98 protein-coding genes and 1 pseudogene are annotated in these 115343 nt (G+C 68.6%); 49 read left to right on the top strand and 50 right to left on the bottom strand.

Annotated features, from left to right (window positions below; genetic code table 11):
* Positions 1-722: 722 nt before the first annotated feature.
* Positions 723-1889, bottom strand: coding sequence for an alpha/beta fold hydrolase (locus tag MMSR116_RS11825; RefSeq protein WP_010682947.1), 1167 nt, complete (start codon positions 1887-1889; stop codon positions 723-725).
* 391 nt (positions 1890-2280) lie between these two features.
* Entirely contained in the window at positions 2281-2529 is a 249-nt protein-coding gene (locus tag MMSR116_RS11820; protein WP_010682948.1) for a DUF6894 family protein, read from the bottom strand.
* A gap of 215 nt (positions 2530-2744) precedes the next feature.
* Here MMSR116_RS11820 and MMSR116_RS11815 point away from each other — a divergent pair, with 215 nt between their 5' ends.
* The 4 genes from MMSR116_RS11815 to MMSR116_RS11800 all read left to right on the top strand — a co-directional run bounded on the left by MMSR116_RS11815 (position 2745) and on the right by MMSR116_RS11800 (position 7165).
* Positions 2745-3536, top strand: a complete 792-nt coding sequence (locus tag MMSR116_RS11815) for a Crp/Fnr family transcriptional regulator (RefSeq protein WP_010682949.1) — start codon at positions 2745-2747, stop codon at positions 3534-3536.
* A gap of 62 nt (positions 3537-3598) precedes the next feature.
* Positions 3599-5407, top strand: a complete 1809-nt coding sequence (locus MMSR116_RS11810) for a sensor histidine kinase (protein WP_010682950.1) — start codon at positions 3599-3601, stop codon at positions 5405-5407.
* A gap of 190 nt (positions 5408-5597) precedes the next feature.
* A complete protein-coding gene (locus tag MMSR116_RS11805) occupies positions 5598-6710 on the top strand; it encodes a sensor histidine kinase (RefSeq protein WP_010682951.1) in 1113 nt (370 codons plus the stop codon).
* Positions 6707-7165 (top strand): response regulator, encoded by a 459-nt coding sequence (locus tag MMSR116_RS11800; protein ID WP_051072126.1) that lies wholly within the window; start codon positions 6707-6709, stop codon positions 7163-7165. The genes MMSR116_RS11805 and MMSR116_RS11800 overlap by 4 nt, the downstream gene beginning before the upstream one ends.
* A gap of 151 nt (positions 7166-7316) precedes the next feature.
* Here MMSR116_RS11800 and selB read toward each other — a convergent pair whose 3' ends face one another.
* The 3 genes and pseudogenes from selB to MMSR116_RS11780 all read right to left on the bottom strand — a co-directional run bounded on the left by selB (position 7317) and on the right by MMSR116_RS11780 (position 13004).
* Positions 7317-9230 (bottom strand): selenocysteine-specific translation elongation factor, encoded by a 1914-nt coding sequence (gene selB / locus MMSR116_RS11795; RefSeq protein ID WP_010682953.1) that lies wholly within the window; start codon positions 9228-9230, stop codon positions 7317-7319.
* A 73-nt stretch (positions 9231-9303) separates the two neighbouring features.
* Positions 9304-10677: pseudogene (locus tag MMSR116_RS11790) on the bottom strand (ABC transporter substrate-binding protein).
* Between the two features lie 335 nt (positions 10678-11012).
* Positions 11013-13004 (bottom strand): putative bifunctional diguanylate cyclase/phosphodiesterase, encoded by a 1992-nt coding sequence (locus MMSR116_RS11780; protein WP_010682956.1) that lies wholly within the window; start codon positions 13002-13004, stop codon positions 11013-11015.
* Positions 13005-13711: 707 nt separating this feature from the next.
* Here MMSR116_RS11780 and MMSR116_RS11775 point away from each other — a divergent pair.
* Positions 13712-14617, top strand: coding sequence for a class I SAM-dependent methyltransferase (locus MMSR116_RS11775; RefSeq protein WP_158168864.1), 906 nt, complete (start codon positions 13712-13714; stop codon positions 14615-14617).
* A gap of 56 nt (positions 14618-14673) precedes the next feature.
* On the opposite strand, the gene MMSR116_RS11770 is transcribed toward MMSR116_RS11775, so the two are convergent.
* Entirely contained in the window at positions 14674-15564 is an 891-nt protein-coding gene (locus MMSR116_RS11770; RefSeq protein WP_010682958.1) for an SDR family oxidoreductase, read from the bottom strand.
* Positions 15565-15711: 147 nt separating this feature from the next.
* Here MMSR116_RS11770 and MMSR116_RS11765 point away from each other — a divergent pair, with 147 nt between their 5' ends.
* Positions 15712-16233: a TetR family transcriptional regulator gene (locus tag MMSR116_RS11765; protein ID WP_106428217.1), complete on the top strand. Its 522-nt coding sequence runs from the start codon at positions 15712-15714 to the stop codon at positions 16231-16233.
* Positions 16234-16355: 122 nt separating this feature from the next.
* On the opposite strand, the gene MMSR116_RS11760 is transcribed toward MMSR116_RS11765, so the two are convergent.
* The 4 genes from MMSR116_RS11760 to MMSR116_RS11745 form a co-directional block, all read right to left on the bottom strand.
* Complete coding sequence (locus tag MMSR116_RS11760) at positions 16356-17474, bottom strand: metallophosphoesterase (protein ID WP_010682960.1); 1119 nt, start codon at positions 17472-17474, stop codon at positions 16356-16358.
* Between the two features lie 150 nt (positions 17475-17624).
* The gene (locus MMSR116_RS11755) at positions 17625-18914 is read right to left on the bottom strand and encodes a D-serine ammonia-lyase (RefSeq protein WP_010682961.1); all 1290 of its coding nucleotides are present in this window, start codon (positions 18912-18914) and stop codon (positions 17625-17627) included.
* Positions 18915-19048: 134 nt separating this feature from the next.
* Positions 19049-19846, bottom strand: a complete 798-nt coding sequence (locus MMSR116_RS11750) for an SDR family NAD(P)-dependent oxidoreductase (protein WP_010682962.1) — start codon at positions 19844-19846, stop codon at positions 19049-19051.
* A gap of 17 nt (positions 19847-19863) precedes the next feature.
* Positions 19864-20259 carry a tautomerase family protein gene (locus MMSR116_RS11745; protein ID WP_010682963.1) on the bottom strand — a complete coding sequence of 132 codons (396 nt, stop codon included), beginning with the start codon at positions 20257-20259 and terminating at the stop codon, positions 19864-19866.
* A gap of 119 nt (positions 20260-20378) precedes the next feature.
* Here MMSR116_RS11745 and MMSR116_RS11740 point away from each other — a divergent pair, with 119 nt between their 5' ends.
* Positions 20379-21263 carry a LysR substrate-binding domain-containing protein gene (locus tag MMSR116_RS11740; protein ID WP_010682964.1) on the top strand — a complete coding sequence of 295 codons (885 nt, stop codon included), beginning with the start codon at positions 20379-20381 and terminating at the stop codon, positions 21261-21263.
* A 156-nt stretch (positions 21264-21419) separates the two neighbouring features.
* Complete coding sequence (locus MMSR116_RS11735; protein WP_010682965.1) at positions 21420-21821, top strand: tautomerase family protein; 402 nt, start codon at positions 21420-21422, stop codon at positions 21819-21821.
* Between the two features lie 258 nt (positions 21822-22079).
* On the opposite strand, the gene MMSR116_RS11730 is transcribed toward MMSR116_RS11735, so the two are convergent.
* Positions 22080-24275: a CHASE2 domain-containing protein gene (locus tag MMSR116_RS11730; RefSeq protein WP_244625644.1), complete on the bottom strand. Its 2196-nt coding sequence runs from the start codon at positions 24273-24275 to the stop codon at positions 22080-22082.
* Between the two features lie 571 nt (positions 24276-24846).
* On the opposite strand from MMSR116_RS11730, the gene MMSR116_RS11725 reads away from it, so the two are divergent.
* Positions 24847-26061, top strand: coding sequence for an ABC transporter substrate-binding protein (locus tag MMSR116_RS11725; protein ID WP_010682967.1), 1215 nt, complete (start codon positions 24847-24849; stop codon positions 26059-26061).
* Positions 26062-26078: 17 nt separating this feature from the next.
* Positions 26079-26837 carry an SDR family oxidoreductase gene (locus tag MMSR116_RS11720; RefSeq protein WP_010682968.1) on the top strand — a complete coding sequence of 253 codons (759 nt, stop codon included), beginning with the start codon at positions 26079-26081 and terminating at the stop codon, positions 26835-26837.
* A 62-nt stretch (positions 26838-26899) separates the two neighbouring features.
* Here the strand turns inward: MMSR116_RS11720 and MMSR116_RS11715 are convergent, their stop codons facing one another.
* The 3 genes from MMSR116_RS11715 to MMSR116_RS11705 form a co-directional block, all read right to left on the bottom strand.
* Positions 26900-27277 (bottom strand): hypothetical protein, encoded by a 378-nt coding sequence (locus tag MMSR116_RS11715; RefSeq protein WP_010682969.1) that lies wholly within the window; start codon positions 27275-27277, stop codon positions 26900-26902.
* Between the two features lie 249 nt (positions 27278-27526).
* Complete coding sequence (locus MMSR116_RS11710) at positions 27527-27826, bottom strand: hypothetical protein (protein WP_010682970.1); 300 nt, start codon at positions 27824-27826, stop codon at positions 27527-27529.
* A gap of 137 nt (positions 27827-27963) precedes the next feature.
* Positions 27964-28536 carry a hypothetical protein gene (locus MMSR116_RS11705; protein WP_010682971.1) on the bottom strand — a complete coding sequence of 191 codons (573 nt, stop codon included), beginning with the start codon at positions 28534-28536 and terminating at the stop codon, positions 27964-27966.
* Between the two features lie 834 nt (positions 28537-29370).
* Between MMSR116_RS11705 and MMSR116_RS11700 the strand changes: the two genes are divergently transcribed.
* Positions 29371-29925 (top strand): PAS domain-containing protein, encoded by a 555-nt coding sequence (locus tag MMSR116_RS11700; RefSeq protein ID WP_010682973.1) that lies wholly within the window; start codon positions 29371-29373, stop codon positions 29923-29925.
* Between the two features lie 299 nt (positions 29926-30224).
* Here MMSR116_RS11700 and MMSR116_RS11695 read toward each other — a convergent pair whose 3' ends face one another.
* Positions 30225-30836 (bottom strand): hypothetical protein, encoded by a 612-nt coding sequence (locus MMSR116_RS11695; RefSeq protein WP_083920183.1) that lies wholly within the window; start codon positions 30834-30836, stop codon positions 30225-30227.
* Positions 30837-31729: 893 nt separating this feature from the next.
* Here MMSR116_RS11695 and MMSR116_RS11690 point away from each other — a divergent pair.
* Complete coding sequence (locus MMSR116_RS11690; protein WP_010682976.1) at positions 31730-32410, top strand: hypothetical protein; 681 nt, start codon at positions 31730-31732, stop codon at positions 32408-32410.
* A gap of 260 nt (positions 32411-32670) precedes the next feature.
* On the opposite strand, the gene MMSR116_RS11685 is transcribed toward MMSR116_RS11690, so the two are convergent.
* The 9 genes from MMSR116_RS11685 to MMSR116_RS11645 all read right to left on the bottom strand — a co-directional run bounded on the left by MMSR116_RS11685 (position 32671) and on the right by MMSR116_RS11645 (position 41971).
* Positions 32671-33147, bottom strand: a complete 477-nt coding sequence (locus MMSR116_RS11685; protein ID WP_010682977.1) for an SRPBCC family protein — start codon at positions 33145-33147, stop codon at positions 32671-32673.
* Positions 33148-33196: 49 nt separating this feature from the next.
* Positions 33197-33949: an ABC transporter ATP-binding protein gene (locus MMSR116_RS11680; RefSeq protein ID WP_010682978.1), complete on the bottom strand. Its 753-nt coding sequence runs from the start codon at positions 33947-33949 to the stop codon at positions 33197-33199.
* Positions 33946-34764 (bottom strand): ABC transporter ATP-binding protein, encoded by an 819-nt coding sequence (locus tag MMSR116_RS11675; RefSeq protein WP_051072127.1) that lies wholly within the window; start codon positions 34762-34764, stop codon positions 33946-33948. The genes MMSR116_RS11680 and MMSR116_RS11675 overlap by 4 nt, the downstream gene beginning before the upstream one ends.
* Positions 34758-35798 (bottom strand): branched-chain amino acid ABC transporter permease, encoded by a 1041-nt coding sequence (locus MMSR116_RS11670; protein ID WP_010682980.1) that lies wholly within the window; start codon positions 35796-35798, stop codon positions 34758-34760. The genes MMSR116_RS11675 and MMSR116_RS11670 overlap by 7 nt, the downstream gene beginning before the upstream one ends.
* Positions 35795-36694, bottom strand: coding sequence for a branched-chain amino acid ABC transporter permease (locus tag MMSR116_RS11665; RefSeq protein WP_010682981.1), 900 nt, complete (start codon positions 36692-36694; stop codon positions 35795-35797). Before MMSR116_RS11665 ends, MMSR116_RS11670 begins: the two co-directional genes overlap by 4 nt.
* 34 nt (positions 36695-36728) lie before the next feature.
* The gene (locus MMSR116_RS11660) at positions 36729-37964 is read right to left on the bottom strand and encodes an ABC transporter substrate-binding protein (RefSeq protein WP_010682982.1); all 1236 of its coding nucleotides are present in this window, start codon (positions 37962-37964) and stop codon (positions 36729-36731) included.
* Between the two features lie 236 nt (positions 37965-38200).
* A complete protein-coding gene (locus MMSR116_RS11655) occupies positions 38201-40585 on the bottom strand; it encodes a xanthine dehydrogenase family protein molybdopterin-binding subunit (RefSeq protein ID WP_158168862.1) in 2385 nt (794 codons plus the stop codon).
* Positions 40582-41109 (bottom strand): (2Fe-2S)-binding protein, encoded by a 528-nt coding sequence (locus MMSR116_RS11650; RefSeq protein ID WP_010682983.1) that lies wholly within the window; start codon positions 41107-41109, stop codon positions 40582-40584. Before MMSR116_RS11650 ends, MMSR116_RS11655 begins: the two co-directional genes overlap by 4 nt.
* The gene (locus MMSR116_RS11645; RefSeq protein ID WP_010682984.1) at positions 41099-41971 is read right to left on the bottom strand and encodes an FAD binding domain-containing protein; all 873 of its coding nucleotides are present in this window, start codon (positions 41969-41971) and stop codon (positions 41099-41101) included. The genes MMSR116_RS11650 and MMSR116_RS11645 overlap by 11 nt, the downstream gene beginning before the upstream one ends.
* Before the next feature lie 98 nt (positions 41972-42069).
* Here MMSR116_RS11645 and MMSR116_RS11640 point away from each other — a divergent pair, with 98 nt between their 5' ends.
* Together MMSR116_RS11640 and MMSR116_RS11635 are read left to right on the top strand one after the other, a co-directional pair.
* Complete coding sequence (locus MMSR116_RS11640; RefSeq protein ID WP_010682985.1) at positions 42070-42762, top strand: TetR/AcrR family transcriptional regulator; 693 nt, start codon at positions 42070-42072, stop codon at positions 42760-42762.
* 121 nt (positions 42763-42883) lie between these two features.
* Entirely contained in the window at positions 42884-43318 is a 435-nt protein-coding gene (locus MMSR116_RS11635) for a hypothetical protein (RefSeq protein WP_010682986.1), read from the top strand.
* Positions 43319-43560: 242 nt separating this feature from the next.
* Here the strand turns inward: MMSR116_RS11635 and MMSR116_RS11630 are convergent, their stop codons facing one another.
* Positions 43561-44784, bottom strand: a complete 1224-nt coding sequence (locus MMSR116_RS11630) for an FAD-dependent oxidoreductase (RefSeq protein WP_010682987.1) — start codon at positions 44782-44784, stop codon at positions 43561-43563.
* Between the two features lie 477 nt (positions 44785-45261).
* Here MMSR116_RS11630 and MMSR116_RS11625 point away from each other — a divergent pair, with 477 nt between their 5' ends.
* Positions 45262-46164 (top strand): trypsin-like serine peptidase, encoded by a 903-nt coding sequence (locus MMSR116_RS11625; protein WP_158168861.1) that lies wholly within the window; start codon positions 45262-45264, stop codon positions 46162-46164.
* A gap of 118 nt (positions 46165-46282) precedes the next feature.
* On the opposite strand, the gene MMSR116_RS32380 is transcribed toward MMSR116_RS11625, so the two are convergent.
* The gene (locus tag MMSR116_RS32380; RefSeq protein ID WP_010682989.1) at positions 46283-48490 is read right to left on the bottom strand and encodes a CHASE domain-containing protein; all 2208 of its coding nucleotides are present in this window, start codon (positions 48488-48490) and stop codon (positions 46283-46285) included.
* Between the two features lie 505 nt (positions 48491-48995).
* Entirely contained in the window at positions 48996-49787 is a 792-nt protein-coding gene (locus tag MMSR116_RS11615) for a GntR family transcriptional regulator (protein WP_010682990.1), read from the bottom strand.
* A 71-nt stretch (positions 49788-49858) separates the two neighbouring features.
* On the opposite strand from MMSR116_RS11615, the gene MMSR116_RS11610 reads away from it, so the two are divergent.
* A complete protein-coding gene (locus MMSR116_RS11610) occupies positions 49859-50794 on the top strand; it encodes a PfkB family carbohydrate kinase (protein WP_010682991.1) in 936 nt (311 codons plus the stop codon).
* Between the two features lie 23 nt (positions 50795-50817).
* On the opposite strand, the gene MMSR116_RS11605 is transcribed toward MMSR116_RS11610, so the two are convergent.
* Together MMSR116_RS11605 and MMSR116_RS11600 are read right to left on the bottom strand one after the other, a co-directional pair.
* Positions 50818-51897, bottom strand: a complete 1080-nt coding sequence (locus MMSR116_RS11605; protein WP_010682992.1) for a helix-turn-helix transcriptional regulator — start codon at positions 51895-51897, stop codon at positions 50818-50820.
* 471 nt (positions 51898-52368) lie between these two features.
* Entirely contained in the window at positions 52369-52713 is a 345-nt protein-coding gene (locus tag MMSR116_RS11600; RefSeq protein ID WP_010682993.1) for a winged helix-turn-helix domain-containing protein, read from the bottom strand.
* 182 nt (positions 52714-52895) lie between these two features.
* On the opposite strand from MMSR116_RS11600, the gene MMSR116_RS11595 reads away from it, so the two are divergent.
* Positions 52896-54428, top strand: coding sequence for an aldehyde dehydrogenase family protein (locus MMSR116_RS11595; protein ID WP_010682994.1), 1533 nt, complete (start codon positions 52896-52898; stop codon positions 54426-54428).
* 515 nt (positions 54429-54943) lie between these two features.
* On the opposite strand, the gene MMSR116_RS31355 is transcribed toward MMSR116_RS11595, so the two are convergent.
* Positions 54944-55186, bottom strand: a complete 243-nt coding sequence (locus tag MMSR116_RS31355; protein ID WP_191991989.1) for a hypothetical protein — start codon at positions 55184-55186, stop codon at positions 54944-54946.
* On the opposite strand from MMSR116_RS31355, the gene MMSR116_RS11590 reads away from it, so the two are divergent.
* From MMSR116_RS11590 to MMSR116_RS11575, 4 genes are all read left to right on the top strand, one after another.
* Complete coding sequence (locus tag MMSR116_RS11590) at positions 55143-56354, top strand: ABC transporter substrate-binding protein (protein ID WP_010682996.1); 1212 nt, start codon at positions 55143-55145, stop codon at positions 56352-56354. The genes MMSR116_RS31355 and MMSR116_RS11590 overlap by 44 nt on opposite strands.
* 134 nt (positions 56355-56488) lie before the next feature.
* Positions 56489-57361, top strand: coding sequence for a branched-chain amino acid ABC transporter permease (locus MMSR116_RS11585; RefSeq protein ID WP_010682997.1), 873 nt, complete (start codon positions 56489-56491; stop codon positions 57359-57361).
* A 38-nt stretch (positions 57362-57399) separates the two neighbouring features.
* The gene (locus MMSR116_RS11580) at positions 57400-59448 is read left to right on the top strand and encodes a branched-chain amino acid ABC transporter ATP-binding protein/permease (protein WP_010682998.1); all 2049 of its coding nucleotides are present in this window, start codon (positions 57400-57402) and stop codon (positions 59446-59448) included.
* On the top strand, positions 59441-60163 hold the full coding sequence (locus MMSR116_RS11575) for an ABC transporter ATP-binding protein (RefSeq protein WP_010682999.1): 723 nt from the start codon (positions 59441-59443) through the stop codon (positions 60161-60163). Before MMSR116_RS11580 ends, MMSR116_RS11575 begins: the two co-directional genes overlap by 8 nt.
* Positions 60164-60267: 104 nt before the next feature.
* On the opposite strand, the gene MMSR116_RS11570 is transcribed toward MMSR116_RS11575, so the two are convergent.
* From MMSR116_RS11570 to MMSR116_RS11560, 3 genes are all read right to left on the bottom strand, one after another.
* A complete protein-coding gene (locus MMSR116_RS11570; RefSeq protein ID WP_191991893.1) occupies positions 60268-61863 on the bottom strand; it encodes a hypothetical protein in 1596 nt (531 codons plus the stop codon).
* Between the two features lie 415 nt (positions 61864-62278).
* Complete coding sequence (locus MMSR116_RS11565; RefSeq protein WP_158168859.1) at positions 62279-65476, bottom strand: glycosyltransferase family protein; 3198 nt, start codon at positions 65474-65476, stop codon at positions 62279-62281.
* 32 nt (positions 65477-65508) lie between these two features.
* Positions 65509-66504 (bottom strand): CgeB family protein, encoded by a 996-nt coding sequence (locus MMSR116_RS11560; protein ID WP_010683002.1) that lies wholly within the window; start codon positions 66502-66504, stop codon positions 65509-65511.
* A 210-nt stretch (positions 66505-66714) separates the two neighbouring features.
* Here MMSR116_RS11560 and MMSR116_RS11555 point away from each other — a divergent pair, with 210 nt between their 5' ends.
* From MMSR116_RS11555 to MMSR116_RS11535, 5 genes are all read left to right on the top strand, one after another.
* Positions 66715-68361 carry a hypothetical protein gene (locus tag MMSR116_RS11555; RefSeq protein WP_244625643.1) on the top strand — a complete coding sequence of 549 codons (1647 nt, stop codon included), beginning with the start codon at positions 66715-66717 and terminating at the stop codon, positions 68359-68361.
* Entirely contained in the window at positions 68361-70148 is a 1788-nt protein-coding gene (locus MMSR116_RS11550) for a glycosyltransferase (RefSeq protein ID WP_010683004.1), read from the top strand. The genes MMSR116_RS11555 and MMSR116_RS11550 overlap by 1 nt, the downstream gene beginning before the upstream one ends.
* 421 nt (positions 70149-70569) lie before the next feature.
* Positions 70570-72891, top strand: a complete 2322-nt coding sequence (locus MMSR116_RS11545; RefSeq protein ID WP_244625642.1) for a hypothetical protein — start codon at positions 70570-70572, stop codon at positions 72889-72891.
* A gap of 87 nt (positions 72892-72978) precedes the next feature.
* Complete coding sequence (locus MMSR116_RS11540) at positions 72979-74703, top strand: type I secretion system permease/ATPase (RefSeq protein ID WP_010683006.1); 1725 nt, start codon at positions 72979-72981, stop codon at positions 74701-74703.
* Positions 74700-76028, top strand: a complete 1329-nt coding sequence (locus MMSR116_RS11535) for an HlyD family type I secretion periplasmic adaptor subunit (RefSeq protein ID WP_010683007.1) — start codon at positions 74700-74702, stop codon at positions 76026-76028. Before MMSR116_RS11540 ends, MMSR116_RS11535 begins: the two co-directional genes overlap by 4 nt.
* Positions 76029-76119: 91 nt before the next feature.
* Here the strand turns inward: MMSR116_RS11535 and MMSR116_RS11530 are convergent, their stop codons facing one another.
* Positions 76120-76824, bottom strand: coding sequence for an IclR family transcriptional regulator (locus MMSR116_RS11530; protein WP_010683008.1), 705 nt, complete (start codon positions 76822-76824; stop codon positions 76120-76122).
* Between the two features lie 173 nt (positions 76825-76997).
* Here MMSR116_RS11530 and MMSR116_RS11525 point away from each other — a divergent pair, with 173 nt between their 5' ends.
* The 8 genes from MMSR116_RS11525 (at position 76998) to MMSR116_RS11490 (ending at position 84488) form a co-directional block, all read left to right on the top strand.
* Positions 76998-78323, top strand: a complete 1326-nt coding sequence (locus MMSR116_RS11525) for an MFS transporter (RefSeq protein WP_010683009.1) — start codon at positions 76998-77000, stop codon at positions 78321-78323.
* Positions 78307-78543 (top strand): hypothetical protein, encoded by a 237-nt coding sequence (locus tag MMSR116_RS11520; RefSeq protein ID WP_010683010.1) that lies wholly within the window; start codon positions 78307-78309, stop codon positions 78541-78543. Before MMSR116_RS11525 ends, MMSR116_RS11520 begins: the two co-directional genes overlap by 17 nt.
* 17 nt (positions 78544-78560) lie before the next feature.
* Positions 78561-79469 carry a DUF1932 domain-containing protein gene (locus MMSR116_RS11515; protein ID WP_010683011.1) on the top strand — a complete coding sequence of 303 codons (909 nt, stop codon included), beginning with the start codon at positions 78561-78563 and terminating at the stop codon, positions 79467-79469.
* 38 nt (positions 79470-79507) lie between these two features.
* Positions 79508-80182: an RraA family protein gene (locus MMSR116_RS11510; protein WP_010683012.1), complete on the top strand. Its 675-nt coding sequence runs from the start codon at positions 79508-79510 to the stop codon at positions 80180-80182.
* 87 nt (positions 80183-80269) lie between these two features.
* Positions 80270-81589, top strand: a complete 1320-nt coding sequence (locus tag MMSR116_RS11505; protein ID WP_010683013.1) for an MFS transporter — start codon at positions 80270-80272, stop codon at positions 81587-81589.
* A gap of 34 nt (positions 81590-81623) precedes the next feature.
* Entirely contained in the window at positions 81624-82544 is a 921-nt protein-coding gene (locus tag MMSR116_RS11500) for an SMP-30/gluconolactonase/LRE family protein (RefSeq protein WP_010683014.1), read from the top strand.
* Positions 82545-82557: 13 nt separating this feature from the next.
* Positions 82558-83496: an amidohydrolase family protein gene (locus tag MMSR116_RS11495; protein ID WP_010683015.1), complete on the top strand. Its 939-nt coding sequence runs from the start codon at positions 82558-82560 to the stop codon at positions 83494-83496.
* 29 nt (positions 83497-83525) lie between these two features.
* The gene (locus MMSR116_RS11490; protein WP_010683016.1) at positions 83526-84488 is read left to right on the top strand and encodes an amidohydrolase family protein; all 963 of its coding nucleotides are present in this window, start codon (positions 83526-83528) and stop codon (positions 84486-84488) included.
* 167 nt (positions 84489-84655) lie between these two features.
* Here the strand turns inward: MMSR116_RS11490 and MMSR116_RS11485 are convergent, their stop codons facing one another.
* The 10 genes from MMSR116_RS11485 to MMSR116_RS11440 form a co-directional block, all read right to left on the bottom strand.
* Positions 84656-85348, bottom strand: a complete 693-nt coding sequence (locus tag MMSR116_RS11485; RefSeq protein WP_010683017.1) for a GntR family transcriptional regulator — start codon at positions 85346-85348, stop codon at positions 84656-84658.
* A gap of 121 nt (positions 85349-85469) precedes the next feature.
* The gene (locus tag MMSR116_RS11480) at positions 85470-86234 is read right to left on the bottom strand and encodes a carboxymuconolactone decarboxylase family protein (protein WP_010683018.1); all 765 of its coding nucleotides are present in this window, start codon (positions 86232-86234) and stop codon (positions 85470-85472) included.
* Complete coding sequence (locus tag MMSR116_RS11475; RefSeq protein ID WP_010683019.1) at positions 86231-86620, bottom strand: cupin domain-containing protein; 390 nt, start codon at positions 86618-86620, stop codon at positions 86231-86233. The genes MMSR116_RS11480 and MMSR116_RS11475 overlap by 4 nt, the downstream gene beginning before the upstream one ends.
* Before the next feature lie 9 nt (positions 86621-86629).
* Complete coding sequence (locus MMSR116_RS11470) at positions 86630-87535, bottom strand: NAD(P)-dependent oxidoreductase (protein WP_010683020.1); 906 nt, start codon at positions 87533-87535, stop codon at positions 86630-86632.
* A 26-nt stretch (positions 87536-87561) separates the two neighbouring features.
* The gene (locus MMSR116_RS11465) at positions 87562-88938 is read right to left on the bottom strand and encodes an MFS transporter (protein ID WP_010683021.1); all 1377 of its coding nucleotides are present in this window, start codon (positions 88936-88938) and stop codon (positions 87562-87564) included.
* An 87-nt stretch (positions 88939-89025) separates the two neighbouring features.
* Positions 89026-89427: a carboxymuconolactone decarboxylase family protein gene (locus MMSR116_RS11460; RefSeq protein ID WP_010683022.1), complete on the bottom strand. Its 402-nt coding sequence runs from the start codon at positions 89425-89427 to the stop codon at positions 89026-89028.
* A gap of 58 nt (positions 89428-89485) precedes the next feature.
* Entirely contained in the window at positions 89486-90922 is a 1437-nt protein-coding gene (locus tag MMSR116_RS11455) for an aldehyde dehydrogenase family protein (RefSeq protein WP_010683023.1), read from the bottom strand.
* Between the two features lie 4 nt (positions 90923-90926).
* Positions 90927-91799: an NAD(P)-dependent oxidoreductase gene (locus MMSR116_RS11450; protein WP_010683024.1), complete on the bottom strand. Its 873-nt coding sequence runs from the start codon at positions 91797-91799 to the stop codon at positions 90927-90929.
* 50 nt (positions 91800-91849) lie between these two features.
* Positions 91850-92176 carry an NIPSNAP family protein gene (locus MMSR116_RS11445; RefSeq protein WP_010683025.1) on the bottom strand — a complete coding sequence of 109 codons (327 nt, stop codon included), beginning with the start codon at positions 92174-92176 and terminating at the stop codon, positions 91850-91852.
* Positions 92177-92188: 12 nt separating this feature from the next.
* A complete protein-coding gene (locus tag MMSR116_RS11440; protein WP_010683026.1) occupies positions 92189-92998 on the bottom strand; it encodes an N-acyl homoserine lactonase family protein in 810 nt (269 codons plus the stop codon).
* A gap of 1042 nt (positions 92999-94040) precedes the next feature.
* Between MMSR116_RS11440 and MMSR116_RS11435 the strand changes: the two genes are divergently transcribed.
* Genes MMSR116_RS11435 through MMSR116_RS11415 form a run of 5 tightly spaced genes read left to right on the top strand, consistent with a single transcriptional unit; the run spans position 94041 to position 101622 of the window.
* Positions 94041-95402 (top strand): SWIM zinc finger family protein, encoded by a 1362-nt coding sequence (locus tag MMSR116_RS11435; RefSeq protein WP_010683028.1) that lies wholly within the window; start codon positions 94041-94043, stop codon positions 95400-95402.
* Complete coding sequence (locus MMSR116_RS11430) at positions 95402-97000, top strand: DUF5691 domain-containing protein (RefSeq protein ID WP_010683029.1); 1599 nt, start codon at positions 95402-95404, stop codon at positions 96998-97000. The genes MMSR116_RS11435 and MMSR116_RS11430 overlap by 1 nt, the downstream gene beginning before the upstream one ends.
* Positions 96997-98106: an ATP-binding protein gene (locus tag MMSR116_RS11425; protein WP_010683030.1), complete on the top strand. Its 1110-nt coding sequence runs from the start codon at positions 96997-96999 to the stop codon at positions 98104-98106. Before MMSR116_RS11430 ends, MMSR116_RS11425 begins: the two co-directional genes overlap by 4 nt.
* A 10-nt stretch (positions 98107-98116) precedes the next feature.
* Positions 98117-100462 carry a DUF5682 family protein gene (locus MMSR116_RS11420; RefSeq protein ID WP_010683031.1) on the top strand — a complete coding sequence of 782 codons (2346 nt, stop codon included), beginning with the start codon at positions 98117-98119 and terminating at the stop codon, positions 100460-100462.
* Positions 100459-101622 (top strand): VWA domain-containing protein, encoded by a 1164-nt coding sequence (locus MMSR116_RS11415; protein ID WP_010683032.1) that lies wholly within the window; start codon positions 100459-100461, stop codon positions 101620-101622. The genes MMSR116_RS11420 and MMSR116_RS11415 overlap by 4 nt, the downstream gene beginning before the upstream one ends.
* Before the next feature lie 247 nt (positions 101623-101869).
* Here the strand turns inward: MMSR116_RS11415 and MMSR116_RS11410 are convergent, their stop codons facing one another.
* Positions 101870-102160 carry a hypothetical protein gene (locus MMSR116_RS11410; RefSeq protein ID WP_158168856.1) on the bottom strand — a complete coding sequence of 97 codons (291 nt, stop codon included), beginning with the start codon at positions 102158-102160 and terminating at the stop codon, positions 101870-101872.
* Between the two features lie 178 nt (positions 102161-102338).
* Between MMSR116_RS11410 and MMSR116_RS11405 the strand changes: the two genes are divergently transcribed.
* The 6 genes from MMSR116_RS11405 (at position 102339) to MMSR116_RS32530 (ending at position 107981) form a co-directional block, all read left to right on the top strand.
* Positions 102339-102989, top strand: a complete 651-nt coding sequence (locus MMSR116_RS11405) for a BON domain-containing protein (protein ID WP_010683034.1) — start codon at positions 102339-102341, stop codon at positions 102987-102989.
* 486 nt (positions 102990-103475) lie between these two features.
* Positions 103476-104033 carry a hypothetical protein gene (locus tag MMSR116_RS11400; RefSeq protein ID WP_010683035.1) on the top strand — a complete coding sequence of 186 codons (558 nt, stop codon included), beginning with the start codon at positions 103476-103478 and terminating at the stop codon, positions 104031-104033.
* A gap of 706 nt (positions 104034-104739) precedes the next feature.
* Entirely contained in the window at positions 104740-105135 is a 396-nt protein-coding gene (locus MMSR116_RS11390; RefSeq protein WP_158168854.1) for a hypothetical protein, read from the top strand.
* 24 nt (positions 105136-105159) lie between these two features.
* On the top strand, positions 105160-105984 hold the full coding sequence (locus tag MMSR116_RS11385) for a DUF4344 domain-containing metallopeptidase (protein ID WP_010683038.1): 825 nt from the start codon (positions 105160-105162) through the stop codon (positions 105982-105984).
* A gap of 347 nt (positions 105985-106331) precedes the next feature.
* Positions 106332-107507: an AraC family transcriptional regulator gene (locus tag MMSR116_RS11380; RefSeq protein WP_010683039.1), complete on the top strand. Its 1176-nt coding sequence runs from the start codon at positions 106332-106334 to the stop codon at positions 107505-107507.
* 102 nt (positions 107508-107609) lie between these two features.
* Positions 107610-107981: a GCG_CRPN prefix-to-repeats domain-containing protein gene (locus MMSR116_RS32530; protein ID WP_010683040.1), complete on the top strand. Its 372-nt coding sequence runs from the start codon at positions 107610-107612 to the stop codon at positions 107979-107981.
* 66 nt (positions 107982-108047) lie between these two features.
* On the opposite strand, the gene MMSR116_RS11375 is transcribed toward MMSR116_RS32530, so the two are convergent.
* Positions 108048-108461: a hypothetical protein gene (locus MMSR116_RS11375; RefSeq protein ID WP_010683041.1), complete on the bottom strand. Its 414-nt coding sequence runs from the start codon at positions 108459-108461 to the stop codon at positions 108048-108050.
* A gap of 104 nt (positions 108462-108565) precedes the next feature.
* Complete coding sequence (locus tag MMSR116_RS11370; RefSeq protein ID WP_010683042.1) at positions 108566-108970, bottom strand: hypothetical protein; 405 nt, start codon at positions 108968-108970, stop codon at positions 108566-108568.
* A gap of 351 nt (positions 108971-109321) precedes the next feature.
* Here MMSR116_RS11370 and MMSR116_RS11365 point away from each other — a divergent pair, with 351 nt between their 5' ends.
* Both MMSR116_RS11365 and MMSR116_RS11360 read left to right on the top strand, forming a co-directional pair.
* A complete protein-coding gene (locus MMSR116_RS11365; protein WP_083920185.1) occupies positions 109322-109864 on the top strand; it encodes a DUF892 family protein in 543 nt (180 codons plus the stop codon).
* A gap of 84 nt (positions 109865-109948) precedes the next feature.
* The gene (locus MMSR116_RS11360) at positions 109949-110557 is read left to right on the top strand and encodes a hypothetical protein (protein WP_010683044.1); all 609 of its coding nucleotides are present in this window, start codon (positions 109949-109951) and stop codon (positions 110555-110557) included.
* 33 nt (positions 110558-110590) lie between these two features.
* On the opposite strand, the gene MMSR116_RS11355 is transcribed toward MMSR116_RS11360, so the two are convergent.
* The 3 genes from MMSR116_RS11355 to MMSR116_RS11345 all read right to left on the bottom strand — a co-directional run bounded on the left by MMSR116_RS11355 (position 110591) and on the right by MMSR116_RS11345 (position 113447).
* Positions 110591-111997 (bottom strand): TAXI family TRAP transporter solute-binding subunit, encoded by a 1407-nt coding sequence (locus tag MMSR116_RS11355; protein ID WP_010683045.1) that lies wholly within the window; start codon positions 111995-111997, stop codon positions 110591-110593.
* 23 nt (positions 111998-112020) lie between these two features.
* Positions 112021-112302, bottom strand: a complete 282-nt coding sequence (locus MMSR116_RS11350; protein ID WP_010683046.1) for a hypothetical protein — start codon at positions 112300-112302, stop codon at positions 112021-112023.
* Between the two features lie 533 nt (positions 112303-112835).
* Positions 112836-113447 (bottom strand): HdeD family acid-resistance protein, encoded by a 612-nt coding sequence (locus MMSR116_RS11345; protein ID WP_010683049.1) that lies wholly within the window; start codon positions 113445-113447, stop codon positions 112836-112838.
* Positions 113448-113854: 407 nt separating this feature from the next.
* On the opposite strand from MMSR116_RS11345, the gene aqpZ reads away from it, so the two are divergent.
* Together aqpZ and MMSR116_RS32525 are read left to right on the top strand one after the other, a co-directional pair.
* Complete coding sequence (aqpZ, locus tag MMSR116_RS11340) at positions 113855-114589, top strand: aquaporin Z (protein WP_010683050.1); 735 nt, start codon at positions 113855-113857, stop codon at positions 114587-114589.
* Entirely contained in the window at positions 114586-115329 is a 744-nt protein-coding gene (locus MMSR116_RS32525) for an SUMF1/EgtB/PvdO family nonheme iron enzyme (RefSeq protein ID WP_432419894.1), read from the top strand. Before aqpZ ends, MMSR116_RS32525 begins: the two co-directional genes overlap by 4 nt.
* Positions 115330-115343: the final 14 nt, after the last annotated feature.

Genomic DNA, 115343 nt, shown 5'->3' with positions numbered 1-115343 from the left:
CTTGGTGTCACCCTCCGACGTCTTTCCGGGTGACGGCTCTCGTTGATCTGATTGTGTCTGGTCTGAGACAGAGGCGAGCGACGCGACTAAGCGTTCGGGCTGCGTGTCTAACGTCATCCAAACTCCTCGAGCATAGGCCGAATCAGCGGCCAAGCTTTAGGTATATCAAGCGCCACGGATCGCAAAATCTGCCCGTTCGTGCGCCTGCGGCGGGCGGTTCGGCGCCGACCTGGGTCAGCCGCGCTCCCCGCGGTGCGGCTCGCGCGCGCGACCCTTGAGGAACTTGCCGACAGCGATGCCGAGCGGAAGCGAGAGCAGCGTCCAGTTCCTCAGGAACCGCAGGACCTTCAACACGCGCGATCTCCCGCTGGCCGGCTCGGCGTCGTCGGCGCGAACCACAAGGCCTCGGCCGACGCGCCGACCGGCCTGTTCCGACCGAAGATGCACCGCCGTGGCCAGCGGGTAAATCTGCCCGCTCCCCATGCCGACAACGCAGCGCGAGTTACCCCCTGTCCAGTCCCGCATCGTCACGGCTGCGAAGAGCGGGATGACCGAGAGCGACGGGACGACCCACGTCGCCGCCATCGACGCCGTGCCGCCGACCGGAGCCTTCGAGGCCTACCGGCGGATCGCCACGCTCAGGACACCCATGTGCTGAGCCGCCGTGCGGGATCGCGGCTCCCCGACAGGGAGCGCCGAGGCTGTTCCTGCTTCCGCGTTCCTCAAGCGGTCCTGTTCCGACGCCTCGGAGCCGGTTGGATCCGGTAGCGCTGCGAGCCCGAGGGCAGGCGGTTCGCGATCGTGTCCTGCCGCTCGCCCCGCAGAACGGCCACGATGTCGTCGCGGACCGGCGGGAAGAGACGGTAGTATTGGTGGCCCTGGAAATCCTGCTGCGTGTCGATGACGTCGCTGACGTCGACGGCGGTCACCTTGTCGCTGATCGGCCCCATGTTTTCCGGGCCATTCACGCCGAGCCGCGGTCCGTTGAACTTGGTCTTGTCACTCAACGTCGACAGGATCCAGTCGCGCGGCGTGTGATAGACGGTGACGCGGTTACCCAGCCTGGGAAGGTAGCGCAGCTCGCGCGGATCCTCGAAGGCGTCCTCGTCCTCGTCTCCGGCGGCGAGAATGATCTGATCGAAGGTGCGTCGCAGACGATTCGGGTCCGGTCCTTCCGTGGGGAGCGCGATGAGCGCCGGAAAGGCCGGCTCCGACGCTGCCGGACCAGGGCCCTCCAGGCTTCGCGCAAATTCGCGCGGTTCGCCCTGCGGGGCTTCGAGGAGAGCCTGCACGGCATGCCGCAAGGCGAAGACGCCCATGCTGTGGCAGAGGAGATGGAGCGGCTGTCGGCACAGGTCGTCGGGTCCGAGCCCATCCAGGAAATCGTAGAGGATCCGCAGCGTCCGCGCGATCGCCACGCCGGAGGCGCGGGCCGTGGCGCGGTCGTGGAAGTAGTCCCGGTAGGGCAACGGGGTCGGCAGGGCCGACCCGATCGACGGCCACGTGAACGAGAACACGTTCGCGTCGATGCCGTAGAAGTCCACGATCCAGGCGGCTCGCTCGATGGCATCCCTGAACGTGTTCGAGAAGCCGTGGATGTGGATGAGGGTCGCGCGGCCACCGGTCTTCATATCGTCGCGCAGCTGGTCGAAGATCGTACGGCTGCCGCGTTGGATATTCGGTCCGATGAGCTGCTCGGGCGCGACCTGAAGCGAACCGGGGACGAAAGTGGCGCCGGTGCCGGCGATGCGCGCCTGTGCGCTGCCGAACCGCACCGCGGTGCCGTCGATCGGGCCGAGCTCCGAGCCGAAATCCGTGATCTGCGTGCCGCTCGGATCGGTCAACGGCACGCGGTTCGTCGCAAAGTAGACCGTGACCGTCCGTGCCATCTGCCAAGTACTCCCATCCGGGACGCAGGTGAAAAGCCTCTCGATCACGACCTGCGAGGGTGTCCCTCAGCACCGGCGTCCACGACGCCGCGCGGAGCGGGACGAGCGCGGCCCCTTCATCCAGGAACTCGGATAGGCTGGCCGCCTCACCGCCTGGACCCAAGCGTCCGGATCGCACACTTCACTGCTCTGCGAGTCGATTTGATACTCTGTACCGATCACAATCATGGCGTCAATTCGCGGCCATGATTGACAATTTATAGCTTAAACAATGGATTTACATTGCAAATGCAATCATCGCTATGTGTATCCAAGCAGTGATCCTGGCACCGGCGCCCTGCGCGATCGGTCACGTCGCCGTGCCGCCCGCACGCGGCCGCGAGCCGGCGCATCATCCGCGGCGTTCAGGATGGCAGTCGGTGGCGAGATTGAGGGTCACGGTGCAGAGGAGCGTCCCGCGCTCGTCGCGGACGTATGCCGTGAAGGCGCGCTGGCCATCTTCGGGCGGCGGTTCGCGGCCGATGTCCGGGAGGGCCGCGATCGCCGCGTTCCGTGCGGCCAGGAGATCCTGATAGTGGGCTCCCTCGTCGTCCCGCAGGCACACCTGACCATCCTCGTAGTCGATAAAATAGCGAGGCATCACGATGCGCGGGCTGGTTGACGCTGACGGTTCCGCACGGAGAAACCGTGCGAACGCAAAAAGTTGCATGGATTAAGGCGCGCAGAATGCGTGCGCGGCCAAGCTGATGAAAGTCACGGACCTTTCCGGCTTCGGGGCAGTATTGACCAGACAGCGGCGCAAGCGTTGCGGTATGGTCGTTCTCAGGCCGAACAGGACCGACCCGCCAACGCCCCATGATCCCCGACGTCGATTCGCTCCTCAGCGGCAACCTGCTCCTCAGCGCCCTGCGCATACCCGATCTCGCCCTGCTCAAGCCTCACCTCGAACTGCGGGACTACGCCCGCGGTGAAGCGCTGTTCGAGGCCGGTGAGGACGTCGGCTTCATCTCCTTCCCGCTCGGACAGTGTGTCGCCGCCCTGGTGATCGGACTGCAGGATGGCCGCGCGGTGGAGACTGCCACGGTGGGGCGCGAGGGCGCGATCGGCGGCGTGGTGAGTCAGGGATCGCTGCCGGCTTTCAGCCGGGCTGTCGTGCAGGTGCCCGGCTCCGTGCTGCGCATCGAGGCCGCCGTGCTGCAGCAGATCAAGCAGACCTCGCCGGGGCTGCGCAACCTGATGACCCGCTACTCCGACTGCCTGCTCGCCCAGGTTCTTCAGTCGGTTGCCTGCAACGCCAGCCACACCATCGAGGCCCGCTGCGCGCGTTGGCTGCTGAGCCTGCAGGACCGCCTGGACACCGATGTGCTCCCGATCACCCACGAGGTGCTGGCAGAATTGCTGGGTGTGCAGCGCTCCTACCTGTCGCGCGCGCTGCGCACCCTTCAGCAGCAGGGACTGATCCAAGTGCGGCGTGGGCGGATCATCATCGTCGGCCGGCGCGCTGTGGAAGAGGCCGCCTGCGAGTGCCACGGTGCGGTCAAGCGGCATTTCGAAGTCGTTCTGGGCGCGGTCTACAGCCCGAGCGGGGCGCTCGTGTCCCTCCGCAAGGTGCCGAACGATGACGGTCCGATGTATCAGGCAGTCTGAACACGCGCGGCGCGACGAACACCTCCTCATGCTTGCTTGCCGGAATGGTCGAAGACTCTGACATGTGGTCCGGCGGGACCGGACAGGACTTTGACGATCTCCTCCGTCTGGCGGCCGGACTGTGCAAGGTCGCGCGCGCCCTCATCTGCCTGCAGGCCGGCGAGCGCCTGCTCCTCCGCGCCAGCTACAGTGCGGCCGCGGGCAGTGCCGCGCCGGTTCCGTCCATCCGCGACGGGGCGGGCGTTCCGGCGGATCTAATGGTCGTGGCCGACCTGCGGACAGCGCCGGAACGGGACCGGCTGCCGGTCGTGCTCGACGGACCCGAGCGGTTCTGCGTGGCGGTGCCGCTGCATGCGGGTCCGGGTCACGCTCTGGGCGTGATCATCCTGCTGGACGATGCTCCGCGCCCTGGCGGCCTTACCGAGGCGGAGCAGGCCTGCCTCCGCGGCCTTGCGCGGCAAGGGGTGCGCACTCTCGAGAGCCGGCATGCCGCGCAGGAACAGCGGAGCCAGCAGATCCTGCATCAGCGGATCCTCGACAGCGTGACCGACTCCGCCATCATCGCGGTGGACCGGCAGGGCCGGGTGACCCGCTGGAACATCGGCGCCGAGCGGATCCTGGGCTGGCGCGAGAACGCGATGCTGGGTCAGTCCGCGCACGTGCTGTTCACGCCCGAGGATCGGGCGAGCGGCCGGCCGGAGATCGAGATGGCGCTGGCGCTGAAGACCGGCCGCGCGACCGACGAGCGGTGGTATCTGCGCAAGACGGGCGAGCGCTTCTTCGCCAGCAGCGAGACGACGCCGCTCACGGATGAGGCCGGCGCCGTACTGGGCTTCCTCAAGATCTTGCGTGACCGCAGCCAGCAGCGTGCCGACGAGGCGGCCTTGCACAAGGTTCAGGACCAGCTGCGCCTGGCCGTGGCGGCCACCGATGTCGGGATCTTCGACTATGACCTCGTCACCGGCCATCTCGGCTGGGACTCGCGGATGTGCGCCCTGTTCGGTCTGCCGCCGGATGCGACGGTCGATTACGAGACCTTCCTGGCCGGCCTGCACCCGGACGACCGCGCCTGGGTCGACGAGGCGGTGAAGGCCGTGCTCGATCCGCGCGGTAACGGCACCTACGACATCGCCTACCGCACCGTCGGGCTGGAGGACGGCGTCGAGCGCTGGGTGGCGGCCAAGGGACAGGTGTTCTTCGCGGAGGGGCGCGCCGTGCGCTTCATCGGGACCGTGCACGACATCACCGCGCGCAAGCGCGCCGAGGAGCACCAGCGGCTGCTGACGGCCGAATTGCAGCACCGGGTCAAGAACACCCTGGCGATGGTCCAGGCGATCGCCAGCCAGACGCTGCGCGGCGCCGCCGACCTCGACGAGGCCCGGGAAGCCTTCGCCGCCCGGCTGATCTCGCTGGGGCGTGCGCACGACATCCTGACTCAGGCGAGCTGGACCGAGGCGCCCATCGCCGACCTCGTGGCCGGCGCGCTGATGGCGCACCGGGACGCGAGCGGCGCGCGTATCCGCACCGGCGGCCCGAATGTGCTGTTGGCGGCCAAGCCCGCCCTGTCGCTGGCCCTCGCGCTGCATGAGCTGGCGACCAACGCGGCCAAGTACGGAGCCCTGTCGACGGAGGGCGGCTTCATCGATCTCCGCTGGCGCGTGACGGACGAGGACACGGTGCCCCGGTTCTGCCTGACCTGGTCCGAGCACGGAGGGCCGCCGATCCTGACTCCGCCGACCCGGCGCGGTTTCGGCTCGCGCCTCATCGAGCGCAGCTTCGCCGCCGAGGTGCAGGGCGAGGTCGCGATGACCTATGCGCCGACGGGACTGGTCTGCCGGCTCGAAGCGCCTCTGGCCTGGATACAGGAGTAGCGCGCCTGCCCCGGCAGCGCGGACCACGCCCGTGGCGTCCGGCTCAGGCGCGCGGCGCAGCCGTCCCGGAACAATGGCCCGCCGCTGCTGTTCCGTTCCGCAGGCTTCGCCGTTGGCCCGGATCCGTCCGGCGCCGTCGACGGCGCGAGCCATCCCCGGGGCCCCGCCACCGCCGAAGGACACGTGACCTGTGCCGCACCCCCGGCAACCCCTGCAATCGACTCCCGAGGCGCGGCAGCCGCTCCAGAGCCTGCGCCGTGGCGATCAGCTGTTCGAGACCGAGCGGCGGCTCAACGCGGTTCTGAACAATGCGTCGGTGTCCATCTTCCTGATGGATGACCGCCAGCATTGCATCTACATGAATCGCGCCGCCGAGCAGCTGACGGGCTGGACCCTGCAGGAGGTGCTGGCGCGCGCCTGCCCGCTGCACGACATCGTCCACCACACCTATCCGGACGGGCGGCCGTTCCCGCTGGAGGAATGCGCCATCGATCGCGCGTTCCCGGAGAACAACCAGGAGCGCGGCGAAGAGGTGTTCGTCCACAAGGACGGGCACTTCTTCCCCGTGGCGTTCACCGCCAGCCCGATCCGCGACGATGCCGCCAACATCATCGGGACGATCATCGAGGTTCGCGATATCAGCGCCGAGAAGGCGGCGGCCGAGCGGCAGCGCCTGCTGATCAATGAGTTGAACCACCGGGTGAAGAACACCCTCGCCACGGTCCAGGCGCTCGCAGGCCAGAGCTTCAAGGGGGCCGACGCCGCGCGCCTGGGCATCTTCAACGCCCGCATGGGGGCCCTGTCGAACGCCCACAACCTGCTCACCGAGGACAACTGGCAGAGCGCCAGCCTGCGGGGCGTCGTGGAGCGGGCCCTCGCGCCGCACCTGCAGACGACGGCCGACGGCCATCGGTTCCGGTTGGACGGGCCGGACGGGCGTTTGCATCCCAAGGTCGCCGTGACGCTGGCGATGGCCCTTCACGAGCTGATGACCAACGCGACGAAGTACGGCGCGCTCTCCAGCCCCGACGGGCAGGTCGGCGTGGCCTGGGCTCTGCAACCGGACAAGACCGGACTGCAGCGGCTGGAGATGGTCTGGGAGGAACGCGGCGGACCCAGGGTCGCGCCGCCGACGCGCAAGGGGTTCGGCTCACGCCTGATCGAGCGGCAATTGCCGATGGAGTTCGATGGGCAGGCCACCATCACCTACGAACCCGAGGGCGTCGTGTGCCGTCTGCACATTCCGCTGACAGCTCTTGGCTGGCACGGCCAGGAGACGGTCGAAACCGGGTCGGTGCGATGAGCGTGCTTGACGGTCGGCGGGTGCTCCTCGTCGAGGACGAAAGCTTGGTGGCCATGATGGCCGAGGACATGCTGATCGATCTCGGCTGCGATGTCGTCGTCGCCATGCGCCTCGATCAGGCGCTGGCCTACCTGGATTCCAGCGCCTTCGATCTGGCCATTCTCGACGTGAATCTCGGCGCTGCGCGCAGCTACCCCGTGGCCGACGCGCTGTTCGCGCTGGCCGTGCCGTTCGTGTTCGCGACCGGCTACGGCCTGGAGGGTCTCGAGCCGACCTATCGCGGCGTTCCCGTGCTGCAGAAGCCCTATCAGCACGTGCAAATGAAGCAGTTGCTGGAGCATCTGATCGCGTGCGGGGCGCCGAGCCGACAGGCTTCGTCGGGGGCCGTCGGGTTCCCGTGCGCGTGCCGATCGGGCGTGGGCGGCGCATTCCGTTCCCCGCGCCTCGGCTCCTGAACCGCAGGGTCCGGACAGCCTGCCGGATGTCCAGACAGCGTGCTCCGCCCGGTCCGCCTTCGCTCACGACGGCGTCCGGCCCGCGTGACGCGGGGAGGGGCCGCGGACCGGATGCTGCGGCGGAGGTGGAAGCGCGCGGCCGGGACGATCGTCACAGGTCGCAACCGCCCGGCCGCACCAGCCGTCCGTCCGTGACGCGCGTCGTGAACCCGCGCGCGTCGAAATACGTCAGCAGCGGCAGCGTCATGTTCCGGCTGATCCCGGTTGCCTCGCGGAAGCGGCCGACCGTGAGCAGTGCCTGCGGATGCGCGGCCGCGACCGTGCGCGCCCTGTCGGCCAATTCCGCAAGGACTGCCGGCAGGACGTAGTAATGTCCGGACACGCGCCGCAGCCAGCCGAGTCGACCGAACTTGTCGAGGGAGGGGCGCAGCGCCTCCGGCGCGCGGTCGACGCGCGCCGCGAGATCGGCCAGCCGGGGCTGATCGAGACCGGCCTCCTCCAGCACGGTCCGGACGACGTCGTAGAGGGCGGCCTCGCGCGGCGCGAGGCGGACGACGTGGTCGGGACGGTGGAAGTGGGGGCCGGTCCGGGCGATGTGCTGCCCCCCGAGCGACCGGTCGAGGGCCACGCGCAGGGCCGGGCGTTCCGCCGGGGCCAGGCGCTCGCCGATCTCCTCGACCGTCAGGCCCGGGTTGTCCGGTTCCGAGCGGTGCGTGGCGTCGAGGATCGCCGCGACCGACGCGCCGAGCGCGACGATCCGCGCGCCGGCGAAGCCCCGGCGGCCCCCCGCCTCCGTGACGAGGTCGAGCGTGCCCGAGAGGGCGCTCATCTCCGCTCTCGGGATGTTGCGGGTGCGGGCGAAGCGGTCGAGGTCGGCTCCCACCTCGCTGAGGTCGAGAAGAGCGGCGAGCGCGGCGCCGTGGTCCGTCGTGTCCAAGGCCGCGACCGCAGCGCGCCGGACCGGCGCCCAGGCGCCCCGGCGCGGCCCGTCGACGTCGATGACCCGGCCGCCGCCGAGCGTGCGGGCGGCGGATGCGTCCCGCAGCACGAAGCGGTCCCCGTGCAGCGCGCCGAGACTGCCGTCGAGGGCGATCTGCGCGTGTGCCGCCGCGCCGGGCTCGACCGTGGTCTCGGGTGGCAGCAGCACACGTCCGGTCAGGGAGGCCGCGCCGAGATGGATGTGGACGGGCGTGCGGTGCCGGAGCGGCCGCGCCTCGCCGGGGAGGACGCGCAGCGACACGTCGAGCCGGCTGGTGGGCCCGTGGAGGTGCGGCGCCAGGATCCAGTCGCCCCGATGGATGCCCGACCGCGACAACCGCGGACCGGTGAGATTGAGGGCACAGCGCTGACCGGCCCGCGCGACGTCACAGGGTTCGTCACCGGCACGCACGCCCCGCACCCGCGCCTCGAACCCGCTCGGACAGACGACAAGGTGATCTCCCGGCCGGACAGCGCCGGAGTGGATCGCTCCGGTGACGACGAGGCCGGCGCCGACGATGGTGAAGCAGCGGTCGACTGCGAGCCGGAAGTCTCCGGCAGCGACCGCATCGGACGGCATGGCCGCCGCCGCCCCCAGTTCCCGGGTCACCTCGGCGAGACCGGCGCCGCTCAAAGCCGAGCAGGCCAGAACGGGGGTTGGGACGGGCGTCGCGGCGAGACCGGTGTCGGCGAGCGCCGCGCGGACCTGCGCTTCAACCTCGGACAGGCGGCGCGCATCGACCCGGTCGCTCTTGGTGATGGCCACGAGGCTCCGGCGCAGGCCGAGCAGGTCGAGGATCGCGATGTGCTCGCGGGTCTGGGGCATCACGCCGTCGTCGGCCGCGACGACGATCAGGGCGAAGTCCACTCCCGTGGCGCCGGCCACCATGGTGCGCACCAGGCGCTCGTGGCCCGGCACGTCCACGAAGCCGACCGTGCTGGTGCCGAGACGCGTGTAGGCGAAGCCCAGATCGACGGTGATGCCGCGCGCCTTCTCCTCCGGCAGGCGGTCGGCGTCGATCCCGGTGAGCGCCTTCACCAGAGCGGTCTTGCCGTGGTCGATATGGCCGGCTGTGGCGACGATCACGCGAAGCGCATTCCGGTCGTTTTCGCTCTCACGGGGTTGGCGGCGCGGGGGATGCCCCGCGCCGCTTGCCGCCTCAACCCCTGATCCGGGTCTCGGCGAGTTCCGACATGCAGGTGTCGTAAGGTGTGAACGCGACCCGGTCCGACACGGCGAACAGCGTGTAGGGCGAATACAGGAACAGGGCCTTGGCCTTATCCTGCAGGTAGCGCTCGACCTCGCGCACCACGCCCTCCGTCTCGGCCTCCGACGTGTGCAGGAGCTTCTCGTAGAGGGCATCGAACGTCGGATCCTCCGGACCCTGGCGCAGGGTCGCGTCCTTTCCGAAGAACTCGCGGTGCACACAGGCCACCGGGTATTGCGGCGTCCAGTCGAAGTACCATTCGAGCTTGACGTCGAAATCCTCCGGCGGCTCCTCCTTGGCGCTGACGAAGCGGCAGCCGAGGCCGACCTTCGCGAGGCACTGGCTGATCGCCTGGATCACGCCCTTCCAGGCCGGCGAGGCGACGAACACGAGCTCCCGCCCGCCGATCCCCGCCGCCGCGAGCGCCCGCTTGGCGGCCTCGGGATCATGCGGGAAGGGCGCCAGCGTCGGGTCCGCGCCGTAGCGGCCGGGCTGGATGAAGGCCGGGATGATCGTGCCGTAGCCGTGCGCACCCTGTTCGAGCACGAACTGCCGGTCGATGGTGAGGTTGAGGGCTCTGCGCGCCTCCGGGTTGCGCCAGGGCGAGTTCGGACGGTTCTCGTTGAAGACGCCCGTAAGGATCGTCTTCGCCTTCTTCGTCTGGATCCTGCCATGTGCGCTCGCCGGAAAGGCCCTGGCCTCGTCCGGTGTCAGGTCGAACACCACGTCGACGCGGCCGTCACCGGCGGCCACCGACCTGATGCCCTCGTCCTTGCCGATCACGTTGTCGTAGACGATCCGGACCGTCGGCTTTCGATCGGGATTCCAGTAGGTCGCGTTGGGCTCCATGACCACGCGGTCGGAGCGCGAGTCGATCAGCGAGACGCCTTCGGTAAGCACGAACGGGCCAGTCCCCCACGGACCAGGCGCGTCGATCACTCACCAATGGCCTTCGGCCGATCCCGTCTTGGGGTCGATGAAGCCCCACTCGTTCCAGAAGCGGGTCGAAGGCAGATGCATGCCCCGCAGCTTCATGAGCGCCGCCGAATCGCCTCCGGGGAAGCGCATGCGGACGGTTCGGTCGTCCACCGCCTCGCAGGTGACGTCCCGGGCGAAGTTCAGGAAGGCGCCCGGCGGATGCGGGTTGGTCCATTCCTGGACCTTGTCGAAGCCGAGCTTGAACATGGCGGCGTTGAACGGCTCGCCGTCCTGATAGACGGCGGCGCGCATCTTCAGCTCGAGCGTCTCGCCGTCGAGCCAGCGCCAGGATTCCGCGAGGCTCGGCTGACCGAGGCCGTTATGGTCGACGCGATTGGCCTCCTCCATGGTATTCCACGTGATGGAGAGCCAGTTCACCGGCGACGGATCGACCACCGTCACCGTGTTGTGGGATCCCCAAGGCGGCCCGCCTCCTGGATCACCGGTCGCATGGGCTGTCATGCGCATTCCTCCTGTTCTGACCCGTGCATGGCGTGCAGGGCCGGCCGCCCTCACGGCGGCCGGATCAACAAGGTAGTGCGCAAGCGCCTTGTCCTCAATCGAGTTCGATGCATCCGCGCGCCCGGACATTGGTCCAAGGCCGGCGCGACGGAAACCTGATGGATCGGCCGCACGTCGGCCAAGCCGCAATCGTGCGTGGCTCGGCGCGCGGCTTGTCAGCGTCAGCGCTGGAGGCGGAGGACGTTCGTGGGCGAGGACATCGCGCGCTTCAGGACCTGCACGGGCGCCGGCCGACCGAGGTGATAGCCCTGCAGCAGATCGACATCCTGCTCGATGCAGATGTCGCGCTGCTTATCGTTCTCGATGCCCTCCACGATGATCGAGCATCCGGTGCTGCGCACCAGCTCGATGATGCTCCTGAAGATCTCGGCGCCTCGCGGGGTGATGGCAGCGTGAAGGAAGGATCGGTCGATCTTCACGAAGTCGAATTCGATCTCCCTGAGGCAGGACAATCCGGCGAAGCCGGTGCCGAAGTCGTCGAGCCACAGCTCGACGCCGAGGGCTCGGAGTTCCCGGATCGTCCGGAGGACCTCGGGCTCGTTCTCGATCTGGCTGCTCTCCGTGATCTCGATGGCGAGCCGCGACGGGGCTACGCCGACCTCGCCCAGGATCTGCGCGACCATCAGGGCGAAGCCCGGCGCCTTCAGCTGAATCGGCGAGACGTTGACGCTGACGAGCGGGACCACGTTTTCGGCGAGGAGGTCCCGGCACGCTGTCCGGATCGCCCAGAAGCCGAGCTTCCCGATGATGCCCATCCGCTCGGCCAGCGGGATGAAGACCGCGGGCGAGACCACCTTGCCCCCCGGGGTCGCCAGTCGCATCAGCGCCTCGGCGCCGACAATGGTGCCGGACACGGCCTCGATCACCGGCTGATAGACCAAGGACACCAGGTCGCGGCTCTGCGCGGTCCGGAGCAGGTCCGCGAGGCTCTCGTCGCTGTCCAGCCGGTCCGCTTCGTCCTGATCGAACACCCGGACGCAGTTGCGGTCGCTCCTCTTCGCTTCGTAGAGGGCGCGGTCGGCGCCGGTGATCAGGCTCTCGACCCGGGTACCCGGTATATCCTGCGAGAAGGCGGCCCCCACGCTGACGGTGACGACGCAGAACTGATCCGGCCGCTGCTCGTGCGCGATCTTCAGGTCCTCCACCGCGCGCCGGAGGTGCTCGGAAATTTGGCGCACCTGCTCGCGGTCGCGCGCCGGCGCGACGACGATGAACTCCTCGCCGCCGAACCGACCGACCATGTGACCGTCCGGGGCACTGACCTGCGCCATGGCCTCCGCCACCGCCACAAGGCACAGGTCGCCCTCCTGGTGCCCGTAGAAGTCGTTGTAGATTTTGAAATAATCGACATCGACGAGGATCACGGCGAAGCTGGTCTGCTGCATCTGCCAGTCCCGCCAATAGGCCCGCAGCTCCTCGTCCACGGCGCGGCGGTTCGCGAGCCCGGTCAGCGCGTCAGTCGTGGACAGGCGGAGCAGGGCCGCGCCGCGCTCGACCGCCTCGTTCTGCCGGATCTCCGCCCGCGCCGAGTTGATGAAGACCAGGTAGCGCTCCTGGTTGAGCCTCCAGTTGACGTAAAGGGTCAGCGTGTACATCGACAGGAACAGGGAGGAGTAGGCAACCACATATTCCAGGCTGACGTAGCGGTGCTGCAGCAGATCGACCTGTGAGACGAGCAGGATCGCGCCGGATGATACGGCCGCGACCGTGAAGCGGAACTTGAAGAACACGTTCTGGCCGGTCATGAAGATCACGCCGTAGGCGGCGTAATACGACATGTTGACCTGATGCACGCTCAGATCGGAGATCTGAAGCCATGCCACGTAGGCCAGCACCGTCGCGGACGCGCAATGCGCCTCAATGAGGAGGGACCGGGCGCCGCGCCTGAACAGGCCCTCCGTCCCCAGCACGAACAGCAAGGCGATGGCCAGCCGCGCGATGAGGTTGGGCACGAAGACGTCGCGGACGAGCACGAAGTCGGTCACCGCGAAGATGACGTAGACCAGCCCGGCGACATGCGCGGCGATGCGCGCGCTGCGGCGGCGCCAGCTCTCCCGATCGGCCTCGTAGAGCTGCCGCACCGTCGAGCCCGTGCGCGCGTACCACGGCCGGCTCAGCTCCTTGTCGAGCAATTCGCTAAGACCCGGCACCATCGTCGTTTCTATCCGTCCCTCGGCTGCAATCATCCTGTCCTGGACCGCAGAACCCCCCGGCCGAACCCGACTGAATGTAGAGTAACGTCAGCGGAATAATCGGACGTTGCGCTTCACACATTCTTTGCGGGCTATGGCTTCCGGATCATTGCCCGCGTAGCCGGGTCGCAAGCTTCGATTAAGTCGGGGCGTCGGAGACGGGCCGGTCGTCCGACAAGATCGATCAGGGACGACCCGGACTGTATTCTCACGAGATGTGTCCGGACCCAGGTCCTGCCTCCGGAGGCAGATCGGAAGCATGTCGCGGATCCGCCGGTCGAAAATTACTGATTGCATCCCGGCAAATGTCGGACTCGCCGGGTCTAAGCAGTTTTCCGCAATTCTACCTAGGCTGCCTCCGATCAGACGATCCGTATTGGCCGAACTAGAAATTTGAAGTCTTTAATTTCCTGACGATCGGTGTCGTTGTTAGGCGAAACATATCGTCGTTTCGATGGAATATAACATTCCTCTGCGCGTCGTGGTGCCAGAAATTTCTAAGGAATATCACGTTCGACCGTGCCAGATACGCGGGTCGATGTAGCTTGAGTGTTGGCATTGAGCTTCGAGAATTCTGGGGATTTTTCTACAAAATGGCTTCTTAACTGCCGATGTGCTTGTTAATAAATTGGTAGGGTTAACGCGTCGTGGACGCGGCCGAGGACCACATGGATCGGTTGAAGGCCATCTTGGCTGAAGCGCAGACGCGACTTGCCGTCGATCCCAGCACGCGGACCGTGGACTGGCTCGCGCTGGAACTGGGCGCGACCTTCGACGAGGCCGTCGTCGAGGGGCAGTTGCCGGATTTCCAGAAGCTCTGCCGCTCGCACCCCTTGGCCGAGACGTTCCTGCTCGATCCCTACGCCCGGCGCGCCTTCGAGAAGCCGCGCGGCTATGCCGGCGACGCGGTCATGCTGGATTACATCTACCGGCCCGACCAATCGTCCCTCGACGGCCTCGCCGGGATCCTTCACGCGGCGACGACGACCCTGCCCAACGCGAAGAGCATCCTGTGGCGTCAGGATTACCTGGCGACGCTCATCGAGAACAGCATGCGCCGGTGCGACAATCCGGAGATCCTGTCGGTGGCATCGGGCCATATGCGCGAGCTTGATCGGCTGCGCGCCTTGACCAACCAGACGAACGCATCGTTCACTGCGCTCGACACCGACGCGGCCTCCCTCTCCGAGGTGAAATCCGCCTATCCCGAATACAACATCGCGACTTGCGTGGGGAATTGCCTTTCTTTGCCGCGCCTGAAGCGTATTCGAAGCCAGTACGACCTCATATACTCCGCAGGATTGTTCGATTACCTGCAGGACGCGACCGCCATCAAGATCATCGCCGCGATGGTGAAGCGGCTGAAGCCCGGCGGCATCGTGTCGATCGGCAATTTCTCGCGCGACAGCCACGGCCGCGGCTTCATGGCCGGCTTCCTCGATTGGTGCCTGATCTACCGCGACGAGAACGATCTTCGAGCGCTCGCAGATGCCGCGTGCCCGAAGGCGCCGATCCGCATCTTCCGCGATCAGCCCGGCAACGTGGTCTATCTGGAGGTTTTCGCCGAGCGATGACCGGCGGACAGGTCCGGTCGCGTTCGAGCCAGCTGACCGCCCCGCGAGCGCGGCGGTCAGGTGTAGTAATCCGGCCGATCGATATCCGAGAGGAGGTCTCTCTCCCGCGGTTGCCAGTCGAGCGCGGCGCGCGTCCGCGCGGCTGAGACCGGCCCGTTGCCGGCCACCCACATCGACAAGCCGCCGAACTGCGCCTCCGCCGCCTCTGGCGTGAGAGACACCGCCCGAACGCCGACCTGCCGGCCGATCGCCTCGGCAATCAACCGATAGGGCACGCCGTCGTCCGCGACCGCATGGTAGGCCTCGCCCCGCGCGCCGCGTTCGAGGGCGAGGCGGAAAACGCGTGCTGCGTCCAGACGATGCACGGATGGCCACAGGTTCTGCCCGTCGCCGACATAGGCGGAACAGCCCGTCGCGCGCGCCACGGCCGCAAGCATCGGGATGAACCCGTGCCGCTCCCCGAGCCCGTGTACGGAGCGCGGCAGACGGACGACGGAGGCGCGCAAGTCGCGTTCGGCAAGCGCGAAGGTGGTCTGCTCCGTCGCGCGGGGAAAGGCGGCGTCGACCGGCGGCCGCGCGTCCTCCAGGAAGATCTCCCCGCGGGGCAGAAGCAGGAAACCGCTGACCGAAACGATGGGCCGGTCCGTACCCGCGAAGGTTTCCCCGAAGGTCTCGATCGCCCGACGATCGGCCTCGGCCATCGTGTCGATCTGCGCGAGGTCGAGGCCGAAGGCTAGGTGGATGACGCCGTCGGCCGTTTCGGCCCCCGCCCGGAGCACGGCCAGATCCTCGATTGCGCCAATCAGCGGTCTGCCGCCCGAAGCAGCGTAAGCCTCGGCCTTCTCCTGCGAGCGCACGAGACCGATGACGGAATGGCCCGCCGCCAGCAAGTCTCGGGTGACGGCCGAGCCGACCCAGCCATTCGCTCCTGTCAGAAACACGCGCATGCTAGGTCCTCGTCGTGGCCGACGGCGCACCCTCCGGGTGCCCGCGTCAGTCACTGACATAGCCGATGTGTCAGTGACTGACAACAGGAGTGCAGGGTCGTGGATCGCTCGGATGATGATGTACGGGCCCGTCTCCGGCGGGCGGCCATGGATCTCTTCACGGAGCGCGGGTACGAGCGGACCACGGCCGCCGAGATCGCCGCCCGCGTCGGCGTGACGGAGCGGACCTTCTTCCGGTATTTTCCTGACAAGCGGGAGGTGCTGTTCGACGGCGAGGCCGTGTTGCGGACTGCCCTGACGGCCGCCATCGCCAAGGCCCCCGTTGCGCTTGGGCCCCTGGCGGCGCTGTTCTGGTCATTCCGGTCGATCGAACCGCTGCTTGAGGGCAACCGGCCCTATTCCAAGCCGCGGCATGAGATCATCGCTCGCACGCCCGCCCTCTACGAGCGCGAGCTGGCCAAGACGGCCGCGTTGACGGCCGCGCTCGCCGAGGCGCTGCGGGAGCGCGGCGTCGCGGAACTGCGGGCGGCGCTGGCGGCCCGGATAGGTATGGCGGCCTTCGTGCACGCGGTCATCTGCTGGCTCGACGATCCGGCGCCGACCCTCACCGAACGCCTTGAGCGCACTTTCACGGAGGCGATCGCACTACTGGCGGAGGCCGAGAGCTGAGCCGCGGCTCCAGGTTCGGCGTATCGGCAGGACGTCGGAAGCGCCGGTCAGCCCTTGGCCGGCTCGCAGTTCGGCCTTCCGACGAACCGGCGATCGGGCGGGGTGGCGAGATCGCGTCGGCGTCAGGAGGCTGCCCGCAGGGTGATCCGCGTCAGTTCGGACGGGCGCCCGAGCCGGAGGGCGAAGCCGGGCCAGAGCCCGGTGCCGTTGCTGACGTAGAGCAGCATGCTTCCGACTTGGTATGCACCCGAGACGAAGCCGGCGTTGCCGCGCGCCACCAAACGGTCCAAGCCGCGGATCATGCCGCCGTGGGTATGGCCGGAAAGCTGCAGCGCCACGCCGCGGGCCGCAGCCCACGCGGCGTTGGCCGGCTGATGATCCAGCAGCACGATCCGCGCCTCCGCAGGGGCACGCGACAGGGCGGCATCGAGGTCGGGTCCCGGGTGTCCCGTGGCGGGCGCCGACCGGTCGGTGACGCCGGCCAGCACCAATGCGGAGTCGTCGCGCCTCAGGACCGTGTGGGCATTGGCCAGAACGCGGATTCCCAAACCCTCGAGGTGGCGCATCCAGGCGTCGTGATCGAAGAAATATTCGTGGTTGCCGGGCACAGCCCAGATACCATCGCGCGCGCGGAGGGTCCGCAACGGCTCGACGTCGTTGCGCCGGGCTTCCAGCGAGCCGTCGATGAAGTCGCCCGTCACGACGATCAGGTCGACCTTCAGGTCGTTGGCGCGCGCCACGACGGCCCGCGCCCAGGCCGCGGGAAACAAGCGGCTGATGTGCAGGTCCGTGAGGTGGAGGATCGTGTAGCCGTCGAAGCCGGGAGGGAGGTCCGCCATCGCGACGGGCACGTCTTTCAACGGCGGCACGCGCATGGCCTGCCGCACGGCGACGGTCGCGAGGCACGCGGCCGCCAGAACGACCGCGAGGCGCCAAGCGGACGGGATCGCCCAACCGCCTCCGGGAATCGCCAGGGAGATCAGGACTGCGAAATCGAGGGCGAGCTGCATGGCCGCCGCAAAGACAATCGCACCGAACGCGCCATTGAACAGGATCACGACCGGTCGCGGGAACTCAGGCGCGAAGACCGATCCTGAAGAGAGGCGGCTCCAGAGATGGTATTGCGACGCGACCAGCAGCAGGGCGGCCATGCCGAGCTTGAGCGCGGGCGGCCACGGCAGGGGCCACACCACCCGCGCGATGACGTAGAGGGCGGGCACGCTGGGGATCAGGCGGATCATGGGCGGCTACATGGACCGGGCCATGACCGAAAGGCAAAGCTTGCGGCTCGGTTGCCCGGCATGCCGGCGATTAGCCAACCTCTCGAAATGCTCGATCTCGGCTCGTTCCGACACCATGGCGAAGGAGACGGGACGCGTTCTCCAGCCGTATCAGGCGCGGGCTAGGGCGGCGTTGAATTCCGCATCCGGCAGATGCGCGCCCCCCGTGGTCCAGACTACGTGGGTGGCAGACGCGCCGTCTGGCGGCGTCGCCTCCGTGAGAAACCTGGCGAGGGCGGCGAAGCCGGAGGCCGCCGACGGCTCAAGCCGCATGCCCGCGCCGGTCCAGAGCGCCTTCAGCCAGACGAAGAGGTCCGCATCGGGCACGGTCACAACCGCGTCGATGAGACCGCCGACGGTCCGGGCGACCAGCATGGAGGCGCTCGCGACGGCGAGGCCATCAGCCGCCGTCCGATTGTCGAGCCCGGCTTCATAGACGCTGACCGGACGGTCGAGGCCGGCCGCGAGCTGCACGAGCATGCAGGGCGAGGCCACGGGTTCCACGAAGACCGGCCGCACCGCGTCGCCGAAGATCAGCGCGAGGCCGAAGCTCACGCCCCCTGGCGCGCCGCCGACGCCGCAGGGGAGATAGACGTAGAGCGGGTGTGCCGCGTCGACGGCGATCCCGGCCGAAGCGAGCTGGCGCTGCAAGTCGAGCGCCGCCGCGGCGTAGCCGAGGAACAGGTCGACGGAATCCTCGTCGTCGACGAAATGGGCGTCGTCGCGATCCCGGAAGGCGTCGCGCGCCGCGGCCACGGCGAGCCCGTAATCCCCCGGATGCTCGACGACGCGCGCCCCGAGTTGGCGGAGTCGCTCCTTCTTCCAGGCCTTGGCGTCGTGAGACATGTGCACCTCGACTTGGAAGCCGAGGGCGCGGCCCATCACGCCGACGCTGAAGCCCAGATTGCCGGTGCTGCCGACCGCGACTGTATGCTGGGCGAAGAGATCGCGGAACGCGCCCGACGCGAACGCCGCGTAGGACAGGCCCGGCCGCAGGAGCCCCGCCGCTGCGGCCAGCGTCTCGGCATAGGTCAGGACCTCGTAGACGCCGCCCCGCGCCTTGATGCAGCCGGTGACCGGCAGATCGTGGTCGGCCTTGACCCAGACCGAACCGGCCCCGCCCCCGAGTAGGGTCCGGGCGAGATCTGGCCCGATGGGCAACAGGGACGAGTCGATCCGCCCGTCCTCCGTACCGTCGAACAGTCGTGCCAGGAGCGGATCGAAGCGTCGCCAGCGTGCCTCCGCACCGCGCATGTCGGCCTCCGAGAACGCCGAGGCGGCCAGCACGGACGCGGCGTCCCGCCGGTGCGGATTGCGCCAGACGACCGGTTCGGCCTGTCGCACGGGTCCGGGGATGACGCCGTTGCCAAGGGTTTCGGGTGGCAGGGCTGTGACGTCCATGGCATCCTCGTAGGCGGTTGTCGGTGGCGCGTGCTCGGTCCTTCCTACGCCCGCTCGGCCGGTCGGTCAGTCCCATCGCGACGGTCCTGCCGCGGATCGCTCGCCTCCGCGTTCCGCGAGCGCCGGTACCGGGCTCAGCGGCTATCCCGCCCGCCGCGGTGCACGACCAGCGGGCCGAAGGCCTGCGTCACCTGCATGAGCTCGATGACGTTGATGTTCACGCGGGCGGGCCGGGTGGCGGCCGAGTATACCGTGTCGGCGACGTCCTCGGGCGTGAGCGCGTCGGCGCCGTGGCAGACGCCCGCCGCCCGGGCGTCGTCGTCGCGGAAACGCACGCTGGAGAACGCGGTGCCACCGACGAGGCCCGGGTCGATCTCGGTGACGCGCGCCCGCCTGCCCATGAAATTGGCGCGCGAGTTGAGGGAGAACTGCCGGACGAACGCCTTCGTGGCCCCGTAGACGTTGCCGCCGGGATAGGGGTAGCTCGCCGCCGTCGATCCGACGTTGACGACGTGGCAGGCGTTGCGCGCGACCATCCGCGGCAGCACCGCGTGGGTCACGTAGATCGAGCCCAAGATGTTGGTGTCGACCATCGCCTCCCAGCCGTCGAGGTCGGCCGCCTGCGCGGGTTCGAGCCCGACTGCAAGGCCGGCATTGTTGACGAGCACGTCGATGGCGGCGAAAGCCGCGGGGAGGGCGGACGTCGCGTCCTCGACCGGCCGCCTGTCCCGGACGTCGAGTCCGAGGGCGTGAATCGTGTGGGGCCCCAGCTCATCGAACAGCGTTTGGAGCCGCTCGCGGCGGCGTTCGGCGGTCGCAACTGGGTCGCTGGCCTGCGCGAAGCGGCGCGCGATCGCGAGGCCGAAACCCGACGTCGCGCCGGTAACGAAGATGCTCCCGCCGATCTCCTGCGTGCGCCCCGGATGTCCCACGGTGCGCCCGTAGACCGTCAGGCTGCGTCGTCCTTGACGTAGGACGCAAGGCCATTGCCGAAGGACCACTCGTCGCGGGCGTTCGGCGAGAGGACGATCAGGACATCCTCAGGGCGTAGGCCAGGGTTCGCCACGAGGTTATCGGTGATTGCCCGGTAGAGCGCCTTCTTCTGCGACGTGTCCCGCCAGTTCCCGGCGATGATGTTGATGATCGCGATGTCGTCGGTGCGGTGCAGCCCGAGATACTCGGCATCGTAGATCAGCTCGTCTCGAGCGTGCTGGTGGATGAGCTGGAAGCGATCGTCGGCCGGTGCGCTGTAGGCCTCCATCAGGCCGCGATGGACCCCATCGGAGATGGCGCGGATGTGCTCGGGCGACTTGCCCTTGATCAGCGAGATGCGGACGAGGGGCATGAAACTTCTCCTCTGACGTGCAAACCCCACCGCAGCGGGCTTGACGGACCCTTTTTATGGCACGAGCATCGTTCTGAAAATTTGAAACTCTCGAAGTCTTTCATCTGTCAGATCGAACGATGGCGACCCGCACCAACCTCGACATGGACGTGCTCCGGACCTTCGTCACGGGGTTCGAGCTTGGTAGCTTCGCGCGAGCGGCCGAGCGACTGGGTCGTTCGCAATCCGCCGTCAGCACGCAGCTCCGGAAGCTGGAGGAGCAGGTCGGCCAGCCTCTGGTGCAGAAGGCGGGGCGCGGCCTCGCCCTAACGGCGGCTGGCGAGAGCATGCTGGGTTACGCGAAGAGGCTGCTGGATCTCAACGATGAGGCAGTCGACCGTCTGCGCGGCACGGAACTGGAGGGCTGGGCGCGCCTCGGCCTTGCACAGGATTTTGCCGAGAGCTGGCTCCCGGCGGTGCTCAAGCGGTTCTCCCGGGCCTATCCGCGGGTGCGCATCGAGGTCCAGGTCGGTCTCGGCGCGCAGCTGGTCGAGAAAACGCTGAAGGGCGATCTCGACATCGCGCTGGTCTGGGGTGACGGCGGCGATGCGCCCCACGCGCAACGGGTCGCCGAATTGCCGATCCACTGGATCGGCCAGCCCGACTGGCCAGGCCTCGCGAGCCTCGGCAACGAGCCCTTGCCGTTCGCGGCCTTCGCGCCGCCATGCACGTTCCGATCCGCGGCGGTGACCGCCCTGGACGACGGCGGCCTGCCCTGGCGACTGGTCTTCACGAGCCCCAGCCTCTCGGGTCTCTGGGCCGCCGCCGAGGGCGGGCTTGGCATCACCGCGCGGACGATGGTCAGCCTGCCGAAGACGCTGAGCGTGCTCGATCCGGTCGCGACCGGGCTTCCAGCCCTTCCGAATGCTCCGCTGACCCTTCATCAAGCCGAAGCCGAACTGTCGCCGGCCGTCGCCCGGCTCACGGACATTCTTCTTGAGACGATCCGGGAGCATGTCGCGTGACATGATTGGCGGCGACCCCATTCTCGCCGCCGGGGCATAGTTCGGTTATTCGGAAGTTTTCATCCCGATTTTTCAAATTTACCGAACTTCGGGCCATCTGTAGCAGCTTCTCTCGGAGTGCCGCCGTCGCGGTAGCGAACCGTAGGAGAGGCGAACATGCCCTTCATCAACGTCAAGGTGGCAGGCCGGACGCTTGCGAAGAGCCAAGTCGAGCGGCTTCAGGCGGGCATCACATCCCAGATGTCCCTAATCCTCCATAAGGTGGGTCCTCTGGTCGGCGTGCTGGTGGAGGCGGTGCCGCTTGCGGGATGGAGCGTCGGCGGCCACCCGGTCGCATGTGCCGCGCAGGTGGATGCGATCATCAGTGCGGAGACAAACACGGCCGAGGAGAAAGCGCGGTTCATCGCCGAGACGAACCAGCTCCTGAAGGATGTTCTCGGGACCGCCCTTGCCGAAGTGTCCTATGTGGTGATCCACGAGGTCCCGAAGGACAGTTGGGGCTACGACGGTCGAACTCAGGCTGACCGGGCGCAACGTCGCCCCTCCACCGCATCCTGACGTCCTAGAGCTTCGCGACGGCCTCGAAGCGACCTTCTGGACGGCACTGCTATCCGCAGAAGCCTACTACGAGGGCCGCATCCCAGTCGGTTCAGAATGAGAAGCCTTGACGGGATCATCCGATGTGTCGACCGTAATCGAGGCCGCGTACTCCGGTTTCCTGGGACGGATACGCGGCGTGCTGTCTGATTCGCCTGACACACAAATAGTATTGCGTGCCCCGAGCTATCAATTGCGTCGGTTGCCCGCGTGTGCTTCTCATTTTGTCAGTGCTTCATACACCGCATCCCAGCCGGGGCCGGGCGGTCGAAGGCGGAATTCTGCGATACGGTCGGCGTAGAGAGTGTAGAGCGTATCGAGGGCGAAGGCGCGCCCGGCGGTGCGGGCTGCCTCCATCGCCTGCTCAGCCGCGTTCCAATCCTGGGCGCGGTACCCGGCGAGCAGCGTCGTATGCGCTTCGACCAGCGCGCGAAACGGTTCCGTGCGGCGCAGGTCGGAGTCGCCGATGAGCGCGAAGACGCGTTCTGGCTCTTGCTTGCCCTTCACGCGAACGAGGTCGATTTCGAGGATCGCCAAGCTGTCGACGACCGCCAGCGCAGTGCGGGTCCCCAGCAGGATGCGGGTGCCGTAGATCTTCGATTGCCCCTCGAGCCGGGAGGCGAGATTCACCGCGTCGCCGAGCACCGAATAGTCGAAGCGCAGATTCGACCCCATGTTTCCGACCACGCAGGGTCCGGTGTTGATGCCGATGCCGATGTCGATGGGCAGGACGGGATGGCGGCCGGATTTCGCCTCCAGAGCGCGCCGCTCGTTCAGCTCGGCCATGCGGCGTTCCATCTCGAGCGCCGCGAAGCAGGCATTGCGCTCCTGCTCGGCATCGTCGAGCGGGGCATTCCAGAATGCCATGATGGCATCGCCCATGTACTTGTCGATGGTGCCCCGCGTCTCGATGATCGCGTCCGTCAGGGGCGAGAGGAAGCGGTTCATCAGCTCCGTGAGCCCGGCTGGATCATCCCGGTAGAATTCGGCGATAGTCGTGAAGCTGCGCACGTCGCTGAACATCACGGTCATCATCCGCTGCTCGCCCCCCAGGCGCAGCCGATCGGGCGAGCGGGCCAGTTCGTCCACGAGGGCCGGTGAGAGATACTGGCTGAAGGCCGCCCGGATACGGTCGCGGGCGAACTGTTCCCGCGCGAAGTTGGTGAAGACCAGGACAGCGTAGACTAGGAAGCTTCCGCCGAGCGGGTACGTCGCATCGAACAGTACCCCGGTATAGGCGAAGCGGTACCATGACAGGGCAGCGAGGATCGCCGCGATCACCGCGCCGACGTTGAGGAGCGCGACCGGACCAAGGATCGGCGCAAGCCAGATCATCGCGGCGCTCACGAGGACCATGACGAGAAGTTCGACTGTGAGCGCGTAGTTCGGCACCGCGAGCAGGCCGCCCGACAGCGCGCTTTCCAGGAGCTGCGCGTGGATCTCGACGCCGGGTATCGCGCGGTCGAGGGGGGTCGTCTTGCTATCGAGGAGCCCGATCGCGGAGGTGCCTACGAGGATGATGCGGTCCCGCACCCGCTCGGGGTCGACGGTCCCGTCGAGAACGTCTTTCGCCGGGACGAAGCGTGCGGGGTCGTGCGCCGCGAAGTGGAGCCAGACCTGCCCGTGCGCGTCCGTCGGCAGCGTGAAGCCGGGAACGCGGACGCTCTGAAGCCCGACAGCGTCGGTGCGTATCAGAATGGCGTTGCCACCCGCCAGCACGCGCAGGACCTCCAGGGTAAGCGTCGGGACGATCGTGTCGCGCACGCGCAGCACCACCGGGACACGGCGGACGATCCCGTCCCGCTCGGGCACGATCGTGAACAGCCCACGCCCAGCCGCAGCCTGCTCCAGGACGGAAAGGTTGTGCTGAAGGCCTGGGAATGCGGTCAGGAATGGCGCGGCATCCGGGCCGAGCACGGCGATGCTGGACGGGACAGCGGTGGCGGCCTCCGGCGTCGGCGTGCCGAGCGCCGTCTGTCCGAGGATGACCCGTGACCGGGCGATCGCCTCAGCCAAGCGCTCGTCGTTGCCCGGCAGAGCTGCGAGGCGGGTTCGCAGAAGCGGGTCGAGATCGGGCAGGCTCGTCGCCACCGCGGCGGGCGAGGTCCGGTCCGGCTCGGAGAAGACAATGTCGAAGGCGATGGCCGCCGCACCCATCGCTGTCAGGCGGTCCACCAGGCGCGCGATCACCGTGCGCGGCCACGGCCACTGCCCGAGCGCCCGCAAGCTCGCCTCGTCGATGTCCACGATGGTAACCGGAGCCTCGGCCACGGAGCGCGGCTTCAGCGTCTGTAGCGCGTCGAATGTGCGCAGGCGCGCAGTCTCCACAGGGAAGGGATCCCAGATGCGCACGAGAACGAGGACCGCCAGCACCAGGACGCCCAGCGCGCGGCCGAAGCCGACGGCACGCGCCATCCCGACGAACCGTCGTCGCAGGACCGTTCCCGTTAGTCCACCGAGCCTCGGGGAGGTCGCCGCCATGTACAACTGTCCCTGCGCCAATTCCGCAGCTCGATGACACAACACCGTTTTCGCGGCTTGCGCGACCGCCGTGCAGCCTCAAGGCAGCTCACGCGCGCAGCCTGCGGAAGCACACACCCTCAATTGGCATAGCTGTTGTCGCGCTAGCAAGCGAGATATATACAGTTCTCGATAATTGCCGGACGGAAATCGGCAATCATCACTAAGTCGGCGCAATCTTGGTGTACCCATGATTCGATTTGCGAGCCTATTACAGCAGGCAACGATTGCGCAGCATTGGCCGAAAATAACTCATCGAGCTGGTCTCCGCGCGGAACAGAAGCAGCGATAGAAATTTGGAGATCTGGGGGATTGATCGAAGATATTCGTTTCGTCAGCAGCCGGGTGCGTCGGCGCCGCGCGGTCGCGGAGTGCCCGCACCGTACTGCGGCAGGGCGCTTGACGCTGGGATGCCAAGCGTGCCCTCCTGTTCGCAACAATAATCTATTTGGGAGGACGGTCCGTCATGGCGTTGATCAGACGCTGCATGCTCACAGCTGCGATCAGCCTCGCTGCCATGGTCGGCACAGCGTCTGCCGAGCCGATCCGCGTCAAGGTCGGCGTCCTCAACGACATGTCGGGCGTCTACGCGGATACCGGCGGCAAAGGCTCCGTCGTCGCGGCGCGGATGGCGGTTGAGGATTTCGCCAAGTCAAACCCGGATGTGCGGGTCGAGATTGTCGCGGCCGACCACCAGAACAAGCCCGATGTCGGCGCTGCCGTTGCCCGTCAGTGGTACGATCGCGACGGCGTCGACGCCATCCTCGATGTTCCGACCTCTTCGGTCGCGCTGGCGGTAAGCCAAGTCACGCGCGAGAAGAACAAGATCTTCATCGACTCCGGCGCCGGGACGACGGAACTGACCGGCAAGCAATGTTCGCCGAACACGATCCAGTGGACTTACGACACCTACGCCCTGGCCCACGGTACGGCGGGCGCCATGCTGAAGCGTGGCGGCGACACGTGGTACTTCCTCACCGCCGACTACGCCTTCGGACTCTCGCTGCAGAACGAGGCCACAGCCGTCATCGACAAAGGTGGCGGCCGGGTCCTGGGGGCCGCCCGCGTGCCGTTCCCGGCTACCGATTTCTCCTCGTTCTTGCTGCAGGCGCAGGCTTCGGGGGCGAAGGTCGTCGGCTTGGCCAATGCAGGCGGCGACACGATCAACGCGGTCAAGCAGGCGCACGAGTTCGGTCTGACGGATGGGGGTCAGAAGCTCGCCGCTCTGCTGATCTACGCCGTCGATGTCCACGCGATCGGCCTGCAGACCGCACAGGGACTGGTGCTCACGGAATCATTCTACTGGGATCTCAATCCCGGGACCCGCGCCTTCTCCGAGCGCTTCTACAAGCGCAATGGCGACAGCATGCCGACCATGAACCAAGCGGGCGTGTATGCCGGGCTCCTGCACTACCTGAAGGCGGTGTCGGCCACGAAGTCAACCGACCCTCAGGCGACGATGGCCTGGATGAAGGCCAACCCGACGGATGACCCGCTGTTCGGCCAGGGCACGATCCGGCCGGACGGGCGCAAGATCCACCCGATGTACCTCTTCGAGGTCAAGGCGCCGTCCGAGTCGAAGGGTCCTTGGGACCTCTACAAGCTTCTCGACACCATACCGGCCGACCAAGCCTTCCGCCCCCTGGCCGAGGGTGGCTGCCCCTTCGTCGGCAAGCCTTGAGAACAGGGTTAACCGGGATGATGCGCACGCTTGACGGGCAGATCGCATGGGTGACGGGGGCCGGGTCCGGCATCGGGCAGGCCGCCGCCCTGGCGCTGGCAAAGGCCGGGATGCGTGTCGCGCTCACGGGCCGGGCGCGGGAGTCTTTGGAGCGCACCGCGGACCTCGTCGGTGCGGCGGGCGGCCAAGCCCTGGTCGCGCCCGCCGACATGGGCGTCGCCGCCGAGGTGGAGCGAGCCTGGAACGTGGTTCACGCGGCCTGGGGGCGCTGCGATCTGCTGGTGAACTCAGCGGGTCTGAACGTGCCTCAGCGGGGCTGGAGCGAGATCACGCCGGCAGGCATCGACGCCGTGGTCGGGGTTAACCTCAATGGGCCCTTCTACGCATCGCGGGCGGTGCTGCCGACGATGCGCGCCCAGCGGAGCGGCCTGATCATCCATATTTCTTCGTGGGCCGGCCGCTACGTCTCCAAGCTGACGGGGCCCGCCTATTCCGCGGCCAAGCACGGGCTGGTGGCGCTCTCGGAGAGCCTGAACCAGGAGGAATGCGGGCACGGCATCCGATCCTGCTGCATTTGCCCCGGTGAGGTCGCGACGCCTCTCCTTGACAAACGGCCGGTGCCCGTCACGGCGGATGACAAGGGCCGAATGCTGCAGGCGGACGATCTCGCGGACACGATTTTATTCGTCGCCCGCATGCCGACGACCGTGTGTGTCAACGAGATTCTGATCAGTCCCACCTGGAACCGCGGCTATCTTGAAGGCATCAAGCTCTGAGATCCAAGTAGAGCATCGCATCTCCGCGCGAAGCTCATATCCCGCTCCCAGTCCACCACGCGTCACGCCTCCGCGGCCCCCTCCCTGTAGCTGACGATGCAGGCGATCTTGCCGTCGTCGTCCATCTCGATCGTCACGGCCAGAGCATCGCCGTCCGTATCCTCGAGAACCAGGCAGATGGTGTTGAGGCCCTCGAACAGGCCGACGATGCTGAACATTGGCAAGGCGCCAGGAAACGCCGCCAGTTCCGCTTCGAACGCCGCCTTGGTCGTCAGCCGGAAGACCGAGGTCGAGCCTGGCATCTTGGGGCGCCCGGCCTCCAGCCGCACGGTGTCGGCTAGCTGCGCGACCACGTAGGCACGGTCCGAGCGGTTCCACGCCTCGACGAGCGCTTCGCCTCGGGCCGATCCATGCTGAATATGCGCTTGACCGTGCGACATGGTCTTAACCGCACAAGCTCGATGCATCTGAAATAGGAGCGCTTGTCGCCCGATCGAGGTGCGTACGCAGTATTGCGGCAGTTGGAGTGGGGGCCACTCCTGCGGCGCGAAGCGTGTCGATCCTCAAGTCCGCGCCTGAGGGTGCGGTGAGGGTGTTTCGACCTCAAACTCGGACGGGGCCGGACTAAAGCGCCTCATCCATCGCCAGCCCGCATGTCTGCAGGTTAGCAGGGGCCCTGGAACCTGCCGTCAGCGATCGAGCGACGGACCGCCCGACGTTCCACCGCTCCCGGGCGGCCCACCAGTGGGGGTGCCGCCGATGCTGACGCCCGGCGTCGTGCCGGGCACGGGCGCGTTGCTGGGGTTTGCCATGTTGCCGGGCGCCGTCGAGCTGGAGCTCAGGTTCCGGGCTCCGCGAGTGACGCCCCCGACCGTAGCCGGTGGCGCTACACCTGTGTTGCCTGCGCCTCCGGTGACCACCTGAGCTTCGGCGGGGTTAGCCAAGGCGATGGTCAACGCGCCGGCCATCGTCATCGTGATGCGGAACATGCGTTTATCCGTGCTTCCGTGGCTCGGAAACGGTTGAGGCGCTGCTCGGTTCGAGCGGCGCCCAGACCGGACGTATCCTGCGCAGCCGCGCGCCGGGCGATCTGCCGGACCCTATCGGAGCAGCGACTCGCTCCAGTTTAGTCTATCCGGGTCATCCGCCAGATCAGGTATTGCTGAAGTTGGATGGCCTTTCCATCGCAGGCCGGTTCAGTCCTGTGATCCGGATCGATTTGTACGAGATCCGGTCGCCCGGCCTTCGAGCGTCCTATACGAGCCTTTACCGGTGAAGAATAGCCTCGACGCTCTAACCAAGCGGGCATCTTGATTTCATATGCCATGATGTTGCCCTCTAAAGGCGTGTACAGTTGACCGCCCGAAAGAGTTTTAGAACTGTCAGAAAGTGGAACCGTGCGGCTCCGCACGCCGGTACGGAGAATTCGTTGCCGGTTGCGCCAGCGGGTACTGAGATTGGATGGTTTGGTGCGCGAGAGCACCAAAGTTGCAGCGCATTCACTGAGGGTCGCGTTGTCGTCATCCGGTCCCTGCGCCGGTCCGCGCGCGACGGGCTCCGGCTGCTGCTGGCCGACGCGACCATGTCCGTCAGTCAGAGGCTGTACGTCGAACGGCAGCGTCACGCCCATCGGAACGCAGAAGACGGCCTCGGCCCAGAAGGAAGGCGCCTCGCGCGCGAGTGGCGGCGCATCGATCACTGTCGGTGGCGTCTAGGGACCGGTCGGTGCGGCAGACGGGGCCGCCCGGCGGATGCCGTGGTTGCCGGGCGTGTCGCAACCTCTCCGGAGGATGTCCGCCGGCAATCGGAGGACAGGCCGACCGCTGCGGCCGCTGCGAACCAAAGCGGCGTGCCCAAGCCTTGCACCGTAAGCGGTTCCGGACCGTACGGCTGCGGCGTGACTCTCGGGGTCCAGGCACGCCCGCGGTGCCGTAGAATGATTGTGTAAATCGTGCCGATCAGCGTCGCCGTTTGAGAACAGATACCCAGGTCGACGCGTGCTCGACGACGGGGCTGTGTGCAAGTCGCTTGACCCGCCGTCGCACGGATCCGTGAAAATCGCTTGGCCTCCGCTGTCAGAATGGCGACCGTGTTCCTGCCACGTCGCTCCAGACTTTTCAGACCGGATGGCTGGAGCGTCATGCACGCACGGCGACACCAATTGCACTTATGGCTCATATCCAACATAGAGCACGTCGCCCACAGGTTGAGCGCGTCCATGGCTGCAGCTTGAGGTGTAGCAAAGTCGCATCATGAAGAAGCTGCGGGATGCGAGGAGGCGCGCCTTGTCGGACGGTGTCATGAAGCCACTCGTCAGACCTCCAACAGCGCAGCACGGTGCGATCCGAGGCGCTGCCCGCGCGCTTGGCTGGCCGGAAGCTTTGCTCGACAACACGGCCGTCTACCCGTCTGACCTTCCCGAACAAGTCAGATGGCTACGGATGTGGGCGACCCGATTTGGCCTCGCCAAGGCCTGGAAGACGCCGCCGTATTTGAACGGGACCGTTTCGGGCTACCTCCATTCGGCGCAGCCATGATCTTCGTCACGAATGCGCAGGGTCAGGCGACCTTCGTCGGCCGCGAATGGACGGAGTTCACCGGCCAAGCCCTCGAGGAGGCTGTGAACTTCGGCTGGACCACTGTTGTGCACCCGGAGGATCGCGAGGTCGCCCGCAAGACCGTTGCCGATGCCATCCAGGCACAATGCGCCTTCAGCCTGCGCTACCGGATAATGACCCCCGATGGTCAGGCCGTCTGGGTGGCGGCCGGGGCAGTCCCATCCTTCGGGCCCCCGGATCAGACCTTTCTCGGCTTTCTCGGCTCGATCACTCCGATCGCAGAGGATCGGACAACGGATCTGCGCGCTCAAGGCTCGATCGGGAGCTTCGCACCGCCGCGGCCCCAATCCACGACGAAGCAAGCCTCCGCGCTCGAGGCGATCGCCGACCACCTGCTCACGGCTCACACGCTCATCGCGCACACGGATGCGGATCGCCTCCGACCCCTGATGGAAGATATTCTGCACGCTGTCGGCGTCGAACTCGCTCGGGCCGAGGGAAAGGGCCGCATCCTCGATAATTTCCACTGAAGAGCCCAGAGCGGAAGCCAATCGTGCATTCATCCCGGCAATGCGACGGCGTTCCGGCATCCCTGGCATGCGCTGGAAGCGCTGGCATGCCAGTCTTCACCGCCCTACACTTCAGCTTCCTCCCAAGGACTCCTTCAGCCCGCCCGGTTCGCCGCGGCGGGCTTTTTCGCGCCCGCTTTGCCCGTCGAGATCGCCGCCTGTTTCGAGTTCACCGGCCGCTCGCTCGGGACGAGCGCCATGACGATCCAGTATTGCCTTCAGGAAACGTGCCGATCCGCGCCGAGACCCGGCCCATGGCGTCAGTCGTCGGGCCAGTCTGAACTACGCTCAGCCGGGCCGGGTGGGGCTTTCGGCCTCTCCCGAGGCGCCCGTTCGAGCATCGGTCTGATACTCGGTACCGCCGCCGGACGCGGATCATAACCCATCGCAAACAGGGCCGCCTCGTCGGGGCGCACCGGTGGGAGGGGCGGATTCCGTATCGATCTGGTCTCACCGTTCGATGTTGGCGGCGCCACCAGCGCGCTGGTTGTCGGCGGAGCTTGAGCGTCGACGAGCGCGTTTCGTCCCTGCTGGGACGTGGGAGATCCCTTCGCGGGCCACCCGCTCGGCTGGCAGACATCGCCGCACTGTCCGACGACAGCCTCGACGATCTTGTCGCCGATCGCCGCTCTGACGATGCAGCCGGCCGGATGGTAGACGAGTTCGAACTGAAATTGAGACTTATCGTCCGATTCGGTCTCGAACTTGCCGTCGAGCTTCACCTTCGTGTGGGGCTGATCCGTGGTGCCGACGACATACAGGCGCCCTACGGCAATCGCCGCCGCAGTGATATCCGATGCCGCGCGAGACGGTGCTGCGACGAGGAGCGCGAGACAGGCACCCGCTGCGGACAGTGACAAACGGTGGACCAAGCGGACACCTCAGAAGATGCGCCGACCGTCGAATCAGAGCGGTCGAGTTGAGCTTATCGCATCGATGGACCGGACTATCCCGTGTCCAGCTTACGCTTGAGCTTCGAGAAACCTTGTTCCGAGCCGATTGGTTGCAGCCCGCGGATCCGACTTCAAGCGAACGGGTGAGGCAGACACGATGGGATGCCGCGACTAGCCATCGTCCACGCCGGCAAAGGCGGCGTCGCATTCCTCTCCACGTTTATGCAGGCCGCAACAGGTCGCCAACGTCGACAGCGTGCAAATAACCGTGCGGGACTTGGAATCTCGGCATTCGACCGAATGGCGGCCGGGACCATCGGCCGATGCGTCCGAACGCAAGCCGCAGGAGGCCGCCTTTGGGGAACTACCGAGTCAATACAACCGATCGGGGACGTGCGTGCGTCCTCTGGGGCAGATTCCCCACTCCTCGTGCATAGCGTCTTCGCCGCCAGTCACCTTTCGGGATCACAAAATTGGTTCCGCAGTGCGGCGTGACGTACCGCACCGCACGCGCCGGTCCCATCCGGCATCTTCATTGCAGTTGGTTTCGCCGGGCTCCGCTGAGGGCCTGTCGCTCGATGAAAGGAGTGCACGACATGGTCCTGAAAGGCTTCTCCTACGCGATGATCGGTGCCTTCCTGAGTGGTATCGCCATGACGATCGCCGGTTCAGCCGGTGTGCTGATGGGGCTCTGAGGACTGAGGCTGAAACGCGGCTTCTTGGACGGCCGCGATCCACGAGCCGGTGAGCGGCGGGGTGCGAGCCCCGCCGTTTTCCTGTCCGGAGGCGGTCTGCGTCACGGCGTGCGCGGTCGTTCACACCCTGGATGCGACGCTGCACTACATGCCCCTGACCCAATTCAGGAGGATCGCGTGAGACTGTTTATCGTCCCGGCCGTCGTGAGCCTGCTCGCACTCCCTGTCCCGGCGCTGGCCGCACCGGCGCCTGAGCGCATCCGAGGCACGGTGGATGAAATCGATGCAACCGCGATGACTGTCCGCACCATCGACGGCGAGACGGCGAAAATCGCTCTGACCACGGACACGAAAGTCGTATCCCTGGTGAAATCCAGCCTCGATGCCATTACGGACGGCTCGTTCGTCGGTACCGCCACGAAAGGCGACAACCCGCCGACGGCTCTGGAAATTCACATCTTCCCAGAAGCCATGCGAGGGACCGGGGAGGGGCACCGCGACTGGGACACGATCCCCGACACCCTTACCGGTGGCGAACGGGTGAAGAGCGCGATGACGAACGGCACCGTGAAAGCCGCCCCGGGTTCAGTGCCGAGGGTGAAAAGTGCGATGACTAACGGCACAGTCTCGAGGAGCAGTGCAGCCAATGGCGCGCAGATGCTCACGCTGACCTACGGTAACGGCGAGTCGAAGACGGTGGCGGTAATGCCCCAAACTCCGATCGTGGCCTATGAGCCGGCCGATCGTTCGGTCATTCGCGCCGGTTCCAAGATCTTTGTCATCGCCGCGCGTGACGGCGACAAGCTCACGGCGCTACGAGCCTCTGTGGGCAAGGACGGTGTCACGCCGCCAATGTAGCGGGCGGCGGCCGTCGATGAAGGTGTCAGGGGGCCGAGATCCAGCCGCCCGCCTAGGCGGGGCCATCTGGCTGCGATGGGGGCCGACGCGACGTTGACCGCCAGCCGCTTGCTCGACCGGGCTCCGTGGAACGGCGAGCGAGGTCGTACGAGGGCGAGGGGGCCTGGATTCGGCCCTCAGGTCCGTCATCCGTCGTTCCGGATGAAAACGGGCGCCTCTGCCGCCCCCAAGAAAGGCGCGGTGGTGCGACCAGGCGGTTCTCAGGCTGGGGCCGGCATGGACCCGGCGGAGTCCCCGCTCGCACCAAATTCGGCGGCGAACTTGCTGAAGAACTCGTCGGCGAGCTTGCGCGACGTCGCCTGCATGAGGCGGCCGCCGAGGGTGGCGATCTTGCCGCCGACCTCGGCCTTGGCGGTGTAGGCCAGGACCGTCTCCCCACCCTCGGCCGCGAGGGTCACCGCGGCGCGGCCCTTGGCGAAGCCGGCCATGCCGCCGTTGCCCTGCCCGATAAGGCTATAGCCTTCCGGGGGACGCACGTCCTCCAGGCGAACCGTGCCCATGAAGGCCGCCGAGACAGGCCCGATCTTCAGCGCGACCTTGGCCTTCATCTCCTCCGGCGAGACCTGCACCAGCTCCCTGCAGCCGGGAATGCAGCGGGCAAGCACGTCCGGATCGTTCAACGCCGCCCAGACGGCCTCCCGGGCGGCGGGGATCCGGTACTCGCCGGCGATGTCCATGTTCGTCTCCTCTCGGGAAGCCGCGCCGCCGGAAGGCCGGGGCGGGCGTTCAGACCGCGCAGTAGCGTGCCTGGATCTCGGGATCGCCCCGCAGAGCGGCCGCGGGGGCGTGATAGACGACGGCGCCGCCGTCAACGATGTAGACGCGGTCGGAGACTTCGAGACCGAGTTCCACGTTCTGCTCCACGAGCAGGATCGTGGTGCCCGCCCGTTTCATCGCGACGAACTGCGCGAACATCTCCTCGACGAGGATCGGCATGATCCCCTCGGAGGGCTCGTCGAGGAGCACCATCACGGGCTCGGCCATGAGCGCGCGGGCAATGGCGAGCATCTGCTGCTCGCCGCCCGACATGGTGATCGCCTCCTGCTTCAGCCGCTGCTTCAGCCGTGGGAAGGTCTCGGCGATCACCTCGATCCGCCGCGCCTCGTCGCGGCGCGTCGCCCGCTTTCCTCTGGCGGCCAGGATGCCGAGGCGCAGGTTCTCCTCCACGGTCAGCCCCGGCACGATGCGCCGCTCCTCCGGCACGTAGGCGAGGCCCCGGTGGAAGCGCTCGTGGGGTGGCCGGTGGAGGATGTCGGCCCCCGCGAAGGTCACGCGTCCGTCCCGCTTGGCCACCAGGCCCATGATCGCCTTCAGCGTCGTCGTCTTGCCGGCGCCGTTGCGGCCGACCAGCGTGACGATCTCGCCGGGGCGCACCTCCAGCGAGAGGTCCTGGAGGATGTGGGAATGGCCGTACCACGCCCGCAGGTTCTCGACCGCCAGGAGCGGCTGCGTGGCGTCGTACTGCGGGGCGGCGCTCATGCGGTCGTGCCCGTCGTTCTGCCCGTCGAGTTGCCCAGGTAGACGCGGCGCACCTCGGGATGGGAGCGGATATCGTCGGGGCTGCCCTCGGCCAGGAGCTGGCCCTGGTGCAGGACCACGAGGCGGCGGCACAGGCCCATGACGAGCTTCATCTTGTGCTCGACGAGGATCAGCGTCCGCGTCTCGGCGAGGCGCTGCACGAGATCCATCATCTCGCGCGTCTCCTCGGGGCTCATCCCGGCGGTCGGCTCGTCGAGGAGGAGGAGGCTCGGCTCGGCGGCGAGGGCCACGGCGATCTCCAGGGCGCGCTGCTCGCCGTGGGCGAGTTCACGGGCGAGGCGGTCCATTCGGGCGCCGAGCCCGACCTCGCCCAGCAGCTCTTCAGCGCGCTGTGTGAGTTCAGGATAGGCTCCGCGGTCCCGGAAGAAGGCGAAGCGGACCCGTCGCGCTTGGGCGGCCACCCGCACGTTCTCGCGCACCGTCAGGTGCGGGAACACGTTGGTGATCTGGAACGACTTGGCGATGCCCATCCGGGCGAAGGCGTGCGGGGCCGCGCCGGTGATGTCGCGCCCGCGGAACAGCACGCGGCCCTCGCTCGGCGGGAAGGCGCCCGAGATCAGGTTGAAGAAGGTCGATTTGCCCGCCCCGTTCGGCCCGATGATGGCGGTGATGCCGCCCTCAGGGAACGCGACCGTCACGTCGGACAGGGCGCGGAAATGCCCGAACCGCTTGCCGAGCCCCTCCGTGGCGAGAATCGGGGGTGCCACATGGGGCGCCATGGCGGTTGCGGTGATGACTGGGGCGGCGCTCACCATCCGGCCCTTCTGAGGCGTGCCAGCACCTCGCCCCAGATGCCGAGCGGCAGGAAGAGCACGAAACCGATGAAGATGGCGCCTACAAAGAGCTGCCAGTGGCTCGTTACGGTGGCGAGCCCGTCCTGCAGGAGCGCGAAGGTTGCGGCTCCGACGAAGGGCCCGAAGAAGGTGCCCATGCCGCCGAGAAGCGCCATCATCACGGCCTGGCCGGAGGTCGAATAGTGCATCGTCTCGATCGGTACGATCGAGAGGTGGATCGCCTGAATCCCGCCTGCCAGCCCGCATAGGGCTCCGGAGATCACGAACGCCGCGAGCTTCATGCGGCGCACGTCGTAGCCGCAGGCCTGCGCCCGGCCCTCGTTCTCGCGGATCGCCTCAAGGGCGGCCCCAAACGGCGAGGACAGGAGGCGCGAGAACAGCCAGACCGCAACCCCGACCACCGCCAGAACGGCGTAGTACTTCACGACCGGGTCGTGGAGGTCGAGGCGCAGGCCCGGCAGGGTGAGCGCCGGCACGTTGATGCCGCGCAGGCCGTTCTCGCCGCCGGTGAACGCCTCCGCCTGGTAGAAGGCGTAGTAGACGCACATGGACAGCGCCAGCGTCGTCATGGCGAAGTAGATGCCGCGGGTACGGATCGCCAGCACGCCCATGACGGCAGCGATCCCGGTGGCGAGCAGCGTGCCGGCGACGAGGGCCATGGCCGGGTGCAGCCCGTAATGGACGATGGCGATGCCGCAGCCGTAAGCGCCGCCGCCCAGGAAGGCAGCGTGGCCGAAGGACAGGAGCCCGGTATAGCCGAACAGCAGGTTGAACCCGAGGGCGTAGAGCCCGAGCACCAGGATGTTCACGGCGAGCGCCTGGTAGGGCGCGATCCAGGGAAACACGACAAGGAAGACGAGCGTCAGGGCGACGCGGTGCCGGCCACACCACGCCAGCCGGCGGCCGGTCCGGCCGGAGCCCGGCCGGGACGCCGGCAAGGTCGCCGGCAAGGCGCTTTCCTCCGTGACGGCGGGGGCAGGGACGCGGGCGCTCATCCGAGGGCTCCGGCCCGGCCAAGCAGGCCTCGGGGGCGCACCAGCAGCACCAGGGCCATGAGGGCGAAGATCGCCATTTTGGTCATGTCGGGGGCGATGAGCGACGTCATCGCCACGACGATGCCGACGAGCAGCCCGGCGAGCACGGCGCCCCCCAGAGAGCCCATGCCGCCGACCACCGTGACAACGAAGGCCTCGGCCAGCACCGGGATCCCCATCTCGGGCGTGACGCCCTGGAGGGGCGCCGCGAGGATGCCGGCGAGCCCGGCGAGCGCGCAGCCGAGGGCGAAGACCGCAAGCCAGACCTTCGCGATCTCGATGCCGAGCACCTGCACGATCTGCGGGTCTCGGGCGCCGGCCCGGATCACGAGGCCGAAGGGTGTGCGCTCGATGAACAGCCACAGGCCGCCCACCACCGCCAACGCGAAGCCGATCAGGAACAGGCGGTAGAGAGGGAAGTAGCCGATGCCGATATCGACCGCGCCGCGCAGCTCGGGCGGCGCCCCGAAGGGCAGCCCGGTCAGCCCGAAGGCGATGCGCACACCCTCGATCATGACGTAGGACAGGCCGAAGGTGAGGAGCAGAGGGTCGTCGATGCCACGTCCGTATAGGGGGCGCACGAGCACCCGCTCCACGGCGAGCCCGAGGAGCCCCATCGCCAGCGGCGCCGCGACGAGGCTCAGCCAGAAGTTGCCGGTGTAGCCGTAAAGGAAGACCCCAACATAGGCGCCAGCCATGAAGAAGGCGCCGTGGGCGAAGTTGACCACGTTCATCAGCCCGAAGATCAGCGACAGGCCGATGCCCACGAGGACGTAGATCGCCCCCAGCGCGATGCCGGTCACGAGCTGAAGGGCGAGGAGATCGAGGGGGAAGCCGCCGATCGTGATGTCGCTCAAGGCCGCGCCCTCCCGCGGGTTCGCAGGACGCGCCTCACGCCTTGTGGCCGAGTTCGTCGCAGCCGCGCAGGAAGCGCTCGTCGGGTCCCTCGGTGCCGAGGATCGTGAAGACGTCGTCCGGCGTCTTCATGTCCTTCGATTTCGCCTCGACGATCAGGACCGACTGGACCGACTGGTGGTCGCATTTCCGGAAGCTCTGCGGCCCCTTGTAGAAATCGGCCTTCAGGTTCTCCATCGCGGCCACGACCTTGTCGGTCTCGACCGACCCGGCGGCCTTCACGCCCTCCAGCACCGAGCGGACGCCGGCATAGCCCAGCGCGCCGTAATCGGACGGCACGGCGCCGTTATAGGCGGCGCGGAACCGGTCGTTGAACGCCTTGGCGGAGGGCACGCTGTCCTCCAGGCGCCAGTAGTAGGAGGTGCCGCCGATCACACCGTCGAAGGCGTCGCCGCCGGCCTTGCGGGCGGTAAAGAGGAGGACGGGCGCCACTAGCTTGGTATTACGCTTCAGGCCGAACTCGGTGGCCTGCTGAATCGAGACGACCTGGTCCCGGCCGAAATTGCACAGGCACAGCACGTCGGGCTTGAGGGCGGCGATCCGCGGCAGGAAGGCCGAGTAGTCGGAGGCGCCGATCGGGTGGCGGATGTCGGCCACAACCTCGATGCCTGTGGCCTCGCCGGCGCGCTTGAAGCCGCGCATCATCTCGTGGCCGTAGGCGTAGTCGGCGCTGAGGAAGGCGACCCGTTTGCCCGACTTCGGGAAGACGTAGCGGCCGACCGCGCCCGCGGTCATGTGCGGGTTCAGGGCCTCGTGGAAGGTGGTGCGGCCGAAATCCTTGGCCTCGTTGATCGCGTCGGACTGGCTGATCGAGTTGTAGATCACGCCGCGCTCGCGGGCGACGTTGTTGGTCGACAGGGTCACGGCCGCCGAGAGGCCGCCGACCAGGAAGTTGACCTTGTCCTTCTCGATGAGTTCGAGAGTCCGGGTCGCTGCCTCGCCGGGGTTGAGCTTGTCGTCGCGCACGAGGAGTTCGGCGTTCCGGCCCTGGAAGCCACCGGCCTCGTTGAACTCTTTGATGGCGAGCTGGGCAGCGCGCACCTGGTCGTTCGCCTCGGCGCCGAAGGCGCCAGTGAGCGGGACCGGGAAGCCGATGCGGATCGGGCCTCCCTGCGCGATCGCGGAGCGCAGGAGCGCCGGTGCGGCGAGCGCCAGCGCGGATGCGGCGGCGCTGCCCTGAAGCAGCCGGCGCCTGTCGAAGCCCGTTCCCATTCCCATCCCTCCGTTGGCGTTTCCTCTTCGGGACCGGCCTCTTCGGCGGACCGTGTCCCGTTATGGTCGATGTGTCGTCTTGGTCGATGTGTCCTGACCGGAGAGGGCCATCCGTCCTCGCGAGCGCAGCGAAGCAATCCGGGGAGCCGTCCCGTTCGGCAGCGTCCCGCTGCCCCGGGGTTGCTTCGCTGCGCTCGCACAGATGGGCAAGCCTGTCCGGTCTATCCTTCCTGTGATCAGATCAGTCCCAGCGCCTCCAGCACCACCTCGGGCGTCACCGGCTGGCGCGCGACCCGGATGTTCAGCGGCGCGAGCGCGTCGTTGATGGCGTTGACGATCGCCGCCGGCGCGCCGGCGGTGCCGGCCTCGCCCGCGCCCTTGGCGCCGATCTCGGACGACGCGGTGGCCGAGACCACGTGGGCGACTTCGATGTCAGGCATCTCGCCGGCCATCGGCACGAGGTAATCGGCCATCGACCCGTTCAGGAGCTGGCCTTCGCCGTCGTAGAGGCAGTGCTCGAACAGTGCGCCCCCGATCCCCTGGACGATGCCGCCACGGATCTGCTCGTCGACGAGGAGCGGGTTGAGCACGGTGCCGCAATCCTCCACGCACCAGTGCTTGAGCAAGCGCACGAAGCCCGTCTCGGTGTCGACCTCGATGTAGGAGGCCTGCACCCCGTTGGTGAATGCGAAGGGATAGTCCTTCGGCACGTAGTGCCGGGTCGCCATGAATTCGGGCTGCACCCCCGGCGGCAGCGTGTCGGGGCGGAAATAGACGATGCGGCCGAGTTCCGCGAGGGGCATGCGCTCGGTCCCGGTGGCGGCATCCACCACGGCGCCGTCGCGGACGTCGAGGCTCCCGGGATCGGCCTGCAGGATCGCCCCCGCCACTGCCAGGACGTTGCCGCGCAGGGCCTTGCCGGCCTGCCACGCGGCCTCGCCGCCGATGCCGGCCCCGCGCGAGGCCCAGGTGCCGCCGCCGTAGGGGGTCGTCTGCGTGTCGCCCGAGATCACCCGGACCTTGTCCATCGGCACGCCCGTGGCGGTGGCCACGATCTGCGCGATGATGCCCTCGGTGCCCTGGCCCTGCTCGGTGACGCTGACCGACGCGACGACGCCGCCCTGCGGATCGAGCCGGATCGTGCAGCCGTCCTGGGAGGAGATGCGCGCGCCGCCGACCCCGTAGAAGGCCGCCGACGGGTTGGTGATCTCGATGAAGGCCGCGAGCCCGATGCCCCGGTGGATCCCCTTATCGCGCAGACGGGCCTGCTCGGCCCTGAGGCCGTCGTAATCCATCATCGCCTTGAGCTTGGCGAGCGCCGCTTGGTGGGACAGCTTCTCCAGCTTGATCCCCGAGACGCCCGCGCACGGGTAGGCATCGTCGGGGATGACGTTCCGCTCGCGCACGGCCAGGGGGTCGAGGCCGAGCCGGGCGGCGCCCAGGTCCACGAGCCCCTCGGCGACCATCGTAGCGATCGGGTGGCCCACCGCCCGGTACTGGCAGGTCGGCGCCTTGTTCTGGAGCACGACGCGGGCCCGGGCCCGGTAGTGCTGATGTCGGTAGGGGCCGCCGGTCAGGTTGACGACCTGGTTGGCCTCGACCGCGCTGGTGCGCGGGTAGACCGAGTAGGGCCCGATGCCCGTGAGGTCGTCCATGTCGAGGGCGAGGATGTCGCCCGCGGCCGAGAAGGCCATCCGCGCCGTGACCCGGTGGTCGCGGGCGTGGATGTCGCTCTGGAAGCTCTCCAGCCGGTCGGCGACGAACTTGACTGGGCGCTTCAGCATCAGCGCCAGCGCGCAGGTCGCCATCTCGTCGGGGTAGATGTGGACTTTGATCCCGAAGGAGCCGCCGACATCCTTGCAGATCACCCGCACGGCGCCTTCCGCCAGCGAGAGGTGCTTGCACAGGATGTCCTGCATCATGTGCGGCGCCTGGAAGGAGTGGTGGACGGTGAGCATCCCGTCCGCCGCCGCCCAGTCGGCCAGGATCGCCCGCGGCTCCAGGCACACGCCCGTGTGCCGGCCGAACTGGAACGTCTCCTCGACCACCAGGGCCGCGTCGCGGAAGGCCGCGTCGACGTCGCCGACGTCGAGGACGCGCTCGAAGGCGAGGTTGTCGCCGAGCTCGGCGTGGATCGGCGGCGTCGCGGGATCGAGCGCCGTCTCCATGTCGACCACGGCGGGGAGCGGGTCGAACTCGACCAGGATCGCCGCCAGCGCGTCCTCGGCCTCGGCCCGGCTGCGGGCGACGACCGCGCAGAACGGCTCGCCGACCCAGGTCACCCGGTCGAGGGCCAGGGCGTGCTGGGGCGCCGAGCGCAGGCCCTTGAAGTGGCCGAGCACGCCGACCCAGGGAGTGCACACGGCCGCCAGTTCGGGCCCCGTCACCACGGCGATCACGCCGGGCAGGGCCTTGGCGTCCGCGGTCTCCAGCGCGACGATGCGGGCATGGGCGTGGGGGCTGCGCAGGAAGGCGACGTGGCCGAGGCGGGCGACGGCGACGTCGTCCACGTACACGCCCCGGCCCTCCAGAAGGCGCCGGGCGTTCGGCCGCGGGACCGAGCGGCCGATATAGCTGTTCGGCCGGTCGAGGAAGGTGAGGCCGGCGGGATCCGCGCTCATTCGGCAGCTTCCCGGCCGGCATTCCTGCGACCTTGCTGGCGCGCCTCGGCGGTCGCCGCGATTGCGTCGACGATGGCGTGGTAGCCGGTGCAGCGGCAGTAATTGCCCGCGATCGCCGCGCGGATCTCTTCCCGCGACGCCGCCGCGTCCGCGTCGTCCAGCAACTCGGCGGCCGTCACCAGCATGCCGGGGGTACAGTAGCCGCATTGCAGGGCGTTGCGGGCGTGGAAGGCGTCCTGCAGGTCGCGGATGCGGCCGCTCTCGGTCAGCCCCTCCACGGTCTCGACGGTGGCGCCGTCGGCCTGGACGCCGAGCATCAGGCAGGCGCGGACAGCCCGGCCGTCGACCAGGATCGTGCAGGCGCCGCACACGCCATGCTCGCAGCCGAGATGCACGCCGGTGAGGCCGAAGGACTGGCGGAGGAGGTCTCCGAGATGCATCCGGGCCGGGACGTGCGCTCGCACGGCCTCGCCGTTCAGTGTGAAGGCGACCGCGTGCGCGCGGTCCGGACTCTCAGGCGCCATCGGGGACTCCCGCCTGCACAAAGCCGTCGCGCATCCGGCCCGCCACGCGGCCGAGGATCACGCGGGCGAGGTGGAGCCGCGTCGCGGCTTTTGTCGTCGGATCGTCCGGCGGATCGAGCTCACCGGCGAGCGCAGCCTTGGCGCCCGCGAGGTCGCCGGCCTGCAAGGCCGCCGCGGCGGCGCGGGCAAGCACCGGCCGGTCGGCCACCCCGAAGAAGGCGAGGCGCAGATCCGACAGGCCGCGCGCGCTCCGTCGCCCGGTCGCCGCAAGGCCGACGAGGGCGTAGTCCCCGTGGCGGCGCGACAGCTCGTCGAAGCCCCAGACCGCGTCGGCCTCCGGGACGGGAAACTCGATCGCCGTGACAATCTCGCCGGGCTCCAGCGCCGTCGTGTAGAGGCCGCAGAAGAAGTCGTCCGCCGCGACCCGCCGCTCGGCCGTCGGCCCGCGCACCACAAGTGTGGCGCCCAGGGCGAGGCAGCAGGCGGGCCATTCAGTGGCGGGATCGGCCAGCGCCACCGAGCCGCCGATTGTGCCGCGGTTGCGGATTGCCGGATGGGCGATGTGCGGGAGGGCGGCGGCGAGCAGCGGCAGGCGGTCGCGCACGAGCGCCGCGGTCCCGACGTCGCGGTGGCGCGTCATGGCACCGATCCGCACGGTGCCGCCGGCCTCCGAGATGCCGGTGAGTTCGGGGATCGCGTTGAGGTCGACCAGCAGGCCGGGCGCCGAGAGCCGCATGTTGAGGGCCGTGACGAGGCTCTGGCCGCCCGCCAGCGGAACGGCGTTCTCCCCGTGCTCGGCGAGCAGGGCCAGCGCCGCGTCGAGCGAGGCCGGACGCGCGTAGGCGAAGTCGGGCGCCTTCAAGCCCTGGTCCTCCTCCCGATGGGCTTGCCCATGACCGCCCCGATGGGACAGGCTGGAGGCCCTTATTGATCGTTCGCTCAATAGAAGGCGAAACCGAGATGGCGTCAAGCAGGCCGGCGGACAGTGACGGTCGGGTGCCGACCGGCCGGCGGCTGAATCCGGAGGCCCGCGAGCGCCAGATCGTCGAGGGCGCGGTCGCCTACTTCGCCGAGGTCGGCCTCGACGGGCACACCCGGGAGCTCGCCCGCCGGCTGGGCATCACGCAGCCGCTGCTGTTCCGCTACTTCCCGACCAAGGCGGCGCTGATCGAGCGCATCTACGAGGAGGTCTATCTCAGGCGCTGGGATCCCGGCTGGGAGGCGACGGTGCGCGACACCGCGCTCCCCGTCCTCGAGCGCTTCCGGCGCTTCGAGATCGACTACCAGCGCCGGATCGACGACTACGCGTGGCTGCGGATCTTCGTGTCGGCCGGCCTCAAGGGGTTCGATCTGCCGAGCCGCTACCTCGGCATGGTCCGCGCGCGCATCTTCGCGCCGCTGCTCGCCGGGATGCGCGCCGAGTCGAACCTGCCGGACCCTGAGGTGCAGCCGCTCGCCGCGGACGAGTTCGAGCTCCTGTTCGGCATCCACGGTGCCCTGGTCTATGTCGGCCTGCGCTCGCGGGTCTACGGCATGGACGGAACGGCGGACCGCGACGCGGTCCGGGCCGCGATGCTTGACGCCGCCCTGCCGGGGCTGCTCGCGACCCACCGCCGGGTTGTGACCGCCGCGCGATCTGACGACTCGATCTAGGTCCGTCCCGGGATCCCCGGATCACAGGATGCCCGGTCCGACCCGCGGCGTTACCGAAAAGGGCCGGCGCACCGATGACTTTCGCGGGAACTGCATTAGCCTCGCGGGCCGGAGGAACGTCATGACCCAAGGAATAGAACCGAGCTCGGCGGCGCTGCCGCCGGAGCTGGCTCAGGAGTTCGCTGCGGCGCGGGACAACGGCTGTGTCGGCACCCGGCTTCTCTCGGAGGACGCCCGCTGCCGGGTCTGGACCATCGTCCTGGCGCCCGGGGAGCGAATCGGGTTCCACACGCACGTGCTCGATTACTTCTGGACCGCTGTCACGGCGGGGCGGGCCCGCTCGCACTACGGCGACGGGCGCGTCGCGGAGGTCGATTACCGGTCAGGCGACATCCAGCACCTGTCGTTCGGGTTGGGCGAGTCGATGACCCACGACCTCGCCAACATCGGCGACACGGATTTGATCTTCACCACCGTCGAGTTCTTGGACAGCGCCAACGCGCCCCTCGCCCTTCCAGCCGCGGTGCGCGCGGAGGTGACCCGTCGCGCAGCCTGACTCGACGACACTGCGGACTGATCCGCGCAGCGCCCAAATGGGAGTGATACCGTCCAGCCCGCGTCCCGAGGTGCCGGTGTCACCGGGCCTCGAAGGAAGGCTTCTCCAGTCGCGCGACCTCTGGCGGCTCCGTGGCCTCCTACTCCGCCGCGCTCCGGCGCCTCAGGATAAAGCGCAGCTTGATGGGCTAAAGCTTCCGGATCGCCCGTCGTGGCGCGTGTCGCGCCCCGATCCGCAGCGCCTTACCCGGGGGCCAGGTCCGGTGGGACCGCCGTTCCGGCCATGACCGCCTCAGGGCTGCGGAACCGTTCCGCCGCTGACCGCTCGGCTGCGCCCCTCTGCTGCGCCTGCAGGTAGGCGCCCAACTCCCGGCCCCGCGCCACGATCGCGGCGCCGTATCCACATCGCCGGCCATCGAAGGCGGCGAGTCCTGCTTCGACGTCTCCGGCCGCTGCGTCGAGGGCGTCGGCCAGGGCGGCCGCGTCCTCCATGGCTTTGGTTACGCCCATCCCGACATGGGGCCGGGCCACGAAAGCGGCATCCCCGATGAGCGCGACGCCGGGGGCCGGGACCATGGTCGGCGTCTCGATGTCCAGGATCGCCTGCAGGAACGGCCCATTGGCGCGTAGCATGACCTCGGTGAACGGCGGCGCGAGGATCCTCTCCGCGTCGGCGCGCATCGCCGCAAGCACTTCGGTCTTGATCCGGCCCGGCGGAATGGAAAGGGCGTGGCGGATCCCGCCCGCATCTGTCAGCAGCGCGTTGAGCGCGGTCTCTGGGGTCGGCCTGTACCAGACTGCGTTGAAGCACAGCTTGGCCCCGTCACCGTCTTCAAGGCCGGAGACAGGATAGCCGAGGATCTGCTCGCCCGGCGGCAGGCAGAATGCAAAGTGGCCACAGATCGCCTCTTGGGTCGCACGCGAGAGGACCGCGGCGTCCACGACCGCGCGCCACGCCACGTACCCCGCATAGGTCGGCACCACGCCGCCCAGGAATCCGGCCCGCACCGTCGAGAACTGCCCGTCGGCTCCGATCAGGAGATCCGCCACGATCCGATGTCCGTCCTCGAAACGCGCTACGACGTGATCTCCCTCGTGCGCGACCGTGGTGAGCGTCGCGCCGAAGCGGATTGTGTCCGGAGGCAAAGCATCCAGCAGACGGCGGTAGAGCCGGCCCCAGCCCGCGAGGATCTGCGGCAGGCTGCCTTCAGCGATCACACGACCCTTTTGATCGAGGACCCTGCGGCCTTCCACCATCACGCCGAGATCTTTCACGCCGGCCGGGGTGCCGCAGCGCGCCAGCACCGTCCGAAGTCCTGGATGCGTGACGATCCCCGCCCCACGGCCGGTGAGCGGTCCCGCCGAGCGCTCGAACACCGACACGGTATGGCCGCCCCGTGCGAGCAGGCATGCCGCGGTCAGTCCGGCAATCGAACCGCCGATCACGGCTACGTCCAGTCGCTTCATGCAGCCCTCGAACCGGGACGGCGGTCCCGACGGCGGGCAGAATGGCCGTAACCGGACGCTTTACCAAGCCGTGCCACACCGCCGGCTCGGCGGGAGCGCGATCGATCTTGAGCGGGCCGGCGCAGAGACAGCCATGCCGCTTTCGGCCGAAATCGCCACGCCAGTCCCGGCACGTGCGGAGATGCGCGTCGCCGACGGAGCGGCTACGCGCGACAAACGAAGCGTCGGCCCCGCCGTTCGGCTCTGAGATGAAGTCCGGCCGCGCCACGATGCAGATGCGGCACGTTGGACGCCGCCCTGGGAGGCGGCCGCATCTTCACTACACTCGGTCTCAGTCTCGGATTCAAGGACGGCTGCCGAAGCGTTCGCGACGCCCGGGCCACAGGCATGTGCGACGATGACCCGACACCCACGAAGCGAAGCCTAAGGGAACTACCGGAGCGACTTCGATCGCGCTTTGATCACGCTGGAGCTGACATGATCTGGCTGCAATATTGGTGGCACGCCCTGCGTTCGAACATGTCCTGCGTCCCCGGTTCCGGTCGACCGCGCCGTTCGTTCACGGGACCCATCTGGCAAGGCATCTCGTATGCGATGCTCTGTCTCGCAGCGGCTCCGGTCGCGCAAGCGCAGTCGATGGTGCAGCCGCTGCCGCAGGCACTCACGCCCGATCTCGACCCCCGCACTTGGCCGTTGAGTGCAGTGGGCAAGCTGAACGTCGTGACCGGACCGGGTAGTCGGCAGTACTGCACGGCGACGCTGGTCGGGCCGCGTCACGCACTCACGGCCGCGCACTGCCTGTGGGACCGCGCGCGGGAGCGCTGGGCCGACCCTGCCGGTGTGCACTTCGTGGCCGGCTACGAGCAGGGCCGCTACACGGCGCACTCCATCGCCAAGGCCTACATCAAGCCCGACGCCTATCGCTTCGGTACCAGCCGCGAGGATCTCGGCCGCGACTGGGCCATTGTGGAACTCGCCGAACCGATATCGCTGAAACCGCTGGGCCTGAGCCGGGCCATCGGCCCGGACGCCCGAGCCACGATGCTGATCGGCATCGTCCACGCCGGCTACAAATCCTACGCAAACCAGATCGTCAGCGTCGAGCGCGGCTGCCAAGCGCGTTACGAACCCGCCGCCCTGCCGCTGCTCCAGCATTACTGTCGTGTCGCGCCCGGTGAGTCCGGCTCGGCCTTGATCCTGCGCGACGACGAGCCTGCGATCGTCGGCATCCTCGTGGCCAGTGCGACGACCGGCACCTCGATCGCGGTACCGGTCAGCAGCTTCCGGACGGCCGTCGAGGCAGCCTTGAAGGGGCCGGCGGCCGAACGAGGTGAAGCACTCAACCCCGCACGAACGCCTGCGTCGGCTGGCCAGCGCTGAGCGACCTGTCGGCGTCTCCGAACCCGGCACGGCATCGACCCGGCGCATTCCCGGACCTTCATGAGGCGACCCGCTCCGGTCATCGCGGATGTCATCGCCGTGTCGCCGTGTCGCCGGGTCACGCGGTTCGACGAGCGAGCATCTCGCGGATGCGGGCGGCCAGAACGTCGACCGCGAAAGGCTTGGTCAGCACCTCCATGCCGGGTTCCAGATCACCGTCGCCGAGCACCGCAGCTTCCGCGTAGCCGGTGATGAACAGCACCTTCAGGTGCGGGCGGCCAACTCGCGCGGCGTCGGCCAGCTGGCGCCCATTCATGCCGCCTGGCAGGCCGACATCGGTGACCAGCAGGTCGACCCGCGCGTCCGATTGCAGCACCCGAAGGCCACTCGATCCATCCGCAGCCTCGACAGCCGTGTAGCCGAGGTCGCTCAGCACGTCGGTGATGAGCATACGCACGGTCGGTTCATCGTCCACCACCAGCACGGCCTCGCCGGTCTCGGCCTGGGCGATCGGGCGCTTCACGGGATCGGACCCGTCCACCTGTGCCACGCCGTGGTGCCGGGGGAGGTAGATGCACACCGTGGTGCCGGCGCCAACGGTCGAGTTGATCCGAGCCTGACCGCCGGACTGCATGGCGAACCCGTAGATCATCGAGAGGCCCAAGCCCGTGCCTTCGCCGATCGGCTTGGTCGTGAAGAATGGGTCGAACGCCCGAGCCACGATTTCCGGCGGCATTCCGGTGCCGGTATCGGTCACGCACAGGGAGAGGTACTCACCGTCCGGGATGTCCAGCACGGCCGCTTGGTGGCGATCGATCAAGCGATTGTCCGTCTCGATGATGATCTTGCCGCCATCCGGCATGGCGTCCCGCGCGTTGATGCACAGGTTCAGAAGGGCGCTTTCGAGCTGGGAAGGGTCCGCCAGCGCGGGCCAGAGGCTGTCAACACTCACGCGCCGGACCTCCACGCTCGGCCCGACCGTCCGCTGGATCAAGTCGAGCATCCCATCCACCAGCGCGTTCGCGTCGATCGTCCTGGGCGCCAGCGTCTGACGCCGCGAGAACGCGAGCAGCCGGTGTGTCAGCGCCGCGGCCCGCTTTGAGGCGCCCTGGGCGGCGGCGATGTATTTGCCCACATCCTTGGACCGGCCCTGGCCGATGCGGGTCTCGATCAACTCCAGCGAACCTGAGATGCCCGCCAGCAGGTTGTTGAAATCGTGGGCCAGGCCGCCGGTGAGTTGGCCGACCGCCTCCATCTTCTGCGACTGACGCAGCACGTCCTCCATCCGCGCCCGCTCCTCGCCGGCCTCCCGGAGGCGGTCGGCCGCGGCTCGGAGATCACGCGTCCGCTCCTCGACCCGCGCTTCCAAAGACGCGTTGAACCGACGGATCTCGTCCTGAGTGCGACGCTGCCGATAGGCTGCCAACCCCAGCAGCGTCGTCGCGAACAAGCCGCCGCCGCACACGAGCCAGATCTCCGGAAGCGCCGAGGATTGCCGAGGCGAAACCCGTTGCTGGAAGAGGACCGTCCAAGTGCGGCCGCCGAGTTCGAGGCTTGCCGCTCGCCTCAGTCGGCCGGATGTTCCGGCGGACGATCCGCGCGAGCGGTGCAGCAGCGTCGCCTCTTCCGGCGCACCATCGTAGATCGCGAAGGCGGCGTCCTCACCGGCCTCGGCCGCCACGATGCTTCCGAACAGGTCGTCGGCACGGAACGCGCCGAAGACGAAGCCGAGGAATTTTCGCCGCCGCTCGTCGAGGTTCGGGGGCACTATCCCCCCTGCATAGACCGGCATGGCTACCAGGAAGCCGGCCTGCTTGTTCGCGTCGATCTCCTGCACGAGCTGGATGCGAGCCGAGGCCGCCGGATGGCCGGTGTCGCGCGCACGCTCGACCATGTCGCGCCGGACGGGGTCAGACATCACGTCGAAGCCGATTGCGGCCTGGTTGCGCGGGTGGGGCGGCTCGGCGAACAGGACCGGGCTGATCATCGTGTTGTCGGTGATTGGGCGCACGCGGAAGTCGGCAACGCCCAACGCATCGGCCCGCGCGGCGAAGCGCTCCCGCTCGGAGGCCGGTATGGTCGGCGTGAAGCCGATCCCCAGGAAACCCGGATATAGGCCCTGGAATTCAATCCGTTGCACGTACGCCCGGAACTCGGTCAGCGTGACGCTGTCGTTCTTCGCAGCGAACAGGGCGGCGCCGCCGCGCAGAAGGGCCGTGTAGGTGCGGAATTGGTCTTCGATCGTGCGCAACTCGATCTCGGTGGCGTGCTCGAAGGTCAGGCGGTCCCGCAGCTTCGCCGCCCGCCAGATCAGGGCGGTGCTCAACCCGGTCGCGATCAGGCCTGCGGCCAGGATTGCAGGCGGAATCCAGCGGGCCGTCTTCGTCGCCCGGGATCTCGTCGATGGCGGGCGCTCGACAAGGCTTGGCGGCGGTTTGGGAGAGGGCAAGTGGCGCGACCGAATGTGGAGAGCGGCCCGTTTGTTGGACCGGCGACGGCTTGGAAGCCGATGATGGCGCCACGGGGGCGGTTCGGCGAATGATGCTGCTCCCCGGCCTGTCCTCGGTCTGAGGTTGGCGTCCGTCGATCAGAGCCGGACGATGCCGATGCGCCGGTTCGGCGCGAAGCCGTTCCACGGCATCCCGAAGGAGCAGCCGGCCAACCTCGCGCCGAAGTCCCCACGCGATACCTCGACCCGCGACGGCAATGCGGCTCATTGGGATGCAGGCGCATATTTGGCTGCGAACGCGGACGACTCGATTGTCGGCATATTCGCAACCTGCTTCCGCAGGAGGTCATATCGATCGATGAATTAAAAAGCACCAAGATTTCTAATTACTGAGACTCAATCGGTATCGATAAACATCGCCCCGGAATAGACCTTCAACATATTCGATCATGACGGAATGCTGATTGTAGCTGTGCCGCTTGATCAACAGGCATGGCATCGGCGTGTCGAAACCGAAGATCTCGCACTCTGCAGGGGTTGGCATTGTGGCTTCGACCGTCTGGTCGCAGCGTACAAGACGGCCGCCCTCATGTTGTGCCAGGAACGCGTAGACCGAACCCGACAAGTCGCCGGTCTCAAGACCCGGCACGGCCCTGACGTTGTACCAGGCGATCTCGCGCGACATCGGTACGCCGTCGCCGGACCGAACCCGGATGAGTCTCAGGAAGGGTGATGTTGACGGCAAACCGAAGATGGACGCGATGGAACGATCTTCCGTGATCACCCGCTCCAGAACGCGCGAGGAGGGGATTTTGCCCAACTCGCGCATCTCTTCCGTGAACCCCTTGAGGCGGTCCATCCCGGGCCGGACTGGCTCAGGCCGATGCCGCACGACGAAGCCTGAGCGTCCGCGCGGCACGAGTAGCTCGTCGTCGCGCAATTCCGCATAGGCGCGCTGAACCGTGATGCGGCTGACACCGAGACGATCGGCGAGTTGTCGCTCGGCCGGCAAAATGACGCCGGGCGGCAGTGAGCCCGACAGGATCAGGTCGCGCAGTTGCTCTTCGATCTGCCGATAGAGCGGCATGGCGGTATCGTCGCGCAGACGCACGAGGGACAGAACGGAAGGACGATTGCCTGTCGCAGCGAGAGTTCCGGCGTCGCCGTCTGTCATCTGGATTCCGAATCGCACTTCCTGCCGCGCTCCGGTACTATATCCTAGGCTGATCGGGATCCGAGCGCGACATGCAGGTCTTCGTCGTTGGCAGCGTCGTTGTCGCCTGTTCTGTCAAAGTAACACGGCTGCCGCTTGCGGGTGAGTCTCTGAGCGGATCGGCCTTCCTGGCGGAGCCTGGTGGGAAGGGCTTCAACCTTGCCCTCGCGCTGAGCCGCCTGGGCATCGGCGTGGACGGCATCTTCTCCGTCGGAGAGGACATGTTTTCCTCCCTCATCTCATCGACCTTCGCGCAGGTCGGCTATACGTCGGAGATGCTGGTGCATCGCGAGGGCTCGACAGGCGCAGGCGTCGCCTTCGTCGATCCCGCCGGGGAAAACTGTCTCGCCGTGTGCCTCGGCGCCAACAACGCGCTCACGGCCGCGGATGTCCGCGCCTTCGCTCCGCGCCTCCATCGTTCGGATCTCGTGGCTGCGACATTTGAGAGCCCGGACGCGCCCATCGAAGCAGCTTTTGCGCTAGCTCGGGCGCGAGAAATTAAGACCCTGCTCAATCCATCGCCCTATCGCCCGATCGCGCCATCCATTCTCGCCCAGACATCGATTCTCGTCGTCAACGCGGTGGAAGCCAACGCGCTCGGCCTCGGCGCAGCCAGCCAGAGCGACGGGGCGCTGCAGGCCACACCCGCGATCGAGAGGCTTCTCGGCGGCGGCTTGGAACTACTGATCGTCACGCTGGGATCGCGCGGTGCGGTCGCCTTCAGAAAGCAGGCTCGGCCATTTCATCAATCGGCTTTCGAGGTGGCTGCCGTCGACACGGTCGGCGCGGGCGACGCCTTCTCGGCCGGGCTCATTGCCGGCCTACTCGCTGACAAACCGCTGGAAGACGCCTTGCAGGGCGCTGCCGCGTGCGGCGCGCTTACCACGCTACACTTCGGCGCCTTCGGGAGCTTTCCGTCCGCGCGCACGCTCGCGGCCTTCGTGGAGCGGAACGCCCCGAAGACTTGACGCGGCGCGGCGCCAGCCCGCTGTCATAGGCTCGCCGAAGCGCCGCTGAATGTCGAGATCGACGCGACGATGCTGAGCAGTTCCGATTGGCGATTCGTTCCCGTCTTGATGAAAATCGATCTGAGTTGGCTTCGCACGGTACTGGCTTGGACACCTGTATTCTCAGCGTAAAGCTGTAAACGCAGTCCACCGGCGAGCGCTCGCAGAAGCCGGGCCTCCGCGGGAGTCAGGTCGAACAGGAGATGCAGCAGATCGTTGTCGGGCGCGGGCGGGACGCCGATCTTCCTCAGGATCAACTGCATCGCGGACGCATCGAAGATGTCGTTCTCCGGCCTGGCGATGCGATGGATGTGGGCGATGAAGGCACGATGATCGGAGACAGCGCGCACTGGTAGGGTCGACGAGACGCGGCGGCCGTCCGCGACCAAGCTGATCGCGTCGTGCAGTGACTTGCTGCTTGAGAAATGCCTGAATAGCACTTCGCTGTGCTGGCCTGACGCTATTCGTTCGTGGCTTCCCTGCAAGCATGTGTTGGTGGCCAGGATTCGGCCGGACGCGGTCAGGATGGCGGCCGGAAGTCCGATATGGTCCAGTGCCGCCGCGGTCACCCGCGCGCGCTCGTAGCCGAACTGCGCACTCAGGTGGCACGCGCGGACCAAGTGCGGCCTCAGGGCGTCGAGGCGGGACAGAGCGCCTGTCTCGAAGGGGCCGCTTTCGGCGCGCCGCTCAGCGGTGACGATCGCGAGATCGCCGGCGGGAAGTTGGATCGCCGTTCCGGCCCGCCACGCGAGTTCGTTGCTGCGGCACAGCTCGCAGTCGCAGCAGACGAATGCGCCCTCGACGTCCTGAACGAACCGGCTATGCGCGAGCGTCTGCCATTGCGTGTTGCGGCCCGTATTGCGAAGGGCGGGCGAGGCAACAACGGAGGTGGATCTGCATTCGGGGGAGGAGGAGACGATCCAGCGCGCGGACCCGGACTGTGGGACGACGATCAGCGAGCTTCGGTCCGCCTCGGCATAATTGTTGAACCACCGTATGGCTTCGGCCCAGAGCTTGGGTGAGCCCGCAGCCTCATAAATTCGATCGATGAGCGCTTCGAGCACAGTTCGGCCTCGTCACTGGAAGAGCGTCCTCTCACAGATAGGACCAATATCAGTCCAAAAGCGGCTCCGGCATCATCTATATGGAGGATGCAAAATTTGGACGGTCATCGATCAGGAGCGGTCTCAGCCGATCCCCGTTCCGGACGGGCCTATCCCAGCTGAGCTCTGCTGGATGGCCGACAATCACACCCATCCGCACCGCTGGATCGTTGGACTGCCGCGTCGCCATGGAAAGCCCGGCCCCGGTCCGGGACCGATGCTGTGCCCATCCGCGTGTGCGGTCAGCCTGCTAACGCGGCTACCCTCTTCGGACATGCTTGCCCGACCCGCGCAGAAAGCCGCCACGACGGACGTCGATCCCTGTGAACCGTGAGACGGCCGAACCGCTGCCTTCCGCAGCGCCGCTTGCCGCCAGACCCAATGCAAATGAAGACCGTCATGTCGCGACACCGTCCGCCAGAAGGCGGGCGTTCAGCTGCTGCCCTGAGCGGAGGGCGCGATCCGCGCCAGGAACGGCGCCGCCGCAAGCTCCGCCGCCCGCTCGATCGCGCGATAATGGGCGACCAGATCGGCTCCGAACGCCGACAGCCGCGCGCCGCCTCCTGCCTTGCCGCCGATCTGCGCCTCGACCACGAGTTGACCGAACCCCTTGTTGAGGTCTTCGATCAGCAGCCAAGCGCGGCGATACGACATGCCGAGTGCCCGCCCGGCAGCGCTGATCGAGCCGTGCTGCGCAATCATTTCCAGGAGCTGGACCTTGCCCGGACCGACGCGGTTGCCGGGTTCCAAGTCGATTCGAATACTGAGCCGGGCCATCACGTCCTTCCTCGATCCCACCACGTGTGTATCACTCCCGTTCGCCACACCCTTGCGCCAAGGCGGTTGCTCCCCCGCGGGACCGCCATATCCTTCTGCGTACATCGCGCGGATGCAGCTGACTGGCCCTCGCCGCCAGGACATTGCTCCGGTCGACGATGAAAACAGGGAGACAACGCGCCATGAACGTCCGTGCCGACATTCCGGCCCTCTCGCCGACCATCCCGCCCGCGATCCGCGACTGGCTGTCCAAGGACCGCACGCTCCTCATCGACGGAAAGTGGGTGCCCGCCCAATCCGGCAAGACCTTCGACGTCACCGATCCCGCCACCGGCGAGGTCATCGCCAAGGTCGCCGAGGGCGACAAGGCCGACGTCGACGCCGCCGTGAAGGCGGCCCGCCGGGCCTTCGAGAGCGGCCCCTGGCCCAGGATGACGCCCTCGGCCCGCGGCCGCCTGCTGCATCGGATCGGAGACTTGATCCTGGAGCATGCCGACGAACTGGCCGCCCTGGAGGCCATCGACAACGGCAAGCCCATGGCGGTCGCCAAGGCCGCCGACGTCACCCTCTCGGCCGACATGTTCCACTACATGTCCGGTTGGGCCACCAAGATCGAAGGCAAGTCGATCCCGATCTCGGCGCTCGCCGCCCCGGGCTCGGACTTCTTCTCGGTGACGCGGCCCGAGCCGATCGGCGTGGTCGGGCAGATCATCCCGTGGAACTTCCCCCTGCTGATGGCAGCCTGGAAGCTCGCTCCGGCGCTAACCACCGGATGCACCGTGGTGCTCAAGATCGCCGAGGAGACGCCACTGTCCGCGCTGCGCCTCGGCGAACTCCTGCTGGAGGCCGGCCTGCCCGGCGGCGTGGTCAATATCATCGCCGGCTTCGGCGAGACCGCGGGCGCGGCCCTCGCGGCGCATCCGGACGTGAACAAGGTCGCCTTCACCGGGTCCACAGAAGTCGGGAAGCTGATCGTCAAGGCCGCGGCCGGCGACCTGAAGCGCGTGTCGCTGGAACTCGGCGGCAAATCCCCCAACATCATCCTGCCCGACGCCGACCTGTCGCTGGCCATCCCGGGCGCCAACGCGGCAATCTTCTTCAACCATGGCCAGTGCTGCAACGCCGGATCGCGCCTGTTCGTACACCGCTCGATCTTCGACAAGGTGGTTGAGGGCATCGCGGCCGAGGCCGGCAAGATCAAGCTCGGCCACGGGCTCGACGCCGGCACCGAGATGGGGCCGCTCGTCTCCGCGGTCCAGTACGAGCGCGTGACCGGCTACTTGGAGGCCGGAAAGAGCGAGGGCGCCAGGGCGATCGGCTGCGGCAATGCCGTGCCCTCAGGGAAGGGCTACTTCGTGCCGCCGACGATCCTCACCGACACCAACCCCGGCATGAAGGTGGTGCGCGAGGAGATCTTTGGGCCCGTGCTGGTCGCCACGCCCTTCGACGAGGTGGACGACGCGCTGATCGCGGAGGCCAACAACACGGTCTACGGGCTCGCGGCCGGCGTCTGGGGTAAGGACACGGGCCGGGCCCAGCAGGTCGCGCACCGGCTCCGGGCCGGGACGGTGTGGATCAACTGCTACCACGTCTTCGACGCAGCGCTCCCGTTCGGCGGCTACAAGCAGTCCGGCTGGGGGCGCGAGATGGGGCAGGCCGTGCTGTCAAACTACCTTGAGACCAAGGCAATCACCACGCGCCTGGGATCGCTCTGACTTCCGCGCCGGCCCCACTGACCGTGGGGCCGGCTGTGGCGTGATAGGACAGCGGCGATGGCCGCCCGGAGGATCTGGAGGCTGTCGCCCGATTGAATCATGTCAAATATGCCTCGCGGTACTCTTCGACATCGGAGCCGCTCGTTCCGGCACGGTTCCGCTTCGGGTTACAGGTCAGTGCAGCCGCGCCGCTGCAACGCGCAAAGCCGAAGGCTTGGTTTCGAAAGCGACCGCAACATGCTGCGATGGCGTCTGGCCGGAAGCGGCCTGACCGCTCTGGCCGACGTTTTGGAGCGGACCTGCGGAATCCGGCGCGATCGGGCCACCCGTCCTTACATCGGACCGCCCCATCTCCGGTCGGGGACGAGACGATCGGACCTCACCTTCAGGACGGAGACATTCTCGGTCGCCCCGGAGATGCCCGGAGCGCCAATCGGTCACGGCGCGAGACAGGGCGACAGCGGTATCGGTCCGATACAACGCAGCAAGGCGGATTGTACGTGCAGGCGCGGCTCTTAATCCACGCGATCCCCGCGCCGCAGAAATTTCGGCCGCATGTTGCGGTCTCGAACGAAGACCTTGAACAATCCGTATTGATCATCTTGGGCTTGTTGGCTTTGCAGCTTGACGGCCCGTCCTGATTCGAAGAGATCCTGCGTCCAGAGTGCCACGACGAAGGGCACGCGACGCAAACGCTCGTCTGGAGAGGAAATGATGGTCTTCGCAGGTCGCACGGCTGCTGCCGTGCTCTTGTTCACGCTCGCAGCGGTGCCGGCGCACGCTGCAGACCCGATCAAGATCGGGCTGAGTGGCCCCTATACCGGCGGCTCGTCTTCGATGGGCGTCTCGATGCGCGACGGCGCCAAGCTCGCAGCCGCCGAGATCAACAAGGCCGGCGGCGTGCTCGGCCGCCCCATACAGCTCATCGAGCGCGACGACGAGGCCAAGAACGAGGTCGGCGCGCAGGTCGCACAGGAGCTGATCAACAAGGAGAAGGTGGTCGCCACCGTCGGGTTCATCAACACCGGTGTCGCGCTGGCCGCCCAGCGCTTCTACCAGGAGGCCGAGATTCCGGTCTTCAACAACGTCGCCACCGGGACGATCATCACGAACCAGTTCAAGGAGCCGGATTACGACTCCAACTACGTCTTCCGGAATTCCGCCTACGACGTGCTCCAGGCCGGCCTGATGGTCGACGAGGCCCTGGCGCAGAACCACAAGAAGATCGCGGTCCTCGCCGATTCCACCAATTACGGCCAGCTCGGGCGCGAGGACATCGAGAAGTACCTCGCCACCAAGAACGTGAAGCCCGTCGCCGTCGAGAAGTTCAACATCAAGGACGTCGACATGACGGCCCAACTGCTCAAGGCGCAGCAGGCCGGCGCCGACGTGATCCTCGCCTACGGGATCGGACCGGAGCTGGCCCAGATCGCCAACGGCATGGCCAAGCTCGGCTGGAAGGTCCCGATGATCACCAGCTGGCCGTCCTCGATGCAGAGCTTCATCGACATCGCCGGCGCGAACGGCAACGGCGTGATCATGCCGCAGACCTTTATCGAGGATCAGACACTGCCGAAGCGCAAGGCGTTCCTGGAGAATTATTACAAGACCTACGGCGTCACGAAGATCCCGACCCCCGTGGCGGGTGCGCAGGCGTACGACTCGATCTACCTGCTGGCCGCGGCGATCAAGCAGGCGGGCGGCACCGACGGCCCGAAGATCCGCGCCGCCCTCGAGAACTTGAACGAGAAGGTGGAGGGCGTGGTCACCACCTACGACAAGCCCTTCACCGCCAAGGACCACAACGCGATCTCGCGCAACATGGTCGTGTTCGGGAAGGTGCAGGACGGCAAGATCGTCTACGACAAGGCCGAAGACGCCAAGAACGCCGGCGTCGTTCGCCTGAAGGAGAAGTCCTCGAACTGAGGACCCGGACGCCGCGCCCGCGAGGGCGCGGCGTCTCCCCGGCATCCGGCGGCCCCTCGGCCGGCTGGCCCCGCGCGAAGCGGTCCCGCGGCGCCCGCCGCGCGAACGGACGTCCCTCCGGTGACAGCGGTCCCATGGAAATCCTGCTCCAGCTCATCGCGTCCGGCGTCGCGGTCGGCATGATCTACGCCGCCATCGCGTTCGGCTATCAGCTCACCTTCGCGACTTCGAAGACGCTCAACTTCGGACAGGGCGAGGCGCTGGCGCTCGGAGCCCTCTTCGGACTGACCTTGGTGCCGTTCGTCGGCTACTGGCTGATGATCCCGCTGGTCCTAGTCTTCGGCTTCGCCCTGGGGGCCGTGGTGGAGCGCCTCGGCGTGCGCCCTGCCGTGAAGATCAAGTCCGAGTACGGGTGGATCATGGCCACCATCGCGCTCGGCATCATCTTCAAGAACGTCGCCGAGAATATCTGGGGCCGCGACGACCTGAAATTCCCGTCCCCGCTCCCCGAGACCGCCCTGCAGGTCGGCGGCGTGCGCATCCTGCCGATGGAACTGCTGATCGTCGCGGGGGCACTGCTCATGATGCTGGCGGTGGAGATCTTCAATCGGAAGTCGATCTGGGGGAAGGCGGTCGTCGCCACCTCCAACGACATCGATGCCGCCGGGCTGATGGGCATCAACACTCAGAAGGTCATCACCCTGTCCTACTCGATCAGCGCCATGACGGCGGCCTTCGCGGGCGTGCTGGTGGCGCCCGTGACGCTGACCGGTGCCACCATGGGCTCCGTCCTGGCCCTCAAGGCCTTCGCGGTGGCGATCATCGGCGGCCTCGAATCTGGGCTCGGCGTCATCGTCGGCGGCCTGATCCTCGGTGTCGCGGAGACGCTGACGGGCTTCTACATCTCGACCGGCTACAAGGATGTGCCGGGTCTGATCCTGCTTCTCGTCGTCCTCTCCATCCGCCCGGTCGGCCTATTCGGCAAGGCCGTCATCAAGAAGGTCTGACCGTGACCGCCCGCGCAACCCTCACGGCAGTCTGAGCCATGGCGCAGACCCTCGCCCCCGCCGACGCGCCCGTCCCGGCCGCCGCCCCGAGCCTGTCACGCCACATCGGCATCCTCGGCGCCGTGCTGCTGGTCGTCGGCCTCGCCGTGTTCCCGCACGTGGTCACGAGCTCGTACTACATCCACCTGATGGTGGTGATCGCCATCTACGCGATCCTGATCCTCGGACTCGATATCGTGGTCGGCTATACCGGTCAGGTGAGCCTCGGCCATGCCGGCCTGTTCGGTGTCGGTGCCTACTCGGCGGCGGTGCTGTTCCTCCACTTCAAGCTCGGGATCTGGTGGGGAATCCTGGCCGGGATCGGCGTGACCTCAGCCTTCGGCGTGCTGCTGGCCGTGCCGGCGCTCCGGGTCACCGGCCCCTACCTCGCCATGGTGACGCTGGCCTTCGGCACCATCGTGCAGATCTTCATCAACGAGTTGACTCCGCTGACCAACGGCCCGCTGGGCATCACCCTGCCGCCGGCCCGCGTCCTCGACTTCTCGCTCCTCGGCATCCAGGCCCCCTGGGGCGCCGCCGGGCGCAAGCTCGAATTCTACTATCTCGTCTGTCTCGCGCTGCTGGCCACGATCCTGGTGGTCAACCGGGTGGTGCGCTCGCCCTACGGCCGCGCCTTCGAGGCGCTGCGCGATTCGCCGATCGCCTGCGATTGCATGGGCGTCAGCGTCTACCGCTACAAGGTCTACGCCTTCGTGATCTCGGCGGCGCTGGCGGGCCTCGCGGGCGCGCTGTTCGCGTGGTCGGAGCGCTACGTGGCGCCGAACTCCTACGGGTTCGAACTCACGGTGCTGTTCCTCCTCGCCGTCACGATGGGCGGTCGCAAGTCGCGCGCGGGGCCGATCATCGGCTCGGCGATCATCGTGATGATGCCGAACGTGCTCGCCGATATCGGGCTGGTGCGGATCATGGCGGGTGTCATCGCCCTCGCTGCCCTGGTGGCGGGCGCCCTGGCCTTCCTGCGCCGCCGGGACGACCGGTTCGCCCTGCTGGTCCCGGTCGGGCTCTGCCTCGCCTTCTTCCCGGCGACGCTCGCGCTCGAATCCGTCACCGACTACCGCCTGACGGTGTTCGGCCTGATGATCCTGTTCGTGGTGTACTACCTGCCGGACGGGATCGTCGGCTTCCTCCGCGAGAAGATCCCGGCGCTGCGCCCGGCCCACACGGCCGAGGGCAAGAGCCTCCACGCCGAGGGGGCGGCGCTGAGCGCCCAGAGCGGCGGCGCGGGCGCGGACCCTTTGCTCACCGTCGAGCAGGCCCTGATGCAGTTCGGCGGCCTCAAGGCGCTGGCCGGAGTCGACCTGACGGTGCGGCCGGGCACGATCCACGGGCTGATTGGCCCCAACGGGTCCGGCAAGAGCACGATGATGAACGTGCTCACCGGCATCTATCGGCCGACCGGCGGCAACGTGACCCTGGCCCGCGGCCAGGGGACGAAGCGCCTCGATGGGCGCACGCCCTCCGAGATCGCCGACGCGGGCGTCGCCCGTACCTTCCAGAACGTGCAGCTCTTCCGGGAGATGACCGCGCTGGAGAACGTGCTGGTCGGGCTGCATCACAGCTTCCGCGGCAACCTGTTCGACGCGATTCTCGGCACGCCGCGGCGCCGCCGGGAGGAGCGCGAGCAGCGTGCCCGAGCCATGGCAATCCTCGACTTCGTGGGCCTCGGCGCCCTGGCGCAGGTGGAGGCTCGCAACCTGCCCTACGGCAAGCAGCGGCTCTTGGAGATCGGCCGCGCGCTCGCCCTCGACCCGGTCCTGCTCCTCCTGGACGAGCCCGCGGCGGGGCTGACCGCCCCCGACATCACCGAATTGACCACGATCATCCGCAAAATCCGCGACGCCGGCATCACGGTGATCCTGATCGAGCACCACATGGACGTGGTCATGGGCCTGTGCGACCGCGTCAGCGTCCTCGATTTCGGCCACAAGATCGCCGAGGGCAGCGCCCGCGAGGTGCAGGCCGATCCGAAGGTGGTGGAGGCCTACCTCGGCAGCCCGGTCGCCGACGAGGAGACGGCTCATGCTTGAGGTCACCGGTCTGTCGGCCGGCTACGGCCAGGTCGAGGTGCTGCACGGCCTCGACTTCCAAGTGCCGAAGGGTCAGGTCGTGGCGCTGATCGGCTCGAACGGGGCCGGCAAGACCACCACGATGCGCGCCCTGTCGGGCATGATCCGGCCGCGGGCGGGTTCGATCCGCCTGAACGGGCAGGAGATCGGCGGCCTCGACAGCCACGACGTCGCCCGGTTCGGCCTCGCGCACTCGCCGGAGGGACGGCGCGTCTTCCCGACGCTCTCCGTGGAAGACAACTTGACGCTCGGCGCCTTCCCGCGGCTGACCGGATCACGGCCGAAGGGCGACGTCGCGGCCGACCGCGAGCGGGCCTTCGAGATGTTCCCGCGTCTCAAGGAGCGGCGCGCGCAGCTCGCCGGAACGCTCTCGGGCGGCGAGCAGCAGATGCTCGCCATGGGCCGAGCCCTGATGCTGCGGCCGGAGATCCTCCTGCTCGACGAGCCCTCGATGGGGCTCGCGCCGAAGCTCGTGGAGGAGGTCTTCCGGATCATCCGGCTGCTCAAGGCCGAGCAGGTGACGATGCTGCTCGTCGAGCAGTTCGCCATGGCGGCCCTCGGCGTCGCCGACCACGCCTACGTGCTGGAGAACGGCCGGATCCGCTTCCAGGGCCCGGCCCAGCAGATGCGCAACGATCCGGCCGTGCGGGCGGCCTATCTCGGCGGCAGTCATTAGCGGTCCGCTTCCGGCTTCGCTTGAAGCCGGCCTGCGCTACGACCACCGCGCTCGCGCAGCCCGGAGATGCTTCGTTGCTGCGCATTCGGCGCCACCGCTTCCGGTTAGGAAGCTCCGGAACCGAACGCGCGACCCGGGAATCCAAGACTTTCGAGGATTTTCTGGATGCCCTGTCGTTTCCGCGGCAGAGAAGCCTCGACAAAGCGGGCGAAGTCATCGGGATCGAGATCGAAGTCCTCGCGCTCTCTGCTTCCGGGCACCGGGATTGCGTTGCTGGAGGCATCCAGATCGAACACGCGCTCGGCCGGATAATAGGCGCAGGCAATCGCATTCTCGCGGAACAACGCCGTGTCGTAGATCCGCAGATCGTCCTTGCCAGCCAGGACGGAGCGGCTTGAGATCACGCAGCCCGGCGCATTCGCGACCCATTTGTACTTCGCCAAGCCAGCACCGAAATGGGTCACGAACAGATCGGCTCGGAGAGAGGCGACGAGGCTCGCCCCCATGGAGCAGGGGACGAGGCTCAGGAGCTCGACGTTGGCGACCGCCGCGATGCCGCGCCGAAGCGTCTCCACGAGGTCGATCTCCATTTGAACGACGGTCGGCAAGGCGCCGTCGCGGGGGATGAGGCTCTCGCAGTAGCTCTCCACGAAGGCACCGGAGGTGCCCGGAAGCGTGTTGTGCCCGTCGATGATGACGAGGAACCGCTCCCCGCGCCGCCGACCCAGGCGGCGGATCAGGGCGATGTAGCCCTCCGTCTGCCGGATCCAGCGGCGGTTCTCGAGACGCAGGCCGATGAGCACGATGGTGGCTTGGCGCGCCGCAGCGGCAAGCCGGGAATCGAGCGCGGGCTCGGCGGCCCGCGCCAAGCCGGTTAAGCGATCGGCCAACCGCTGGCTCACCCGATAGGACCGGAAGGGCAGGAACATCGCCGCTCCGGTGGCGGCGGCCTGGAGGAAAGGCAGCGGTCCGTCGAGTGCGCGGTGCACATGCCCGGCGACTTCCGGAAAGACCGCATCGACGGCAAACACCGGCTCGTTACAGCTTGCGAACAGGAACACCGAAGGCGCCCGGCCCAGGGCGAGGACTTCATCGACGGCGGCAAGTTCGTTCCAGATGTAGTGGCTGATATGGGCGTGCTCGAAGACAACGCCCACGCGCTCTGCGCGCGAGACCCCGGCGATCAGCACCGGGTACAGATACTGCCGCCACAATCGGACCTGGACCAGGGTGGCCGGGTCAAACCCCGTGCTTCCCAGGCTGGGTCGCGCGTAGGCGACGTTCGTTCTGGCATCGAGGAGTGCGGCGGCAGTGCGGGAATTCTTGCCCAGCAGCGTGCAGAGCGTCTCGTTTTGGTCCGGCGAGAAACCGGCAAAGCGGAAGCCGGGCATTGGCAGGTAAAGCGAGAAGTGCAGGGCTCCGCCTGTGGGATGGTCCGTCTCCTGCCCGCGCCGGGTGACGATCTCCCTCGTGACCAATTCGGGCAGATGCGGCGGAGCGCCCACTGGGGCTCGGTTGAGCCGGTCCAGGACGGCCTGCATGGTGCCGGCGCGGGGATCGGCTTCGGTGCCGACGACGACCCGGACGGCGAGATGGGGCCGCGCGGCGGCAGCGGCGGCGAGGGCCTCGATCAGGATGTGCACGTCCTCGACGAGGGCATGCGTGGCCGCCCCGCTCTCCGCATCGGTGACCAGCGCCACAGCCTGCCAATCGAGGGGGCCTGGGCCGTGCCAAGTCGCGTCGAGGAACGCGCCGGCCTCGGCCCCGAGCGGCGCCCCGTCCGCATCGAAGTAGCGATGAGCCCGCGCGCCGTCCCGGCTGACCAGCGCCAGCACATGCGCCCGGCCGCCGAGATCGATTAGCGCATGCGCCGCCCAGCCCGCGGCGACCGATCCGCGAAGAACCGGCCACCCGTTCGGTGCAGTAATCCCGCCGTCGCACGTCTCCAGGCGGCGCGTATGGCGGATGATCATATGCAGACCCTATCGGTGTCGCCCGTCTGGTTAGGCCGGGATCCCGGGAACCTCCGGTGGAGCCCCCGCGTCGGGCCGGGGCGTCGAGGTCCGGGCCTGCCGGGATCGGCCGCCGACGGGCTCAGGATTCTGGCGGGTCGCGTCATGACGCGGCGATGACCTGGGTCTGGAACAGGGTCGCGAGCGTTCGCAGGTTTCGGCTGTGCGGCTCGGCTAGGGAAACCGTGCAGGTGCTCGGATCGATGTCTGGAACCGACGCGGTGATCCGTACGGTCCGCTCATCGATCCGAAGGACCGGGGCGCGCCACGCCCGGCCGGCCGAAGTCTGAATGACGGCGAGCGTCTCCTTCGGAAGCCGGGGCGACACGCCTGAAAATGTCACTTCCGCGGCCCAGAGCTGACCCGGCGAGACCGTGATCGCATCCGCGCCGTCCGGCAGACTGTGGCGCAGGGTAAAGCTCTGCGGTGGACCATCGATGCACACGCGGGGCTCGGGAATAAAGCGCGCGGGATCCCCCGTGTCTGGCGCGATGAAGACCGAGGCGATGTCGTCCAGGATCCGCAACTGTCCGCCGGTAACCTGTGCGATGGCGAGAGCGTAGCGTCCGAACGCCATCCCGGACACATCAATCTGCCCGTGAAAGCCGGACGTCGCGGCGGCGGACTCTCCGTGCCACTTCGCCACGTCCGGGCGCAGGTCGCTCTGCAGGAGCGCCCACGATGTTCCGGCGCTGCCGGTCAGGCGGAGGTAGGTCGCACGCGGTGCCGGTCCGGAGACGTGGAGCCATCCGCGCAGGAAGATCGAGGCCCGCGCGACTGACGCGAGATCCATGTTCCTGTTCAGCCGATCGTCGGTGCGCATGACGTCCAGGTTCCAGCCGCACGCGCTGCGCGCGACCGGCCTGAGGCTCAGACGCCGATGTTCGTCAGGGAGGTCGCCGGTCGGCGCGACGAGGGCGCCTCCAGGCGCCGGAGCCGCCGCCTTCTCCGTGCTCGCGGCTTCGTCCCACTGGATCGCCGCACTCGTCCAAGACGGCGCGTTGGTCCGGAAGCCCAGATCCTCAAGACGCAGGTCGAAGCCCGCACGGGGGCGGTTGCGATGCCGTCCCGCTTCCGGGAATTTTGCCGCGATCAGGCGGGCATAGAGGGCGCGGATCGCAGCACGGTGATCCTCGACCGAGGGAAAGATCTTGCGGCCGACGGCCGCCCGCATCCGCGCGAGACGCGACCGGTCGTAGTGCAGTTCGATCAGGCGCGCCCGGACGGCGCCGGGGTCGTTCGGGGGGACCTTGAACCCGTCGACCCCGTCCTCGACGCGCTCGGCCAGGGCGCCGAGATCGGCGACGATCGGGATCAGACCCGCCTGCCACGCCTCCGTCAACGCGATCACGAACGTCTCCGGCCATGTCGACAGGTGAAGCGAGACATCGCATCCGGCCAGCAGCGTGCCGATTGCGTGCTGCTCGTAAGCGCCGGTGACGCTGACCTGATCCGGTTGGAAAGTCTCCATCAGGTCGCGATAGGGATGGTCGACGCGGCCGATGACCTTGAAGTGGATCGGGTAGGCTTCGCAGCTCCGGATCAGGTTGATGGCCTGCCAGCCGCCCTTGTGCGCAGCGAAATTGCCCAGGACCGCCACCGTCAGCCTGTCCGCAAGCCGTTTGGGCTGCGGAGCCGGCGCGAATTTCGCGATCGCGGGACAGGGCGCCACCATCTCGATCTCGGTCACGCGATCGGCCGGGATCTCGGGGAAGAAGCGGCGCAGGGCCTGCGCCGTCCCGGGTGTGCTCGTCACGAAGGCGTCGATCGCCTCCGTCACCAGCGCCACGAAGCCGTCCCGACGCGCCTTCGCGCCCGGCGGGTAACTGTTGCCCGCTACCAAGCAGGCGTCGCACTGATGCGAGCCCCGATTGACCACGTCGCAGAACTGGCCGGCATGATCGAGCAGAAGCCAGCGCTCGCAGATCAGGTAGTGGTCGTGCAGATGGTAGACGACGGGAACGCCGCAGGCCCGCGCGATCAGCGGCAGCGACAGGGGGACATGCATCAGGTGGTGGATGTGGACGAGGTCGACCTGATGCTCGAACAGGATCCGCTGGAACAGGCCCTCGACATACGGATCCGTTGAGAGCGGCGGCCCGACCGCGCCGCACGGGTAGGTCTCGGCAGTGCCCGGTCCCTCCAGCCGCAAGGACCACCGGCCCTCGCTGAACACCGGGAAGAGGAACAGCACCTGGTACGCGTCACCGAGATCGGTCAGTGCTTCCTGATAGATCTCGATACCGCCGCCGGGGCGATGTCCCATCCGGTTGTGCGTCAGCATCAGGATGGTGGACGACATGACCGTGGGCGCCGGTCCGCGTGTCGCCGATTCCCGGTGAGCGCGCACGGCATCGACGATGATGGCGACCCGGTTATCGTAGAGATGCTCGGCGCGCGTGCGGTCCTGCGCGGCGCGCGCGCGCTCGATCCGGTCCTCCGGTGCCGTCAGGGCGGTCATGATCGCGTCGATCGCCGCCGCCTCATCGGTACAGAGCGCAATCTCCCGGTCCGGGGCGTAGTAATCCGCCGTCTCCGGTTCGGGCGAGACGACGACCTGGAAGCCGCCGGCGAGCGCCGTCTCGAACAAGCGCGGCGGCGGTGTCGAGCCGGTCGCCTGATCGGCGCGCGCCGACGAGAAGGACCGCGGCAGGGTCAGCACGACGCGGCTTCGGTTCGCCAGCAGGGCGAAATCGCGGTTGCCGCAGCGCCAGTCCGTGACGAGGGCGACGTCGTCCAGATCGGGTGGGCCGATATGTGCGTTCCACGGCAGCGCCAGCTTGAACTTCAGGTCGCGCGGCAGCCTCGCCGCGAGGTCGTTCAGCGTCGCGACACGGTTCGGCCAAGCCGTGCCGATGAAGAGCAGGTCGTAGCGATAGCGCGCGTCCTCATCGATCACCGCCAGATCATGGAACAGGAGCGACGCGGCCAGCGGGAGGTGACGCGCCCGGCCGCCATAGGCGGGGACGGAGGCCTGATCGTTGGTGAAGACCAGATCGAACCCGGCCGCGCCTCGCACGTTCGCCGCGCGCTCGTAGGGATCCTCGGTGGTCCAAAGCACGCTGGTCCGGGCGAGGCCCGCGAGGCGGCCAACCAGGGGGGCGTGCAGCCGGGCGCCGCCGAAGGCGATCAGCGTGTCGAGTCCGCGCTCGGTGAAGGCCGTGAGGGCATCGGCGTGCCCCGCGACATGCACATGGCGCACGGACGGATGACGGCGCAGCGCATCGGCGATGGCCAGCACGAGGTAGCGGTTGTGCGTCTGCGGCTCGGTGTCGAGCAGCAGGATCGAGAGATCGGACATGCCGTGGTTCGTCCGTGTGCGCCGCGCCGGATTCAGGCCATGACCGTCATGCGGGTCAGGTCGAGCAGACGCGCCGCGCGATGCCGGTACGTGTGCTCGCGCAGCGCCCGCGCCTGCGCCCGGCGCGCCACCAGCTCGATCGACGCCGGGTCGTCGAGCGACTGCTCGATGACGCGCGCGATGTCGGCCGCGCCGTCCACGAGGAGGATCTCGGAGTCCGGCTCGAAGTGGTCGCAGATCTCGAGGCCTGTGACGAAGTAGGCCTGCGCCGAGCCCGACAGGGCGACCTCGAAGGTGCGCGGACCGGGCGTCGCCTGCGGGAGCGACAGCCGTCGATTGGCCACATCCAGGTCTCGGCCGATGTTGAGGGTGATCCGCGACGCGGCGGCGTAGTCGGCCATCTGCGCCGGCGTCAGACGGCGGTTCACGGCGCAGCTGATCGTGTCGGGCCATCCGGCGCCCAGGATCTCCACGACTTGATGCGCCAGGAGATCGTCGATCCGACGGAGCAGCGCGATCCGGTTCGGATAGGCGACACCGCAGAAGAACACCGTCGTCTCCCGCTCCGCCACCGGACGGATCGGCCTGAAGTGCCGGTTCGGCGCCGCGGCCAGTGGCAGGTGGTGGACATCCGGGTGCCGGTAGTGCTGCGCCGCCCAGGAATCGTTGCTCACGACGATGTCGGCGTAAAGTTCGGCCTTGAAGGCGTAGTCGAACTCGTAAGGGTCGTCCGTCAGCCAGAAAATCAGGACGGCGCCGACGGCATCCGCGGCGCGGCGAAGCCCGCGCAGGTCTGAGAGGTCCGGGACGAGGCTTCCGACGGCCACGACGACGTCCGGCCGGGTGGCCCTGATCACCGAAACGGCGAGCTCCAGGGGCGCAAGGGAGACGCGTTCCGTGCCGAGAAGCTCGGCGAAGCCGTCCGCCAGGTCGCTGCGGACCGTCGGATTTCGATTGAGTGCATCCGGGAAGGTGCTCGTCACCACCACGCGCGGGCCGGCCAACGAGATGGCGCTGACGAAATTCATCCCTCGTGACCCCGGGCGGCTTTCTGTTTGATATTTAACCGCGAATGTAAGTAGACACACAACCGTGATGTGTCCAATTTTCCCGTTTCTTTCCCCAGACTGGATCTACCCGGGATGTTTTAGGGCGTCAGCTCTTGGAAATTAGGAATTATGGACCGGGAGGATTCGGCAAACCGTGGGCTCATTGGGCGGCGCGACCGGCGAGCGGACGTGCTGCGCCCGTTCGGGGCGTATCTCACCGGCGCCGTGCTGGTCCTGCGTGCCCATTCCGACGGACATGCGGCCACACTCTGTCCCGCCGCTGCTTCCGTCGTCATCACGGCGGACGGAGCGGACATCCCGGCCACCGCCGGCTTCGATGCTGTCGTCCTGACGGAGCTGCTGCCCAAGCCTGTGGCGGCGCTCGGTGGGGATAGGCTTCAGGCGACGATCGCCTGGGGACGCGCGCGGCTGCGGCCGGGCGGGTGGTTGATCCTGAGCGTGGACAACGCCCTGTCGCTGAACAGGCTGGCGGCGGGCTCCGAGACGCCCGGACGCGAGGGCTTCCCGAGCCTTGAAGGGCGCCCCAGGCCGGATGGATACCAACTCCCCACGCGGAGCGGTCTTGAGCGGTCACTGCGTGCCTTCGGCCTCGTCCATCAGGCGTGGTGGTTCCCGTTTCCGGACCGCCATGCACCCTTGAGCCTCCTCTCCGAACGCGGCCTCGCGCGGCCCTGCGGCTTCGATCCGGGGGCGCTGGCCCTCGCGGCCGCGCCGGACCCGACGGGTGCCGGCGCGATGCTGTTCTCGCCGCAGCGCGCTTGGACACCCGTGGCGGATCAGGGCCTGATCGGTGACTTGGCGCCGGCCTTCGTCGTCGCCGCCTCGGAGACGCCGCTGCCACCGGACGGGACCCTGGCGATCCATGTCGGACTGCGCCGCCGTCCGGAGTTCGAGCGCCTCGTCACCTTCGCGATGACCGCATCGGGAATCGACGTCTGTCGCACGCCTCTCAACCCCGGACTTGTCGGGCGGGTCGAGGAGGTCAGGAACCTGTTTCCCGCGGAGACCTACGTGCCGGGCCCGCTCTGGTCCACTTTGCTCGACCGGCGCTGCGCGCAAGACGGGTGGTGTCCGGACGGGGTGACCTCCTGGGCGGTAGAATGGCGCGATACTGTATCGCGCCACTTCGCTGCGGGAGCCGAGATGGTGGTCGACACGATCCTACCTTCCTCCGCCCTCGACGCTATCCCGAAGAACCTCGTGTCGGGCGACGACCGTGCCTTCATCGACTTGGAGTGGGACCTCGGCGTGCCGCTGGACGCCGGTCACCTCGCCCTGCGCGGCCTCGTCAATGCCCTCACCGATGTCCGAACCTGGGGACGGTTCGCATTGCCTCCCCCCAATCTTCTGGAGGTCCTCCGCGCGGTGCTTCCGCGGCTCGGGCTGGCCATGGACGATGCGCAGCTTGCCGCGCGGTTCGCCCGGGAAAGCCGCTTCCAGTCGCTCGTGAGCGGCCATGCGACCCATCGCGACCTCGGCTGGGCCGCCGCGACATTCCTGTCGGCCGCCGACGAATTGCAGGCAGATCCGGTGCAGCCGAGTCAACTCGCCCTGCTCGACGACCCGGCCGCCGAGATCGCGCGCTTGCGCGAAGAGAACGAGGCGCTGCGTGCGGCGCGCGCCGCCGACGCGGCGGCTCACGAAGCCGCCGAATTGGAGAGCGACCGGCGCACCGACCGGGTGATCGCCCATGCGGCGGAGCTTCACCGCGCGCACGACCACCTTCAGGACAGGCTCCTCACCCGGAAAGCTGCGTCGTGGCGCAACATCCGGCTTCCCATGCGACTGCGACGCCTGCTCAAGGGAACGACGTGATGCGGCTGCTCGTGGCCTGTGACCACCTCGCGCTGACTGGCGGCCTTCTGCGCTTCGAGCGGGTCGGGCGCGTCCTCGCGCGACGCCGACACGACCTCGCCTTCCTGACTCTTGGCCCGGGCGAGGATGCCTTCGAGACCCGGCTCCGTGTCCTAAGCCGCGCGGAAGCCGGCCGGGAAACCTGGGACGCCGTCATGGTGCCGGGCGGTGGCTTTCCGGATGCGGCGATCGACGGCTTCGCGGATCTGCGGGCGCCCGGCTTCGGCGCGCGCATTCAGCACTTCCTCAATGCGCCCGCACGGCGCGGCGCCTATGCGCGCGTCACGCAGGCCTTCGACCCGGATCTCGTTGTGGTGAACAACGCCCACTGGCGCGACGCGGACCTCGACGCCTTCGGAAAACCGTGGCGGCGTCTGATCGGTGCGGTCGATGCGGGCCTCTTCGCGCCGCCGATCCGCAGGCCAGAACGCGATGAGCGGCGCCGGCTCGGAGGGATCGCCAACAAGCGCCCCGCAGCGCAGCTCGAAGCCCTCGACCGGCTCGGGGAGGGCTGGGCCCTGCACTGGTTCGGACGGCCTGACTGGGGGCTGGTCGGCGCCCGCGCCGACCTCGTCGCCTCGGGCCGCCTCGTGGTGCACGGCCCCCTGGCAGAGGACGATCTGCCCGGCTGGTACCACGCGCTAGACGCCTTCTGCAGCGCCGAGGCGCATGCCGGCTGGTGCAACCCCGCCGCGGAGGCGCTGGCCTGCGGCACACCGCTCATCACGACCGTGCACGGGACGCTGGCCTTCGCCGCGCACGACCTCACCGCGTACGTGGTGCCGGACGGGCCCGACGCGACGCTCGGGGCGGCCATCGCGGCCGGTGCGGAACGGATCGCCGCGGATCCGTCCGGAGCCGCCGCGCGTGCCGAGGCCGGCCGCGCGCGGATCCGGACACTCGATTGGGACTCCTACGCTGACGGGCTGCTGAGCGCAGTCGCCGAAGCGGTATCCGTTCGCGCGTCCCGGGCCGCAGCGGCGCTGCCGCCCCGGACGCCGACGCGCGAGACTGCGATGCGTCTCACGGAACTCGCGACGCAGCACGGGCCGTTGCCAGTTGACTTCGACGCGATGGGCTACATCCGCCTGCATCCGGACCTCACGGCCCTGTTCGATCACGCGTGGCAGGGCGAACTTCACTACCTCGAGCACGGCCGGCGGGAGGGGCGGATCTACCCCTCGAACCTGACCCGGGCGCAGCAGATGGCGGCTCAGGCGTCCCGGATCGCGCTCGCGATCGATGGCCTCGACGGATCAGGCAAGTCCAGCATCGCCCGCCACGTCGCCCGGGCGCTCGGCGCGACCGTGTTGAACCCCTTCAGCGGTGAGGTCGGCGCGATCATGGTACATCTGGCCCGGACCGGACAGCACGCCCTCGCCGACGACGTGGCGCACGCCGCCGTAGCCGCCGCGATCGCCAACGCGCCGTCGGGTCCTGTCGTCTTCGACCGGCACTGGTTCACGGCCTCGCAACTCCTGTCGCCCACTTTTCGCTCGGGTTGGGAGCCGCGTCCGCCGACGGTGATGTGCTGGGCCGATCGCCCGACCACGATCGCCCGCATGGTTGCCCGCGGCATACCCAACCCGTCCCAGCACATGACCGAAGCCCGTATCGCCAGCTACCTGACGCTCGCGGCCGAGCTGAACGTGCCGGTACTCGACACCTCACGCATCACGCCCGAGGAGGGAGCGGCGCAGGTGCTGGCATTGCTGGACCTCGTGAACACGAGCGGCCCTTCCGCCTGACGCGGGGAGCGGTCTATCTACGTCCATAGGTCGGCTGACCGAGCGTCCGGGAGCCGGCCTGCATCTCTCTCGCCATGGGCCGGTCAGGCCGCCCGCCAACAATGCTGGATGCCTTGGTCGGCAAATCCAAGCGGCTCCCGTCGCGCGTCCGGTGAACCGGTGCGTCCGTGTTGCCATCAGGACTCGTCGTCTTGTCGGCCCATCGGATCCACCGGGTTCAGGGTCGGTCCTGGCACCCTGATCACACCCGGAAGCCGCCGATGACCGCGTTGCGAGACACTTTGGCTTCTGAGGACCTGCGAAGGGTGCAGCGTCTGATTTCATGAGATTGGGTGAGATGTACTGCCTGAACAGAGGCAGCGAACAATCTGATGCTACATACAGTATTATGTTGCCAATACAGTTATATTCAAGCCATTAATTGAGGATTATCCATAAATATATTGAAGTTGTCTTTTTATGCAGCGCGCCGTGCCGAAAGACCAAGGTCAATTGTTTCCGGTCTGATTGCGCGCCTCTGCAAGATTTAGGTGCGCATCAATTTGCATTAACCTGGCGTTTACTACGGAACCGCGCCGCGGCAACCCATAATTGTATTGTCAGTTACAGCTTTAAACCGGAGGCTCACATGTCTTTGTCACCCCTCGCTCTGCTCAGCCCGTCGTCTCGATCGCTCGAATGGATTGTCGGTCCCGACGCCTTGCTATCCTCCACGGCACTCTCGACCGGTCAGCTCGCAAGCCTTGGCCCGATCGCGTCTCTCGTCGAGGGTGCCGTCGATCCGGGCGCCGGTGACAGCGGTGGATCGCTGCTGCCCGATGCGCTGGCCGGTGCGGCCAATCAGATCATCCTCACGACCCACGCGCAGTTGGAAGAGACGGGTCATCAGGTCGCGCCGCTCAATGGACCGCTGCACGGCGTGACAAATCTCGGCGAGACGGTTGGCCTCGGGCACATCGGTGAAGCCGGAAACCTGATCACGGATCTCTCCGGCGCCGTTGCCAACCCGACCGGTTCCGGCGCCGTCGCTCCGGTCCTGAGCGACATCGGTCACGTCGCCGAGGCCGCCGGCGCGCTTCTGGATACCGTCACCGCAGCGCCGGCCGCCGGCAACGGACTCGTCGGACCCGGCAGCATCCTCACGCCGGCGACCGACGTTCTGAACCAGACCGTCCTCGGTGCGCATGCGACGCTTGAGGATGTCGGCCATCAGGTGCCGGCGCTCAACACGCCGATCCACGCCCTGACTGGGTTCGGCGAGACGGTCGGCCTCGGTCATATCGGCGAGGCGGGCAACCTTTTGACGGACACGCTCGCGCTGCCGGGTTCGATCCTGAATGGTGGCGGTCTCGCGTCGACGGGGTCGGTCCTCGCGGATCTCAGCCACGTTTTCGGCTCCGCCGACACGCTGATCGGCTCCGTGACGGGACTCGCGAATGCGGGCGGACTGCTCGCGCCGGACGGCCTTCTCGCCCCGGTCACGAACCTGGCGAACACGGCCGTCCTCGACATCCACGCGACGCTCGAGAACCTGGGACACGACGCCCCGCTGCTGAACGATACGCTTCACGGCCTCACCAACCTCGGCGAGACCCTCGGGCTCGGCCATCTGGGCGAGAGCGGAACGTTCCTGACCGACACAGCCGGCCTGCCCGGCGCTCTCCTCGGCGGCCAGGGCCTCGGGGCCGTGTCCTCTATCCTCGGGGATCTCGGCGCCGTGACCACCGCGACCGGCGGTCTCCTCGGCGGCGTCACCGGCCTCGTCGGCGACGTTGGCGGCTCGGGAACGCCGGGTGTCGGCGGTCTCCTCGCCCCGGTCACCGCCGTGGTGGGAGGCGTCCTCGGCGGCGGCGAAGGCGGCGGTCTGGACGGGACCGGCGCTCTGCTCGGGACGAACGCGCCGTTGCAGCCGGTGGGGAACGTCGCCAACACGGTGATCGACGGCCTTCATGCGGGCCTTGAGCAGGTTGGTCACAGCGTCCCGGTCTTGAACGACCCGCTCCACGCCGTGATCGACCTCGGCAACACCGCCGGCCTGGGCCAACTCGGAGAGGCGAGCAATCTCCTGACCGATGTGGCCAACCTGCCGGGAGCCGCGCTGACCGGCAACGGGGTGCCGGCCGTGGGACACCTCGTCGACGATGTCGGCCATGTCGCGGATGCGGCGGGCGGTGTTCTGGGCTCGGTGTCGGGGATCCTGCCGTCCGGAGCCGGTTCTCCGGGAGCGGGCTTGCCGCTCGACGGCACGCTCACCGCCGTGACGTCTGTGTTGGGCGCGACCGACGCCGGCGGCGCGGGTGGCAACCTGCTCGGCGGGCTCCTCGGCGGCCTGTCGGGCGAAGGCGGTGCCGGCACCCACCCGCTGATCGATGTGGCCGCGGGCCCGGCGACCGCGACGCCGGCGGCCAACCTCGCCGTGCTGACGCCCGCGGCCGATCCGGCCCACACCGTTCAGGTGAGCGCAATCGGCGTGAGCGGCGATCAGCCGAGCGTCGTCACCGCGAACCTGCTCAGCAGCGACGGCATCGTCCTGCCGCAGTCGAGCGGCGGCGCCGATCAGCTCGTGGGCCAGGTCCTGAACGCGGTGTCGTCCGCGGCCCCGACGGCCGCGGCGGGCTCATCGCACGACGCGCATCTCGATCTCGGGATCGTCTCGATCGATCTCGGCGGCCACACCGAGACCCTCCACGTCGATCCAACGCCGCACACGGCCACGAGCGGCCTGCATCTGCTCGGCCTCTGAGGCTTGCCCCCCGCCGCGCGCGGCGGGGGGTCCCATCGCCGTCGCAGGACGGCGCTTCGCCGAACCGGGCAGCCAGAGGATCACCCCGTGACCGACGAACGCGTGTTGCGTCTTGCGAAGCGCCGGGAATTCTGGGCCGCCGTCAACGCCGGGCGCGCCTGCTTGATCACCGTGATGATCGTCAGCGGACTCATCAACCTGCTGATGCTGACGGCGCCGATCTTCATGCTGCAGGTCTACGACCGGGTGCTGCCGAGCCGAAGCATCGCCACCCTGGTCGGGCTCGCCGGCATCACGCTGATGCTGCTCGTGATCCAGGGCGTCTTCGAGATCTTCCGCGCCCGCATCCTGTCCCGCTTCGGCCGTCTCGTCGACGAGCGCCTGGGGCCGCGGATCTTCCGGACCCTCTTGGTTCGCGGGGCCGAGATGCCGCGCAGCGACGACGGACCCCAGGCGCTGCGCGATCTCGATACCGTCCGCGGCTTCGTCTCGAGCATGGCCGTCAGCGCCTTCTTCGACCTGCCTTGGGTGCCGCTCTACATCGCGGTCTGCTTCCTGTTCCATCCCTGGCTGGGCACGGCGGTGGCCGGGGGCGCGCTGTTCCTGTGCGTGTTGACGATCCTGACGGATTGGGCGTCCTCCGCGTCCACCCAGGAGGCCGTCCGTGCGGCCGGCGAGCGTCGGTCCTTCACCGACATGGCACACCGGGCGGCCCCGCTGCTCTCCGCCCTCGGGATGCGCTCCCGGATCGCGGATCTCTGGCAGGTCCGAGCCCAGCGGAACCTCGACGTCGCGGGCCACGGGAACGACCTCGCGATCGGCTTCGGCACGACGGCCCGCCTGTTGCGGACCGTGCTGCAATCCACCATCCTGGGCCTCGGCGCGTTCCTCGTCGTGCGCGAGGAGGCGACGGCCGGCGTCATGCTGGCCGCCACGATCCTGTCCGCCCGCGCCCTCGCGCCGGTCGACCTCGCCATCGCCAACTGGAAATCCTTCTCGGGCGCCCGGCAGGCCTGGAGCCGCCTCGTCGCGTTCCTGCCCCGGCGGGAGCCCGCCGCGCTCACGCCTCTGCCGGCGCCCCGGGAAAGCGTCCGGGTGACGGCCCTGTCGGTCGCCGCCCCGGGAACCGACAGCCTCGTGCTGCACGACGTCAACATCGCGCTCGCGCCGGGGAGCGCGCTGGGCGTGATCGGCGCCAGCGGCTCCGGCAAGTCCACCTTCGCCCGTGCCCTGGTCGGGCTGGCACGCCCGAGCCGCGGCGTGATCCGCATCGACGGCGCGGCGATCGATCAGTGGGACCCCGACGCCCTCGGACGCGCCGTCGGCTATCTGCCGCAGGACATCGAGATGTTCGACGGCACGATCGCGGAGAACATCACCCGCTTCGATCCGGAGCCGGATCCCGAGGCGTTGCTGGCGGCCGCGAAGGCGGCCGGCGTGCACGAGGTCGTGCTCCGTCTCCCGGGCGGATACGATGCCCGGGTCGGCGCCGGTGGCCTCGGACTCTCCGGCGGTCAGCGCCAGCGGATCGCCCTCGCGCGGGCGCTCTACGGCGATCCCTTCCTCGTGGTCCTGGACGAGCCGAACTCCAATCTCGACGTCGATGGCGATCGCGCCCTGTCCACCGCCGTCCAGGGCGTGCGGGCCCGGGGCGGCATCGTGGTGGTGGTCGCGCACCGGCCCAGCGCCCTGGCGGCGGTCGACCGCATCCTCGTTCTCGGCGACGGACGCGTCCAGCTGCACGGGCCGCGCGACGAGGTCCTGTCGAAGCTGAACGCGCTGACCCGGCAGACGCCCACGAGGGTCGCATGACGAACGCGAGCACGCCCAGCCGGCCCGGTGCCGATCCGACCGACGCGACGCGACGCTCCTTGCGGCGGCACGTCGCCGGTGTCGCCGCCGTGATCGTGGTGGCCATCGGAGCGGGGGCCTGGACCGGGGCGACCGAACTGTCGGGCGCCATCATCGCGACAGGCTCGCTCGTGGTCGAGAGCAACATCAAGAAGGTGCAGCACCCGACCGGCGGTGTGGTCGCCGAACTGCCGATCCAGGAGGGCGCGCGGGTCCATGCGGGCGACCTCTTGGTGCGCCTGGATGCCACGACGGCCAGGGCCACCTATGACAGCGTCACCAAGAGCCTGTGGGAGATCGCTGCCCGCAACGCCCGGCTGGAAGCCGAGCGCGACGGGCGCGACGACCTGTCGATCCCCGCCGAACTCAGCGCAGCCGGGCCCGAAGTGGGCCGGATCGTCGACGGCGAGCGCAAGCTGTTCCGCTTCCGGCGCGACGCCCTTCAGGGTCAGAAGGCGCAGCTCCGCGAGCGGATCGGGCAGCTGACCGAGGAGATCAAGGGCTTGGTCGAGCAGGCCGCCGCGAAGGAACAGGAGACCGCGATCATCGAGCGGGAGTACCAGGGCGTCGAGGATCTCTGGAAGAAGAACCTGATCCAGCTGACGCGGCTCACGAGTCTCCAGCGCGACATGTCGCGCCTGAAGGGCGAGCGCGGTGTCCTCACGGCGAGCATCGCACAGACCAAGGGCAAGGTCTCGGAGACCGAGCTGCAGATCATCCAGCTGGAGCAGAACCTGCGCAGCGACGTCGCCAAGGAGCTGGCCGAGAACCGCGCGAAGGCGGCAACCCTGACGGAGCAGAAGATCACGGCCTTCGACCAGCTCCAACGGATCGAGATCCGCGCGCCGCAGACCGGCTACGTGCACGAGCTCGCGGTCCACACCCGCGGCGGCGTCATCACACCGGGCGAGCCGATCATGCTGATCGTGCCGACGGCGGACTCGCTGGTGGCCGAGGTGCGGGTCGCGCCGCAGGACATCGATCGCCTTCAGACAGGTCAGGCGGCGGGCCTGCGCTTCCCGAGCTTCGACCAGCGCACCACGCCGGAGTTGAACGGTCGGGTCACCCGCATCGCCGCCGACGTGAGCGAGGACAAGCGTACGGGGAGCTTCTACTATCTCGTCCGCCTGGGCGTGACGAAAGCGGAGTTGGATCGCCTGGACGGGGCCAAGCTGATGCCCGGCATGCCGGTGGAGGCGTTCATCCGGACCGCCGACCGGACTGTCCTGTCATACCTCACGAAGCCCCTCGTCGATCAGGCCCGGCGCGCCTTCCGGGAAAAGTAGGACTGCCCGGGCAACCGGCCTGACCTGTTGGCCGAGGCCGGGACCGCAGGACAGGGCAAGACACGCGCCGGCCCGTCGAAGGCAAAGGTCTTCAGAGCTGTGCGCCGAGCTCGGACGATAGGCGTTCGGCGGCCTCCCGAAGCCGCGGCTTCAGGATCTCAGCCTGCTCGATCGTCAGCCGAGAGGACGGGCCGGAGAGAGCGAGGGCACCGATCAGCCGCTGCTCGGTTCCGAACACCGGCATCGCCACCGACGCCACGTGAGGGTCGGTGATGCCGGAGGAGTAGAGCGGGACCTCCATGGCCGCGCGGTCAGAAGCCCTTCGGTCGCTGAAAGTCCGCAGGACCCGGGCGATGGCCGACTCGTCCATCGGCCGCATGTCGCCGGGGCGGACGTTCATCCGCAGCGGTGACGGCGAGTCCGCCCGGAACAGGCACAGTCGCTGGTTGCCCCGGCGGATGTAGAACGAGGCCGTCTCCAGGGACTCGGCCGCGAGACGCTCCAGCACGGGGACGATCCGCTCCTCCAGCGCGAAGGATTGCTGGTAGACGGAGCCGATGCGAGCCGCCTCGACGCCGAGGCGGTAGCGCCCGTCGTCGAGGCGCTCGATCAGGTTGAACTTCTCCAGCGAGATGCACAGGCGCATGATCGTGCTCTTCACGAGCGCCGTGCGGCGGGCGAGCTCGGAGAGTTCCAGAGCATCGTCCCCCCGGCGGAACGCGGTGAGCACCGTCAGCACCCGGTCGGCCGAAGCGACGCCTTCGAGATTCGGCCGCGCCCGCGCCTCCTTCGCCATCTGCTCGCACCGTTCCGGTTTCGCTGGGTCCGTGATGCGCGATCCATAGCCATCCGTCATCCGCTCACCAAGGCGTGACACCGCCTTGCCCACGGCATCGTTGACAGGGCCGGCCGTTTGAGCGAGTAAAAACGAAACGTCGTTTCAAAAATGACGATTCGGGAGTGGACGTCATGGCGCGAGGGCAACAGGCCCCGGCTCCGGCCCACGCGGTCGACGAGCGAAACCTCCATCGCAAGATGATGCGGCGGATCCTGCCGTTCCTCTTCGTGTGCTACGTGGTCAGCTATCTGGACCGCGTGAATGTCGGCTTCGCCGCGCTCACGATGAACGCCCATATCGGTCTCACCGCGACGTCCTTCGGCATCGGCGCGGGCCTGTTCTTCCTGGGCTACTTCCTCGCCGAGATCCCCAGCAACCTGATCATGATGCGCGTCGGGGCCAGGCTCTGGATCGCGCGGATCATGATCACCTGGGGTCTCGTCTCGGCGGGGACCGCCTTCGTGACCGGCCCGATCCAGTTCGGCATCGCCCGGTTCCTCCTCGGCCTCGGCGAGGCGGGCTTCGTGCCCGGCGTCTTCCTCTACCTGAGCCTCTGGTTTCCCTCTGCGGTGCGGGCGCGGGCGACCGCGCTGTTCCTGCTCGGGATCCCGGTCGCCAACATCGTCGGCTCGCCGATTTCCGGCGCGCTGGTCCAGGTCGAGGGCTTCGGCCTCGCCGGATGGCAGTGGCTCCTCATCCTCGAAGCCCTGCCGGCGGTGATCCTCGGCATCGTCTGCCTCTTCGTCCTCACCGATCGGCCGGAGAAGGCGCAGTGGCTCACGCCCGCGGAGCGCGACGTGCTCGTCGCCAAGCTCGCCGAGGAGAAGGCCACCATCGAGAGAAAGCATCCGATGACCTTGGCGCAGGCGCTTCGGAACTGGCGGGTTCTGACCCTCGCGGCGATCAACTTCTGCGCCATTATCGGCTCCCTCGGCATCGGCCTGTGGCTGCCGCAGATCATCAAGCAGCTCGGGCTCGCGACCTCGCTGGTCGGGTTCGTGACCGCCATCCCGTACCTCTGCGGCGCTGTGGCGATGGTGGTGTGGGGCCGCCTGTCCGACCGGGGCAGCGACCGCACGATCTATCCCGCGATCGCGCTGTTCGTCGGCGCCGCCGCGCTGACGGCGAGCGCCCTCACGCCGACGCCGCTTTTGACCGTCGCGGCGCTCTGCGTCGCGGTGATGGGCATCAACGCCTTCGTGGCGACCTTCTGGGCCGTGCCGTCCGGCTTCCTCACCGGACGCGCGGCGGCGGGCGGGATCGCGATGATCGTCTCGATCGGCAATCTCGGCGGCTTCGCCGGCCCCTACCTGATCGGTCTGGTGCGCGACGTCTCGGGCGGGTTCACGGCTCCGCTCCTCATGGTCGCGGGGATCCTCCTCATCGGCGCCCTGACGATGCTGGCCTTCGGCCGGCAGGTCCGCCGGGACGCGGTCCCGGTTGCGGTCCTGGCCTGACCGTCATGATCCCGCTTCTCCCCCCGGGCCGAAGATCCCGTCGCTGGACGCGGCCTTCCGCGCCGGGCTGCGCGTGCGCGGCTTCGCGGGCGACCTGACCATGACCGAGGCCGACCGCACCGTGCTGGCCATGGATATCTCGATCTCCGCCGAGGTCCCCCGCGACCCCAGCGCCGCCAGCCTGCGCCTCGCCGGGCGGACCACCGGCCTCACCGCATAGCCCGACAGGAGCACACCATGGCAGATCGCACGCAATTCCGGCTCGGCCTCGTCGGCTACGGCGAGATCGGCAGCACGCTCGGCGCCGGCCTGCGCGGTGCCGGCCTCGGATCGATCGCCTGCTACGACAAGTACGCCTTCGAGGGCCCCTACGCGGACCTTATCCAGGCACGGGCCAGGGAGTCCGGAGTCACCCTCGTCCGCTCGAACGCGGGCCTCGCCGAGGCCGCCGACCTGATCGTCAGCGTCACGCCGGGCGCGTCTTCCCTGGAGAGCGCCGACGCCTTTGCGTCGGTGCTGACGAGCCGCCACACCTTCCTCGACTTCGCCTCGGCCACGCCGAAGATCAAGCAGACCGTCGCGGGCAAGCTCGAAGCCACCGGCGCGCTGCTCGGCGACGGCTCGATCGAGGGCACGCCGCTCCACGGCTATTCCATGCGGATGCTGTCGAGCGGCCCGGCCGGCGAGCAGGTCCGCGACCTGCTGAATCCATGGGGCATGCAGATCGAGTTCACCGGCCCGGTGCTCGGCACCGCCTCGGGGATCAAGATCATCCGCTCGGTCCTCATCAAGGGGATCGAGGCGCTCACCGACGAGATGCTGCTGGCCGCCCGGCAGTACGGCATCGACGAGGTCGTCCTCGCCTCGGCCTCCAAGACCCTCGCCCGACCGTGGATGGACACGGTCCAGAGCCTGACCCCCTCGGGGGCGATCCACGCCAAGCGCCGGGCCGAGGAGCTGGAGATGTCGGCCGACGCCGTCGCCGATGCCGGCGTCGAGCCGATCATGGCCCGCGCCGTCGCCCAGCGCCTGCGCTGGAAGGAGAGCCTCGGCCTGAAGGATCACTTCAAGGGCGTCGTCCCGCGGACCTACCGGGAGGCCCTCGACGCCATGGTGCTCAAAGCCGGCCTCAAGCCCGTCGCCTGACGCACCCCTCGACTCCCCGCATCGCAGGACGAACAGCCATGGCCATCGGTTTCAAGATCCACCCGCGCACCCGCACGGTCGAGCCCACCACCGTCGAGAAGTTCAGGGCCATCGCGGTCGCCAACATCAGCGACTCCATGAACCGCATGGCGCATGGCGGGCCGCGCCTCAGGCCGCTCCATGCCGGCGGCGTCATGTCCGGCGTCGCGCTCACCGTCAGGACGCGGCCCGGCGACAACCTGATGGTGCACGCCGCCCTCAACCGCGCGAAGGCCGGCGACGTCCTCGTCATCGACGCGGGCGGCGACCTGACCAACGCCCTCATCGGCGAGCTCATGCTCTCGCAGGCCCAGCATGTCGGCGTCGCCGGCGTGGTCGTGAACGGCGCGGTGCGCGACTACGGCTGGATCCGCTCCGGCAGCTTCCCGGTCTTCGCCGCCGGCGTCACCCACCGCGGCCCCTACAAGAACGGCCCGGGCGAGGTGAACGCCACCATCGCCATCGACGGCATGGTGATCGAGCCGGGCGATCTCATCGTCGGCGACGATGACGGCTTCGTCTGCGTGCCCTTCGACAGGACCGAGGAGGTCTTCGCCGCCGCCGACACGAAGCAGCAGGGCGAGGCGAAGACCATGGCGGCGATCAAGGCCGGCACCGTCGACCGCTCCTGGGTCGAGCGCGCCCTCGCGGAGGCGGGCTGCGAGGGGATCTGACCTCGCGAGATCCGGCCGGCTCACCCGTCCTTGCTTCGCTCACGCTCGCAACGACGAGACGACAACACAGCAAAGGGAGAAAGGGCGATGGCCGTCGAAGAGCACGCCAAGCATCCGCTCGAGACGGCGACGATGCGCCGGGTGATCATCCGGCTCGTCCCGTTCCTGATGCTCTGCTATTTCTGCGCCCTGCTCGACCGGGTGAACGTGGGCTTCGCCGCCCTGCAGATGAACAAGGATCTCGGGTTGACGCCGGCCATGTTCGGCTTCGCGGCGAGCCTGTTCTTCGTCTCGTACTTCCTGGTCGAGGTTCCGAGCAATCTCGCCCTGCAGAAGGTCGGCGCCCGGCGCTGGATCGCCCGCATCATGATCACCTGGGGCTTGGTCACCATGGGCATGGCCCTCGTGACCGGTCCCCACTCCCTCTACGCGATGCGCTTCATCCTGGGCGCGGCCGAGGCCGGCTTCTTCCCCGGGGCGATCCTCTACCTGACCTACTGGCTGCCGAGCGCGTACCGGGCGCGGATCCTGGCGACCTTCACGGTCTCGATCCCGCTCGCGACCTTCCTCGGGTCGCCCCTCTCCGTGACGCTCCTCGAACTCGACGGGCTGCTCGGGCTCAAGGGCTGGCAGTGGCTCTTCGTGCTGGAGGGTCTGCCGACCGTCTGCCTCGGCATCGCCTGCCTGTTCGTGCTGACCGACCGGCCCCGCGACGCGACGTGGCTCCGCGACGACGAGCGCACCTGGCTCGTCGGGCGCCTCGACGAGGAGGCGGCCAAGCGCAAGCCGATCGGCCACATCTCGCTCTGGCAGCTCGCCCGCAACAAGTACTTCCTGACCATGGCCCTCGTCTGTTCCGGCGCCTCGGCGACGGGGAGCGTCCTGTCTGTGTGGCAGCCGCAGATGATCAAGTCGTTCGGGCTGACGAACCTGCAGACCGGCTTCGTCAACGCGATCCCCTACGGCATCGCCACGGTCCTGATGGTGCTCTGGGGCCGCCACTCCGACCGCCAGGGCGAGCGGCGCTGGCACACGGCGATCCCGCTGCTGCTCGCCGCCTCCGGCTTGGCGTACCTCAACCTCACCGGCGGCATCGCCACGACCGTCCTCGCCGTGTCCTTCGCCCTCGTCGGCGCCTACGCGTTCAAGGGGCCGTTCTGGGCGCTCTCCGCCGGCTGGCTCTCGCCGGGGACGCTGGCGGCGGGACTCGCCGGGATCAACGCGATCTCGAACCTGATCGGCGGCGGCCTGATGGTGAACGTGGTCGGACTCGTGAAGGACGCGAACGGCAGCTTCCCCCTCGGCATGCTCCCGGTCGCGGCGCTCGACGCCGCCGCCGCGCTCAGCGTGATCCTGATCAGCCGCGCCCATGCCCGCGAGGCCCACGCCGCGGCGCTGCCCGCCTGAGCCACCTCCCACGCGTCCACACCGAGGACACGCGATGTCGTTCTTCGCTCCCCCGCCGGCCGTGACGGCCGAGATCTTCACGCGTCTGCCCGACCGCTTCCGCAAGGTACGGCCAACAGCCTGGGCGAACGCCAACCGGGGCGGCCACGCCATCGACTCCTTCCTGGAAGGACCCGTCTTCGACCGGGCCGGCCGCCTCTACGTCACCGACATCCCCTTCGGCCGGATCTTCCGCATCGACCAGGCCGGCGAATGGGACCTCGTCGCCGAATACGACGGCTGGCCCAACGGGATGAAGATCCACCGAGACGGCCGGATCTTCATCACCTGCTACAAGCGCGGCCTGATGCTCCTCGATCCCGACACGGGGGCGGTGACGCCGTTCCTGGACACAGCGGGCTCGGAGGGCTTTCGCGGGGTCAACGACCTGACCTTCGCGAAGACCGGCGACCTCTACTTCACCGATCAGGGCCAGACCGGGCTGCAGGATCCGACCGGCCGGGTCTACCGCCTGCGCCCCTCCGGCGAGCTGACCTGCCTCGTGGACACGGTGCCGAGCCCGAACGGCATCGTCATCGACGATGCCATGGGCAGCCTGTTCGTGGCCGTGACCCGTGCCCAGCAGATCTGGCGCATCCCCCTGAACGCCAGCGGCCTCGTCGCCAAGGTCGGCGTGTTCGCGCAACTGCACGGCGGGCTCGGCGGCCCGGACGGCATCGCGCTCGATGCCGAGGGCTGCCTGATCGTCGCCCATACCGGGTTCGGCTCGATCTGGCGGCTGTCGCCGGTCGCCGAGCCGCTGCTGCGGGTGAAGTCGCCCGCCGGGATCTCGACCACCAACGTCGCCTATGGCGGCCCGGACGGCGCGACGCTGTTCATCACCGAATCCCAGACCGGCAGCATCCTCACGGCGCGGATGCCGGCCGCCGGCCAGACCCTCTTCTCGCATCATTGAACGGATCGGACGGATGATCCCCTCGACGACCCGCCGCGCGCATCTCGCGGCCCTCATGGCCGGCGCCGCCCTGGGCGTCGGGCTGCGACCTGTCTTGGCGCAGACCGTGCCCTGGTCCTCGGGCACGGATCGGCCGAGCTTCGCCGTGCCGCCGGGCGCCACGGACTGCCACCACCACATCTACGATGCGCGCTTCCCGGCCGCGCCCGGCGCCACCCTGCGGCCGCCGGATGCCAGCGTCGCGGATTACCGCCTCCTGATGCAGCGCCTCGGCATCGCCCGGCACGTCGTGGTGCAGCCCTCGACCTACGGGGTCGACAACGGCCTCCTGGTCCAATCCCTGAAGGCGTTCGGGCCGACCGCCCGGGGCATCGCGATGCTCGACGCCTCGGTCACGCCGGAGGAACTGAAGCGCCTGGACGCGGCCGGCATCCGCGGCGTCCGGTTCGGGACGCGCTTGCCGGGCGGCGCACCGATCACCGACATGGCGCCGGTCGCCCGCAAGATCGCCGACCTCGGCTGGCATATCCAGCTGGTCTCCGACGGCGACAAGATCGTGGAACTGGCCGACAGCCTGAAGGGCCTGCCGGTCCCGGTCGTCTTCGACCATATGGGCCACCTGCCCGAGCCCGCCGGCCCCGACCATCCGGGCTTCAAGGTCATCGCCAACCTGATCGAGACGCACGGCGCCTGGGTGAAGCTCACCGGCGCCTACATTCTCTCGAAGGTCGGACCGCCGAGCTACGCCGACCGGAGCCGCCTCGCCCGCGCCTTCGTGCAATGCGCCCCCGAGCGCCTCGTCTGGGGCAGCGACTGGCCGCATCCGACCTCCCCGGCCGACGCGAAGCCGGACGATGCCGTGCTCCTCGACCTCCTGGCGGGCTGGGCCCCCGACGAGACGGTGCGGAACCGGATCCTCGTGTCCAACCCGGCCAAGCTCTACGGCTTCTGATTCGATCCCCTGGAGTGAGGATCACGCACATGCGCGGCCTAACCCGATCCCGGCGCACCATCCTCAAGGGCGGGGCGACGCTCGCTCTGGCCGCGGCCGCCGGCCTGCGTCACCGCCCGGCTGGCGCAGCGGAGGACTTCCCCTTCTCGTCGGGGACGGAGGCACCGACGACCGCCGTTCCGCCGAACGCCTGCGACTGCCACATCCACATCCTGTCGACCCGCTTCCCGGCCTCGCCCCACTGGAAGGGCCAGCCGGTGCTGGACAGTGACGTCGCCGCCTACCGCCGCTTGCAGGCGCGCCTCGGGACCAGCCGGGTGGTGGTGGTGACGCCCTCGACCTACGGCACCGACAACCGCGCGACCCTCGACGGCGTGGCGCAGTTCGGTCGTTCGGCCCGCGCGGTGGTCGTGGTCGATCTCGACATCGCCGAGGCCGAGCTCCGGGCCATGGCGGCCCAGGGCGCGGTGGGCATCCGCGTGAATTTCGGCACGCCGCAATCCTGGGGACCGACCACCGCCGAGCGCCTGGAGGCGATGGCCCGCAAGGTCGAGCCCCTTGGCTGGCACGTCCAGATCTACGCGACCGGCGACCAGATCGCTCTTTTGGAGCCGGTGCTACGGCGCCTTCCGACGCCCCTCGTCATCGATCACCTGGCGCGGCTTCCGCCGGACCGGGGCGTGGATCATCCCGCCTACGCCGTGGTGCGTGGGCTGCTCGACGGCGGTCGCACGTGGATGAAGCTGTCGGGCGCCTATCTCAACACCGCCAGCGGACCGCCCGCCTACGCCGATGCCACGGCAGTCGCGAAGTCCTTCGCGGCGGCGGCCCCGGAGCGGATGGTCTGGGGCAGCGACTGGCCGCACCGGGGCGAGAAGCACATGCCGGACGATGCCCGGCTGCTCGACATTCTGACCGCATGGGTGCCCGACGACCGAGCGCGGGCGCGGGTTCTGGTCGACAATCCTGCGGAGCTCTACGGGTTCGCCTGAATAGGCGTGTCGATCCCGCTCAGGACGGGAGCCCTGGTAATCGGTTTCACTTTCCGCGGCTGTCCATGCCGAACCGGACGTCGAAATCGCCCGCGAAGCGGCCAGCAGTACAGACGGTTATCGGATCCGAGGAGCAGCCGGACGTTCGCGCGGTACTCGGGGCCGGCTCAGCTCGCGGCATCGAGGGCCTGCTGGCGGATGCGAAACGCGAGTTGCTTCAAGGCGACCTCGCACGCATTGGTCACGTGGAGCCGGGCCAGCTGCTCCGCTTTCGCGGCATCGCGGGCCCGAAAGGCTTCGACGAGGGCATCGATCTCGGCCAGACTGTGCGGTAGCCGCTCAGGATGCATCAGGGATGTCGCGCGCAGCAGATTGATCCGGGAGTAGAAGCCGCGCAGGATCTCGCGGACGAGCGCATTCCCGCAATGGCTGAGCATGACATCGTACAGGGCGCCCTTTGCCCGCAAGACGCGATCCGTGTCGCCGCTATCAGCCGCCTCGCGCAGATGCCCGGCTGCCTGCCCGAATTCCGCGATCGCCGCGTTCGAGGCTTGAGCCGCGAATTCGTGCGCCGCGTAGCCCTCCAAGACGGCGCGCAGCGCGTAGAGCTGACGCGCTTCCTCCACCGAGATCGATGCCACGACCGGGCCTTTGTGCGGCACCGTATGGACGAGCTTCTCGGCCTCCAGCTTGCGCAGAGCCTCACGCACGGAGGCGCGGCTGACGCCAAGCCCCTCGCACAATTCGCGCTCGATCAGCCGCTCGCCCGGCGCGTAGACGCCCGAGGTGATCGCCTCGCGGACGGCGTCCTCGACCTTCTGGCGGAGCGTATCCGGCTGGATGGCCCTGATCTTGTTCATCGCTTGGCGTTCGCGGACCGACGTCGAGCTAGACGGGTGACATGGTGCACCGTCGGGTGGCAAGGCATGCCCCCCGGGACGTGCTTCGTCGCGCCCGTCATCCGGCCGGCCAGTCCGGCCATCAGCCCCGGCGCCGTGCGGCCAATTCGTCGCGCAGGATGGGCGCGGCCAGTTCCGCACCGTGCATGCCGATCAGGCTGACGATCTCGAGAACCTCCATGAGTTCCTCCTTGGTCGCCCCGTAGCCGAGCGCGTTCTTCATGTGCATCTTCAGGCCCGGCACGTAGAGATGGGTCGCCGCCGCGTCGAAGGCGCAGTAGACGAACTCCTTCATCTTCGGGGTCAGGACGCCGTGACGCCAGGGCCAGGCCGAGAAGTCGAGATAGCCCTCGAACAGGTCGGGATCGAGTTCGAGGAGACCGTCCCAGAACGCGTGCCAGTAGCCCCGGTCGCGGGTGAAGTCGGATTTCAGCCGCTCCTGCCGCGGCGTCAGCGGTGCGGGGCCGCTCCGCTGGCCGGCTTCCTCCAGCACCTCCAGCAGCAGCGGCACGCCGATGTTGCAGGCGTGGATGCCGAGGGTCGCCGTCAGCGCGAGAACCTCCGTGATCTCGTCGGCCGTCGCGCCCGCGTCGAGGGCGTTGCGAATCTGGCGACGGGTCCCGGGCGCGTAGAGATGCGTCGCGGCGGTCGCGGCCGAGAGCGCGATCAGGGCGCGGTCCTTGGCGCCGAGATGGTTCTTGCGCACCGGGACCGTCGCCAGCCGCGCCCAGGCGTCGAGGAAGCCCGGGGCCAGCTCGGCCAAGGCCGCCTGCTCGGCGTCCCAGTAGCCGAGCTGCTCCGTTACCGTGTGCCGAAGGGTGTCCGGGTTCGGCGCGGTCCCGGTCATGCCGTGGCTCCGGCGTAGTCGGCCTCGATCACCTCGTCCTGCCAGTCGGTCTTGCCGAGCGAGATCGCCGTGTGGAGCAGGTAGCTGTCGGCGGCCGCGCCGTGCCAGTGCCGCTCGTCCGCCGGGATCCAGACGGTGTCGCCCGCCCGGATCGGCTGCGCCTTCTGGCCCGCGACGCAGATCCAGCCCTTGCCGGCGGTCACCTGCAGGATCTGGCCCTGCGCGTGCGCGTGCCAGAAGGTCCGCGCACCGGGCGTGAAGAAGACGTTGTTGATCATCACGCCGCCCGTCGACTGCATCACCGGGTCGGCCCAGACCTGCCCGGTGAAGGTCGGCCCGCGGCTCTCGGACTTCGCGCTGGTCTCGCGACCGTGGAAGATCTGCATCGTATCCTCTCAGTTCTCGTGTCGGTTGCCGTGGAGCCGGACGCCGCCGGAGACGTCGCCGATGGCGTCGACGACGCGGTTGGAGATGACGTCGCCGTAGCCGAGCGCCGTGGCGAGGCCGAAGCTCGCCATCGGGCCGGACGCGTTGAGGGAGGCGACGCCGAGTTCGTGCAGGAGATCGGTGTAGAGGACGACGTCCTTGGTCATCAGCTTGCCGGTCAGGCCGCCTTCCAGGTAGTCGCCGTCCACGATCTTGGGGAAACGGTTCAGCGTCGCGAAATTGACGCCGCTGGAGGCGTTCAGCACCTCCAGGAGCCGGTGCAGGTCGAGCCCGGCCTTCCGGCCCGCGACCATGACCTCCGCGGTGGCCGCGAGGCTGACCGCGTTCAGGAAGTTGTTGAGCAGCTTGGTCGTGTGGCCGGCACCGGAAGCACCCATCACGACGACCTTCTGGGCGATCGGCGCGAAGACCCAGTCCAGCCGGTCGATCACCGCCGGATCGCCGCCGACCATCAGGGTCAGCGTGCCCTTCTCGGCCGCGGCGGCGCCGCCGGAGATGCCCGCGTCCACGTAGGCGACGCCGCGCTCGGCCAGCGCCGCGGCGATGCGGCGCGTCGAGCTGGCGGAGGCCGTGCTCAGGTCGACGACGATCTGCCCGTCCCGGCAGCCCGCCAGGACACCGCCCTCGCCGAGCACGACGCGCTCGACCACCTTGCTGTCGGGCAGGGACATCAGGACCACGTCCGCTTCACCGACGACCGCGGCGATCGAGGCCGCGTCCGTCGCGCCCCAGCGCGAAGCGGCCTCCCGGTCGGTGTCGAAGCCGACCACATCGATCCCCGCCCCGGTCAGGCGGCGCGTCATGCGGCCGCCCATGTTGCCGAGCCCGATGAAGCCGATCCGGTTCTGGTGCATGCTGCGTCCTCCGCGCGGCGTCCGGCTCAGTGGCCGGTGCCGAAATCGACGTCCCTGGTCTCCGGACCGATGAGCGCGCCCACGGTGCCGATCAGGCCACCGACGATCAGCAGGGCCACGGGCGTCAGCGCGAGCGGCATCAGCGCGCTCAACCAGTCCATGTAGAAGGCGTAGAAGGACGGGATCACCACCGAGAGGCTGAAGCCGATACCGAAGCCGGTGGCGCGGACATCCGTGGCGAAGCGCTCGTTGATGTAGGTGACGATGACGCCCCAGGGCGAGGTCACGATCACCGCCAGGAGGCTGACCAGCAGTACGCGGGTGCCGAACGCCATCTCGGGCGTGACCGTCAGCGTGTAGAGGATGTACGCGCCGACGGTCGCGATCAGCGGGCCGACGATCACGAAGAAGCGCCGGCGGCCGATGACCTGCCCCAGCAGGCCGGAGCCGATGTAGCTGAAGAACAGGATCGTGTAGCAGATCATCAGCGTCGCGGTCAGCGCGAAGCCGTTGAGGTGCAGGGTCTTCACCAGCAACCCGGTCGGCATGTAGATCGTGATGATGTTCTGCGTCGTCCAGAAGCCGGTCATCAGCAGCAGGACCTGCAGGAGGTCGCGGCCGCCCTTCCCGGAGAACAGGCCCGCCATGGGCGATGCCTCGGCCTGTTCGGCCCCGGCGGCGGCCTCCTTCTTCCAGACCTCCGATTCCGAGACCTTGTGGACGTAGTAGAGGGCGAGCAGGCCGGCGAGCGCCGCGCCGACGATGAAGGGGATGCGCCAGCCCCAGACCGTGTAGGGCGACCCGGGCCCGTCGAGCGGGAACAGGTAGAACATCAGCATCGTGATGAGGTTGATGCTCACATAGGCGGCCGGGAAGCCCGCGATGATCAGGCCGCCGACGAAGCCGCGCTTGTCCTTCTTGGAATACTCGATGGCGAGCGGCATCGCGCCCGTGTAGCCGCCCCCGAGGAAGATCCCGTCGAGGAATCGCAGCAGCACCAGCAGGATGTACGAGGCGAGGCCGAGCGTCTCGTAGCCCGGGAGCAGGCCGATCAGCAGCGTGATCACGCCGAAGCCCGCCACCGAATAGATCGAGGCGGCCCGGCGTCCGACCTTGTCGGCGATCAGGCCGAAGATGAGGGCGCCGATCGGGCGGCCGAGCAGCGTGGTGATGAACACCAGCGAGGCCAGCACCGTCTCCACTTGGGGAGACAGGTTCTTCGGCTGGAACATGAACATCACCGGTGCCAGCGCGACCACCGGCAGGTAGATGTCGAACATGTCGATGTATTCGGAGAAGAACGCGCCCCGGATGGCGCTCTTGCGCTTCTCCTCGATCGACTGGGACGAGGCCGGGCGCGCGCCCGCTGCGTCCGTTGCCAAGGCTGCCGACGTGACCGTCATGGCGTCTCCCTCCCTGTGATCGTGCCGCGCATTTTTTGACTGCGTCGGTCCGTGTGCGGGCTCGCGCCCGCGCATGCGTTCGCGGGATCAGCGCCCGCCGGCGTGTTCCTCGTCCCACGCGGCGATCGCCGCGGAGGCGGTCCGGAAGGCGGCCAGGGCCGCCGGGGCACCGCAATAGACGAGCGCCTGCATCAGCACGGCCTGGATCTCGTCCCGGGTCACGCCGTTGTTGAGCGCGCCTTTGACGTGGACGCCGAGCTCGTGATGCTGGTTCATCGCCGTCAGCATCGCGAGGTTGAGCATGCTGCGGGTCTTGAACGGCAGCGTCTCGTCGCCCCAGACCGCGCCCCAGCAATACTCGGTCACCAGGCGCTGGACCGGGCGGTTGAACGCGTCGGCATTGGCCCAGGACTTCTCGACATGGGCGGCGCCGAGGACGGTCTTGCGGTTCTCGAAACCCTGGCCGAACAGCTCGCTCTCGTCGGACATCTGGTTCTCCTGGTCGGGGCCGATGCCCGCGGGCGCCGGCCGCATCGCGCGGGACGGTTCAGTCGAGGCCGAAGCCGATCATCGCCTTGGTCTCGAGGTATTCCTGGAGACCGGCCTCGCCCCATTCCCGGCCGTTGCCGGACTGGCGGTAGCCGCCGAACGGCGCGCTGACGTCCGGGGGCGGGTAGTTGATGTGGACCTGCCCGCCGATCAGCCGCCGCGCCACGGCGCGCGCCCGGTCGCGGTCCCGCCCCTGCACGTAGGCGGCGAGCCCGTAGCGCGAGCCGTTGGCGATCGCGATCGCATCGTCCTCGCTGTCGTAGGCGAGGATCGACAGGACCGGGCCGAAGATCTCCTCCCGCGCGATGGTCATGTCGGGAGTCACGTCGGCGAAGATTGTCGGGCGGACGTAGAAGCCGCGGTCGAGGTGGTCCGGCCGGTCCGGACCGCCGGCGACGAGCCGCGCGCCCTCCGCGATGCCGGTGCGGATCAGGCCGACGACGCGCTCGTACTGGGTGCGGTTGACCACCGGGCCGAGATCCGTCTCGGGGTCCGCGGTCGGGCCGAGCCGGAAACCCGCCGCGGCCTCGGCCGCGATGGCGGCCGCCTCGTCCATCCGGGCCCGGGGCACGAGCATCCGCGTCGGGATGGAGCAGGACTGGCCGGAATTGGTGCAGCAGGCCGCGACGCCGCGCCGGACCGCCTGATCGAAGTCGACGTCCTCCAGCAGGATGTTGGCGGACTTGCCGCCGAGTTCCTGCGCGACGCGCTTGATGGTCGGGGCCGCCGCCCGGGCGATCTCGATCCCGGCGCGGGTCGACCCGGTGAACGAGACCATGTCGATCCCCGGATGGGCGGCGATCGCGGCGCCGACGCCGGGGCCGTCCCCGTTCACGAGGTTGAACACGCCCGGCGGCACGCCCGCGTCGTGCAGGACCTGCGCGAACAGCATCGCGCTGACCGCCGAGTACTCGCTGGGCTTGAGCACCATCGTGCAGCCGGCCGCGAGCGCCGGGGCGATCTTCACGACGATCTGGTTGATCGGCCAGTTCCACGGGGTGATCAGCCCGCAGACGCCGATCGGCTCGCGCCGGATCCGGGTGGTGCCGCGATCCTCCTCGAAGGCGAAGCCCTCCATGACCGCGATGAGCGCGTTGAGGTGCGCCGGTCCCCGCGCCGCCTGCCCCTTGCGGGCGAAGCCGATGGGCGAGCCCATCTCCTGCCGGATCGTTTCGGCGAAGGTCTCGAACCGCTCCTCGAAGAGCGCCAGGATCCGGCGCAGGAGCGCCACGCGTTCGGCGGGCGCCGTCTCCGAGAAGGCCGGGAAGGCGGCGCGGGCCGCGCGCACGGCCCGGTCGACATCCTCGGCATCGCCGAGCGCGAGGGTGCCGAACGCCGTCTCGGTGGCGGGATCGATCAGCGGGAACGGCCGGGCCGCGACCGGCTCGACCCAGGCGCCGTCGATGTAGAAGCGGCTCAGGTCCGGGAGCGCCATCGTGTCAGGCTACCTCGGCCAGCAGGCGGTACATCTCGGTGTGGTCGGCCGTGGGCCCGACCCCGCCGGCGATCGCGTGCCAGGTCTCGATGCAGTGCCGGCCGAACCCGAGCGGGTAGTCGACCGATTGTGCCAGGGCCCCGGCGATGCCGAGATCCTTGTCCATCAGTTTCAGCGAGAAGCCCGAGGCGAAGCTGCCGCTGAGCATGAACTGCTTGACCTTGTTCTCGGAGGTGTTGCTGCGCCCGGACGAGGCGTTGAGCACATCCGTCATGGCCTCCGGCGCGATGCCGAAGCGCTGCGCCACGTGGAGCGCCTCGACGGTGGCGAGCAGGCCCGCGGCGGAGACGAAATTGTTCAGCGCCTTGGCGGCATGGCCCGACCCGGCCGGGCCGATATGCAGGACGGATGAGCCCATCGCCTCCAGCACCGGCCGCCAGCGGGCGAGGAGATCCGCCTCGCCGCCGACGAGGATCGCGAGCGTGCCGTCCACCGCGCGCCGCACGCCGCCCGAGACCGGCGCGTCGAGATAGCCGAGCCCCTTCCCGGCGAGCGTCTCGCCGAGGGCGCGGGAGCGCACCGGCTCCGACGAGCTCATGTCGATCACGGTGGCGCCGGCCGGGAGCGCGTCGGCCCAGCCCTCGTCAAGCAGCACCGCCTCCACGATGGCCGAGTTCGGCAGCATCGTGATCAGCAGGTCGAGCCCGGCCGCATTCTCCCGCGTGAGCGCCGTCGCGCCGAGGTCCCGGGCGAGCGCGTCGGTCCGGCCTGCATCCGCGTCGAGCAGGCGGAGCGCGTGCCCCGCCTTGGCGAGGCACCGGCTCATGGGGTCGCCCATCATGCCGAGGCCGACGACGCCGATGGTTCTCTGTTCCATGCCGTAAATGTCCCTCTGGGCGATCACCCGACTGGCGTCGCGTGTCCCCGTCAGCGCAGGGCGGAAAAGTCCGTGGGGGCGAGGAAGGTGTTCTCGATCCGGGCGACGATCGGCCGGTCCTTCTCGGTCTCGGCGCGGGCGGCGATCCAGTCCGGATCGACCTGGAAGGCGTTCCAGCGCGCCTCGCGCTGGGCCATGTCGTCCCATTTGAGCAGGTAGGTGAGCGCATGGTTGTCGGGACCGACGAGCGTGGTCCAGAAGCCGATCTGCTCGATGCCGTATTTCTGGAAAAAGCCGAGCGTGGTGGAGCGGAACCGCTCCAGCAGGGCCGGCAGTCGTGTCGGGGCGCAGTAGTAGACGCGCATCTCGACGATCATGGAATCCTCCGGTCAGTAGGTCGGTGAGGCAGTCGGTGGCTGGTCGACGCGCACGATCCAGCCTGCGGCGTCTTCGAACGCCTGCGGGTAGATCGCGAGAACCTGCGGATCGTGACCCGGGACGATGTGATCCTCGGACTCGGCCAGACGCCGGACCGTCCGGTAGCCCTCGAACATGTCGCCGACGTTGTAGACGATCGGATAGGCGAGCCGGCGGCCGATATTGGCGAAGAAGTGCGCGGCGTCGGAGGCCAGCACGACCCAGCCGCGGGCGGTCCGGACCCGGACGATCTGCAGGCCGTCCGAGTGGCCGCCGACCCGGTGGAGGGTAATCCCCGGATAGAGCGTGTCGGTCGCCTCGCGGAAGCAGACGCGGTCCTGGAAAAGCCGGTCCACCATCGCCTTCACGTCCTCGGCGGCGAAGGGGTGGCGCACCTCCGGATGGCACATGCACCGGCCGGTGCAGAAGGCCATCTCGCGTTCCTGGACATGGAAGCGGGCGTTCGGAAACAGGTCGTGGTTTCCGGCGTGGTCGTAGTGCAGATGGGTCAGGACGACGTCTTCGACCTTTCGCGGGTCGACGCCGATCCGCGCCAAGCCTTCCTCGACCGGCCTGACGATGTTGCGACCTCGTTTCATGGCCATCGCTCGGTCGAAGCCCGTGTCGACAACGACTGTCCTGGCGCCTCCACGAATGACCCAGACAAAATAATCGATCGGCATCGGACCGTCGTGGATATCCCCGCCGATGAAGTTCTCGCGGGCCATACGGTGATGATGCGCGTATTTGATCGCGTAGATCTCGAAGATCTCAGCGTCCATGCGGGCGTTTCCTTCAGGCGGCCGATTCGCTCGGCTCTCCCTCGCGGATGCGTGCCATCCGCAACCGCTAAAGAGCATTTCGTCAGACAATCTGTCAATCAGTCATTTTGGTTCTAAAGTGTGATCGGTCCCCCGGGGTTGATCGGGCTTCCCAGAGTTTCGGCAACCGAGATCTCGGAACGGTCCTGCGTGCATGACAGGACCGCCAAGCCTGACGCGGCCGCGTGTTGAGCCAGCATCCCCGCGGACGGATTGGTGAAACGCGATCGCCGCACCGACGCCGCTCACGATCGGGGAGGCTCTCGAACGCGCACCCCATCAGCCAACTCTGGATCGTTCGCGGACGGACATGCATCCGGCCGGCTCTGCGCACGGTGAGGACAACCCGTTGAAGCAGCGCGGATTGAGGAGCGCGCCGCTGTGATCGACGACGGCATGGGCCGGATAACCCGGCACGTGCGCGCCTCGGCCAACCTGCTCCGTCTGCGCCAAGGTCAAAGATGCTTTGGAAAGAGAGCCATGAAAGACGGCGAAGTTTAAAAGCAGCGAACCGACTTGATCATGCCTTCCCGCTCCGAATACATCAGCTCTCGAGCAAGTTGGCTGGATCTGGGTCGACCCTGCAATTACCGTTTCCTTTTTCTTGAATCTCAGCAGGGCGCGTAGGTCACGATCTGGCTGAACGCCGACCCAAGATCGAATTGACTGCCCCGGGCTTCGCGCGGCGTCGCCTGCGGATCCTGAGCTTGACGATCCATCAGCCCTGGGACTCGCTCGACCCGCGTCCTCGCTGCCCTGAAAGTCGCGGGGTCCGGGACAGACTTGTATCGGCAGCTTGAGGCCGCCGCGCCTCACAAGCTTGCCGGCAAAGCGAGCCACATCGTCAGCGCCATCAGCGCATGTGCGTGTCGAACATCCTTATTGGAAGCGATCCAAAGTTTGGCTGATCTTGGACGTTGCTCACGGTTCCGCTTGCCGCCGGAGGCGGATTGTGCAGATTGTCGCGCCCGACGCTGCCCGACATGAGTTGATCCGCCGACGCATGAGCCTCACCGTCGACCAGATCCTCGCGCTCGCCCCGGACGCGTCGAGCCGCAATGCCGGCCAAGGTCTGGCGAAGCCCGCGACGTGGAGCGGGCTCGGCCGGGCGGGCGCGGCGATCTTCGGCGAGGTGAAGGGCAGCGGCGCGAGCCCCTACCGCACGGTCGCCGATCCCGCGAAGGCGGCCTCGAAATGCACCTGCCCGAGCCGCAAGTTCCCCTGCAAGCATGCCCTCGGGCTGATGCTGATCGACGCCGCGACGCCGCTCCCGGAGGCCCCGCCGCCGGACTGGGTGAGCGCCTGGATGGCCGGGCGCGAGAACCGCGCCGCGGCCGCAGAGAGCCGGGCTCGCGAGCCGGATCGGCCGGTAGATCTCAAGGCCCAGGCCAAGCGGCGGCAGGCGCGCGCCGACCGCGTCGCCGCAGCACTGGACGAGCTCGATCTCTGGCTCTCCGACCTGATGCGCCGGGGGCTCGCGGCAGCGCGTGCCGAGCCCTACGCGGTGTTCGACCGGATGGCCGGTCGGCTCGTGGATGGACAGGTGCCCGGCCTCGCGCGGCGGGTGCGGGCCCTGCCAGGGCTCGCAGCCGCGGGCCCGGTACCCGGCGCGCCCAAACCCGAGGCGGCGCTGGCGCTGGCCGTCGGCCAGATCGCCCTCCTCGTCCGTGCCGCGCGTCGCCTCAGCCTTCTGGACCCCGAGCAGGCTGCCGGCGTCCGCGCTGCGCTCGGCCTGCCCGTGGCGGCGGATACCCTGGCGACCCGCCCGGGACACGACGATGACTGGGCGGTGCTCGCCCATTCGGTCGAGGAGGAGGATCGGCTCGTCGCCCGCTCGGTCTGGCTCGCGGGCCGCCGCACGGGCGCCGTCGCGCAGGTGATCGCGTACGGGCCGCCGGGGACGCCGCTTCCCGAGACCCCCGCTGCCGGCCAGGACTTTTCCGGTACGCTCGCCTTCCATCCCGGCGATCCGGCCCTGCGCGCGGTCCTGCGCGACGGGAGGCCCGTCGCGGCGGCGTCGGTCGCGCTGCCGGGGGGCGGCACGGTCGAAGTAGCCCGCGACGTCTTCGCCGCGGTGCTGACACGGGCGCCCTGGACTGAGCGGTGGCCCCTGCGCCTCTGCGGCGTTCGCCTCGGGCGCCTCGCGGACGATTCGGCCTTCGCGGTCGGGGACGCCACCGGCTGCCTGCCCCTGCGCGCATCACCGCACCTGCCGGCACTCCTCGCCGTCGCGGCAGGACATCCGGTGGACCTGTTCGGCCTGTACGACGGGATCGGACTCGCGCCCCTGGCGCTGGTCGCGCACGGGCGGCTCTACACGGTGCCGCCCCAGGAGATGCGTCCGATCCTGCTTCAGGCGGCCTGATGGAGGCCGTCGCCGCGTCGGATCCGGATTGGGATGCAGCCCTGGCCGCTGCACTGCTTGGCGCCGACCGCGTTCCATCCGCCGCGTCGAACGCCCCGCTGCCCGGCCTCGATCCCGTCGGCGCGCCGGGAGGCGCCCTCCTGGCGCAGATCGCCGTGCAAGGCCTTGTCCACCGTGCCGCCGCCGGCCTCGGACCGGAGGCCCTGCGGGCCGCACCGGAGCGGCCGGTGGACGGCCCGGAATGCCCGCCGGCCGCGGCGCGACGCCTTCAGGCCCTCTTGGCTGCCGGATCGTCCGCGGAACCGCGGCGGCGGGAGTGGTTCGCGCTCGCCGCGGAGGCCGGCCTTCGCGCCCCGTCCTGGTTGCATGCGGAACTCGCGGGCGTGCGCGGCGGCGAGGCCGCGCTGGCCCGATCCATCGCCGGTGCGGAACTCGACTGGCTCGCGCGAGCCTGCGGCGCGGAGATCGCCGCGCCGGACGCGGCCGCGGCTGCGGCCGAAGGCGAGGCTGAGAACAGGGTCGATGACTCACCCGCCGATCGCTATCGGGCCCTGATCGCCCTCCGCCAACGCGATCCGGACGGTGCTCGCGACGCCCTGGTCTCCGGCTTCAAGGCCGAGAAGGCGAAGCTGCGCGCCCAACTCCTGTCGGCCCTCGACGAGGGCCTGAACCCCGCGGATGAGCCGTTCCTCGAAGGCTGCCTCGACGACCGTGCGGCCGAGGTGCGCGCCTGCGCGCAAAGGCTGCTCACGCGTTTGCCAGGCTCACGGCTGGGGGCTCGCATGGCCGAGCGGGCCCGGACGGCCCTCGCCATCGAGAGCCGGCGCCACCTCCTCATCCGCACGCGGCACGCGCTCGTCGTCACCTTGCCAGAGGAGGCGCCGGACCTGGTCCGCGACGGGATCGAGCCGAACGCCTACGCGCGCGACGACGGCGGCCGGCGGGCCGGGCTGCTCCGCGACATCCTGGCGGCGGCGCCGCTCGGCGCCTTCGCCGACCACCCGCCGCGGCTCTGGGTCGATCTCGCCCTGCAGAGCGAGTGGTCGATCCCGCTTCTCGAAGGCTTTCTCCGCTGCGTCAGCCGGGAGCGCGACCCGGTGTGGATCCACGCCATGGCCGAAGGCCTGTTCATGGCCTGGAACGGGCGCCTGCCGGGCGTGAAGCGGGCCGACGCGCTCACCGACCTGTGGGCAAGGAGCGTGGGCTTGATGCCGGCCCCGGCGTGGGAGGAGGCCGTCGCGTCCCTGCTGCACAGCCACGGGGTCGGCGCGCTCCCGCTGCTCGCCAAGGCACCGCCGCACTTCTCACCCACGTTCACCGACGCGCTGATGTCGTGGATCGCCGCCGTCAGCCGCGGCACCGGCGCGGCGCAGGAGGCCCTCACACGCGCCTGGATCATCGGGCGCTTCGGCAACAGCGCGGCCCCGACCGAGCGGGCCGCTGCGGCGGCCGCGTCGATCCTCGCCGGGCTGCCGGAAGGGGAGGGCAGTCGCCTGCGCGGGCAACTCGCCAGCTTGGCCGAGACCCTGGAACTGCGCGCCGCCATGCGGCGCGAGTTCGGTAACCAGATCGCGGAGGGGAGGGCGCTTCGGACATGACGACGGACGTGACGCAGACGCAGCAGGGTGGGGCGCGGCTGCGCCAGGCTGCCGAGGATGCCTTCGCCGAGGAGATCGCGGCGCTCAAGGCCGCGGACGACCGGCCGCGCCCGCCGAACTGGCTGCTCTCCCCCCAGGCGGTCGTCACCTATCTGCTCGGCGGCCGTCTCCGCTCCGGATTCGAGGTGACGCCGAAATACATCGGCGAGCGGCGCCTGATGGAGGTGGCGGTTGCGACGCTCGCCACCGACCGGGCGCTCCTGCTCCTCGGCGTGCCCGGCACGGCCAAGAGCTGGGTCAGCGAGCACCTCGCCGCCGCGATCTGCGGCACATCGCGGCTGATCGTGCAGGGCACGGCGGGCACGAGCGAGGAAGCGATCCGCTATGGCTGGAACTACGCGCTGCTGCTGGCCAAGGGGCCGAGCCGGGAGGCGGTCGTCGCGTCGCCGATCATGCGGGCCATGGAGGCGGGGACGATCGCCCGCGTCGAGGAGCTGACCCGGATCCCGTCCGAGACGCAGGACAGCTTCATCACGGTCCTCTCGGAGAAGACCCTGCCGATTCCCGAACTCAACGCGGAGGTGTCGGCCCGGAAGGGCTTCAACCTTATTGCCACGGCCAACAACCGCGACCGCGGTGTCAACGAGCTGTCCAGCGCCCTGAAGCGCCGCTTCAACACCGTGGTGCTGCCGCCGCCCGCCACGATCGAGGCGGAGATCGCGATCGTGGAGACCCGCGTGGCCTCGCTCGGCCGCGCCTTTGAGATCCCGGCCGAGCCGCCGGGCGCCGACGAGATCCGCCGCGTCGTCACGATCTTCCGCGAGCTGCGCGAGGGTGTCACCGAGGACGGCAAGTCCAAGGTGAAGCAGCCTTCCGGCACGCTCTCGACGGCCGAGGCGATCAGCGTCGTCGGCAACGGGCTCGCGCTCGCCGCCCATTTCGGCGACGGCCGGCTCTCGGCGGAAGACCTCGTGTCGGGCATCGCGGGCGCCGTGGTGAAGGATCCCGTGCAGGATGCGGTTGTCTGGCGGGAGTATCTCGAGACCGTGGTCAAGGAGCGCGAGGGCTGGCGCGACTTCTACCGCGCCGCCCGCGCGAGCGCGTGAGCGGGGGTCGATGCCCGACATCCGCCTCTTCGGGATCCGCCATCACGGGCCGGGCTCCGCGCGCTCGTTGGCGGCGGCCCTCGACGCCTTCGTCCCGGACTGCGTCCTGATCGAGGGGCCGCCGGACGCGGACAGTCTGATCCCGCTCGCCGCGCAGGCCGGCATGGCGCCGCCGGTGGCGATCCTCGTCTACCGTCCGGACCGGCCCCGCGACTGCGCGTTCTTCCCCTTCGCGGGATTCTCCCCCGAATGGGTCGCGCTGCGCCACGGGATCGCGGCGGGCGCGGCAGTGCGCTTCATCGACCTGCCGCACGCGATCCAGCTCGCGGACGGGTTCGGCAAGCCGGCGGAAGAAGACTCCGCGGAGGCGGTGCCGGGTGAGGCGCCCGACGGGGCCGGGCCGCCCGGCGCGGCCGTCGCGTCGGCGGAGGCGGCTTCGGCCGCGCTGCGGCGCGACCCGCTGGGCGAACTCGCGCAGGCCGCGGGCTACCCCGACGGCGAGCGCTGGTGGGACGCCTTCGTGGAGAGCCGTTCAGGCACCGACGCGGACGTGTTTGCCGCCATCGGAGAGGCGATGGCGGCCCTGCGGGCGACGACCGGGCCGGAGCCGCGGGAGACCGGATCGGAGCCGGATGCCCGCGAGGAGGCGCGCGAGGCGCATATGCGCGGCGCCATCCGCCGGGCCGGGCGAGACGGCTTCGCGCGGATCGCCGTCGTGTGCGGCGCATGGCACGTGCCGGCCCTGGCGCGCCACGATGCGCGGGGGCAATCCGCCGCCGATGCCGCGACCCTCAAGGGACTGCCGAAGACCAAGGTCGCGAGCGCCTGGGCGCCCTGGTCCTACGAGCGGCTGGCCACCGCGAGCGGCTACCGCGCGGGCGTGCTCTCCCCCGAATGGTACGACACGCTCTGGAACCACGGGGAGCAGATCGCGTCCCGCTGGCTGGCGCGCGCCGCCGCGCTGCTGCGCGCGGAGGATCTCGACGCCTCGCCGGCCTCGGTGATCGAGGCCGCGCGCCTTGCCGACGCGCTCGCCGGCCTCCGCGGTCGGGCCCGCCCCTCCCTGGAGGATCTCGACGAGGCCGCGCAGGCGACGCTGTGCTTCGCCGACCCCGCGCCGATGGCGCTGATCCGGCGCAAGCTGGTGATCGGCGAGCGCCTCGGCGCCACGCCGCCGGACAGCCCCGGTACCCCCGTCGAGATGGACTTCGCGCGGGCTTGCAAGAGCCTGTGCCTGAAGCCCGGCTCGGATGCGGGCGAGATCGTCCTCGACCTGCGCAAGGAGACCGATCTCGCCCGCAGCCGCTTCCTCAACCGGCTCGCGCTGCTCGGCATACCCTGGGGCACCCGGCGGACGGCGCGCGGGCGGGGCACCTTCAAGGAGGCGTGGTTCCTCAGCTGGCAGCCCGAATGGGTGGTGGACCTCGTGGCGGCTTCGGCGGATGGCGGGACGGTGGCCGAGGCCGCCGCCGCGCAGGTGACCCGCCGGGCCAAGGAGGCGACCCGGGTCGCCGACCTCGCGGCGCTCATCGGAACCCTCCTCGACGCCGATCTGGCGGAGGCCACCGCCGCGGTGATCGGGGCGATCGAGGACCGCGCCGCCCTGTCGGCCGACGTGTTTGACCTGATGGAGGCCCTGCCGCCGCTCGCCGAACTCGGCCGCTACGGGTCCGTGCGCAGTGCCGACACCGCCCCCGTGCGCGCGGCCGTGCGCGGTCTGGTGCCGCGCGCCGCCGCGGGACTGGTCGCCGCCTGCCAGAGCCTCGACGACGACGCGGCCGCCGCCGCCAAGGCGCGCATCGCCGCCGTCACCGGCGCGCTCGCCCTCCTCGACGATCCGGAGCTCACGGGTCCCTGGCGCGAGGCGCTCGGGGCGCTCGCCGACCAAGAGCACGTGCATGGCCGCGTCGTCGGCCGGGCCGTGCGCCTGCTCTTCGACGCGCGGGTCCTCGACGCCGCGCAGGCCGGTGCGCGCCTCGGCCGTGCCCTGTCGCGCGCGGCCAGTGCCGCCGCGGCCGCCGCCTGGATCGAGGGCTTTCTCGAGGACAGCGGCACGGCGCTGCTCCACGGGCAGGACCTGCTCGCCGTCCTCGACGACTGGCTCTGCGCCCTGGACGAGGAGCATTTCACCGAGCTCCTCCCCCTGGTGCGCCGCACCTTCGCGACGACCCCGCCCGCGGAGCGACGCGCGATCGGGACCGCCCTGGGCAATCCGGGACGCGCGGGCGCGGGAGAGGCGCTGCCCGGCCGCTTCCACGATGCCGCGCGGGCCGCGACGGTCATGCCGATCCTGCGCCTGCTGTTCGCGCCCGTGCCGGCGGAGTCCGGCCTGGAGACGCCGGAGGCGGCCCCATGAGCGAGACCGAACGCCTGCGCCGCTGGCGCCTCGTCCTGGGCGGCGGCCTGGCGGAGGGGACGGGCCACGCCCTCGCGGAGCGCGACCTGCGCCTCGATCGGGCGCTCGGCGCCCTCTACGATTCCGACCGCCAGGGCGGACTGGGCTCCTCGGCCCCTTCCGTACCGCGCTGGCTCGGCGACATCCGCGACTATTTCCCCGCGGCCGTCGTGCAGGTGATGCAGCGCGACGCCCTCGACCGGCTCGACCTGAAGCGCATGCTCACCGAGCCCGAGATGCTGGAGGCGGTGGTCCCCGACGTCGCCCTCGTCTCGACACTGATCTCGATGCGCGGGGTGCTGTCCGGCCGCACCAAGGAGACGGCCCGCCTCGTGGTCCGCAAGGTCGTGGACGCGCTCCTCGCCAAGCTGGAGGAGCCGCTGCGGCAGGCGGTCAACGGCGCCATCGACCGCGCCAGCGTCAACCGCCCCCGCCACGCCGAGATCGACTGGAACCGGACGATCCGCGCGAACCTGCGCCACTATCAGGCCGAGTACCGCACGATCATCCCCGAGACGCGCCTTGGCCACGGCCGCAAGAGCCGCGGCTCGCTCAAGGACGTGATCCTCTGCATCGACCAGTCCGGCTCGATGGCCAACTCGGTGGTCTATTCCAGTATCTTCGGCGCCGTGATGGCATCGCTGCCCGCCGTCTCGACCCGGCTGGTGGTCTTCGACACGGAAGTCGTCGATCTTACCGACGACCTCGACGATCCCGTGGAGGTACTGTTCTCGGTGCAGCTCGGCGGCGGCACCGACATCAACCGGGCCGTCGGCTACTGCGCGTCGCGGATCACGCGGCCGGAGGACACGGTGCTGGTGCTGATCTCCGACCTTTACGAGGGTGGGGTGGAGGCCGGCCTGCTGGCGCAGGCCCAGCGCCTCGTGGCGTCGGGCGTGCAGGTGGTGGCGCTGCTGGCGCTCTCCGACGAGGGCGCGCCCGCCTATGACCGCTCGCTGGCTGCGCGCCTCGCCGCCCTCGGCGTGCCCGCCTTCGCGTGCACGCCCGATCTCTTCCCGGACCTCATGGCGGCCGCGATCCGAAAGGCGGACCTCGAGGCCTGGGCGGCGTCGGCCGGCATCGCGGCGGTGGCGGCCGATGCCGGTCCCCGCACCGAATGACCGCGACCCGGTGGCGAAAGCGGGACTGCGCGAGCAGCCCCCAGGGTGCAAGCCGTACGGCTCTGTACACGCCCTGGACCGTCGAGGCCGGCCCGCTCACCTCCACCCTAAGGTTGCGCCGCGCCGCCCTGCTCGACGGCTTCGCCGGGACGGTGGCGGCCCTACGCGGTAAATCCGAACCGCCACCGACCTGACGCGGCACCAGCGCATACCCCCTCCGCGCAGAGCAGCGGCTGGACGCAATCGCTCAATACTTGTCCATCAGAACCGCCTCGATCCCGTAGCGCACCAGCCGCTCCCGCGATCTGATGCCCGAGCGGATCCGATGAGCGACCTCGAAGGCGATGTGGTTCGCGATGATGTATCGCGGGATCATGGGATAATCGGCGCAGTATCCGGCCAATGCGTCGACCGCCTCTCTGTGCGCTTCGACCGCGAGACGAATATCGGTTGGCGACATTGCGTTCGTCCTCTTGGCGTCCTCCTGACAGGATGGCTTGAAGCTGAGGCGCGATCCGGCAGCCTTGATCTCCGTCAATTCAGGGCCCGGACTGGTGGCACTGCGCTGCCGCGCAGGGGACGCTGGCGGATGGTGCGCGTCCGCTCAGGCTGAAGGCGTCGACGTTGCGCTAGATCAACGCCCATCGGCGCGGGGCGGGCAGAGTCCGCGGCATACTCCGCGAGAAACCTCCCGGAGGAATGCCAGGAGGGACGCGATGATCGACAAGGATCTTCGCCGCGACGTGCTCGACGAGCTCGACTTCGAACCGAGCCTCCAGGCCGGCGACATCGGTGTGGCGGTGGCTGACGGTGTCGTCACCCTTACGGGCCACGTCGGAAGCTATGCCGAGAAGGTGGCGGCCGAGCGCGCCGTGCGCCGGGTGCGGGGCGTGCGCGCCATCGCCCAGGACATCGCGGTCCGTTACGCAGATGACAGGAAGGTCGCCGACGACCAGATCGCCGGGCGGGCGCTGGCCATCATCGACTGGTCGGTGCATCTGCCCAAAGACTGCATCCAGGTGAAGGTCTCGGGTGGCTGGGTGACGCTGACCGGGACGGTCGACTGGCAGTACCAGATGGCCGGCGCCGAGGCGGCGGTTCGGAAGCTGTCGGGCGTGCACGGGGTGACGAACCTGATCGAGGTCAGGCCGCGGATTCCGCCGACGGCGGTCAAGGACAAGATCCTTCAGGCATTCCGGCGCAGCGCGATGTTCGAGGCCGACGCGATCAAGGTCAGCGTCTCGGGTGACCGGGTCATCCTAGAGGGGGCCGTCTCAGCCTGGGCGGAGCGGGACTCGGCGGAACGCGCGGCTTGGTCGGTGCCGGGCGTGCGCGCCGTCGAGGACCGTATCGTCGCCCTTGCCTGACGCGAGCGTTCCGACAGGCCGAGACCCGACCGGCCGTCCCCTTATCTGCAGACAGCCACGAAGACGCACTATGACGAACGGCCATTCCCGCGAGGTCGGAAAGCCTGACGGCAGACGCGGCCCGCATCACCCCGGGGCCGACCAGCTGGCCGGCCGGATCTCCGATTCTACCGGACGGGGCCTGCAGGACCTTGTGAAGAGCCCCGACGCCCTGCGGCAGGCGATGCGGTCGGGACAGCACGAGCGCCCGTCGAGCCGCCGCATGGACAACGGCCGGGATCCGGTCGCGCTGACGGCGTTGTGCGCGGCCGGTGGCGTCGGCTTCGGTTTGGCTGATTTTCAGCCAGCACTGGCATCGGACCGACGACGGCGCGCGCCGGATGAGCCACGGCAGCGAACGGGTAGCTTGGACCCGGCGGGAGATCTGAGACCCCGTCCGGCCCGAGCGGATGTGATGTTGGAATGCAGCCGAAGGAGTTCTTCGCCATGGACGGCTTCGATCATCTCCTGAACTGGAAGCTCCTGCGAGGCTCGCACCGGTTTCCCGGCCCCGACGGCGGCACTTGCATCAACGAGGCGGCCATCGTCGCCTGCGGCTTCCCATACCAACCGGTCGCCTCGGTCAGCCGCATGCCGAACTGCTTCTCGCGTCCGGTCTGCCAACTGGCCCTGCGCCTGAACGACGAGGCGACCGATGCGGACCGGCAGCGGCTGCTGCCGTTCGTGACCCGCCTGGCCTGTGCGGACTCGCGCCAAGTGGAGCTGGAGCGCGCCCGGTTTATCGACAGGCGCGTCGGCAACGACCGGATGCATTGGGACCCATCTTCCTTCGACAGGGGGCTCGCCATCCTCGAAGGCGTCCTGGCGATCGGCCGACAGGCAGACCCGCTCGGCATGGACGTGGCGGCGTCCCGGCTGGACGCGGCGCGCGCGCTGGACCAGCCCACGAAGAAGCATCTCCGCTCGTTACCTGCAGCCATGAAGGCGTGGTTAGGTCTCGGCAAAACGAGCGAGATGGAGCCCGAGACGCTCGCGGGCAGCTAGAGCGCGTTCGGCCACCGGGAGCATCGGTTCGGTGCTCAGGAGTCCGTCGAGTCAGGACGTTGGAGCCGTTTCCGATCGAAAACGGCTCCAGGCTAGGTGGGGGTCCGAGCGAGGTCCACCGTCAGGTGCGCATCTCTCAGTTGGTGAGAGGCTTGTCGCTCGCCGCGTCAGGCTCAAATTCGGAGAAGGCCCTTGCGCCCTCGCGCCGCCGCGCGCTCTCCGCCGAACCGGCAGCCCTTTCGGCGGAGCGCGCTCGGGCAGCTCCGTGCCGACCACCGCCGAGATCAGCGATCCGCTTCACAGACTGTGCGCGATCACCCCGTTGAACGAGTCCGTTGCGGCGTAATCCCGATCCAGATGGGTGGAGTTCACGTCGTCCTCGCTCAGGCTCGCGGGGAGCTCGCGCTTCATGATGGCTTCGCCTCCTGCTGCCCGCCGATCGCGCCCGCCGCTGAGGCTCCAGCCTTGATTCAGCGCACGGCCTCCGCTCGTCATCAGGCTTCGGCTCTCGGACGTGAGGGCTCCGGCGCCGCGCAGATGATCGCGACCCTCATCCAGCAGGACGGTGCAGGGCGCGGTCGGCGAGAATCGGAGCGGCGGAGCAGGGACCCTGTCGCAGGCGATCAAGCACGTGCTTTGGGATGATCTAATAATCTGGAGGATTTAACGACACCCGCTCCTCGGTGGGCATGTTTCGGAGGTTGCCATGTCAATGGAGACACAAAGCAAGCGACGAATTTTACTGCATGTCATTGTCGGCATCCTTTTTGTGGCGATCTGTGCGCCGCTTCACGCGCAGCCGCTCACCCTGCAGGTCAATCCGCGCGGCGGCTTGACCGGGGAGATCGAACGCGGCGGCGTCCCGGTCACGATCGCCGCCCTGTTCGAGACGGGACCCCGATACACCGCGGAGAACGGGATCGGCCGCCGGGTCGGGATCGGCAGCAGCATCCCCGACTGGATCGAGATGGGATCCTTCCGCAACCAGTCGATCCCCGGCTTCACGCCAATGGGTCATTACGGCTACTTCATCTCGCCGGATGGAAAGGCCGTCATCGTCGATCTTGGATCGCACCGGATCGTGCGCGTCCTGACGCAGTGAAACCCGTGGCCCAGAGGTTGCCGGATGTGGCGTGCCGTCGGACTCGCGGCGAGCCTGGCGCTCGTGATCGGCGCTCCGCCGACCCATGCGGCTCGCTCGACGGGCGCGGCGATCCGGATCGCCTATCAGCGCCCCATAGACGAGGAGACGCGCGCGCTCCACCGGGACCTCAAGGCGCGCCGGGTCCTGGAAGGCGTGCAGGCGATCGTCAAAGCCATGCGTCCGCCGCGCTCGCTGACGCTGCGACTGGCTGTCTGCGGCGAGGCCAACGCCTGGTATGCACCCAGAAGCCGGACGGTCACGGTCTGCTACGAGTACGTCCGGGAGGTGCGGGATCGTGCGTCCAGGAACCACCCCGAGACCGGTGTCACCCAACGCGACGCGATCTTCGGCCCCGTCGCACAGATCTTCCTGCACGAACTCGGCCATGCCCTGTACGATCTCCTCGACGTGCCCGTACTCGGCCGCGAGGAGGACGCGGCCGACCAGTTCGCCGCGCTCGTCCTGCTCGAACTGCCGTCCGCTCAGGCACGGCACGCGATCGACGGCGCGGCCTATCTCCTGCGCACCCAAGCCGCCGAGGAGACGCGCGATCAAGCGGTTCTGGCCGATGATCACAGCCTCGCCGGGCAGCGCCTCTACAACCTGCTCTGCCTCGCCTACGGCGCCGACCGCGGGGCCTTCGGCTATCTCGTCGAAGCGGGTGCCCTGCCCAAGGCACGCGCCGCGAATTGTCGGGCCGAGTACGACCTCGCGGCCTACGCCCTGCAGAAGCTCTTCCGGCCCCATTTGCGCGATGGCCGAATCGGGCGCGCGCGCGTCCGGCGCGCGTTCCGATGGATGTTCTGAAGCGGTGCAGGGATCCGCCAACGCCGAGACCCGCACCCCGTCTGCCGTATGAAATCGACAGACCAACGAACGTTTCGATCAGGATCGACACGCCCCGACGTCCGGCGCGAACCGCCCTCGATCGCACCCGAGCTTCGCGGATCTTGAGGACAACTGGCCACGCCCTCGAATCCCGGATCCGCAACACGATACGGCAGCTCGGACCGATCCCTCTAATTCCAAACTTGTATTGATCGAGCAGGTCCGCGGCGCGTGCAGTCGACGATAGGCAGATTGATCCAGCGCAATGTGCGGATCCTGCGACGGCTGTGAATTCTTCGCGCATCGGGAAGGAACGGGGTCCTGCGATGGCCAACCGCCTGGCGCTGGCGCGCGAAGACACTTGCGATCGACTTGAGCCCGATCGGCGGCTGGATGCGGAACGCACCCCCGGTGCCGACGACTTCCATGGCGACGTTGCGAGCGCAGCCTGCGCCGTTATCTCGGAACTCGGTTCAGATCCTGTCGAAATCCTCCGGGACGCGGGCTGCGACCCGCGGGCATCCCGGGACGGCGGTACACCGGTCTCGAATGCCGCGCTCGGCCGCCTGCTTCAGCTGGGTGCGAATCGCACGCGGTGCGGCCATCTCGGCCTGCTCGTGGGACGGCGTATCGCTCTCGCCAAGCTCGGACCAAGCGGCACGCTGGTGCGGAACGCTGGGACCGTTGGCGACGCCCTGCGTGTTCTGGAGAATCGTCCCTGGGCTTGGACGTGCGGCTCTGCCGTCAGGCTCAGCGTCGAGACCGATCTGGCTCTGCTTCACTACTTTCCCTACGAAGCCGGGGCGACAGCGGTGGGCCTCCAGTCGGAGGGGGCTCTCGCCACGATCGTCAATATCGTGCGCGCCCTGTCGAGTGCCCAATGGTCGCCATCGGAAGTCCTGTTGCCGCGTGCGCCACCGCGTCAGACGGATCCCTACCGGCATTTCTTCCGCGCACCCGTCCGTTTTGATCAGGAATGGGCAGCCATCGCGTTTCCATCACGCGTCCTCGAACAACCGATCGCGGGCGCCGACCGAGATTCGCTCGCGACCGCGGAACGTCGCATCCGCCAGATCGGCGAGGCGGCGCCGATCCAGATATCCGACCAGCTGCGGTGCCTTCTCCGCATGGAGTTCATTCAGAGCCCGTGGTCAGGCCAAGCCGTGGCGCGCCATCTGGCGGTCCATCGGCGCACGCTCAGCCGTCGCCTGAGGGCCGAAGGCACGAGCTTCCGGTCGGTGACCACACAGATCCGGTTCGAGACGGCCAAGCAGCTCCTGGCCGAGACCAACATGACCTTGGCGCAAATCTCCGCCTGTCTTGGCTTCTCCGAAGCGGCCGCGTTCACGCACGCGTTCCGACGCTGGTCCGGCCTGTCACCGAGCATCTGGAGGCACCGGTGCCGGCCACTGGAAACGGCAGCTGAAGCGATGCTCCCGAGCTTCTCGCGACCTGCAACGGGTCCCGATCGAGCATATGGTTTCCAGCATTCTCGAGAATGATCGTATCGAATTTAGCGCCAACGATCAGTATTAAAAATTCGCTGTAAAATACATCGACAAACTCACTTTGACTTTTACCGAAAGGACTTAAAGGAGGAAACAATGCCATCGATACGGATTATTTCGCTCGCGACCCTCGTGTTCGGTGTCTTGCTGAGCCTGAACGCTTCCGGACCGGGTGTCCTTGGGATCGCGCCGGCTCAAGCCGCCGGCGGATGCGGCCCTGGCTTACACCGCGGCCCCTACGGAGGCTGCCGACCCAACGTCTACGGGGCGCCCGGCTATTACGGATACCGGGGCAGGGCGATCTACGGTCATCCGGGCGCCGTCCGGTACGGTTATCGGGGCGGTGCGGTCTATCGGGGCGGAGCAGTCTATCGGGGCGGAGCAGTCTATCGGGGTGGCCGTGCCTACGGTGGCCGGGCGGTCTACGGACGCCGCGTCGGCGGGTACCGCGGCGGATTCCGCCGCTGACCGGTTTTGAACGCCTTTACCGGACGCCGGACCCGGCTTCCTCGCGGTCGGATCCGGCTGCGTGCGCTAATAAGCGTGATAGACCGCCCGGTCGGACCGAGCCGGTCGCGCGGTGGCGGGGACCCCGACGGCGACCACTGGCGCAGTTGGGTTGAACGGCAAAAGGGCGGCGCCCGCGGCAACGAAGCCCGCCAGCGCCCGGAGATCGTCCGGTTGCCGCGGATCGCGCGATATGCGGCCGGTTTCCCAAGAGAGCCGAGCATTGCAAGCCCGGGACGGCAATCGGCCCAAGGGGGTACAGGCGTCGTGGCGGGCGCAGGCGGCATCCAGCGCATCGATGGGCGGCAAGGCGCCGTTGTTGCCGAGGCCGCAGTAATTGCCGTGGAACAGGGCGGCCGGCTGCTGCAGGCCGTACGGTTGTGCCAGCGCGGGCGCGCCTGAACAGATCACCAGGAGCGGGGCGACAGAACGGAAGGTCATGGTGTTCGACCAATCCTGCTTTCAGACCCTGTGCCGGAGCGGACGACTGGTTCAGGCCGGATGAGGGAGCCGGGGCCTGACGGCCTCGGCCTTGTTCAGCGGGCTCAGTACGGACGGCAGACGCCCGCATAGGCATCGTAATAGGCGTAGGGACCGCAGCGGCCGTAGGTGGCGCCATAGCCCGCGGCCGCGGCTCCGACGGCAGCCGCACCCAGACCGTAGCCATAGGGACGGGCGCCGTAACCATAGCGGCCGTAGCCGTAACCGTAGCGCCCGACCCCGCCGTAGCGCCCGACCCCGCCGTAACGTCCGACGGCGCCGTAGCGGCCGCGATACCCCACCGCCCCGCGATAGCCGCCGACCCTGCCGGCCCTTACGCCATGGAAGCCGCCGGCACGGACTCCGCCGCCGCGGAAGCCGCCCCCGCCGTGGAAGCCACGCGCCTCGACGGTCAGACCGCTCAGGACGAGGGCAACACCGGCCAAGGACGCAATCCGTAGAATCCTCATGGGATGATCTCCGCTCTGCAGAAGGACCTGCCGAGATGGGCTGAGTGCGGCATCAAGCCTTCTGCCCCTCGGATACGCACCGACCGAACAGTAAGGCCGAGCCGGCGACGCCGCTTGATCCGCGGGGACGCGGCCGGCTCGCGGAGCATGACCCTTCCCTGCTGCGCTTGAGCCGCCGGGCATGGCCGATGCCCGGCCCGGCCGGTGTCTCGCCCGATCAAGCAGGCACTCGGCGCGGACGCATAATGCCCCACGCTTCAGCGCGGTGAGCGAAGGGCTCGTCCCGGCGACCGGCAGGATGCTGCTTTCGGTCGCGCCAAGGGCGCACGAAGCGAAGTCGGCATTCGAGAGATGCCTCGATCGACAGCCAAGAAAGGTGAGGAGGTTGCTATGCCGGTTAAGACGCCGAAGGAGCTTTTCGTGCGCATGCTGAGCGATGCGCGGCACCATGCGGAACGCGCGACGAAGATCTACGAGGAATTGGGACAGGTCGCGCAGGATCCGGCGATCCAGGAGGCGCTCCAGTCGCGCGCCTTCATCCAGGACAAGACGATCAAGTCGCTCGACCGCTGCTTTCAGCTGATCGGCGAAAAACCGATCACTGCGAACGGCCGCCTCCAAGAAGTCTTTCTTGAAGATTTCCGGCGCGAGCTGGCCGAGATCCAGGCGCCCGCCGCCAAGGCCCTGTTCATCCTGATCAAGGCCAATCACCTGATGCATCTGCGCATCGCCGAGTACGTGGCCCTTGTCGCCATGGCCGACGTGAGCGGGCATTTCGGGGTCGGCGTCCTGCTGGAAAGCTGCCTGGCGGACAAGCTCGCGTTCACGGAGCGGACCCGCCGCCTGATCCGCCGCACGATCGAGAGCAAGCACGCGGTCAAGCTGGCTGCGTGACTACAGCCGGGACGGCGCCGGATCGCTCAAGCGATCCGGACCTGCGCCGGACGGTGCGCGGACCGGACCCACGGAGGTTGCGCCGTGCCCCCTGCCACGTCCCGGGAGGCTGCCGGTACCGGCCCGCAAGGTCTTCCGCGCGCCGACGCGCGCGAAGGAGCCGGATCCCTGTGGCAGAGAGCAACCGCCGAAGCCAAGCGCTACCTTGCCTTTGCCACCTACCTGATCGTCGTCTTCGGCACCCTGATCCTGTTCAGCATCAACATCTACGCCCGGATCGATCAGGATATCCCGCACTATCCCGGCTACCATTTCTACGCGCTCGGGCTGATCAATGCCCTGGTCTTGGCCAAGTTCATGCTGATCGCCGAGGCGACGAAGCTCGGATCCCTGAGCCTCGGCCGGCGGCTCGTACGCAGGCCCCTGGTCTACGTGGTTCTGTACCGCGCGCTCCTGTTCACGGCCGTCCTCGTGGCCGCCTACGGGCTGGAGGAGGTTCTGGTGGGGGCGTGGCACGGACGGGCACCGAGCGCCGTGCTCCCGGAGATGGCCGGCGGCCCGCGGGGTGTTCTCACCTTCGCCTGGGTGATGTTCGTGGTGCTGCTCCCGTACTTCGCATTCCAAGAGATCGACCGTGTGCTGGGCGCCGGACGCCTGCGCGACCTGCTGCTGCGTGCGCCGGCGACCGGGTGAGGCCCCTCGGAGGCGCTCCGGCCGGGCGCGCCGTCACCGCGCGACGACGAGCGTCGGCCCGGACGGAACCGCCGTCTCCGGCTCAAGACTCGCGCGGCGGTGATCGAGGGCGTGACGCGCATGCGCCAGGGCCGTGGAAAAAGCCGACAGGCAATCGGTGCCGACGAGCCCGGACGAACAGCTCAGCATCGCCGCGACGATCGCCCGGTACTCGTCCTCCAGCGCGGCGAGCCCGGCGCGGTCGACCCCTGCCGCCGCGTTGGCGATCTCGACCAGGCGCCGGACCGGACGCCACCCCGCCTCCGACCGGCGCCTGTTCCAGCCCGCCGAGGCGGCGGCGAGGAGCGATCCGGCGAGGCTGACCACGAGGCCGCCGAGATAGAAATACTGCTGGACCTGATCGAAGAAGGTCTGGTCTCCATTGCTCAGATAAGCGGCCACGCCCGGGTGGACGGGTAGGATCGGGCTCTTGTCGTCCGGATCGGGTGCCTCGATCTGCGCGGCCAGCGGCGTGATCGCGATGAGCTTCGTCTTGGTCGTCAGGATCGAGCGGGCGATCGCCGCCGCGACGACGTTGGGCATCAGTTCCGAAGCGGCGAAGCGGAAGGTGACCGCCAGCGTCGTGACGGTCTCGCTCGGCGTCGCGGGCCGCGCCCGGAACGCGCCCACGGGCACGTCGATCGATTCGAAGCCCGGGAACCGCTTGCCGATTGCCTCCGCCTCGTCGAGGGCGAGGACTCTCGGAGTCCCTCTGGTGGCGCGCGCGATCGCGCCGACGACGTCCACGACCTCGCCGGGTGCCATGGGACCAACCGCCAGAACGGCCGCCAGCTTCTTCTCTCGGACAGATTGGGCCAGCGCGTCGACCGCCAGAACCGTCCTGCCGACATCTTTGGCCGGGATGTTGAAGTAGCTCAGCACCGTGTCGAGGAGGCGCGCGTTGGCGGTTTGCAGGGGCCCGGCCACGATGCCGACGGTCTTGCCCGCCAAGCCGGCGACCGATGTCACGGCGCTGTGCGGCGGCAGGATGAAGGCGACGACGTCCCGGCGCAGAATCACGATGGTCTGGGCGTTGGCGGGCACCGCGGCGTCGCTGCGGACGATGGCCAGGTCGGTCCTGCGTTCCTCGAGCGCCCTGGCGCTGCCGGTGAGGTCATCGACCCGGACGAGATCCAGGTTGACGCGGGGATGCTGCGCCTTGGAGACGGCCGCGAATGCCGTGATGAAACGCTCGGCCGTGCTGCCGGGCGGTCCGATCGTGACGCGCAGGTTGGCGTGCGGCGACCAGACATGCGCGAGCGCGAAGCCGGCCGCGGCCACGAGCAGGACACCCGCGGCCAGGAGGGCGCGGCTCCACCGCCGGTTCCGAGGTGCACGACGTGCAGGACTGCGCGACCACATCCGGTCGTGACCGATGGATACGGGCTCGGCGTCCTGCATGGCGATCTCGCGCCCGGGTCCGGTCAGCAATCGTCGCAGGCGCCGCCGCGTGCCGGCGATGGCCGCTCGATGCGGCGCTGGCGGCTGTCCGGTGCCCCGGTTCCACCGCGCGGCGGCATATCGCTCACGTCGAGCGGCGGCGTGGTGATGGCCTCGCGTTCGAGCCGGTTGAGGTCCGCATCGCTGGGGATGGTGACGGTGCCCTGTGCTGGGCGGTCACGTGCCTCCACGCCGACAGACCCGCCCCATGACCCGGCGGGGAAGGACAGTATCAGGGCGGCGATGAAGACCCGACAGCGTGTCATGACGGCCTCCGGGGCAGCCGCGGAACGGATGGATGGCGGCCAACCTAGCCGGCGACGCCGCGCGCCACTTGACCGAACGAGACAGGAGGGGCCGCTCGAGCGGCGCGACTAGGCTAATGCCGCTCGGCCCTGCACACGCCCCGGCCGTAGCGACCGGGGCGGACCGCATCGGCCGGGCGAAAGACGCGCGGGCCGCTTCCTGGAACGCCGCCCTCGCGCGTGAGCCGCACAAACAGTGCCTGCTCGCCGGTGCGGTCGCGTTCAGCTTCCATGCCCAGCTGCACATCGGCGCGTGATCTTCGCCGACGGACGCTCAGCCGATCATCGGCTTGCCCCCGCGGCACCGGAGGTCGCGATCGCGGCTTCGCCGGGCCGGATCGGCATCGCCGGCCCGTATCCGGGCCGCACCCGTCAGCGGGGCCGCGCTGACCGTCGCCGGTGCGGCGGACGAAGCGCCGACGAGGACGGCACGCCGGTTCATAGATTCGATCATCGCATTCATGGCTCGTGTCCTTCTCGTCCCCTGGCGATCCTCACCGCGCCCCCATGCCGATCCGATACGGTGCGGCGACCGGTGCGATCTGGGGCTTTCCGAACAGGCCGACCCAGAGCCATGACAGGCCCGCGGCCAGCAGGTCGCACGAAACGAACAGCCCGATCGCCCAGAGACCGGAATACGGCCATTGCGCGATGATGGCCCCGCCCAGGAGCACCGACAGTAGAGCGAACAGGATCACAGCGGCGCGGGAGGCCTGTACCTCGTGCGCGATCGCCCAGATCGCACGGGCGAGGCCCGAGGCGATCAGGATCACGCCGAGAACGAGCGTGAGCGCGAGCGAGGCTTCGAGCGGGCGGAAGACCGCGTAGAGCCCGCCCAGCAGGTAGAGCAAGCCCGCCAGGAACCGGACGGCGCGCGAGCTCCAGGCCTCGACCTCTCTCGGTTTGACCAGGGCCTCGACGATCTCGACGATCCCGGCCGTGAGCAGGAGCGCCCCGTACCAGAGCGTGCTGGCGATCGTGAGCGTGATCACCATGAACAGGCCGGCAATCCCGAGAACGAGCAGCAGGGTGCCGATCCCGACGAACCACCATCGGCCGCGCCCCGACTCATCGGTCGTGCCATCGAAGGTCGCGATGCCGGCCATGCGAGACCTCCATCATGTTTGACGAATGTTGGTCAAAGACGAACACACAACTGACTCGCTTATTCAGCGCGAAGAACTGCCCAACGGATTGATGTGAATCAAAACAGCCACTGGCGCCGGGCGACGCCGAAGTCCTGAGGCGTGGCCTGGTTCGATCCTCAGATCGCACGGCTGTGCCTTGACCTATCTCAACCCGGCCGCGTCAGAGCGCGATTACAGTCGCCGGATCGCCCCGAGGCTGATGGCGCCGCGCCGGCTGCCGAGGGCCGTCCATACCCGGCACGTGACGCTCCCGACACGCCGATACCGCGGCGTGCCGACCTTCGAGAACGGTCCCGCGCGCGAACGCCCGTCGACTCCGGCGGAAGTCGCGGGATCTTCGGCCGGTCCCACCGCTGGAGGTTTCCATGGACATCCGCAAGTGCGCTGCCGAGGCCATCGGCACCTTCTGGCTCACCTTTGCCGGCTGCGGCAGCGCCGTGATCGCAGCAGCTTTTCCACAGGTCGGCATCGGCCTCCTGGGCGTGGCGCTGGCCTTCGGACTGACGGTCGTCACCATGGCCTACGCGGTCGGCCACATCTCGGGATGCCATCTCAATCCGGCAGTCACCTGCGGGCTCGCGGCCGGAGGCCGGTTTCCGGTCCACGACATCGTGCCGTACGTGCTCGCCCAGGTCGTGGGCGGCGTCGTCGGGGCGATCCTGCTCTACGCCATCGCGAGCGGCGCGCCCGACTTCGATCTCGCGAAGGGCTTCGCCGCCAACGGCTACGGCGATCACTCCCCGGGGCATTACTCCCTGATCGCCTGCTTCCTATCGGAGGTGGTGCTCACGATGATGTTTCTGTTCGTCATCATGGGCGCGACCCACGGCAAGGCGCCCGTCGGGTTCGCACCGCTGGCCATCGGGCTCTGCCTCACCCTCGTCCACCTCGTCGGCATCCCGGTCACGAACCTGTCGGTCAATCCGGCGCGCAGCACCGGGCCCGCCCTGTTCGTGGGCGGCTGGGCCGTCGCCCAGCTCTGGCTGTTCTGGGTCGCCCCGCTCGTCGGCGGCGTGCTCGGAGGCGTCCTCTATCGCTGGCTGAGCGAGCAGCCGTCGGTTCAAGTCACCGGCATGGCGCCGCCGACGCCAGCGGAATGAGCCGCATGGGTCGCGCAGCCGGCCTCGACCGATCCACCTGTCCTGCTCCGGGCGACGACATGGTTTTCGTCCCGGGCAGTACCTCCCGCATGGGCTCGGACCGCTACGACCCGGAAGCGGCGCCCGCACACCGCGTAACCGACGACGGTTTCTGGATCGACCGAGCGCCCGTCACCAACGCCCGGTTCCGTGTCCTCGTCCGCGCCACAGGCCACGTAACGGTCGCGGAGCGGTACCCAGGGTGCTTTCCGGGTACCGTGCATGATCCGCCGGCCGGGCGGTGTCGCGCCAGGTCTCGCGAAATTTTTTCCTGCCAGCGGCGGCGAACTTCAGCATCGAGCAACTCCCCGAAACGACGAGGCAGGCCATGGACGTTCCGAGCCGGTGACACACCCTCCCGAGCCACCGGGATAGTCCACGGTAAGAGAGACTCGGCTTTCGAGAGCCGCGCGAAGCGCTGCTTCGACCCTTCCGTTCGGGGCGCCGAGCCTGCTCGGCTCTCATCGAGATCTCTGCGCGGGCGCCACGGGGCCGTGCAGATGGGGCTGGTCGCTTGGCGTGACCTCGATCCAGCGCCAAGGGGCATCCCCTGCGGCGGTTGCTCAAAATGGGCAGTCCTCTCGAACGGGTCGACGCCAACCTCCAGCCGTGATCAGTCAGCCCGAAGATGGACCGCGCCGTTCCTCGTCAAAACCGCCACCCTGCAACGCTCGCGGACGACGGGCCCGATCACGTCGTAAGCGTGGGTCTGGAA

The sequence above is a fragment of the Methylobacterium mesophilicum SR1.6/6 genome (genome assembly GCF_000364445.2).
GTDB classification, from domain to species: Bacteria; Pseudomonadota; Alphaproteobacteria; order Rhizobiales; family Beijerinckiaceae; genus Methylobacterium; species Methylobacterium mesophilicum_A.
The sequence above is the reverse complement of the archived record's forward strand: the minus strand, read 5'-3'. Positions and strand labels throughout refer to the sequence as shown.

Coding starts and splice junctions, on each gene's coding strand:
- MMSR116_RS11825 (WP_010682947.1), bottom strand. CDS start 1,889: ATGGCACGGACGGTCACGGTCTACTTTGCGACGAACCGCGTGCCGTTG.
- MMSR116_RS11820 (WP_010682948.1), bottom strand. CDS start 2,529: ATGCCTCGCTATTTTATCGACTACGAGGATGGTCAGGTGTGCCTGCGG.
- MMSR116_RS11815 (WP_010682949.1), top strand. CDS start 2,745: ATGATCCCCGACGTCGATTCGCTCCTCAGCGGCAACCTGCTCCTCAGC.
- MMSR116_RS11810 (WP_010682950.1), top strand. CDS start 3,599: ATGTGGTCCGGCGGGACCGGACAGGACTTTGACGATCTCCTCCGTCTG.
- MMSR116_RS11800 (WP_051072126.1), top strand. CDS start 6,707: ATGAGCGTGCTTGACGGTCGGCGGGTGCTCCTCGTCGAGGACGAAAGC.
- MMSR116_RS11780 (WP_010682956.1), bottom strand. CDS start 13,004: ATGGTGCCGGGTCTTAGCGAATTGCTCGACAAGGAGCTGAGCCGGCCG.
- MMSR116_RS11775 (WP_158168864.1), top strand. CDS start 13,712: ATGGATCGGTTGAAGGCCATCTTGGCTGAAGCGCAGACGCGACTTGCC.
- MMSR116_RS11770 (WP_010682958.1), bottom strand. CDS start 15,564: ATGCGCGTGTTTCTGACAGGAGCGAATGGCTGGGTCGGCTCGGCCGTC.
- MMSR116_RS11765 (WP_106428217.1), top strand. CDS start 15,712: ATGGATCTCTTCACGGAGCGCGGGTACGAGCGGACCACGGCCGCCGAG.
- MMSR116_RS11760 (WP_010682960.1), bottom strand. CDS start 17,474: ATGATCCGCCTGATCCCCAGCGTGCCCGCCCTCTACGTCATCGCGCGG.
- MMSR116_RS11755 (WP_010682961.1), bottom strand. CDS start 18,914: ATGGACGTCACAGCCCTGCCACCCGAAACCCTTGGCAACGGCGTCATC.
- MMSR116_RS11745 (WP_010682963.1), bottom strand. CDS start 20,259: ATGCCCCTCGTCCGCATCTCGCTGATCAAGGGCAAGTCGCCCGAGCAC.
- MMSR116_RS11740 (WP_010682964.1), top strand. CDS start 20,379: ATGGCGACCCGCACCAACCTCGACATGGACGTGCTCCGGACCTTCGTC.
- MMSR116_RS11735 (WP_010682965.1), top strand. CDS start 21,420: ATGCCCTTCATCAACGTCAAGGTGGCAGGCCGGACGCTTGCGAAGAGC.
- MMSR116_RS11730 (WP_244625644.1), bottom strand. CDS start 24,275: ATGGCGCGTGCCGTCGGCTTCGGCCGCGCGCTGGGCGTCCTGGTGCTG.
- MMSR116_RS11725 (WP_010682967.1), top strand. CDS start 24,847: ATGGCGTTGATCAGACGCTGCATGCTCACAGCTGCGATCAGCCTCGCT.
- MMSR116_RS11720 (WP_010682968.1), top strand. CDS start 26,079: ATGATGCGCACGCTTGACGGGCAGATCGCATGGGTGACGGGGGCCGGG.
- MMSR116_RS11715 (WP_010682969.1), bottom strand. CDS start 27,277: ATGTCGCACGGTCAAGCGCATATTCAGCATGGATCGGCCCGAGGCGAA.
- MMSR116_RS11710 (WP_010682970.1), bottom strand. CDS start 27,826: ATGTTCCGCATCACGATGACGATGGCCGGCGCGTTGACCATCGCCTTG.
- MMSR116_RS11700 (WP_010682973.1), top strand. CDS start 29,371: ATGATCTTCGTCACGAATGCGCAGGGTCAGGCGACCTTCGTCGGCCGC.
- MMSR116_RS11685 (WP_010682977.1), bottom strand. CDS start 33,147: ATGGACATCGCCGGCGAGTACCGGATCCCCGCCGCCCGGGAGGCCGTC.
- MMSR116_RS11680 (WP_010682978.1), bottom strand. CDS start 33,949: ATGAGCGCCGCCCCGCAGTACGACGCCACGCAGCCGCTCCTGGCGGTC.
- MMSR116_RS11675 (WP_051072127.1), bottom strand. CDS start 34,764: ATGGTGAGCGCCGCCCCAGTCATCACCGCAACCGCCATGGCGCCCCAT.
- MMSR116_RS11670 (WP_010682980.1), bottom strand. CDS start 35,798: ATGAGCGCCCGCGTCCCTGCCCCCGCCGTCACGGAGGAAAGCGCCTTG.
- MMSR116_RS11660 (WP_010682982.1), bottom strand. CDS start 37,964: ATGGGAACGGGCTTCGACAGGCGCCGGCTGCTTCAGGGCAGCGCCGCC.
- MMSR116_RS11655 (WP_158168862.1), bottom strand. CDS start 40,585: ATGAGCGCGGATCCCGCCGGCCTCACCTTCCTCGACCGGCCGAACAGC.
- MMSR116_RS11650 (WP_010682983.1), bottom strand. CDS start 41,109: ATGGCGCCTGAGAGTCCGGACCGCGCGCACGCGGTCGCCTTCACACTG.
- MMSR116_RS11640 (WP_010682985.1), top strand. CDS start 42,070: ATGGCGTCAAGCAGGCCGGCGGACAGTGACGGTCGGGTGCCGACCGGC.
- MMSR116_RS11635 (WP_010682986.1), top strand. CDS start 42,884: ATGACCCAAGGAATAGAACCGAGCTCGGCGGCGCTGCCGCCGGAGCTG.
- MMSR116_RS11630 (WP_010682987.1), bottom strand. CDS start 44,784: ATGAAGCGACTGGACGTAGCCGTGATCGGCGGTTCGATTGCCGGACTG.
- MMSR116_RS11625 (WP_158168861.1), top strand. CDS start 45,262: ATGATCTGGCTGCAATATTGGTGGCACGCCCTGCGTTCGAACATGTCC.
- MMSR116_RS11615 (WP_010682990.1), bottom strand. CDS start 49,787: ATGACAGACGGCGACGCCGGAACTCTCGCTGCGACAGGCAATCGTCCT.
- MMSR116_RS11610 (WP_010682991.1), top strand. CDS start 49,859: ATGCAGGTCTTCGTCGTTGGCAGCGTCGTTGTCGCCTGTTCTGTCAAA.
- MMSR116_RS11600 (WP_010682993.1), bottom strand. CDS start 52,713: ATGGCCCGGCTCAGTATTCGAATCGACTTGGAACCCGGCAACCGCGTC.
- MMSR116_RS11595 (WP_010682994.1), top strand. CDS start 52,896: ATGAACGTCCGTGCCGACATTCCGGCCCTCTCGCCGACCATCCCGCCC.
- MMSR116_RS11590 (WP_010682996.1), top strand. CDS start 55,143: ATGGTCTTCGCAGGTCGCACGGCTGCTGCCGTGCTCTTGTTCACGCTC.
- MMSR116_RS11585 (WP_010682997.1), top strand. CDS start 56,489: ATGGAAATCCTGCTCCAGCTCATCGCGTCCGGCGTCGCGGTCGGCATG.
- MMSR116_RS11580 (WP_010682998.1), top strand. CDS start 57,400: ATGGCGCAGACCCTCGCCCCCGCCGACGCGCCCGTCCCGGCCGCCGCC.
- MMSR116_RS11575 (WP_010682999.1), top strand. CDS start 59,441: ATGCTTGAGGTCACCGGTCTGTCGGCCGGCTACGGCCAGGTCGAGGTG.
- MMSR116_RS11565 (WP_158168859.1), bottom strand. CDS start 65,476: ATGTCCGATCTCTCGATCCTGCTGCTCGACACCGAGCCGCAGACGCAC.
- MMSR116_RS11560 (WP_010683002.1), bottom strand. CDS start 66,504: ATGAATTTCGTCAGCGCCATCTCGTTGGCCGGCCCGCGCGTGGTGGTG.
- MMSR116_RS11550 (WP_010683004.1), top strand. CDS start 68,361: ATGCGGCTGCTCGTGGCCTGTGACCACCTCGCGCTGACTGGCGGCCTT.
- MMSR116_RS11535 (WP_010683007.1), top strand. CDS start 74,700: ATGACGAACGCGAGCACGCCCAGCCGGCCCGGTGCCGATCCGACCGAC.
- MMSR116_RS11530 (WP_010683008.1), bottom strand. CDS start 76,824: ATGGCGAAGGAGGCGCGGGCGCGGCCGAATCTCGAAGGCGTCGCTTCG.
- MMSR116_RS11525 (WP_010683009.1), top strand. CDS start 76,998: ATGGCGCGAGGGCAACAGGCCCCGGCTCCGGCCCACGCGGTCGACGAG.
- MMSR116_RS11515 (WP_010683011.1), top strand. CDS start 78,561: ATGGCAGATCGCACGCAATTCCGGCTCGGCCTCGTCGGCTACGGCGAG.
- MMSR116_RS11510 (WP_010683012.1), top strand. CDS start 79,508: ATGGCCATCGGTTTCAAGATCCACCCGCGCACCCGCACGGTCGAGCCC.
- MMSR116_RS11505 (WP_010683013.1), top strand. CDS start 80,270: ATGGCCGTCGAAGAGCACGCCAAGCATCCGCTCGAGACGGCGACGATG.
- MMSR116_RS11500 (WP_010683014.1), top strand. CDS start 81,624: ATGTCGTTCTTCGCTCCCCCGCCGGCCGTGACGGCCGAGATCTTCACG.
- MMSR116_RS11495 (WP_010683015.1), top strand. CDS start 82,558: ATGATCCCCTCGACGACCCGCCGCGCGCATCTCGCGGCCCTCATGGCC.
- MMSR116_RS11490 (WP_010683016.1), top strand. CDS start 83,526: ATGCGCGGCCTAACCCGATCCCGGCGCACCATCCTCAAGGGCGGGGCG.
- MMSR116_RS11485 (WP_010683017.1), bottom strand. CDS start 85,348: ATGAACAAGATCAGGGCCATCCAGCCGGATACGCTCCGCCAGAAGGTC.
- MMSR116_RS11480 (WP_010683018.1), bottom strand. CDS start 86,234: ATGACCGGGACCGCGCCGAACCCGGACACCCTTCGGCACACGGTAACG.
- MMSR116_RS11475 (WP_010683019.1), bottom strand. CDS start 86,620: ATGCAGATCTTCCACGGTCGCGAGACCAGCGCGAAGTCCGAGAGCCGC.
- MMSR116_RS11470 (WP_010683020.1), bottom strand. CDS start 87,535: ATGCACCAGAACCGGATCGGCTTCATCGGGCTCGGCAACATGGGCGGC.
- MMSR116_RS11465 (WP_010683021.1), bottom strand. CDS start 88,938: ATGACGGTCACGTCGGCAGCCTTGGCAACGGACGCAGCGGGCGCGCGC.
- MMSR116_RS11460 (WP_010683022.1), bottom strand. CDS start 89,427: ATGTCCGACGAGAGCGAGCTGTTCGGCCAGGGTTTCGAGAACCGCAAG.
- MMSR116_RS11455 (WP_010683023.1), bottom strand. CDS start 90,922: ATGGCGCTCCCGGACCTGAGCCGCTTCTACATCGACGGCGCCTGGGTC.
- MMSR116_RS11450 (WP_010683024.1), bottom strand. CDS start 91,799: ATGGAACAGAGAACCATCGGCGTCGTCGGCCTCGGCATGATGGGCGAC.
- MMSR116_RS11445 (WP_010683025.1), bottom strand. CDS start 92,176: ATGATCGTCGAGATGCGCGTCTACTACTGCGCCCCGACACGACTGCCG.
- MMSR116_RS11440 (WP_010683026.1), bottom strand. CDS start 92,998: ATGGACGCTGAGATCTTCGAGATCTACGCGATCAAATACGCGCATCAT.
- MMSR116_RS11435 (WP_010683028.1), top strand. CDS start 94,041: ATGAGCCTCACCGTCGACCAGATCCTCGCGCTCGCCCCGGACGCGTCG.
- MMSR116_RS11430 (WP_010683029.1), top strand. CDS start 95,402: ATGGAGGCCGTCGCCGCGTCGGATCCGGATTGGGATGCAGCCCTGGCC.
- MMSR116_RS11425 (WP_010683030.1), top strand. CDS start 96,997: ATGACGACGGACGTGACGCAGACGCAGCAGGGTGGGGCGCGGCTGCGC.
- MMSR116_RS11420 (WP_010683031.1), top strand. CDS start 98,117: ATGCCCGACATCCGCCTCTTCGGGATCCGCCATCACGGGCCGGGCTCC.
- MMSR116_RS11415 (WP_010683032.1), top strand. CDS start 100,459: ATGAGCGAGACCGAACGCCTGCGCCGCTGGCGCCTCGTCCTGGGCGGC.
- MMSR116_RS11405 (WP_010683034.1), top strand. CDS start 102,339: ATGATCGACAAGGATCTTCGCCGCGACGTGCTCGACGAGCTCGACTTC.
- MMSR116_RS11400 (WP_010683035.1), top strand. CDS start 103,476: ATGGACGGCTTCGATCATCTCCTGAACTGGAAGCTCCTGCGAGGCTCG.
- MMSR116_RS11390 (WP_158168854.1), top strand. CDS start 104,740: ATGTCAATGGAGACACAAAGCAAGCGACGAATTTTACTGCATGTCATT.
- MMSR116_RS11385 (WP_010683038.1), top strand. CDS start 105,160: ATGTGGCGTGCCGTCGGACTCGCGGCGAGCCTGGCGCTCGTGATCGGC.
- MMSR116_RS11380 (WP_010683039.1), top strand. CDS start 106,332: ATGGCCAACCGCCTGGCGCTGGCGCGCGAAGACACTTGCGATCGACTT.
- MMSR116_RS32530 (WP_010683040.1), top strand. CDS start 107,610: ATGCCATCGATACGGATTATTTCGCTCGCGACCCTCGTGTTCGGTGTC.
- MMSR116_RS11375 (WP_010683041.1), bottom strand. CDS start 108,461: ATGACCTTCCGTTCTGTCGCCCCGCTCCTGGTGATCTGTTCAGGCGCG.
- MMSR116_RS11370 (WP_010683042.1), bottom strand. CDS start 108,970: ATGAGGATTCTACGGATTGCGTCCTTGGCCGGTGTTGCCCTCGTCCTG.
- MMSR116_RS11365 (WP_083920185.1), top strand. CDS start 109,322: ATGCCTCGATCGACAGCCAAGAAAGGTGAGGAGGTTGCTATGCCGGTT.
- MMSR116_RS11355 (WP_010683045.1), bottom strand. CDS start 111,997: ATGCAGGACGCCGAGCCCGTATCCATCGGTCACGACCGGATGTGGTCG.
- MMSR116_RS11350 (WP_010683046.1), bottom strand. CDS start 112,302: ATGACACGCTGTCGGGTCTTCATCGCCGCCCTGATACTGTCCTTCCCC.
- MMSR116_RS11345 (WP_010683049.1), bottom strand. CDS start 113,447: ATGGCCGGCATCGCGACCTTCGATGGCACGACCGATGAGTCGGGGCGC.
- aqpZ (WP_010683050.1), top strand. CDS start 113,855: ATGGACATCCGCAAGTGCGCTGCCGAGGCCATCGGCACCTTCTGGCTC.
- MMSR116_RS32525 (WP_432419894.1), top strand. CDS start 114,586: ATGAGCCGCATGGGTCGCGCAGCCGGCCTCGACCGATCCACCTGTCCT.